The following is a 115,343-nucleotide window of genomic DNA, read 5'->3' as shown; positions in this document are numbered from 1 at the left end:
TCTGTACTTAAACCCTGTAACCCACGTACTTCCATTCCATGACTATGACCAAAATAGTTAAATGCATCATGGGCTGTTACAAGAACACGTTGTTTTTCTGGGATTTCACTAATACGTTTATCCGTCCAATCGGATAAATCGGATAATTGTTTAAAATATGCTTCCTCGTTTTTTGTAAATCCTTCTTTATTGTCCGGAAACTCATCAGAAAGTGTTTTAGTTATTTCGTGTGTAGCTAATTTCCAAACGTCTATGTCAAACCAAATATGTGGATCAAAGAGGTCTGGATGTAATTCATTACTCAATATTTGATCCTTTGAAACTGCTTCTCCAATCGCAATAACTGTTTTCTCTTTCTTCATTTTTTCGAAAATCTCGCTCATTTTTCCTTCTAGTTCTAAACCGTTATAAAAAATGATGTCTCCTTTTTCTAATGTTTGTAAGTCCCCTTGTGTCGCTTTATAAAGATGAGGATCTACACCAGGTCCCATCAATGATTTCACTTCCACATGATCCCCTGCAATTTCTTTCACAGCGTCGGCAATTTGCCCAGTTGTCGTGATGACTAATGGCTTCTCATTTTTCTCTGAGCGGGGTTCGTTATTGCTACTACATCCAACTAATAAAACAGCAGTAAAAAATAAAAATAAAACTCTTTTCAATGTAAACACTCCTTTTCCTTTTCTCCACTTTATTTCCCCAGGGAAACTTTTAGAATAAAAAAAACCATCATTTTTCTTTAACGATAATAATTTTCCTTAAGGAAACATTTGTTCAATAGGTTAACATTTAAATTTTAATTTGTCAAAGTAATGTATGTAAGTTTTTTTAAAAGGGTGATTATAAGAAAAAACTCTTCTTAGTGTTATACTTTAAAGACAAATGGAATGAAAAGGAGTCGACTAAAATGCAATATTCAAAAACAAAGATGGAGCAACTAGTAAAACATAGCGCGGATCTTTCCAAGCGTTTGAAAGAAGTAATGAAGGAACATGATCTGGAAAAAAGTTTTGCACTAAAAGCTTTGTATCACTCAGAAGTAAAAGACGGAGGGAAATATCAAAAGGATTATCAAGACTTATAATTCGTAAAGGGGAAGAGGCAAGTGATTCAAGTTCTTCGAGCGGGTAATCATTATCAACCTTTTAGGGGACCATTCACGATTACTCGAATCCAACCAAGCGATATTTTCAAAGAGGACATGGACGATTCTGCATTTGGAACGCTAAGTAATATTGACCATGCCGTGATGAAAAAAGGATTAACGATTAAAATGCATGAACATGTGAACGATGAAATCTTCAGTTATGTGTGGAAGGGTACTTCGTATCATAAGGATTCAGCCGGTATGGAAGCAGCAATTTCACCAGGTAAACTAATGATGATGAACGCTGGTATAAGCTTTTGGCATGAAGAAAAGGTAAAAGAGGAATACGTTGAAATGCTTCAAATATTTTTCCGTCCACGTGAAGCAAACCTTCCGCCAAATATACAGTTTCATGATAAACCTACAAATAACCGGGACTGGTATGAGATGGTTGGCCCTGAGGGTTCAGAGGCACCACTGATTGTCAGACAAAATGCTTATGTATTAGATGCTCATCCTAGAGCAGGTGATACGCTCCAAGTTCCCTCTTATAGAGGCAAGAAACCATTTCTGTATGTATTAAGTGGTTCCATTCAAATTGGAGACCATATTGTGAATGCACAAGAAGCTGTGACGGATTTAGAAAAAGAACTTCCTGCATTCAAAGCTAAGGTAGATACAACAGTTGTTCTGTTTGTAGTAGATATGGATGCACCAGCTTCCAAAAGTGGAACCATCAGTGGAATGGGTAAACATAAATAACATATAAATTTAGAAGCGTACCAATCATTAATTGAATCGGTACGCTTTTTTCATAAACAAACGCTCCTAAATTAACCAATTCTATTGCGAAATAAGGTGTTTTTCTTTGAATTTTGGGCTTAATTCACTCCACACATCAAATTTATTGCCATCTAAGTCATAGAAAACAAAGTTCTTTCCTGCATGTCCTCTGTCTTCGATTTCTCCTAATTTTATCTGTTTATGAATAAAATCCTTATGAATAGCTTCTAGCGAATTTAATCCATCCACTTCAAATGTTAGAGAGAAATGTTCTTGCCCGTAAATATCATAGAAATTAGAGCTTTGATCTTCTTTAGATTTAACAAGAAAAATACTTTGGTTTGCAAAGTTTAGAATAGCTTTGTCTTCATCCTTATAACTTAACTCAGCGCCTAATTTGTTGACATACCATTTTGAAGAAATTTCTACATTAGTTACCGGTAAATAAGTAGTTCCTATTCTTAATAATTTGTCGTTCATTTAGTTTCCTCCCATTATTGATCCATAAATAGTTTTATTCTCTATTTAGGGCACTTTTCCTTTATATAAATCTAAATAAATTTATAAAGCCTCACTCAAAGTTGAGTGAGGCTCCTATCTGACTATCCGTATTGTCAAATAAATATGAGAAAAACGAAGGGAGATCTTTTCAGATAGTTAATCTGTTTCTCCATATATATTTACCACGATAGAAGTAGATGAAACTGGTAATGTTTTCCATTAGTTTTTCTAACCACTTCTTCATAGAATGTGTTATTAGTTAATAATAATTAATTTATTAATAATGTTAAGGGGGATAATAGGTGAAAGCATTATCAAATAAAATAAATGATTTAATTGGCCAGTCAAAGGGAACATGGGGAATTGTATTAGAAGATCTAGATGTTGGCGAAAAGTGGGCATTGAATGAGAATGAACTTTTTTATGCGGCGAGTGTGATAAAAGTGCCTTTAATGGTAGCGGTCTTCTCGGCTGTTGAACGTGGAGAAATAGCTTTAACGGATCAAATCATTCTAAAGGAAGAAGACATTGTAGGTGGTTCTGGTGTTCTTCAACATTTAACACAAGAAACGTCCTTTTCTCTTCAAGATATGATAATGCTGATGATTATACAAAGTGATAACACGGCTACAAATATACTAATAGATCAAGTCGGAGTAGAACATATCGTTCAGACAATGAAAGAAGTTGGGATGGATAAGAGCACCTTTTACAATAAACTAATGATGAACAGACCTAATCCAAAAGGCTTTAACCGAATTACAGCCTCTGAAATTGCAAAACTTTTAAAGCTAATGGCAACCGGTGAGTTAGTAAGTGCAGATGCTAGTAAGCAAATGCTTGATATTATGAAAAAACAACAAATAAAAGACTGTTTGCCAGCAAAATTACCATCTCCCTATTCTAATTTCAACAATGGTATGACTGCGTGGGAGTTAGCTCATAAAACAGGCTGGATTCCAGGAACTCGTCATGATGTAGGCATTTTTTATGTTGGACAACGGAAGTTAATCGCAACTGTTTTATCAAAGGGAGTAGATGACTTAGTGTCCAAGCGAGTTTTAGCTGACACTGGAGAGGTAATATATAATTATCTACAGGGAAGCCTAATAGAAGAATAGAGTAAACAAAATAACCGATTTCTTTCAAAAGAGGAATCGGTTTTCGCATGTTATAATAGAAATATTATTGGAGGGAATAAATTGACGAATTTTAGCCGACAATCGGCATTCATATATACATTTGCATATAACGATGCAGAACGCTCCCTATGTCATTTAGAGATGCGCTCTTTTTTTGGAAAAGATACAGAGTCAAAAATAATAAAAAGCCATGTGAGAACAGATCCTAGTAGGAGCCCTTTTATAAAAGGAAGGGTGGAAGTATTAGCAGAGGGAGATACTGTGGAAGAAATAATTGCACAAGCCCCCTCTTTCGGAAACGAAGAAGAAACAAACAAAGTAATATTCCTAAAAATCAATGATCGACAAGGGAAAGATAAAATTGAAAATAACGAGCGCCTTCAAATAGAACGAGCAATCGGCAGTGAAATGCAAGGAGACTTTGATTTACATAATCCAGATCAACTATTTGCAGTTGTTCCATACGGGGGACGCTGGTATTTTGGAATGTATTCGAAAAGTGAACCTATTTGGTTTGAACATGTGAAGAAACCAAGAGAATATTCAACGGCACTTAGCACGAGAGTGGCCCGCGCAGTAGCAAATATTGCAGTTCCGCAGCCTGAAGGAATTCGAGCAATCGATCCTTGTTGTGGTATCGGTACAGTTCTTGTAGAAGCATTATCGATGGGAATTAATATTGTTGGTCGTGATATTAATCCCCTCGTTTGCGAGGGCTCTAGAGAAAACATTGCATACTTTGGTTTAACTGGTGATGTAAAAAAGAGTGCAATTGAAGACATCACCGAGACATACGATGTTGCGATTATTGATTTACCTTATAATTTGTATACACATGTGTCATGGGATGACCAATTTGCGATACTGAAACATGCTAGAAGAATAGCAAATAAGGTCGTTATTGTAACAATAGAGTCCATGGATGAGCGATTAGAAACGGTTGGTTTTCAAATAATAGACCGCTGTATTACAAAGAAACAACAATTTTCTCGCGAAATAGTCGTTTGCGTATAATTTAGAAAGAAAGGAGAGCACAGGATGAAAGATCTATCCATTGTTGGACTTTTAGACGTTATAGGCGAATTATTTTCAGATGAAATATCCATTGCAGTTTCAGATAAAGAGAACTATATCTATTATCGACCGAGTAAACGTATAGATTTGAAAATAACTCCTGGTGATCCTGTTGTAGAAGGGACGCTTGCATATAAAGCAATGAGCGGTAAGCAAAAAGTGTCTAAGTTTATCGACCGAGAATTGTTTGGTGTTCCTTATCACGGAATGGCTGTGCCTTTTCAACATAAAGGAGAGCTAGAGGGTTGTGTACTAGCCATTTATCCTGCGTTCACGGAAGGAAAGTCCGTGGTAACGATTAAAACACAGGATGGCTGGATTCCTATTTCATTTTCCGATGTAATTTATTTAGAAGCAAAAGATCGAAAAACGCATATTGTGACGAAGACATTCTCCGGAACCCATACAAGTTCACTACAAGACTTCGAATATAGGCTTCCAAGACAATCGTTTATACGCTGTCATCGTTCTTTTATCGTCAATGTTCATCATATAAAAGAAATTTACCCAGACACACATTCTACATTTCTTCTAGCGATGGAAAATGGTGAAAAGGTATCCGTTAGTCAGTCATACTCCAGTTATTTTCGAAAGTTATTAGGATTTTAACTTGACTGACTCAGCAAATAATAACTGCTGATTAGACGAACTCTGGCTAAGATCTCAGCATCCTCAAGGGGTTATTGATATATAAAAAGCTTGTATAAGGGGAAAACATCCTTTTATTCAAGCCTTTTTTATAGAGTTGTTATATCAAAATAACAGATTATAAATATAAGTTAAGTAATTTGCTGGTTTAATCATTTAATTCTCTGCTTTAATCGGTTATTACGTATCTTTATCTAGTTTCATCTAAATTGTGACAATATACGATAAAATAATATATATGTATCATACGAGGAGGTTTTAACGATGGAAAAGAATCTTGAGCGTATAAAAGATAGCAACTTGCATGAACTTGTCGTGAAAGCGGAGGATGCAGCATCGTGGATTAGAGATGGCATGACATTAGGTTTAAGTGGATTTACACGTGCGGGTGATGCGAAAGCGGTTCCATTTGCATTAGTTGAGCGAGCGAAGAAAGAAAAGTTTAAAGTAAACATTTTTACAGGAGCTTCTTTAGGTTCAGACCTGGACAAGTTATTATCAGAAGCAGGAATTATCAATAAACGTTTACCATTCCAAGCGGATGCAACGATGCGCAAAAATATCAATGCCGGCAATCATTTGTTTGTCGACCAACATTTATCACATACAGCAGAAATGATACGTAATGGAGTCTTACCACAAATTGATTTCGCTGTAGTGGAAGCGGTTTCAATCACAGCAGATGGTATGATTATTCCTACTACATCTATTGGTAACAATTTAGCTTTTGTAACGCACGCAAAGAATATTATTGTAGAGATTAACCTAGATCAATCTCTACAATTAGAAGGATTACATGACCTATATGAACCGGCTGAACAAGGACAAAGACTTCCGATTCCATTAACGAAAGCAGATGATCGAATCGGTACAGTTGGAATGCCTGTTGATACGGATAAAATTAGAGGAATTGTTTTTACTAAATATACAGATTCACCATCTCCAATAGTTCCACCAGATCACGAAACAAAAGAAATGGCACAGCATTTAATTTCTTTCTTACGTGAAGAGGTAAAAGCAGGAAGACTTACAAATAATCTAGCTCCTTTGCAGGCTGGTATTGGTTCGGTTGCTAATGCAGTATTACACGGGCTCATCGATTCTGAATTTGAAGATTTACAAGTTTACTCGGAAGTGTTGCAAGACTCTGTATTCGAGTTAATCGATGCTGGAAAAGTCAATTTTGCATCTGCTTGCTCGATTACCCTTTCAGAAGAGATGATGAAGCAAGTTTACGGTAACTTGGAAAAGTACCGAGACAAATTAGTACTACGTCCACAAGAAATTACTAATCATCCGGAAATTATTCGTCGACTCGGGTTGATTTCTATCAACACGGCTCTTGAGTTTGATATTTATGGTAACGTTAACTCTACTCACGTTTCTGGAACGAAAATGATGAACGGTATTGGTGGTTCGGGAGATTTCGCTCGTAATGCAAAACTTGCCATTTTCGTCACGAAGTCTATAGCAAAAGGTGGAAACATTACAAGTATCGTACCTTTCGTTGCGCATGTAGACCATACAGAGCATGATGTAGATGTGGTTGTGACAGAGCAAGGCTATGCGGATCTTCGCGGATTAGCTCCAAGAGAACGTGCAGAGCTAATTATTAACAATTGCGTACATCCAATGTACAAAGCACAATTACGTGATTACTATGAAGAAGCTTTAACAAGAGGTGGACAAACTCCACATGTACTTGAAAAAGCATTCTCGTTCCATACGAACCTAGCGGAAAGTGGAACGATGCTTGTTGAGGAAGCAAAATCATACGTATAATACAAAAAACGATCTCATTTACGTTGAGATCGTTTTTTGTATGGATGGTATGTTACTTTTTAGGGATACTGCGTCGTATGGAAGTTACCGCCAGGATTTCCGCTGCAGGGCGGACGCTTTCCGCCGGGTGAGCGATGAACCATCGCCGACGCTGGCGCGTTCGCTTGCGATGTTTCATCTGTCTCACTCATCCGGCTGGAGTCGCCGCCCTTTCGCTTCAATCCATAAAATTTGCTAGCTATTCAGCCTATCTTGATGAGATGACAATCCCAATGCGAGGAGTAATTACGAAAATAATTGAAAGAAAAAGCTTTTTCCTATTAAATGCTTCACTTATTGGGAGACAGTATTTTCTAATTAGCTTTAATAATTATTGAGTAGTGGATCTCATAAATATCTCTCTAATACTAAAGACACCATCTTAGCAAGAAATTCTCATTGATTGAAGCGAAAGGCGGCGACTCCAGCGGGAATAGCATGTGCTGAAAGCCCCGCAGGAGCATAGCGACGAGGAGATTGAAGCCATGCCCGCGGAAAGCGTCCGCCTGCAGCGGAAATCATAGTGGCCGCTTTGTAGATCTCCATTTGTGCGCAGTATCACTATACTATGCAAAATATTAAATGAGTAGTTTTTATTAATGAATATCTTTTTTCTTAAATCTTCCACCACGAACTTCCGCGATATTACCAATTGCTAAAAATGCATGGTCGTCTATTTCTTCAACAATCGACTTTAGTTTTGCTTCTTCTATCCTTGTAACGACTGTGAAAATCACTTTTTTATTATCCCCCGTATAGGCACCTTCTCCGTGTAAGTAGGTTACTCCCCGTCCAAGGCGATCCATGATAGCGTCGCCAATATCCTCTATCCGCTCGCTAATAATATAAATAGATTTGGACTCATCTAACCCTTGAATGACAATATCAATCGTTTTGAAAGCGATGAAATAGGCTAAAAATGAATACATTGCCTGCTCCCAAGTGAATACGAAGCCCGCCACACTGAAAATAACTAAGTTAATAATCATAATAATTTCGCCAACTGAGAATGGAAGGGCTTTATTGAATAGGATTGCTAGAATTTCAGAGCCATCTAAGGAACCACCGTTTCGAATAACTAGACCGACACCCATTCCTAAAATAATTCCACCAAAAACAGTAGAAAGTAATAAATCATTCGTAAAGGGATCAATATTATGTAAATAGGATGTACAAATAGACAAGACTGTAATACCAAATAAGGTGGATAAGGCGAAGGTTTTCCCTATTTGTTTATAGCCAAGGAAAAAGAATGGAATGTTGAGGACAAATATAAAAATACCTAAACGGACACCAGTGAGATGTGAAAGGATGATAGAGACACCAACTACTCCACCATCTAATATTTGATTTGGTACTAAAAATAGTTCTAATCCAACTGCCATTAAAATGGCTCCTATTGCTATCATTAGTGTCCGTGCAAAGATAACTTTTTTAGAGGCATTTCTATGTGGAGTTTTTTCAATCTTTTGTTCTGCGGATATGTCACTCAATTTAATCTCCTCATTTCTACTAGCTTTCTTATTTTATTTTATAGAATTATTTGGCTTATTAGAAGGGGAGGATAGGATGTTTTGTAAGGGAAACAACAATTAATTTGACAAAAGTCATAGATGTAATTATGATGGTTACATCGGAAGGTGGAAAGATATGAAAATCAGTAGTCGATTTACAGTCGCTGTTCATATATTATCTCTCGTAACTTTAGAAGGAAATGTCGTTTGTACTTCTGAATGGATTGCAGAGAGTGTTAATACGAATCCGGTAGTAATTCGAAGAGTAATGGGTAAGTTAAAAAAAGCAGGACTCATTGATATAAGACGTGGACTAGGTGGTGCTACACTTCAAAAACCGTTACATGATATAACGCTATTAGATGTATATCGCGCGGTTGAGGTAGTGGAAGAGGGAGAGCTTTTTCAAATGCATGAAAATCCTAATCCCAACTGTCCCGTAGGCGCTAATATTCAAGCCGTGCTAGAGCTAATACTGTTCCGAGCACAAGATGCAATGGAAGCAGTTTTAAAGGAAGTTACGATGGAAGAGCTAGTTCAAGTGTTAAGTCAAAAAATTGGATAATAACTATTCAATTTTTTTACTATTGATGTAACTCCAGTAGTTACATCAATAATAATACATTTATACGGAGGGAAAAAACATGAAAATAGGTGTAATTGGAGCAACAGGGAAAGCAGGAAGCCTTATACTAGAAGAAGCAAAAGTAAGAGGTCATGAAGTAACGGCAATTGTTAGAGATGCTACGAGATTAAATGCTCAAGACGTTCAAATTTTAGAGAAAAGCATATATGATCTTACATCAGATGATGTAAAACAGTTTGACGCAGTCGTAAATGCTTTTGGCGCTCCTCTTGGTGAAGAACAAGCACATGTAGATGCTGGTCATGCTTTAATCGAAGCGATTAAAGGAACAGATACAAGAGTAATTGTTGTAGGTGGCGCAGGAAGTTTATATGTAGATGAAGCGAAGACAGTTCGTGTAATCGATACACCTGATTTTCCAGACATTTTTAAACCGACGGCAACAGGTCAAGGAAGAAACTTAAAAGAATTACAAGAAACAGCGGATATCAAATGGACATTTGTTAGCCCTGCTGGCCACTTTGATCCGGAAGGTAAAAGAACTGGATCTTATCAAATAGGCAAGGATAATCTCATTTTAAATGCAAAAGGCGATAGTTATATAAGTTATGCAGATTATGCAATTGCTATAGTGGATGAAATCGAAAATCCAAAGCATCTCAATGAGCGTTTTTCAGTTGTAGGAGAAGTGGAGTAAATGATGGAAATTGGTATTTATACATTTGGTGACCTCGGTCCAAATCCGCATACTGGAGAAACAATTAGTGCCAATCAGCGTTTAAAAGAAGTGATTGAATTAGGAAAAATGGCAGATGAAGCGGGTCTTGATATATTCGGTGTTGGAGAACATCATCGATTGGATTACACGGTTTCGTCTCCAGCAGTTGTCCTTGCTGCCGTTGCTCAAGCTACAAAACGTATTAAACTGACAAGTGCAACAAGTGTTATAAGCACCCTAGATCCAGTTCGTTTATTTGAAGATTTTGCAACGTTAGATGTGATCTCCGAAGGACGGGCTGAAATCATAGCAGGCAGAGGAGCATTTATAGAGTCATTTCCTCTTTTCGGATATGATTTGGATGATTACGATGCTTTGTTTGAAGAAAATATAAAGTTACTTCAACAGTTAAATGCAGAAGAAATAGTGACTTGGCAAGGTAAATTTCGTTCTGACCTGACAAACGCAATGATTTCTCCGCGACCAATTCAAGAAAGAATGCCACTTTGGGTTGGAGTAGGTGGGACAGCTAAGAGTGCGATCAGAGCTGGGAGACTTGGAACGGGACTGGCAATTGCTATATTAGGAGGACCTCTAACGCAGTTTAAATCACTTGTAGATTTGTATTTACAAGCGGGTATTGAAGAGGGACATAAACGAGAAAACTTACCGATTGCTGTAAATGGGCACACATATATAGCAAAAGAAAGCCAACAAGCAAAGGACGAATTTTATCCTTATTATGCTAATTATTGGTCGTACGTGAATAAGCAAAGAGGGATGGGTACAAGAATAGCTCGTTCCGATTTTGAGCATATGGCAAGTCCAGAAACTGCACTATTTGTAGGTAGTCCACAGCAGATCGTAGAAAAAATTCTTCGACAACATGAAGCATTCGGACACGACCGATTTATCGCACAAATCGATATTGGCGGGCAATCATTTAGTGAGATTGCTAAAGGAATTGAACTACTTGCAACAGAAGTTGCTCCGGTAGTGCGTAGAGAAACAAGTAAATAAGAATAAGGAAAATGGCTCAGATGCGAGAAGTGCATTTGAGTCATTTTTTTGTATTATAGAAAACTCTAAAATATATTTCGATAACTTTCTGTAAATAACATAAAGTATGCGGCTTTTTAGAAATAATGCTTCACAACTACTTATATAGTGACCGTAAGACTTCGCGCTAGCCGCACCTTGCATGAGCCAACTACGCAATGATTAAAATGACTAATTAGATAATCCCTTCTCATGACAAGTGTAGTTTTTACTAGGAGAAATTTTGTCGTGTTCAGTAGTCGGTTTGTCGCCTTCAAGATGGACTTTGTCGTGTTCGGAGGTTAGTTTGTCTCGTTCAACCATTTACTGGATTTCGCACAGTGATAAAAATAGTTAGCAAGTTCCATTGAATGAAGCGTAAGGCGGCGACTCCAGCCGAGGCCATCGGGAGGTTGGTCACGAAGGCGTTGCCACACGATGTGGCGCTCTTAGCCTTCGTTCCTCTGTTGAGACAGATGAGACATCATAACGAACGCGAGAGCTGTGGTGATGGCTCATCGCTCACCTAATAGAGCTTCTAGTGACGCATTATCTCTAAATTACACAAACTATCCCTCGTGGTTTAGCTCCCGTCTTTTGTACATATTCATATAAATATTTGTAATTATTTATTTAATCTGACAGAATAGATATGAGACTATTTTTATTTTAATAGTTTTGAAACTGCATACCCAAATATATAGACGCATATATATTTGTGATGTGCAAAAAATGTTACAAGGGGAGGAATTACAAAATGGTTTATGCATTTCCGAATACAGAAGGCGCAAAGGTTTCGTTTAAGGACAAGTATGAAAACTATATTAACGGCGAATGGACACCCCCGGTAAAAGGACAGTATTTTGACAACGTTACACCAATAACAGGTAAAGTATTTACACAAGTTGCACGATCAACTGCAGAAGATATCGAGCTTGCATTAGATGCGGCACATGCAGCAAAAGATGCATGGGGTAAAACCTCTGTAGCAGAACGATCAAATATATTAAATAAAATAGCAAATCGAATCGAAGAAAATTTAGAAACACTAGCCGTAGCAGAAACATGGGATAACGGGAAAGCAGTACGGGAAACATTAAACGCAGATTTACCACTTGCTATTGATCATTTTCGTTATTTTGCAGGGGCTATCCGCGCGCAAGAAGGTGGGTTAAGTCAAATTGATAATGATACAGTAGCGTATCATTTCCATGAACCGCTTGGCGTTGTGGGACAAATTATCCCTTGGAATTTCCCGCTTTTAATGGCAGTTTGGAAGCTAGCACCGGCACTAGCAGCAGGTAACTGTGTCGTGTTAAAGCCAGCCGAACAAACACCGGCATCCATTTTAGTACTAGCCGAGTTAATTGGAGATTTATTACCTCCTGGTGTTTTGAATATTGTAAATGGTTTTGGCTTAGAAGCTGGGAAACCGTTAGCATCCAGTCCGAGAATTAGTAAAATTGCATTCACTGGGGAAACAACTACTGGTCGATTAATCATGCAATATGCTTCTCAAAACTTAATCCCAGTAACGTTAGAGCTTGGTGGAAAATCACCAAATATTTTCTTCGAAGATATTATGGATGAAGATGATGCATTTTTAGATAAAGCAGTAGAAGGATTTGTTTTGTTTGCCTTGAACCAAGGAGAAGTATGTACATGTCCTTCGCGTGCACTTATCCAAGAGTCAATCTATGATAAATTCATGGAACGTGTTCTACAAAGAGTAGAAGCAATTCAAACAGGAAACCCACTTGATCCAAATGTTATGATGGGTGCTCAAGCTTCCGCAGAACAAATGGAAAAAATCTTATCTTATTTAGATATTGGTAAGCAAGAAGGTGCGGAGTGTTTAATCGGCGGAGAGCGTAACACGCTAGAAGACGAGCTTGCAGAAGGATATTATATTAAACCAACTGTGTTCAAAGGAAATAATAAAATGCGTATTTTCCAAGAGGAAATTTTTGGACCAGTAGTATCTGTTACAACGTTCAAGACGAAAGAAGAGGCACTAGAAATTGCAAATGACACATTGTACGGATTAGGATCTGGTATTTGGACAAGAGATATGAATACTGCATACCGCTTTGGGCGTGGCATTCAAGCGGGCCGTGTTTGGACAAACTGTTACCACCAATATCCTGCTCATGCTGCATTTGGTGGATATAAAATGTCAGGGGTAGGTCGTGAAAACCATTTGATGATGTTAGGTCACTACCAACAAACGAAAAACCTTCTTGTGAGCTACAGTGAAAACAAGCTAGGCTTCTTTTGATTAGACGGAGGTGCATGTAGATGGTTGAGCGGGTAATTGCAACAGACGCTGCACTGGAACTAATAGAATTACTGAAAAATAAGCATGGTCCACTAATGTTTCATCAGTCGGGTGGTTGCTGTGATGGTTCTTCTCCGATGTGCTATCCTGATGGAGACCTTATTGTAGGAGATCAGGATGTATTATTAGGCCGTATAGGGGATGTACCGTTTTATATGCATAAAAGCCAGTTTGATTACTGGAAGCATACACAGTTAATCATTGATGTAGTGGACGGTCGAGGGGGAATGTTTTCTCTTGAAGGTGTAGAAGGGAAGCGTTTCCTAACTAGGTCCCATGCATTTACAGAGGAAGAATATAAACAACTGCAAGCATAACAAAAGAGCGAATGGAAGGTCGAAATAGACTTTCTTATTCGCTTTTTTCAATAAAAAAGCGAATAAAATATTCTTTTATGAAGAAAGAATAAGTGTGAATATTGCTATAATTATGTTAAACTACTAATGTTAATATTTATTAAATAGTGTTTGGATATGTCTAGTTGGAAAGGAAGACTACATAGTTATGATTATTGGTTTAATTATTATACTTCTGCTCGTATTATTTTTACCTTTTAGTGTTAAATACGTAGAGCATAACTTAGAAGTATTTTTATTCATCATGGGTATTGCAGCAGCGATTGTTAGTGGCGTATTGGATATGTCACTATTTATAAAAGCACTTGAGGATCCTATTAAAATAACGCTCGCTGTTTTAGTGGCTGGATTATTATTTAAATGGCTTCAAGCGCCTTTAGAAAAAGGAATTTTAGGCATAAGTAATGCAATGCCTTTTAGATTATTTAGTGCACTTATTGTTATTGTATTGGGCTTAGTTTCCAGTGTAATTACGGCAATTATTGCAGCTTTAGTATTAGTGTTAATCGTAAGTGTGATTAAACTTGACCGCAAATCAGAGGTACGACTCGTTGTATTAGCTTGTTTTTCTATCGGTCTTGGAGCAGCTTTAACTCCAATTGGAGAGCCACTTTCAACAATTGCCATTAGCAGATTAGATCAAGACTTTTTCTATCTATTCCGTTTAATTGGACCTGAAATTATTTCCGCAGTTATCATATTCGGGATATTAGCGGCTATACTTGTAAAGCCGAAACAAGGTGAGGAAGGCTTATCTAGTAAACAAGAAAGTGAGTCATATAAAGAAATCATTATTCGGACAGTTAAAATCTATTTGTTTGTAATGGGATTAACATTACTTGGAGCAGGTTTTGAACCATTAATCAATAATTACTTGCTTGATTTGCATCCTGCTGTTTTATATTGGATCAATATGATTTCAGCTGTACTGGATAATGCTACATTAGCTGCTGCTGAAATTAGTCCAGCTATGAGCGAGGAAACAATTCGAGCAATCCTTCTTGGGCTTATGATTAGTGGGGGAATGCTCATTCCTGGGAATATACCGAATATTATTTCTGCAGGTAAACTAGGTATTCAAAGTAAAGAATGGGCGAAGTTTGGGTTCCCACTTGGACTAGCAGCAATGGTTGTATATTTTATTGTGCTATTCGCGTTTTAAATTATTTAAAGTATAAGAGTGGGTGGAAGTGTCTATGGTAGGCTCTTTTGTCCACTCTATTTATTTTTTTCGGTATACTTATAGACAACAACTAAAAAATGAAAGAGGTTTTCTAAAATGGTAGAAAAGTTATTACGTTCCCATGCATCGGTTCGAAAATATAAAGACTACACACTTACGAAAGAAGAAGTTTCAGCGTTAGTTGAAACTGCTCAACATGCGGCTAGTTCCCACTTCGTACAAGCATATAGTGTCATTTGGGTAACAGACATTGCTAAAAAAGAGGAGCTAGGTAAACTTTCACAAAACCCTAAACAATTTGAAACAGCAGGTGCAGCATTATTACTATGTGCCGATTTTCATCGGCTTCAAGTTGCAGGAAAGCTACATCATACGGAGATTGAAATCGATACAACTGAAAATGTATTAGTTGGAGCAGTCGATGTTGCTTTATTTGCACAAAATCTAGTTATTGCTGCAGAAGCGAAAGGATTTGGAATTTGCTTCATAGGTGGTGTGCGCAATGCTCCTGCAGAAATTAGTCAATTAGTTGACTTGCCGGAAGGTGTTTTTCCTCTATTCGGGATAACTTTAGGTGTACCCGACCAACAAAATGAAGTAAAGCCTCGTCTTCCAGTTGCCGCTGTATTACATGAGAATAGTTACGATAGTGCAAAATACGAATCGCTATTAACGGAATATGATCGCACAATGGAGGAATATTACGCAAGCCGTGGTTCCAACCAAAAAGTAGCAAATTGGACACAACAAATGGCAGAGTTTCTAGAAAGTCCGCGTCGTCCGCATATCCGTGAGTTTCTAGCGAGTAAAGGTTTTCATATGAAATGAAATGGTCAATAGAACTTGTAAAAAGCTATATGGAGCCTCATCGTAATGAAGAAAATGCATTACCGATGGCCGCGTATATGAAAAATCATTTTCCGTTTTTAGGCATTAAAACACCCGAACGTAGAACGCTATTTCGGGCACTTGTGAAAGAAAGTAAGCTTCCAGCATTAGAATCCATAAAAGAGGAAGTATGGTCACTTTTTCAATTAAAAGAGCGAGAATATCATTACGTAGCAATTGAATTACTTGCCAAATATCAAAAACAATTAACGGTCGAAGATTTACCTTTTTGCCTAAAACTCATTGAAACCAATTCCTGGTGGGATAGTGTCGATGCAATTGTTCCTAAAATTGTTGGAGACATTGTGAAAGCGGATAGAGCAGCAGGAGAGGCTGTTATGATGGAGTGGGTGAAGTCTTCTAATATGTGGACAAATCGGGCTTCCATTTTACATCAGTTAAAGTATAAGCAAGAGACGAACGAAGAATTACTATTTGCAACGATTAACCGACATGCTACTTCCAAAGAGTTTTTTATTCAGAAAGCAATTGGTTGGGTACTAAGAGAATATGCAAAAACAAGTCCAGAGATTGTTAGGCAGTTTGTAGAAAATACAAAGCTTGCTCCATTAAGCAAAAGAGAAGCGCTAAAACATATGAAATAACGAAAGGGGCTACCTAAAAAGGATAGCCCCAATTTTTTAGTCGCTTTCAGTAGTGATTATGTGGTCTCTCTTGCTCTTTCTTACTTGGAGAAAAAGTTTTCAGTATAGTAAGGGGTGGAATCTTCGTTAAAGGCGGTTCCTACACCTAGGTTTCTGTAATCCGCATTTAATATATTTTTCCGGTGACCCATAGAATTCATCAACCCTTCATGGGCAAAAATACTACTAGTTTGTCCATAAGCCAAGTTCTCACCTGCGTAAGAAAAAGTTAAACCATCCTCCTCTAGTCGATCAAAAGGAGATTTACCTTTTAAATTTTCATGACTAAAGTAATTGTGATTTGCCATATCCTCGCTATGTTTACGAGCTGTGTTACTTACAGCTTCATCATATGTAAGAATAGACAAACCTCTAATAACTCTGGAGGAATTTGTTAAGTCAAAAAGTTGAAATTCAAATCCAGTCTTTAGCTCTTCAGAAGGTTCACCAAATGTCGTAGAGTGATTTTTCTCCACGGATTCCTTCATAATTTGTATAGCGGTAATCGTGTTATTTTCATGTAGATCGTAAAAGAATGTGACATAATTATGATTAATTAGGAATAGATCATATTCCCCAGCATCAGGTAATATATAGATGATATTTCCCTTTTTTAATTTTTTAACGGGTTCACCTAACTTCGCAAGAACTTCATCTCTCGTACTATCCATGTTTAAGCCTAAAAATGAAGACTCGGAAGGTTGATTTGTAAACATGGCATTCACCGTATTTTTGTTATCGTACGAAACCATCATGAAATTTTTATAATCTTCGTGGTACGTATGCCAGACTAAATTATATTCATTCAAGCTTACCCGTTTGGCATTTCCGTGAATTTTCTCAATCTCACTTTTTTTCATCCCTATGGTGATTTGATCTAATTCAATTCCTTCACCGGGAAGTGTTTGTTGATTGGAAGAAATATTTGTGGCTGGTTCTTCTTTTATTTCTTTCCAGTATGCTTTTGCTTCGTCCAAATAGTGCGTGACCTCTATTGAATCGATCCATTCATCTACAGGTTCTAAAAAAGTAAGGTCTACATATTTTGCGGCATGTTCTTCCCATAAAGGTCTAGAGAAGAAAATGGCTAAAACTAAAAGTAGCAACCAGCCTATTGTTTTCATCCAGTTCACCTTCCAACCTATTTCTTAATTTCACCACAAATGATTCGATCTCCAGAATTGCCAGAAGGGTCTGTCTTATAATCATCTGCGTTTTGATGGATAATAATAGAACTACCATCCGCATCTAATAAGGAGTTACTTTTTCCTTCCGCTAATACTACTGCGGGGGATACTGTTTCAACCTCTACTTTACCATTTGCATCGACTTCGATGTTAGGTAAATCTCCTAAGTGGTAGCCCTTCGGATTTTGAAAGCCATGCTCTTTATGACTAGGGTTAAAATGGGCTCCTGCAGTTTTAAAATCTGGTTTCTCACATAAAGCTGTTTCATGAAAATGAATAGCCTTCGTTCCTGGTTGTAGGCCTTCTGCTTTTATGAGGATATGAACCCCTTTTGCATGATTAGTGAGAGTAGCTTGACCTACTTCTTTCCCATCCGTGTTTAGCAGTGAAACTTGTACCTGTTCATTTAAATCAGCATCTGCTAACGGAAAACCACATCCACTAAGTATAACTATTATTAAAACGAATAAACTAATGTATTGTTTCTTCAACGAATTCCCTCCTAAATATATGTCCACTCAAGTGTTGCCAAAAAGAGGGATTATATACATATAAGAACGAAAGAATTGGAAAAGAAAAACCGTTCAGCGATTTACGCTAAACGGTCTTTCTTCTTTTGTAATCCCATAAATAAAAGAAGGGCCACAATAACAAATACGCTAGACAATAAATATAAATTTTGATAACCAAACTGAATGGCGATTATTCCAAGTAAGAAAGATCCTACTGCTAATCCTGTATCAAATAACGTAAAGAATGTAGCGGTCGCATAACCACTTCTTTCATGCGTAGTAGATTGGATAGCAAGCGTTTGGAGGCTTGGTACAACTGCTCCGTAACCAAGACCGATAAATGCGCCTGATAGTAGAAATAGGAAAGGTGAATTCATGAAAGCAAGTAAAACAAGGCCGATAACGAAAGAAAGTAGACCAGGAATAATAATATATTTAGGTCCTTTTTCATCAAAAATTCGGCCTGTATACGGTCGAGTAGCTAGCATCACGATTGCATATACTGCAAAAAAGCTACTTGTTAAATGTAGTACTCCTTTTTGTTGCGAATAAATCGACAAATAAGAAAGGACACCTGCATAGGAAAAACCAACTATACAAGCAGTAAGTGCAATAGGCAATGCTTTTTTCTCAAAAAGGTCATTCCAAGTCAATCGGGATTTCCCAGGCGGAGTGGCAGATTTCTTATTAGCCGGTATCATTAAAGCTGCAATAGCACCAATAATAAGTAAGGCGGTCAACGTTAAAAACATTGCATCATATGAGAAATATTGAATAATAGTTAATGTGACAAGAGGTCCGACAACGACAGCTAGGTTTGTAGACATCACAAAATAACCTAATCCTGCTCCGCGTCTTGCAACTGGTATAGTGTCTGCTGCCAAAGATCCACTTGCCGTCGTTGCAATACTAAAGAAAATTCCTTGCACGAGTCGTAAAATCAATAACGCCTCAAAAGGTACCACGAAGTAATATAGTGCAGTGCATAGCAGATAAAGAAAGAAAGCGGTCCAAAGCACTTTGCGTTTACCAATTAAATCCAATACTTTACCGGTAAAAGGACGAACAATAATAGCGGAAATTAAAAAGATAGTCATTAATAAACCCGCATCTTTATCAGAACGAGATAGAACGTCCGTTGCATAAAGAGGAAGTGCGGATACTAAACCGTAAAATATCATAAAAATAGAAAAGTTTGTTGCAAACAAACTGATAAATGCTTTTGTCCAAATAGGCTCTTTTTTGTTCACATGTATTACTCCTTACTTAATTTTGCGTAAAAGCTCGATTAATATTGTTTCTTCTTCCTTTGTGAGACTTTCGACCATTCTATCTTCAAATTCTAGGATAGATTCTTTTATGGTGGAGAAGTCTTGAGAAGCCTTTTCTGATAAACTGACAATTTTCTCACGACGATCTTTTCCAGGACGAATGTCAATCCATCCAAGCTCAACTAAACGATAAACTGTACGAGTGATTGTTGGCGCTTCAACGTTTAAATACTTCCAAATTTGTGTCAACGACATCTCTCCGTGTTTTTGAATACAGAAGAGAACTGTCCATTGGGAAGCGTACAAATTGTGTTTTTTTAAAGTAAGATTTATTTCATTTGTTAAAAAGCGTGATTTCTGAAAAAGTTCATGAAAAAGTGGGTTCATCGATTAAAAGACTCCTTTTTAATGTGTTAAAGAAATATATTTACCTAGCTAAACTATTTTACTACTATTTAAGCGCTCTGTAAAGTTAAGTAAAAAAGGGAGTTGAATTGAATGAGGAATACTTGTCCAAACTAATTAGAAATGTGAACTTAAGGAGACAGGATTATATGACAGAATTTCCTACAATACAAACAAATATTTGGGACGCCCTTTGGGCGGTACCAGTTATCATCGTTTTAACTGAAATTTTAAAAATAACGTTACCTATTCGTCCGCAATATATTTCCACTATCGCCACGTCTATTGGACTTATCATTTCCATTTTTATAAGCCATCCACATAATTTGTCGGCAGGAATTTTTATGGGCCTTTTTTATAGTGGAGCTGCCATTGGATCTTATTCTTCTATTAAAACTTCTCTTATGGCTTACCGAAATCGCGCATAAAAAAACCGAGCATAATTGCTCGGATTTTTATGCGCTTTTGTTTAGAAACATTGGAAAGATGAAATTCTATTTAAATCTGTTCCATAATATGTCCACATACGTCCAGTCCATCTAAACCCGGCAACAGATCTTCTACCAACAAAGGTTGGAAAAAACCAGAAAGAACTTCCGTTTACAAGCCAGATGTACGTATTTCGGAATAAACACCCTCTTATAGAACCCGGATCAACCGCAAAAGTCCCTACAGACTGTTGCTGACGTTGGGGGGTAAATGACGGCGGTGGGCTTGTTGGTGGATTTCCTTCAGGATTATGCTGCTGCCCTTGTGATGGAAAACTAGGGGGAGATGGTGGCCCTTGCTGACCCGGGAATTGCCCAGGAAATTGCCCAGGAAACTGCCCCGGAAATTGACCCGGAAATTGTCCAGGGGAACGACCAGGGAACTGATCAATTGGTGGCATCATTGGCATCCTACTACTCCCCGGGAAATTTTGACCGCCGGGTTGAAACTCGTGTTGTTCTTGTGGAAATGGAAATTGATTGTTCAAGTAAAAATCCTCCTTTCCTTACATTGTCAAGTTAGTATATGGAGGGAGGATTTTTATGGAACGGTGATTTACCTTATCGAATATAAAAAAGTGCTTTTTCTATTAATCGTTCACTAGATAATGTGTTTTCTCCTCCTCCCTGTGCCATTTTTTCATTGCCTCCTCCTTTTCCATTTATGTAAGGAAGAACATTTGTAACTAATTCTTTCATGCTTCGTTCCACTATGTCGCCTTTTGCAGCTACGATTTGTAGTTTGTGCTCATTTTCCGAAACAAGTATGCAAATTGTTTCAGGTGACCCGCCTACTACTGTTTTTGCTAATTTCTGCAACTCTTGAATCGAGCGGCTCTGAAAAGTGGCGGTGACGACGTGTTTCTCTGCATTCGATAATAATTCTTTTGCTTCGTAATGTATGAGTGAGTCTTTCAAATTGGCTATCTGTTTTTCCGATGATTTTCCGTTTTCTAGCACTGTCTTTGCTGCATCTACGAGCTTTTCTTCCGGCGCGTTAAGTATGCTTATTAAATTGAATAAAACTTCTTGTTTACGATGTAGATGGGTAAGGACTCTTTCTCCACATATAAATTCTACTCGGATCTGTCTTTTTTGTTTTTCTATTTGTAGTATTTTAATGAGTCTAACTTGTCCTGTTTCTTTTGGATGTGTACCACCACATGCGTTGTAGTCGAAATCTGGAATAATGACGAGTCGAATATCTTCTTTTAAAGTAGTTGCTTTACGTAATTTGTACTGGGCAAGCTCTTCTAACGTGACCCATATCGTGTCGATTGATCGATTTTCCAAGATGATTTGATTGGCGAATTTTTCTGTTTCTCTTAATTGCTCCGGAGTTACGGCAGTCGTGTCTAAGTCGATTGTTGCGCTTTCTTTACCTAAGTGAAAGCTAATTGTTTGGAACCCAAATAAGCTTTCAAAAGCAGCGGATAGAATATGTTGTCCAGCGTGTTGCTGCATATGGTCAAGTCGTCTTTCCCAGTCAATATTGCCTTCTACTACTTCTGTATTTTCTGGCAGTGATTGTGCAAGATAATGTCTTATTTCCCTGTCAACTGTTTCTACATTCGTCACATCAATCCCGTTTAATGTACCAGTATCATGTGGTTGTCCACCACCAGTAGGGTAGAATGCAGTTTCTGAAAGAACGACGTAATCCTGGTCCTGTTTGATGACTCGTGCGGAAAACGTTTGTATATATGGATTTTCATAATATAGCTTTTTGGTCATGTGCAATTCCACTCCTCTATCTAAAATATATCATGAAAAAGAAAAGACCGCGTTTTTAGGCGGTCTTTTCGGGGCTAGATAACGTTTTGCGAAATACTTAAGACCCTACTCAATTTAGTGGTCAATCATTTGCAAAGCATATTCTATTGCATCATCTATATGTGCAAAAAAATGATTGGAACCAATTTTTTCGTAGATGCTTCCTCGTTTTAATCCTTTTATAAGCTTTGGTGATGCTTCTGCGACAAGTAGTATCCCGTTATTTTTTTGAATGGATTTTATCACATTTAGTAAATTTTCCTCTGCAGTAATATCGATGAAAGGAACGCTTTTCATACGTAGTATAAGTACGGCCGCCTCTGGTTGAATCGTTTCGATTACTCGTTGTTCGAACAGTTCGGCGTTCCCGAAAAATAAGGGACCATTAATCGCAAGCATCTCAATTTGTGAGCAATCATGTTCTGGTAATACTTTCGTAACTATTTGGACGTTTGTCATTTTTTGAATAAATAACAAGATAGATAACGCTAAACCAACTAAAACAGCTGTTGTAATGCTGGTGAAGACGGTAAAGAAAAAAGTTGTTAATAGAACAAGGGACTCTCCATTTTTTAGTTTCAATACTCGACTAAATGCTCTCCGTTCGCTCATATTCCAAGCAACCATCATGAGCACTGGTGCCATACTGGCAAGTGGAATTTGCGATGCAAGTGGGGCAAAAAGTAATAAAGTCACTAAAACGATTAATCCATGAAAAACCCCAGACATTCTAGAGGCAGCACCCGATTTAATATTGGTAGCAGTTCTAGCAATTGCTCCAGTAGCAGGAATTCCCCCGAAAAGTGGGGCGACAATATTAGCAATTCCTTGTCCGATTAATTCTTTATTACTATTATGTTTTGTACCAGTTATTGTATCGGCAACAACTGCAGACAATAGTGATTCTATCCCCCCAAGCACTGCAATTGCAAAGGCAGGGACGATTAATCGTTGTATTCTTTCCAAGCTTAACTCAGGAAGATGAAATGCTGGAAGAGAATTCGGAATACCTCCATATGCAGAACCAATTGTCGCTATCTGGTCCGTAAAAAAGAAATATCCGATCAATGTAGAAAACAAAAGACCAATAATTGGGCTAGGAACTTTCGGTAACACTTTTGGTGTGGCTAGTATGAAAAAGAAACAAATAATGCTAATGATAATGCTATATATATTGACTGTATGAAAATGAATCACAATTTCCCGCATATTCGCAATAAAGCTTTCATGCTTTGTTATGCCTTCTAGTCCAAAAAAGTTTGCAATTTGTCCAGTAAAAATAATAATAGCGATACCTGATGTGAACCCAATCGTAACGGGTCGTGGGATAAACTTAATAAGCGATCCAATTTTAAATATCCCCATGATGACTAGTATTATTCCAGCTAACAATCCGGCAAGCAGAAGATCTTCGTACCCATAAGCAATAACAATACCAAGCAATATTGGTACAAAAGCTCCAGTCGGACCCCCAATTTGAAACTTAGAACCACCGAATACAGAAATAATAATACCTGCAATAATCGTTGTATAAATCCCATATTCCGGTTTGACTCCAGATGCAATAGCAAAAGCCATTGCTAATGGAATAGCAATGACACCGACGATCAGTCCGGAAAGTAAATCTTTCTGAAGATGATGTAAGGAATAATTCCCTTTATTCAACTGAAATGGTCCTTTCACATTTACCCCTTCTTTTTCTCACTATTTTTAACCCTCTTCTAATTCTTCATACATCGATAACGTGTCGATTAGATGGTTGTTGAAAAGTTCCTTCGCTACGTTTAACAGGTCTACAATTGCTGGGTCCCGTAATGAATAGACAACCCGTTTTCCATCTTTCGTACCAATGACAATGTTTTTTGCCCGAAGTACACTTAATTGTTGAGAAATAGTAGAACCTGAACTTCCTATAATCTCTTGTATTTCATTGACACTTTTTTCTCCGGTCGAAAGAATTTCTAAAATCCGAATTCGCAAAGGATGGGAAAGGGCTTTGAAGAAATCAGCTTTAAATTGTTGTAAATCACTCCACATAAAAACGCTCCTATTTAATACATATTCAAATATTTGAATATGTTGATGTAATTATCATATGATGAATTGAATAGTTTTGCAATAGTATTTGTTCAATTGCTTTAATATACTGATAGTATATAGGGAAGAAGAATTGAGGAACTCATAATGAATGAACGAGCGCATAATTATTGGAATACATTTTGGGAAGGGAAAAACAAGCCCGAATCAGTTAGTGCATGGCAATTTGGAGGAAGTCCAGACGAATTGGCCCAACTTGTTATAAATGGAGTGAAATCAGCAACATGTTCTGGGCATATATTATATGAAATAGAAAATGAGGCTCTTCCGAAAGTAGATGACTATAGTATTGTATTAAATAGCAAAGAAGAACCTGTTTGTATTATTCGAACTTCTGAAGTAACCATAATGCCTATGAATGAGGTGCCGGTTGATTTTGCATATGCAGAAGGGGAAGGAGATCGTACCTACAAGTATTGGAGAGATGTGCATATTGAATTTTTTACTAATGAACTGAAAGAAGTAGGATTAGCGTTTTCCGAGGATATGCTTTTAGTTTGTGAGCGTTTTGAATTGATTGACGTCAAATAATGGGGTGAAAAAATGTTTCAGGCAGTAAAGTTATATACAGATAACCTAAAACAACTTAAGGGCTTCTATGTAAATGTATTAGGGTTTACTATTCTTGAATCAGGCAATGAGTATTTCAAATTATCTATCGGTACGTCCACATTAACTTTTCAGCAGTCAACGAAAACAAGTTTATACCACTTCGCTATTAATATTCCTGGAAATCAGTTTACACTTGCAAAACATTGGGCAAAAGAAAGAGTCACGCTAAATAGGGAAGATGCAGTAGATGAAATTTACTATTCTCGTTTTGATGCAGATGCATTTTACTTTGAAGATCCGGCAGGCAATATCGTTGAACTAATTGCAAGACGTAATGTAGATAAATGGAGTGATTTCAGTATCGACTCACTTTTGAACCTGAGTGAAGTTAGTATAACTACACCTTTTGTCCAAGAAGTAGGAGAGCAAATACAAGACATTGGTGTACATGTTTCAGGCCATGTGGGTATAGAGGGAAATGAGCTTAACTTTCTAGGAAGTAATGATACATTTATTTTATTAGTTCCTCCTAACAGGAGATGGTACTTTTCGAAAAAAATGAGTATAACATCACCTATTGAGATAGAACTCACAGATGGCCAAACGATAAATGTATCGGAAGATGGAAAAGTAGGATAACATAAAAAAAGTGACTAAGTTACCTTCTGAAAGGGTTACTTAGTCACTTTTCTTAGTTAGGGTTCTCCTTCAGTGCTTGCATTAAACTCGAATACGTTTTTATGCTTGTAAAATCGATTTCGAGTGAAACAATAGATTGTGCTAATTCTGGGCGAATACCTGAATAAATCGCTTCGACACCGATAAGATTAAGTGCTACTAATAGTTGGTAAATTTGGTTTGCAACCATTGAATCTAGTACAGGAACTGCCGAAAAATCAATGAAAATAGTTTTTAGTTTTTTGGCAGAACTTTGTGCTAAAGTAGATTCAAAAATTACTTTTGCTCTCTCGTCATCAATATTACCAACGAGTGGCAACACTCCAATACCTTCTTTAATAGGAATGACAGGGCTACTAAGTTCTGTGATTAATGCTTGATTAGCAGTGAGGATCTTTTGTGAGTATTCATAGTGATGCTTAGCGAAAATCTCAACTATATAATCTATAGCGGTATTCATCAAATCGGACCAAATGGCCACTTCAATTCCTGTAACCTGTTCCTCTGTTTCTTCGATGAACCTTTCGACAAAATTCCAAAATATTTTTCGGATTTTGTTGAATCCATGAATACTTTCATAAAGTGGAAAAGAGTCTTCCACTCGCATCTCGGCCACTTGAAATGCGCGATATTCAATATATGCTCGATAGTCCTTTTTATCTTGGATATATACGGAAGAAATTGCCTCTATTAGGGAAGCGGTCTCATCTTTCAGAAATCCTTCGGTATCGGGTGTGGCATAAGACGGATCGTCCAAAAGCTTACTTGCTAGCCACTCCTCGGTTATATTTGATTTGTTTTCAATGATAAAGTTATATAACTCCCTGTTTAAATCACTCATCTCTGTATTCTCCTTTACTGTTCATTCTAGTATGTATATTGTAGAATACTGCTGGCTTTTATTCTAGTCATCATAACAGGAAGAGATAGCATAATAGTGTACAATGGAAAAAGAAAAGTCTTTGTAAAATTATAAAGCGGGTGATACGAATGGGAACTGATTTAAGGGAGCATATTGAACGTATTCAAAAAGAAATTGACTTTTCGGGATCCATCCTTATAAAACAAAGAAGACAAATACTTGCTAAAAGTAGTTATGGCTATGCTAATCGAGCGGATAAAGTAGAAAATGAAATAAGAACTCGTTATGGGATTGCATCCGGGTGCAAAATATTTACAGCCGTTGCTATTAGCCAACTTGTAGAGGAAGGTAAGCTTTCTTTCGATACAAAATTAAAGGAATGCCTAGATTCCTCTTTTCCTAATTTCGATGAAAGTATTACTATCCACCATCTTTTAACTCATACTTCAGGCATTCCTGATTATTTCGATGAAGAGATAATGGATGACTTTGAGGAGCTATGGATAGAAAGTCCTATGTATCATATGAGAAGTCTTTCCGATTTCTTACCATTATTTCAACAAGCTCAAATGAAATTTAGTCCCGGCGAGAAATTCCATTACAACAATGCTGGATTTATCGTGCTTGGTTTAATCATTGAGAAAGTAAGTGGTCTCGAATTTAAGGATTATGTACAAAAACACATTTTTGAAAAAGCAGAGATGACTGATTCAGGTTATTTTGCATTAGACTCTCTCCCTGGAAAAACTGCAATTGGTTATATAGATCACGAAGATGGCACTTGGAGAACCAATATGTACTCTCTTCCTATTCAAGGTGGTTCAGATGGGGGAGCTTTTGTAACAGTGGGGGATATGCTAAAATTTTGGGAAGCTCTGACGAATCACGTATTATTAAGTGAATCATTGACGAAAACGTTATTGACACCTCACGTGCAGGAACAAGCGGATGATTTTTATGGCTACGGAGTATGGATAAAGAAAAAAGATGATACTATTTTTAAGTATCATCTAATGGGATATGATCCGGGGGTATGCTTTCATTCAGCTTATTATCCGGAAACGGACATACAACTTGCAGTTTGTGCAAATATTTCTAGTGGTGCTTACAAGATATTGAATGAAATAGAGAAACAATTAAGTTAACTTTTCGTTCCTGAATTAGATTCTAGAAGTATTATGGCTAAAAGATTATCGTAATGCTAAAAACGAAAGAAAGAATAGAATATAGCCCATTTCCGAATACTAGTATTAGGAGATAAAGTGGAACAACTATGTACATTTTTTTTATTACTTAGTTTCGTGGCTTTTTATTCTTTTTTACTATATATATTTCTTTATAGTAACAAAATACAAAACGGATTAATTTATTTACAAAACATGATAAACTGTATAAACGGAGGTGGACTTTTTGAAAATAACATCCTATGAGGTTGAAAAAATAAAAGACCCAACAGGCATTATTACGGGCGATCGCTATGAGTTTTTATTGGGGATCGAAGTGCCGGAAGATGACGAGTTATTTGATGAGGACAACTCATTAGATTTACGAGTAATTTTAGCAGTTATTGAAACAGAAGAACGTATTGTACAATATCATTTCTTGAATAGAAGCAACGGCAAAGTGCTAGACTTTGGACTTGAAGAGGAAGAAGAAATGGAAGTTCTTGCTTTTTGTAAGGAACATTATAGCGAAGCAATATAAATGCAAAAAGGTGGCCACCTTAATGGAAATAACAAAGTTAATGAAATATGTAAATGTAACAGATGTTAAACATGCTAAGCAACTAGATATAACAGGACTGGCGTATAATTCACGTAAAGTGGAAGAAGGACAAGTATTTGTTTGTATAAAAGGATTTAAAGTAGATGGACACCGGTTTGCTGGACAAGCAGTTGAAAATGGAGCGGTAGTTTTAGTTGTAGAGGATTTTATAGAAGGTGTGGAAGTTCCACAATATAAAGTGGAAAACGCACGTATTGCACTTGCTACACTTGCAGATGCTTTTTATAATCACCCAACTAGAAAGCTAAAAACGATTGGCATTACTGCGACAAATGGGAAGACATCTACTTCGTTTATGACAAATGCTATTTTAGAAAATCATGGCTTGAAAACGGGATTGATGGGAACTGTTGTGGTGAAAATTGGTGATTATGCAGAACCATCTGAGCTTACGACACCTGAATCTCTAGATTTACAACGGTTTTATGCACAAATGGTAGAAGAGGATGTGACACATGCGACGATGGAAGTGTCTTCATCGGCGCTTGAATTGAATCGTGTAGGTTGCGTGGATTTTGATATTGTTACTTTGAATAATATTAGTCGTGAGCATATCGATTTACATTCGTCATTTGAGAATTATTTTGAACATAAATCTAGCCTTATTCGTAACGCTGGAGAGAATAAAGTTGCAATCTTAAATTTAGATGATTCGTATTCAGCTTCCCTTGTAAATCAAACAAAAGCGGAAGTAATCACTATTGGTGTAGAAGAGCAATCTGCAGATGTAACTTGCAAAAACCTAGACTTATCAACAGGTCGTGCAGATTTTACGGTAGTAATTTCAAAAGATATAGTTACGAAGGATCTAGTTATTCCTAAGCAACAATTCGAAATTGAACTTTCTACACCTGGGTTCCATTCTGTCTATAATTCGATGGTTAGTATCGTTATTGGATTACTATGCGAAGTACCTGTTGCGACGATTCAAAAAAGCTTACGAGAATTTGTCGGAGTAGAACGTCGTTTTGAAATTATCTTTGAGGATGACTTTAAAATTATTGATGATCACTTTGCAAATAGCGGAAACATCGATATTACGTTAGGTACATTGGAAAGAATGGATTTTAATCGTATTTGCCTTGTGTATGCAATACGAGGAGACCGAGGAGTCACGGTGAATAAAGAAAATGCAGAGACAATTGCGAAATGGGCACCTAGACTAGGGATACATGAAGTTATCGCTACATTAAGCCGCTCTCATGTAACTCAAAAGGACGTTGTTTCAGATAGCGAACTTGCAGTATTTGAAGAAGTGATGGAAGAAGCAGGAATTAATGTTCGTTTATATGAGGAGTTACCGAATGCAATTGAACAAGGTTTGCAAAACATCGAAGAAGGCGATCTCGTATTACTTGCGGGATGCCAGGGGATGGACTATGGTGCGAAAATAGCATTAGAACAACTTGAAACAATTCGACCAAACGTAGACAAAAAGAAATTATTCCAAGCGCTAGAAAAACGTGTTGCTGGAAATTCATAATAACGAAAAAAGACCGATGATATTCAATCGGTCTTTTTCGTTATTTCAACTATCTCCGTTATCACTTTCGACTACATACTTCAACATAGACAACTTATTATTCCAAAATTGTTCGTAGTAAGAAAGCCAATCTTTTAACTCTTGAAACGTTTCAGGTTGCAGACGGTATCTTTTTTCTCTGCCGACTTTTTGTCCGCTCACTAAATTGGCTTCCGAAAGTATATGCAGATGCTTTGCAATTGCTGTACGACTCATCGGAAAGTGAGAAGTAATTTCTGATATTGGTAGTTCATTATGAGCAAGCAACTTTAATACTTCTCTACGCGTTGGGTCAGCTATTGCTTGAAACACATCATACTTTTGTGCAGAAGAGGACAATTAGTTTTCAACAGCCTTTCGCAAGCTTTTTTGAACAATGCCCATCCAACCTTGCGACATTGTTTCATGAATAATAGCACTTTTTTGATTTGCTTTTGAGATGAGTGTATCTGGTTGTTTCCACCCACCGTGAATAAGCGTGAACTCCGTTTGATCCCCAAATTCTTTTAATATAAAGGAAACAACCCAACCTTCTGTATCCCATATAAATGAAAGCTTATTAGGAGGAATTACCTCTGTTACTTTACAAGGGGAAGGGCCAAAAGGTGATTGAATATGAAACTCATGACCAACCTCCCGTTTAAAATCATTTGGCATAAACCATGATGCAATGCCTTCCGATGTTGTAACTGTATCCCATACTTTTTGAATTGGAGCATTTAATATGATTGTTTGTGTAATATCCTGTAATGCATTTTCCATGGGTTTCCCTACTTTCGTTAATTTGAATTAGCAAGGAATCGGAACTCCCTGCTAATTCAAGTTAAGCCTCCGGCGAATGTCACAGATTTTGAAAGGAGTTAATAGCGCAGGCGTAATTCAAAATCTGGACACAATTACGCCGAGCCGTAATTGATTAAATACGAAACCTTTACGTTTCATTTTAATTATTATATGAAACCATTTGGTGTTATGTCAAATGAACATCCAGCAGTATTCTATGCATAACTATCGTTTAGGTGAATAGCTAAGTGTCGTGAATAATTCTTTTTTCTCGCTTTCCGTTAACTCTCTCCATTCTCCGATAGGAAGACCTTCTATTGTGATATTCATAATTCGAATACGTTGCAACCGCTTAACGGTGAAACCAAGTGCGGAGCACATTCTTCTAATTTGTCTATTTAGACCTTGTGTTAATGTTATGTTAAACATATTAGGACCTAACTTTTTAACTTTACAAGGAAGTGTTTTTGTACCGAGTATGTTAACTCCGGCAGCCATTTTCGCCAAAAATGTATCCGTAACTTTTTCATTGACTGTAACAATATATTCTTTCTCATGCCCTTTTTCAGCACGGAGAATTTCATTTACAATATCGCCATCATTTGTTAATAGGATGAGACCGTCTGAGTCTTTATCTAATCGACCGATATGGAAAATGCGAAGTGGATGATTCACATAGTCGACGATATTTCCTTTAATATGGCGTTCTGTAGTACTCGTTATGCCAACAGGCTTATTTAAGACGAGGTATACTAGAGGTTGTTCCACGACAATTGGTTTTCCGTCTACCTGTACATCATCGCCGGCTTCTAATTGGCTACCTAGCTCTGCTTGCTTTCCATTTATCATGACTCGTCCATCTGTTATCCACTTGTCCGCTCCACGGCGAGATACAATGCCGGCTTCACTTAAAAATTTATTTATACGCATGATTGGCACCTACTTTTTGTTAGAATAATTATTTCAAAGCGTGAAACCATTATAGTGCAAATCACGTAAAAAAGAAAAGGAGTGAGTGAAGTTGACGGTAAATGAAAAAATCGAACAAACATATGATGTTCTTAAAAAAGTTTTAGGGTGGACGGTAGATAAAAGAGTAACATTATCGCTTGCAGGGTATTATGTAACATTAGAGAGAGAATTTAACGAAAAAAGATATAATGAGATTTCTAAGCAGATTAAAAAAAATGCTGGTATCTTCAATCCACTACGTTCTCACTTACATCCTCTTTTCGTTTCTACACTAGATGTAAGTGATATGGAACCAGAACTAGCGGTAAATCTGCTTATGGAAAAAGCCGCAGCATTAAAAGCAGCGTCCTTTAAGATGAATAGCTATGCGTATTTAGCTGCATTAATGATGAGTGATGACAAAGAGAATTGGCCAGGAGAAATAAAACGTACAGAACAATTAATGGCAGATATGAAAAAATATCATCGTTTTTTAACTTCAACAGACGATTACCCGTATGCTATGTTTTTAGGGAAGTTATACGGTGACACTGCTCTTCGTGCGGAAACGATGAACAGATATTATAAAGAACTGAAGGAACACAAATTTTACGCAGGCAATGAATTGCAATGGATGTCGCAAGTATTAACGTATACAGATCCCAACTATGAAGAGAGTTTAATTCAAAGTGCAGTTATTATTCGTGATGGCTTAAAAAGCGTCAAAATAAAAACATCGATGCCTCAATATCCGATTATTGGATTTATGGCCGCACTTAAATTAGGTGAAGACCAGTTAAATGAAATTGTTAATACGTATGAATCGATTGCAAGTATGAAATTGTTTTCCTGGTATAAAGAGTCAGCATTGCCCATAGCGTTTGGACTTTCGTTAAGATCGTCACAAGACACATATGCCACAGCTGCAATCTCAATGGCAACTTCTCTAGAATTGATTTTGCAAGCGCAGCAAGCTTTGATGATCTCTACCATTGCTGCAACGAGTGTAGCTGCATCATCTTCCAATTCTTATTAACCATCATTATACTAACAAAGAATAGAAACATACGATTAAAAGGAGCAATTAAAATGAAAACAAACCCGATGAGCCAGTCTAGAACAATCCAGTCCCATTTAGTCCTCCCACCAGACACAAATCACCATCAAACGATTTTTGGTGGAAAAGTGCTTGCATATATTGATGAAATTGCAGCAATTACTGCGATGAAGCATGCAAAAGGTGCGGTTGTGACAGCATCAATCGATTCAGTAGATTTTGTTTCTTCTGCTAGAGTCGGCGATGTAATTGAATTAGATGCAATTGTTTCTTCCACGGGTCGTTCTTCTATGGAGGTATATGTACGTGTAACATCGATGAATGTTTTGACTGGAGAAGAGAAACTAACAACCGAGTCTTTTGTAACAATGGTTGCAGTGGATGAAAATAATAAACCAATCCCAGTAAGAGGTATTCATCCAGAAACGAAAGAGGAAATTCGCTTATATGAAACGGGGCCTGCAAGACGCTTACATCGAAAACAACGCATGGAGATGAGATACTAATAGAGTAGGAAGTGATCGCATGTTAAAAAAAATTGACGAACTTTACAAATATATTTTGATAATGTTGCTCGTCGTTTATTTGATCAATTCTATTTATTTAGAGGAACTGATGCTCACATTTACCATAATAGCTCTTGCGATCCTTCTAGAATTAGTGAAACAGCGACATCGGATAAAGCAACTTACATTTCCCCAATTTGCAATTATCGGAGTTGTATTGTTAGCGGGTGGTGCTGGAACCATTTATCTACTTGTGTTATTCCAGATTTTCTTAGAGCCTTTTCGTTTACCATCCACTTTGAAAACAATGTTATTAATCTTGTTTGTGCTTGTTTGTTTATACGGACTAGGATACTTTTTGAGAAGAACATTTGGGCGAGCGTTAAAGAATCAATAAAACCTCCTTTAGAAGTTATGGAAAAATAGCCTCTAAAGGTTTTTATTGAAACTATACTGAATGTTCATTCGTATGTAATTGTAGAGGTGTTGCAAATGAAGCATATATATGAACGTACGGCAAAGTATACAAAGTTAGGTTCATTGTTAACATTAGTTATTTATATGGCATTAGTTATTATTTTTAAAGATATCATGTGGAAGGATTTCGAGACGCATACTATGATAGGTTTTACAGTATTTATGCTGTTGGGAACTTCTTATTTTTTTCAACAAGCTGCAGAAAAGTTACCAGATGAGAAAAAAATAGATAGCGAATATTATTCCGTCGATTTCCCTGTTAACGAGCTTAACTTTCAAAATGATGTATCGCTCATTCCTCAAAGTTACTTAGTATCCCATACAGGAGAAAGACTTTACACAATTACGCCTACAGAAAATCATCCATTCATTCGTAAGTTATCTGCCTTCGCCATTTTCAAAAGTGGCCTATTCTTCCCAATTACTTATGATTTGAAGACAATGGATGGGAAGCTCGTAAGTCGGTTTACAATTAGAAATAAATTTAAATTCATGGAAATGTCGCTGTATGATCATACGAAAACTCATATTTCTACTGTGATTATGCCGATTGTTTCAGTTAAGAATAGAGCGATTATTTACGATGCGAATAATGAAAAAATGCACCAGATGAAAGCAAAGAGTACATACGGAGATATTGACATAAATAGTTTTGAGGGAAAACGCTTGGCAACATACCGTTTTGGTATGTTTCCTTATGCAACTCACCCAGCATTTGAAGCACAAGCAATGAACACTCATGTATCTCTCGCACATGATTTATCGCAAATAGAAAAACTAACCTTTACTGCGTTGTTTTACTGCTGGACCGCCAATCAATAAGGAGCTGACATTGTCAGCTCCTTATTAATGTGCTTTATAATTGTAAATTGGTTTAATCACTTCCAACACATCTACTGTCTCGTCAATATGTGCGAGAATATCGTGCATATCTTTATAAGCAAATGGCGATTCATCAACCGTACTTGCTACAACGGAAGTACTCCACACATCCTTCATCGAATCTTTGAAGTCTTCCAATGCTACAAGTTTTCTCGCTTGGGAACGGCTCATAATTCGTCCTGCACCATGTGGGCCGGAGAAATTCCATTCTGGATTTCCTTTCCCACGGCAAATTAATGAACCATCTCGCATATTCATCGGGATAATGACAATTTCTCCATCTTGTGCAGAAATGGCACCTTTGCGTAGAATCATATTATCTAAATCGATATAATTATGAATCGTGTCGAATGTTGATTCAATTTCCCAATTCATTCCCCTGCAAATGACATCGACCATCGTTTTACGATTGAGTGCTGCGTACTTTTGTGCGATAGAGAGATCCCATAAATAATCTTTCATCGCATTGCCTTCTACATACGCTAAATCTTTCGGAACAGCATCTCCCAAGGATAGGTGGGCAACTTGTTGATAATGTTCGGCAATTTGTTTTCCTAAATTTCTGCTACCTGAGTGGATAACTAAATAGATACTGCCGTCGTTTCCTTCGTTCAGTTCGATAAAATGATTACCGCCACCAAGTGTTCCTAAGCTTAAACGAGCACGGCTTTCGTTAATAGGAGCAGCAACTTCTGCAAATGGTATTTCTATCGTAAGACGATGTTCTTTGTTTCTAACCCGTGTTCCGCTTGGGACATTTTTCTTAATCGTTTTATCTAGTTTTTCGAAGTTAACATCTTCTTTTTTTATCTCTAGTTTTGCGCAAATCATACCACAGCCTAAGTCGACACCAACAAAGTTAGGAATAACTTTGTCGGAAATTGTCATCGTTGTTCCAACAGTGCAGCCTTTTCCTGCATGAAGATCCGGCATCATCCGTATTTTCGTGTCTTGTAAATAGGGAAGGCTACAAAGCTCCTCTACTTGACGCTTTGCTGTTTCCTCTATCGTGTTTGTGAAAACAAGTGCATGATTATATGTACCTTTTATTTCTAACAAAATTTCACCTCATTTATTTAGTTCTTAAACAAGTTAAACCAGCCTTTATATTTAAACCAAGCAAGCATTGATATGGCAATAACTAGCATAAAGCCAAGCACAACAAAGTAGCTATAACGCCATTCAAGTTCCGGCATATTAGTGAAATTCATCCCATACACACCCGCGATAAATGTTAAAGGGATGAAAACTGTGGAAACAGTCGTTAAAATCATCATAATTCGGTTCATATGGATCGAGTTGATGGACATTTGACTATCCCGAATATCAGCAGTTAACTCTCTATTCGACTCTACCATATCTGCAAGTTTTAACAAATGATCGTAAATGTCACCAAAATAAGCTTTTTCAATTTGTTGCAAATTGACACGTTCGGAATTCATCATCCGGTAAAGCAAATCTCGCATTGGAATAATCGTTCGACGCAATCTTAACAAATCACTTCGAAGGTCAAATACTTGATCCATGGATAAATGGCATACATTGGACGAAAGCTGATCTTCTATTTCGTTTAAATAATCTTCAATTTTATAGACAATTGGAAAATATGCATCCACGACTTCATCAACTATTTGATAAGTTGCATGCATAGCTCCGCGGTCCCAACCTTTTGGATTTTGCATAATACGTTCTCGTGCTTGATCTAATTCATGCATTGGAGGAAAGTGGAAAGTCACCACAAAGTTTGATCCAACAAATAAGTTCAGTTCCTCTGCTTCAAGCGTCTCTTCGTTAAATGTATGCAACACAAAAAAAGAATGCCCGTCATAATGGTCCAATTTGGGTCGTTGCAGTCGAAACAAACAGTCTTCAATTGCAAGCGGATGGAAATGAAAGAAGGAACTAAGTAGTAATTCCTCTTCTTTCGTAGGTTCACTAATATCTACCCAATACCATTCCAACGGTTTTTCTTTAATTTTCTCTAGCGTGAAATCAATTATTATTTCTTGGTTAGTAGTTCTTCCAATTGTTCGAATCATCATAAAACCCCCCTTGCAGCTTCTATTATCCCATAATCCGCTCTATGTATTCAAAAGCATACAGAAATTTTTAATAGACAAATGGAAAATGCCAAGGAAATGTCGATAATCCTTGGCATTTTAACGTTTTTACTTTTTGATTTTTGTCTGTTTTATTTCTTTTTTTAATCCCATCATTAAAGAGGCAATCATGAGAAGCATCACGAAAGAAAATGGTAAAGCTGCGATAATGATCGTATTTTGCAAAGCAGTGAGACCGTTAACAGACAGCAAAACGATAGCAATGGCAGACAAAGTAATTCCCCAAATAAGTTTTACTTTATTTGGCGGTGTCATTGAACCATTTGTTGATAGCATACCTAGAACAAAAGTTGCGGAATCGGCCGATGTGATGAAAAAGCAAGCAATAAGCAAGACTGCAAAAACGGAAACAATCGTCGACAACGGCATCGAATTGAACATCTCGAAGATAGTCAATTCCGTAGAGGATTGCGCTAAATCAGCAATACCTCTTTTTTGCATATTGATAGCAGTTGTTCCGAAAGCAGAAAACCAAATTGCTCCAAGTAAAGTAGGTGCAACCAATACGGCTGTTATGAACTCTTTAATCGTTCTGCCTTTCGATACACGAGCTATAAACATGCTGACAAATGGTGCCCATGAAATCCACCAAGCCCAGTAAAAAATCGTCCAATTTTCAAGCCACTCACGATTAGTTGCGTTAAGTGGTGCTGTACGTAAGCTCATTTGAACGATATTGGCTAAATATCCTCCAAAAGAGTCCGTGAACATATCAAAAATGAGTAATGTAGGACCTAGGAGGATAACAAAACCAAGTAGTGCAAGTGCTAACACTAAGTTTGTATTTGATAAATACTTAATTCCTTTACTTAAACCGGACCATGCAGATCCAATGAATAGAACCGTTATAATAGCAATAATAATAATCTGAGGAACGATTCCAATCGTCACTCCGAAAAGATAGTTTAAACCAGCATTAATTTGAACGGCACCGAAGCCGAGTGAAGTAGCCACACCAAATGCCGTAGCAAAAATAGCAAGGACGTCGACCAGTATGCCCCATGGTCCAACCATCTTTTTACCGAAAATAGGCTTCAATGTTGCGGATATTAACGCTGGTTCGTCTTTACGGAACTGAAAAAAGGCAAGGGATAAAGCAACAACTCCATACATAGCCCACACGTGCAATCCCCAGTGGAAGAAAGACTGACGGAGAGATTCCTTAAAGGCTGTAGCTGTGTTTGGTTCGGCTGTAGCTGGATTGATTGCATAATGCGATAAAGGTTCGGCAGCACCATAAAAAACGAGTCCAATACCCATACCAGCAGAAAACAGCATAGAAATCCATGTTACCGTTGAAAACTGAGGGCGATCTGTATCCTTTCCCAAACGGATTTTTCCATAAGGACTAAAGATAAAAAATATATTAAGTGCCAACATGAACGTCATCAGTAGCATGTAGTACCAACCAAAAGAAGATGCAACAAAGCTTTTGATGACAGTGGTAATCTCCTCAAAACTTTTGGGGTGGAGTGCTCCATACCCGGCGGCTAAAATGACTAAGCCCATAGTGATATAAAATGTAATAGTTAGTTTCTTCATACTTCCCCCTCGTAGAATGGATAATTTAAATGGTAACTATACTAATAAAGCACTGTGAAATCAAATGATATCAAGGGTTCCGTTTCTTCAAAATCATACCCAAAATGCGAAGATTTAAAACAATTAGAAGCACTTAAACAATAATATTTAAAATTCAGTATTGACGGAATAAACAAATAGATGTAATCTAATAGTCAATCAAATAAAACTACTTTCTTATCAAGAGAGGTGGAGGGACTGGCCCTACGATACCTCAGCAACAGGCTTTTTGTACTGTGCTAATTCCAGAAGCGTTTCATGCTTGAAGATAAGAAGAGAATAATTACTCGTGCCGTGTAAACCTCTTCTTGTTTCCAAGAAGGGGTTTTATTTGATTTCCAATTCAAATTTAGGGAGGAAGAAATCATTATGACAACAAAAACAGCAATTGCAGCACCATTCAGAGCGGATCACGTAGGGAGTTTACTAAGACCTGAAAGTTTACTTCAAGCAAGAAAAGACTTTAAAGCAGGGGCTATTACGAAAGAACAATTAAAAGAAGTAGAAACAATAGAAATTAAACGCATTGTAGATAAACAAATCGAGGTGGGACTTGAGCTTGTAACAGACGGCGAATTCAGAAGAGACTGGTGGCATCTCGACTTCTTAGAGCATCTAAATGGATTTGAAGGATATGTACCTGAAAAAGGATATCAATTCGAAGGATTAGAAACAGACAAGTACGAAGTTCGCAATATCGGTAAAATATCGTTTAACCCAGATCATCCATTTATCCAAGACTTTATCGAGTTCAATAAAATTGTAGAAGGACGAGCGGTTGCAAAACAAACAATACCAAGTCCGAATCAGCTATTCCATCCTGGTATACGAGACGAAAGCATATACCCGGACGTTGAAGATTTTGCAAAAGATATAATTAAAGCATATCAAGATGCAATTCAAGCTTTTTATGATGCAGGGGTAAGATATTTACAAATAGATGATGTGTACATTGCAGGTTTATCTTCACCAGATATTCCTTATAAAGTAGAGGAAAGAGAATTTTTAATCGACCTTGCACTCCGTGTCATGAATGGTGCATTGGAAAACAAGCCAGAAGATTTAGTCGTGACGACTCATTTATGCCGTGGTAATTACCAATCGACTTGGGCGTTTGGAGGTAGTTATGCACTAATCGCGCCAACTTTTTTCGCTAAAGAAAATGTAGATGGCTTCTTTTTAGAGTATGATGACGATCGCTCTGGAGATTTCAAGCCACTTGAGCATATTCCAAACGGAGGTGCAAAAGTAGTTTTAGGTGTCTTCACATCGAAAAACGGAGAGCTAGAAGATAGAGAAAATATTATCGCACGTGTAAAAGAAGCGTCTGAATATGTGCCTCTTGATCAATTAAGCATTAGCCCACAATGTGGATTTGCTTCTACACACCATGGAAATAAGTTAACAGAAGAGCAACAGTGGAAAAAACTAAAATACATCGTTGATATTTCAAAAGAAATCTGGAGCTAACCTAACAGCTGGAAGAACCTCGTTGGATTCTAGATACCCATTCGTAAAGGAATCCATCGAGTGAGATACAAAACTTTCTTTCCCCTAAGTCTCATTTGATTAAATGGGAAAGAAAGCATATTATTCAAATAAAAACACCACACAAAATTTGTTTAGGAAAATAATCAATAAAACATATTCAGTTAGAATGCCTGTGCTTAGGCATTCTTTTTTATTTGCAATGAATTGAGGTGTTTGTCTCGTTTGTTTTGCAGTCTGCTGCATCTACTAATATATAAGTAAGAAGGAGGTGAATTTGTCATGAGACCATGTAGTTCATGTGGGCACCACATGCACGGAGGAATGTGTCGTTGCCATCATTTTCCAGCTGCTCAACCAATAGTATGTCCACCACAATTCCGAGTGCATGACTCGTTTATACCGAGAATGCAACCTGTGATTCATCCAATTGTGAACGTAAACAGAGAGCATATTGTCAATGTGCCTCGCCATTTCTTTACAGAAACTAATCGAAATGTTGTAGTAAATCCACCTCAACAAGCTTTTCCGATGCAACCAGGATTTCAACAACCATTTCCACCACAACAATTTGTCCCACAACAATTTGTAGGACAACAATATGTCCAACAACAATTTCCGGGGAACTTCCCAGGGCAACCTAGATACTAATGTAGAACATCCTTATTTGCAAAAGGCAAATGCATTTTTTAGTGCATTTGCTTTTTTAATTCTACACCATTACCAATGTCATGATCAACTTTATTATTTATAATTGTGAGATATATTGTAATTTTCAATATATTTTGATAGAGTAATAATTATTCGATTTTTGGAAATGTTTATCAAAAGAGATATGGGGATGATGCAGATGAAGCTTTTTGTTTCAATAGACATGGAAGGGATTACAGGCCTACCAGACTATACATTCGTAGATTCTAGTAAGCATAATTATGAACGCGCAAGACGTATAATGACGCAAGAAGCAAATGCGATTGTAGAAGGGGCTTTATCAAGCGGCGTAAAAGAAGTTCTAGTAAATGATAGTCATTCAAAGATGAATAATATTTTAGTAGAGGAGCTACATCCAGAAGCGTCTTTAATAACAGGTGACGTGAAATCGTTTTCAATGGTGCAGTGCTTAGATGAATCGTACATAGGCGCAGTATTTGCTGGCTATCACTCGAGAGCGGGACAACCAGGGGTAATGAGTCACTCTATGATATTCGGAGTAAGAAATATGTATATAAACGATGTAGAAATTGGTGAGCTGGGATTAAATGCATATGTAGCAGGCCATTTTGGTGTACCAGTTATTATGGTTGCAGGGGATGATGGAGCATGCAGGGAAGCAGAGGCATTGATTCCTGGAGTTATCACAGCAGTTGTGAAAGAATCTATCTCTAGGTCAGCTGTTAAAACATTGCATCCGCGAAAAGCGCATGCATTATTGAAAGAAAAGGTTACAGAAGCCATTAGTAACCGTGATCATATAAAACCTCTCGTACCGCCAAAAACTCCTACGTTACGAATTGAGTTTGCTAATTATGGTCAAGCAGAATGGGCAGCGCTTATGCCTGGTTGCGAAATCGTAGAAGGAACAACAATAGTTAAGTTCGAGGCAAAAGATATATTAGAAGCGTACCGTGCAATGCTTGTAATGGTAGAGCTAGCAATGCAAACGAAATTTTGTTAAGGGGGAAGTTTGCTTATGGCGAAGTATATTATTAAACGCTTTTTCATGATGATAGCAACGATTCTTATCATTGCTACGTTAACTTTCGCATTGATGCATTCCATTCCAGGTTCTCCATTCGATGAAGAGCGTACTTCTAACCCTACTATTCAAGCGAATCTAGAGAAATTTTATAAGTTAGATGAACCTATGCATATTCAATATTTATATTATTTGAAGTCTATTGTGACCTTTGATTTTGGACCTTCCATTAAAAAACCGAACGAATCCGTAAATGAATTACTTGCAAGAGGATTTCCAATTTCCTTTGAGCTTGGAATGGTCACGATATTAGTCGCTTTGTTGTCTGGGGTTACTTTAGGGACTTTCGCGGCCCTCCGACATAATGGAATTATAGATTATTTAGCAATGACTTTTGCTGTTGTTGGGATATCTGTACCTAACTTTGTACTTGCGACCTTGCTTATTCAGCAAATTGCAGTAAATTTAGAGTGGCTTCCTCCTGCCACGTGGAGTAGCCCACTACATATGATATTACCTACACTCGCTCTTGCAACTGGACCAACCGCCATTATTGCCCGATTAACGAGGTCAAGTATGCTCGAGGTGTTAACGCAAGATTACATTAAAATGGCCCGTGCAAAAGGACTTTCACCGGTAAGAATCGTTGTCAGGCATGCATTAAGAAATGCGCTTATGCCTGTAGTAACCATTATGGGAACGATGCTCGCAGGTATTTTAACAGGAACGTTTGTTATTGAACGAATCTTTGCTATCCCTGGAATGGGAAAATATTTCGTGGAGAGCATTAATAACCGTGATTACCCAGTCATTATGGGATCGACCGTGTTTTATAGTGCATTTTTAGTATTCATGTTGTTCCTTGTGGATATCGTATACGGTTTCTTAGATCCACGTATAAAACTACATCGAAAAGAAGGGGATGCGTAATGACCAATCCAACAAAAATAGTATCCCCAGATAGTGTAAAAGACGAATGGTTTCGACCTAAAGAAAAAGAACAAGGAAGAGCAGAATCGGTTGTCAGGCCTTCCTTGTCCTACTGGAAAGATGCATGGAGAAGACTACGAAAAAACAAGTTGGCGATGGTTGGACTAGCTTTCCTTATTTTCTTATTGTTTATGGCTATTTTCGGACCTATATTATCGCCATATTCTGTTACGGGAACAGATTATCCAAACCAAAACAAAGCTCCTTCTTTAGCTCATTGGTTCGGTACGGATGAAGCTGGAAGAGATGTATTTACTAGGACATGGTACGGTGCCCGAATTTCCTTATTTGTAGGTGTGATGGCAGCGCTTATTGACTTTTTTATAGGGATTATTTATGGCGGCGTTAGCGGGTATAAGGGTGGCAAAACAGATGCAATAATGATGCGCATCATTGAGGTATTATATGGTTTGCCACATTTGTTAGTAGTTATATTGCTAATGGTTGTAATGGGACCAAGCTTAACAACTATAATTGTGGCACTAACCGTAACTGGATGGGTAGGAATGGCGCGAATCGTTCGGGGGCAAGTTTTACAAATCAAGAACTATGAGTTTGTCACAGCCTCCAAATCATTCGGTGCAAAAACATCGAGAATTATTCGAAAAAACTTACTTCCTAATACGATGGGACCCATTATCGTACAGATGACACTTACTGTACCAGGTGCGATTTTTGCAGAAGCATTTCTCAGCTTTTTAGGGTTAGGAGTTTCAGCACCATTTGCAAGTTGGGGTGTTATGACGAACGATGCATTACCAGTTATCCTATCTGGTCACTGGTGGCGATTATTCTTCCCAGCATTTTTTATATCCTTAACAATGTTTGCTTTTAACGTACTTGGAGATGGACTACAAGACGCACTTGATCCGAAGTTGAGGGGGTGAGATTGGTGAATGCACGTAAGAAAAAAGAGAAGAAAATAATATCTAATGAAAAAGTATTGCAAGTTAATAACTTACACGTATCCTTTCGAACATATGGTGGTGAAGTAGAGGCTGTTAGAGGTGTTGACTTTGACTTATATAAAGGGGAAACACTTGCAATCGTTGGGGAATCCGGCTGTGGTAAAAGTGTGACATCTAACGCAATTATGGGGCTAATCCCTCAACCTCCCGGAGTTATTAAGAATGGCAATATTCTATTTAAAGGAAAAGATTTGACGAAATTGTCAAAGGGGGGGCTACGCAAAATACAAGGGGTCGACATTTCAATGATCTTTCAGGATCCAATGACTGCGTTAAATCCAACATTATCCATAGGGGAGCAGTTAACGGAAGGTCTCCGTACCCACAAAAAAATTGGGAAGCAGGAGGCAAAGAAACGAGCAATCGAAATGTTAAAGCTTGTAGGAATTCCAAATCCAGAGGAGCGTTTAAAACAATTTCCTCATCAATTTTCTGGGGGTATGCGTCAACGTATTGTAATAGCGATTGCACTTATTTGCGATCCTGAATTACTTATCGCGGATGAACCGACGACTGCACTGGATGTTACAATTCAAGCGCAAATTTTAGAGCTGTTTGAAGAAATTCAACGTAAGAAAGAGATATCCATTATATTAATCACGCATGATCTTGGAGTAGTAGCAAAAATTGCAGATCGCATTGCGGTTATGTACGCTGGAAAAATTGTAGAGATTGGCAACAAGCGAGAAATTTTCTATACTCCTGAACATCCATATACGAAGGGACTATTAAACTCTGTTCCTCGCCTCGACTTAGAGGAAGAGGAGTTGCAACCAATTGAGGGAACTCCACCGGATTTGTTTTCACCACCGAAAGGATGTCCATTCACAGCCCGCTGTGATTATGCGATGGAAGTTTGTGATCATGTATACCCATTTACTACTAAGCTATCCGAAGCTCATGGAGTAGACTGCTGGCTACAAGACGAACGTGCGAAGGTATTGAAGAACAGCGATAGGGTTGGATGAGCGCGCGAAAGTGCATTCACATATACAATACAAAGGGGGAACTGAGATGAAGAAATGGTTATCATTATTTGTAGTAGCATTTTTTGTACTTGTGTTAAGTGCTTGTACAGCTACGAAAGATGCGGGAAAAACAACTAATACAGAAAAAGAAGGAGAAAAAGAGGTAGCAGTTGGAACAGAAACAGAAGCCACGCCAACAGAAAAAGTACTATATTTAAATAACGGGAATGAACCAACCTCTTTCGATCCGTCTGTAGGATTCGACGCTGTATCTTGGAATTCTTTGAACAATCTTATGGAAGGATTAGTTAGACTTTCAAAAGATCATTTAGCAGGGCCAGCTACAGCGGAGAAAGTAGACGTATCGGATGATGGTTTAACGTATACATTTACCATTCGTGATGATGCAAAATGGTCTAATGGAGACCCGGTGTTAGCAAGTGATTTTGTGTATGGGTGGCTACACATGTTAGATCCAGAAACAGCATCTCCAGCAGCATTTCTAGCATATTTTATTGAAGGGGCAGAAGCATACAATAGCGGAACAGGTACAGCTGATGCTGTAGCGATTAAAGCGTTACAAGATAAAGTATTTGAAGTGAAACTAAATACACCAACAGAAGCATTTTTAAATATTATTACGAACCCAAGTTTCTTTCCAGTTAATGAAAAAGTGGCAACAGAAAATCCTACTTGGTTTGCAGATGCAGAAACTTTCGTAGGGAATGGTCCATTTAAATTAGTTGACTGGAAGCATGATGTAAGTTTTACGTTTGCAAAAAACGAAAATTATTGGGATGTGTCGACTGTAAAGCTAGATAAAGTAGAGTGGGCAATGGTTAATGACTCCAATACAGAATATCAGATGTATCAAACAGGCGATTTAGACACATCGGTAGTGCCATCTGAACTTGCTGAAAGTTTAATGAATAACCCAGAACTTAAGAATGAAGACCAAGCAGGTTTGTATTTCTATCGATTCAACGTTTCTATGGAACCATTTACAAACAAAAAAATTCGTCAAGCATTTGCAAATGCTGTTAATCAACAGGAAATGGTCGAATTTGTAACGAAAAATGGTGAGAAACCAGCAGAAGGCTTTGTTCCTTATGGATTCATTGGTCCAGATGGAAAAGAGTTTAGAGAAACTGCTGGAAAGCTTGTAGGTTTTGATGCAGATAAAGCAAAAGCATTATTAGCTGAAGGTATGAAAGAAGAAGGATATACGGTATTACCTGAAGTAACATTAACTTATTCTACAAGTGATACCCATAAGAAAATTGCAGAAGCGCTGCAAAGTAAATTTAAAGAAGTATTAGATGTAGATGTAGCACTTCAAAACGTAGAGGCAAGTGTATTTGCAACAGAGCAAAAAGAATTTAAATACCAGCTGTCACGTTCTTCTTTCTTATTTGACTACGCGGATCCAGTAAATGCACTAGAAAGTTTCATTACTGGTTCATCGATGAACCGTACAACTTGGTCAAATGCAGATTATGATAAATTAATAACAGATATTAAAAACGAAACCGACCAATCAAAACGTTGGGAAATGTTAATAGAGGCAGATGCATTATTAATGGAAGAGATGCCTGTATTCCCACTTTACTATTATAACCAAGTGTCATTAGAGAAGCCTTCAGTGTCAGACATTGTAAGACATCCAGTAGGATACTTAGATTTAAAATGGGCTGATAAAAACTAAAAAAGATGCGGTGCCTTATTAGGCGCCGCCCCTTTTGTTTACAAAAAAGGAGAAGATAACTATGAAAATTCGTCCTAAACGATTACGACAAGGAGACACGATTGGAATTATTGCACCTTCCAGTCCACCAAACCTTGAGCAGTTAAAACATTCTTTAACCTTTTTAGAGGAGTTAGGATTGTCTTATAAAATGGGGAAAAGTGTAGGAAATGTGTATGGCTATCTAGCGGGCACGGATGAAGAACGTTTAGTAGATTTACATGAAATGTTTGCTGACTCTGATATAGCAGGGATTATTTGTGCAGGTGGAGGATATGGTTCTGCTAGGTACACAGATAAAATAGATTTTCAATTAATGAATGAGTGCCCAAAGATATTTTGGGGTTATTCCGATATTACTTTTTTACATACAAGTATGAATATTTACTCGGATATCGTTACTTTCCACGGTCCAATGCTCGCATCTGATGTTGGAAAGGATACTTTTTCCGATTTCTCGAAGAAAATGTTTCAGCAATTGTTTGAACCAATGGAACTTCACTATACAGCAGCGATTTCCCCTTTAGAAAGCCTTTCGGCAGGAGTGGCGAGAGGTGAATTAACGGGAGGAAATCTATCTCTTCTTGCGAGTGGAATCGGAACAAAGTATGAAGTAGACACAAAGGGGAAGTTGTTGTTAATAGAAGACATTGGTGAAGAACCTTACCGAGTAGATGGAATGCTCAATCAGCTAAGGCAAGCGGGAAAACTAGAAGAAGCAGCTGGTTTTGTAATTGGGGACTTTAAAGACGCAGAACCAAAGAAACGTCCAATTTCATTGTCATTAGATGAAGTGCTCGATCATTATATAGGCCAATTAGGGAAACCAGCAGTGAAGGGCTTCAAAATAGGGCATTGCGAACCACATTTCGCAGTTCCACTTGGAGCAGAGGCAGTACTAGATGCAGATAGCTTAACTCTTACTATCTTGCCAGGAGTTGAATAAGGGGGAAAACCAATTGAATATTCAATCCATTGAAACGTTTGACGTAGCAATTCCGCTTACTAAGCCGTTTAAAACGGCGCTTCGGACAGTTACTACCGCTTACTCCGTTTATGTAAAAATCACGAGTAGTGAAGGAGTGGTAGGGTATGGTGAAGCACCTCCGACTCATGTAATTACAGGAGATTCAATGGCCAGTATTCGGTATGCGATTAATGAAATAATAGCACCGCAGTTAATCGGGCTTAATCTTTCCGAAAGTGAACATATTTTTCAAAAGATAAATGCATCAATTGTAGGAAATACAAGTGCAAAATCGGCAGTCGATATGGCCATACATGATCTAATCGCTCGTCAAGCAGGACTTCCTCTGTATCAATACTTAGGAGGGTATCGCAATACATTGGAGACCGACTTTACAGTAAGTGTGAACGCACCAGATGAAATGGCTGAAGATGCGGAGCGTTACGTAAAGGAAGGATTTCATATGCTGAAAGTAAAAGTTGGAATAGGTAATATAAAAGATGATATTACACGTATTCAGTCCATACGAGACCGAGTTGGAAATGAGGCGAAGCTAAGACTTGATGCAAACCAAGGATGGAATGCAAAAGAAGCAGTTAGAGCTATTCGATCGATGGAAGATGCTGGACTAGGGATTGAATTAGTCGAGCAACCAGTTCCTGCTCATGATTTAGAAGGGCTAAAGTATGTAACAGAGCGTACAGATACACCAATTATGGCGGATGAAAGTGTGTTTTCTGTTATAGACGCTAAAAGAGTTTTAGAAATGCGGGCTACAGATTTGATTAATATCAAGTTAATGAAGTCTGGAGGTATTCACCATGCTAAAAAGATTAACGCGCTTGCAGAAGCAAATGGAGTGGCATGTATGGTTGGAAGTATGATTGAAACAAAGATAGGGATTACTGCGGCAGCTCACTTTGCCGCTAGCCAACCGAATATTCAATTCTTCGATTTTGATGCACCGCTCATGCTTGCGAAAGATTTAGTTGTTGGTGGAGTTTGTTACGAAGGAAGTAAGATGACGTTCTCGAAAGAGCCTGGACTTGGTATTTCACGTTTGGAGATCGGATAGGGGGTCTATAAATGTCAACGGTAGTGCATGAGTGGGCATGTTCTGTAAAGGTAGCAACTGTTTGGACGGAGCCAGCTTCAGCGAGAGAGTTGGATACACCTGCAACTTCGAATCCAGTATTACTAGCTGAGTGGCTTGAAGCATTATCGTATAAAGAGCGACTTGCTCTTTGTGATGAAAATCGAGTACAAACGCAACTTCTTTACGGGGAGCCAGTGCTGGTAGAAAAAATAGAAGGAGATTGGGCAAAAATTATTGCAGTTTGGCAACCTTCTAAAAAAGATTCTCGGGGGTATCCTGGCTGGGTTCCAGTAAAGCAATTAAAGAAATCAACATGTTTGAATCCTATTGGCATTGCACGTGTATCAGCCGTGAAAGTACAGCTGTGGGATAAAGAAGAGAAGCCGTTGCTTGTCGTTCCATTTAATACGATACTTCCAGTTATCTCAGAAGATGCATTCTACTTTTATGTTCAAACCCCTCATGGGGAAGCGTTGCTTCGAAAAAAATACGCGGATGTTGCTATGTCTATGGAACAGTTTTCAAAGAGATCAGCGGAAGAGGTCGTAGCTTTAGGAGAACAATATTTAGATCTTCCTTATTTATGGGGAGGAATGTCTCCGTACGGCTATGATTGTTCCGGATTTTCATACAATATGCTGAAGGCATGTGGATATTTGATCCCTCGTGATGCAAGTGACCAGGCTAAAAGCGGTGAAGAAGTTTCGATACATGATATGGCCTCATGGAAAAAAGGGGATTTACTATTTTTCGCGAATGATGAGGGAACAGGTTCGGTTCGCCATGTTGGATTTTATTATGGAAATGGTCAATTATTGCATTCGCCTTCTACGGGGAAAACGGTTGAAATTATGGAGTTAGAAGGTTCTAAGCTTGAGAAGGAAATCTGTGCAGTGAGAAGGTATGCCGTTTAGGGGGGATTTGCATGACGGAAAAAGTTCTATTATCCGTAAAAGATTTAAAGCGTCATTTTGAGCTAGGACATGGTGAAACGTTAAAAGCGGTAGATGGCATTAGTTTTGATATTGTAAAAGGGGAAACATTTGGCCTGGTTGGAGAGTCTGGTTGTGGAAAGTCTACTGCAGGTAGAACGATTTTAGGATTGTACAATAAAACACAAGGTAACGTTCTGTTTGAAAATAAAAACGTACACGAAATGAACGATAAAGAGCGAAAAGAATATCTTAAAAAGATGCAAATGATCTTCCAAGACCCATACGCATCGCTAAACCCACGTTCAACTGTGCTCGAAATAATTGCGGAACCAATGGAAGTACATAAACTGTATAAATCCAAAGAGGCGTTAAAAAATAGAGTTTACGAGTTATTGGAAGATGTGGGTCTCAACAGGGATCACGCTAACCGCTATCCTCATGAATTTTCTGGTGGGCAAAGACAGCGTATAGGAATTGCTCGTGCATTAGCGTTAGATCCTGAATTTATCATTGCGGATGAACCTATTTCGGCATTGGACGTTTCTGTTCAAGCACAAGTAGTAAAGCTACTGCAACGATTACAAAAAGAAAAAGGATTAACTTATTTATTTATTGCGCATGATTTATCAATGGTGAAATACATCTCTGACCGGATTGGAGTAATGTATTTAGGGCATATGGTGGAGCTCACAACGAGTAACCAGTTGTACGAGAAACCGTTGCATCCATATACACAGGCATTATTATCGGCAATTCCAATTCCAGATCCAGATATCGAGGAAGCACGTGAACGTATTTTATTGTATGGCGAGCTTCCGAGTCCGATAAACCCACCTTCTGGCTGTGTTTTTAGAACACGCTGTGCACATGCAATGTCTATTTGTGCAGAAAAAAAGCCTGCTTGGAAAGAGCAGGAAGCTGGACATTTTATTGCGTGTCATTTGTATAATTGACATTCCGCTGAATTTATTGTATTCTGAAAATAACTTAAAGAAAAGGAGTGAGGCATTATGGCAAATTTAATTTTAAATCCACGAATCAGTAAGTTCATGATGTCCCACTCTAGATATATCTAAAAAAGTATAGTTTTTTATACTTTTTTATTTGATATGCTTCTTTTCTAATGACCGGGAAACCATGATTGCTGATTCGTGCAGTCATGGTTTTTTATATTGTCTAGCTACAGTGTCTAAATAGACATAGGTACTATAGCTTTTCTACCGAAAATTAGGAGGAAGTTAAATTGAATTTAATCGAAAAATATGGTTGGAACGATAAATGGGAAGAAAAAAAGCAAGGTAGTGGAATTGTAGGTCGCGTCCTTTTAGAGCATAAACATTTATATCGAGTAATAACAAACGAAGGAGAATGGCTATGTTCTCTTTCTGGAAAGTTTAAATTTGATCATAGTCGGGAGGCATTTCCTGCAGTTGGAGATTGGGTTGTACTGGAACAAATGCCAGGAGAGGAAAAAGGAATTATCCATGAAGTGCTTACTCGTAGCTCTCAGTTCTCAAGAAAAGTGGCTGGGTTAACAATAGAAATTCAGTTAGTCGCTGTAAATGTCGATTATGTCTTTCTTGTGATGTCCCTGAATGACGATTTTAATATACGCAGGTTGGAGCGCTACTTGTTAGCAGCATGGGATTCTGGAGCGACGCCTGTAGTTGTTCTAACAAAAAAAGATACATGTGAGGACTTGACGTACTATATAAGTGAAGCTGAATCGGTTGCATTTGGTGTAGATATATTCGCGGTTAGCAGTGTAACAGGAGAAGGGATCGATCGCTTAGCGAATCTTTTGTCGGCGGGTAAAACTGGTGCACTTTTAGGATCCTCAGGAGTAGGGAAGTCTTCCTTAATTAATGCTTTGTCTGGTGAAGAAGTAATGGCTGTTAACGATATTCGAGAAGACGACAGTAAAGGACGGCATACAACGACGCATAGAGAGCTTACACTACTTCCAGGCGGTGGTTTATTAATCGACACTCCTGGAATGCGAGAATTTCAACTTTGGGATACAAGCGAGGGAGTTAGCGCAAGTTTCAAAGATATTGAAGAATTAGCGGAAGGATGTCATTTCCGAGATTGTAAGCATGAAAAAGAACCAGGATGCGCTATACAAGAAGCGATATACACAGGTGTATTAAAAGAAGATCGATATAAAAGCTATATAAAATTAATGAAAGAACTTGCACACATCGAACGAAAAAACGATGTCGCTGCTCGAAAAGTAGAGCGCGATAAATGGATACAAATTGCGAAAACACAGAGAAGTAATTATTCGAAGAAAAAATAAACGGCAGTAAAGGAGACCAGGATGATACAGTTGCTTAATCATCGCCAAAAAGAGATAGCAGATCAACTGTTGGAAGTCCAACTCCCAGCCTATCAAATAGAAGCGGAGCTCATACAGTTTAATGGAATTCCCCAGCTAAATGACACCTCTCAAAGCCTTATGAGTTCCGATGAAATTTTTCTTGGTAATTTTGAGGGGTTAAAATTAACAGGATTTATCTCGTTTACAGAAACGACAGAACTGATCGACATCTGTAGGCTTGTTGTTCATCCGAATTATTTTAGAAGGGGCATTGCATCTTTGTTGTTAACATACCTATTGTCTACTAAACAGTCCGTTCAACAAATAGTTGTAACAACAGGAGCTAAAAACACACCGGCTATCCGATTGTATGAACGTTTTGGATTTTCTAAAACAAAGGATATCGAAGTAGAGCCCAACTTCGTCATTACTCAACTGGTTTATCGTTGAATAAAATAGATATTGAAAAAAGAATTCATTTTTAACTACTAATTCATGCGATTAGTAGTTTTTTTGTCCTTAGGGAAATAATTAAGTAGACGGTATGCCACAATTTAGGGATAATGCGTCGTAGTTGAATACCGCAAGGGCAGCGGAAATCCTAGCGGACACTTCTTACGACGCAGTATCCCTATACCGCACCTTCTCCAAAGCGTAAAAAAACAAGCCACATTTAAAGGCTATTTATGTTTTTTTATTCGAAAATTCGGGAACACTGAAGTAAGAATCGTATCAATTGCACATCAATAATTTTCTCGTTATAATATAGTCAAAGTTAGTCAAAGTCAGTTTGCGAGAAGAGGTGAGAAGGTGAAAAATATATCTGACATTATTGAAGGGTATTTGAAGTCCATTATAGAAGAAGAGAGTAAGGGACAAATTGAAATAAAAAGAAGTGAAATCGCTGAAAAGTTTCAGTGTGTCCCATCTCAGATAAATTATGTGATAAATACTCGATTTACCCAAGACCGCGGATACTTAGTGGAAAGTAAACGTGGTGGCGGTGGATATATTCGAATCCTCCGTGTTCGGGCGCATACGAAAGCTGATTTGATTGAGCATATAATACAAGGTCTAGAAAATGGTGCATCTGAATCGGTAACAGAAGATATTGTCTTCCGACTAATCGACGAAGAAGTTGTTTCTAATCGAGAAGCAAAACTCATATTAGCCGCCCTTAATCGAACAACGCTTGCTATTCCACTGCCAGCAAGAGATGAGTTGCGAGCGCGTATACTATGTGCAATGTTATTAACATTAAAATATGAAAAAAAGTGAAGATGAACGGGGTGTTGAAAAGTGATTTGTGAAAATTGTAAGCAAAGACCAGCAAAAGTAACGGTTACGCAAGTGCATAACGGTGAACACTTTGAACGACATTATTGTGAGGTCTGTGCAAATAGTCTCCACCCGTTTTATGTGGAATATAAACATGATCCATTATCTCTCCATCAACTTTTAACAAACTGGTTCAATCATACAGATCAGCAACCAATGCAGCATATACAGAAAAAAACTCCATTAGAATGCGAAGTGTGTGGTTGGTCTATTCAACGATTTTTAGATGAAGGAAAGTTTGGTTGTGCATCTTGTTACAATAGTTTTCGAGGACAACTGCCTACCGTGTTTAAACGTTTACATAATGGAAACGTGGCACATGTAGGGAAAGCGCCAGGTGCATTCGGTGAAAAAATAGCATTGAAAAAACGCATTGAAGCAATAAGATTGCAAATGAAAGATGCGATTGAAACTGAAAAGTTCGAAGAAGCTGCATTGCTTAGGGATGAGGCAAGAGAACTAGAAGATCAACTTGCCGCTGGAGGTGAAGAAAAGCATGTCGATTGAACGCTTTTTAGATAATTCGATTTCAAGTTGGATGGCAGGAGATGGAGAGCATTCAGATATTGTCATGAGTACAAGAATTCGACTCGCAAGAAACTTAAATGGATATCGATTTCCTCTTGCATTTACAGAAGACGAAGCGCATAAAATTGACCAATCCGTTTCGGCTACATTACTAGATGCGAATGAGGATCTACAGATGCACTTTTCCTCCATTCAAATAAAGGACTTGTCTGAATTGAGTCGCCAAGTGCTTGTAGAAAAGCATTTAATCAGTCCTAAACTAGCAAACTCTCCGATGACTGGTTCCGCTCTAATATCCGATGATGAGGCTGTCAGCATAATGGTCAATGAAGAAGACCATATTCGTATTCAATGCTTATTTCCGGGTCTACAAATTCAAGAAGCATATAAGCAGGCCGATGCGATTGACCGAGTTTTAGAAAAAGAGGTATCTTATGCGTTTGATGAGCAATTTGGTTATTTAACAAGCTGTCCTACTAACACAGGTACTGGTTTACGTGCATCCGTCATGATGCATTTACCGGCTTTAACGATAACGAAACAAATGAACCGAATCGTAACGATTATCTCCAGGTTAGGAATGGTTGTAAGGGGGATTTACGGGGAAGGTAGTGAAGCGCTCGGAAATGTGTACCAAGTATCCAATCAAACAACGCTTGGTAAATCAGAGGAAGACATAATTGCCGATCTTCAAAGCATTACCGAACAGATTATTCAAAAAGAAAGAGAAGCAAGGAATGCACTTTTAAAGCATTCAGCCAATACACTAGAGGATCGGTTATATCGTTCTTTAGGAACATTGTCATACGCACGTATTATGACTACGGAAGAGGCAGCTAAGTGTCTGTCCGATGTGCGTTTAGGGATAGATATGGGACTTATCAAAGACGTAGATGTGACTATTTTGAATGAATGTATGGTCTTTATGCAACCAGGGTTTTTACAACAGTATGCCGGAACCACTTTGAATACTTCTGAGCGAGATATATTTCGAGCAAAGTTGTTAAGAGAAAGGTTGCAACAGGGAGAAAAAACGAAAACAAAAGGAGAGAACTCGTATGATGTTTAATCGATTCACACAAAGATCACAAAAAGTTTTACAATTAGCGCAAGAGGAAGCAATTCGCTTAAAGCACGAATCTATCGGCACAGAACATATATTGCTTGGTTTAATCCGTGAAGGTAGTGGTATAGCTGCAAAAGCACTAGAAGCGATTGAAGTTGATACAAAAGTTATTGAAGTAGGAATTGAAGAGCTAGTAGGAACGGGAGCAGAGGAAGTTGGACCAATAGTCAACTATACACCACGTGCGAAAAAAGTAATTGAGCTTTCCGTAGACGAGTCCCGCAAACTGGGACACTCCTATATAGGTACGGAGCATTTATTGTTAGCATTGATCCGTGAAGGAGAAGGTGTAGCGGCAAGAGTTTTAAATAATGCAGGTGTTAGTTTAAATAAAGCTCGTCAACAAGTACTTCAATTATTAGGTAGCAATGACCAATCCCATGGAAATGCAAATAATAGTGCTGCTCCAGCGAGCACTCCTACGCTCGATGGATTGGCACGTGATTTAACCCAAATTGCTAGAGAAGGTACACTAGATCCAGTAGTTGGACGTAGTAAAGAAATTACACGTGTCATTGAAATACTTGCGCGCCGGACTAAAAATAACCCTGTATTAATAGGTGAACCTGGCGTTGGTAAAACAGCAATTGCAGAAGGTCTTGCACAGCAAATAATTCAAAACGAAGTACCAGAAATTTTGCGTGATAAACGAGTAATGACGCTTGATATGGGGACAGTAGTTGCTGGTACTAAATATCGTGGTGAATTTGAAGATCGATTGAAAAAAGTAATGGATGAAATTCGCCAAGCTGGAAACGTTATTTTATTCATCGATGAGCTTCATACCTTAATCGGAGCAGGTGGAGCGGAAGGTGCAATTGACGCATCGAACATTTTAAAACCAGCACTTGCACGTGGAGAAATTCAATGTATCGGTGCGACAACATTAGATGAATATCGAAAATATATTGAGAAAGACGCGGCATTAGAGCGTCGTTTCCAACCAATTCAAGTGGATGAACCATCAGTCACTGAAGCAATTCAAATTATATACGGATTACGTGATCGTTATGAGGCGCACCACCGCGTGAAAATTACAGACGAAGCTGTAGAAGCGGCGGTTAAAATGTCAGACCGTTATATTTCCGATCGTTTTTTACCGGATAAAGCAATCGATTTAATCGATGAGGCAGGTTCAAAAGTAAGACTGCGTTCTTACACAACACCTCCTAATTTAAAAGAATTAGAGGCAAAGCTAGATGCAATTCGTTCGGAGAAAAACGCTTCCGTTCAAAGTCAAGAATTTGAAAAAGCCGCATCTTTCCGCGACAAAGAACAAAAGCTTAAAGACGAGCTAGAAAAAATGAAGAATGACTGGAAAGAGAAACAAGGAAAAGAAGAGTCAGAAGTAACAGTAGAAGATATTGCGGCAGTTGTTTCCATGTGGACGGGAGTACCAGTATCTAAACTAGCACAAACAGAATCTGAAAAGTTATTAAAACTAGAAGATAAGCTACATGAACGAGTAATCGGTCAAGCGGAAGCTGTAGATGCAATATCTCGAGCAATTCGCCGAGCTCGTGCAGGGTTAAAAGATCCTAAACGTCCAATTGGTTCCTTTATTTTCCTTGGACCTACTGGTGTCGGTAAAACAGAACTTGCTCGTGCGCTAGCAGAAGTAATGTTTGGCGATGAAGATGCTATGATACGAGTAGATATGTCTGAGTATATGGAAAAACATTCAACTTCACGTCTTGTAGGATCTCCTCCAGGTTATGTTGGGTTTGAAGATGGCGGACAGTTAACAGAAAAAGTACGTCGTAAACCTTATTCTGTTATCTTATTAGATGAAATTGAGAAAGCACATCCAGATGTGTTTAATATTCTCCTTCAAGTTTTAGAGGATGGTCGTCTAACGGATTCTAAAGGACGTACAGTTGACTTCCGCAATACGGTTGTTATTATGACGTCTAACGTAGGAGCAGATGCACTTAGATACAATAAACATGTTGGATTCAACCTACAAGAAGGCGGAAAAACGGATTATAAAGACATGAAGGGTAAAATGCTAGAAGAATTGAAAAAAGCGTTCCGACCTGAATTCTTAAACCGTTTAGATGAAATGATCGTGTTCCACTCACTTGAAAGAGAACATTTAAAACAAATTGTTTCACTTATGACAGAGCAATTAGCTAAACGTTTGAAAGAACAAGGTATCGATTTAGAGCTAACAGAGGCAGCTCAAGAAAAGATTACAACAGAAGGATACGATCCAGCATACGGTGCACGTCCGTTGCGTAGAGCACTACAAAAACATGTAGAAGATCGACTTTCTGAAGAGTTATTAAAAGGGGAAGTATTAGCAGGTCAACATGTCGTTTTTGATGTAGAAAATGATGAATTTGTTGTTCGTACAAAAGCTGCGGTAGCAGCGGAAAACTAATACGGCGGGCATTCCGAACCTAATGGACGGAGTGCCCTTTTTTTACCCAGCATTAATCTAGCTCCAGCGCATAGCTCATCGAAAAAATGAGCATGACTGACCGGGGGAGACATAGGCGCTTGAGCTTTTTACATAGGAGGTACCATGGCGAAGAAAAAAACGAAATTTATGTGTAACTCTTGCGGATATGAGTCTGCTAAATGGATGGGGAGATGTCCAGGGTGCGGTGACTGGAACACGATGGTGGAAGAAGTAGAAATCGTATCGAAAGGTCCAAAGCGCACTTTTCAACATTCGACAGGCGTAACGCAAAAAGCAACTCCCATAATTGCAGTGGAAACCGTAGAGGAACCGCGAGTAGCAACAGACTTTGGTGAATTAAATCGCGTGCTAGGTGGAGGAATAGTACCGGGTTCTCTTGTGTTAATAGGTGGAGATCCGGGTATTGGAAAGTCGACGCTTCTTTTACAGGTTTCAGCATTACTTGCGAATAAAGGAGAGCGTGTTTTATATATTTCTGGTGAAGAATCTATCCGCCAAACAAAGCTTCGTGCAGAACGTTTAGGGGTTACCTCAGCGGAACTGTATATCTATTCGGAAACGAATTTAGAATTGATAAATGAAACAATCGATAGTGTTGAACCGAAATTTGTTATCGTAGATTCTATTCAAACAGTGCATCATCCGGAAGTAACAAGTGCTCCGGGGAGTGTATCTCAAGTACGGGAATGTACAGCTGAACTAATGCGTATTGCTAAGACGAAAAACGTTGCTGTCTTTTTAGTGGGGCATGTAACGAAAGAAGGGCAAATTGCAGGTCCCCGTATACTAGAACATATGGTAGATACCGTCTTATACTTTGAAGGAGAACGCCATCATACGTATAGAATTTTAAGATCTCAAAAAAATCGATTCGGTTCCACAAATGAAATTGCCATTTTCGAAATGGTGCAGCAAGGATTAAAAGAAGTGTTAAATCCTTCTGAGTTATTTTTACAAGAACGTTCTCATGGTGCAGCAGGATCGGCAATTGTTGCTTCGATGGAAGGGACAAGACCAATTTTAGTAGAAATACAAGCGCTTGTTACGCAATCCAGTTTTAATTATCCTAAACGAATGGCAACGGGAATCGATCAAAATCGCGTGTCGTTACTCATGGCAGTGTTAGAAAAACGTATGGGATTATTACTTCAGACACAAGATGCATATATAAAAGTTGCGGGTGGAGTGAAGCTAGATGAACCTGCGATCGATTTAGCCGTCCTAGTAAGTATCGTATCCAGTTTTCGCGATACAGGTGTAACTCCTACCGATTGTTTTATAGGAGAAGTTGGGCTAACAGGAGAAGTACGAAGAGTCTCTAGAATAGAACAACGCGTGCAGGAAGCGGCAAAGTTAGGGTTCAAACGAGCGATAGTTCCGGCATCTAATATTGGTGGATGGGATTATCCAAAAGGAATTCAAGTTATAGGTATAGAATCTGTAAATGAAGCAATGAAAGAAGCTTTTTCTTAACGAAATGCTTTGTTGTATTACTGTAGATTTTAACTCTCGAAGCGAACTTGATCTGAATGTAGGGATGGCGGCGACTCCAGTGGGAAAAACGGGAAAGTCGAGACCTCGCAGGAAGCGTCCGCCTGTAACGGAAATCAACAGTAAAGTTTAACTAAGCCTAAGGAAAAGCATAAAAGACATACTTCTTGTGGTCTTAATAGACGTATGAAGACCACAAGAAGTATAATTAATAATTAATGGAGGTGGCATTTTGTTGAAATGGATTATACAAATCGCATTTGTTTTAATTGGTGGTACATTGGGTTTAATATTATTACCGCATTTATACGAATTCATTAATTTATCTAATAACCCTTGGATCCACAATCCTTACGTATCTGTTCTAATTGGAGCAGTTTTACTTTACGTTGTAGCCTTGTTTTTAACAGATTACTTAATAAACTTTATAAAGTGGATGGAAGAGCGACTGTTAAGAGCACCGATTGGAGATTTACTTTTTGGTACACTAGGATTAGTTATTGGATTAATCGTCGCATTTTTACTTGGATCGGCTATTAATAATATTGCCATTCCGGGCATTGACTCTGTTGTACCGGTACTATTATCAATTGTACTTGGATACTTAGGGTTCCAGGTAGGGTTTAAGAAACGTGATGAATTGCTTCAAGTTTTTACTTCTAGCAAGCAACAAACGGGTAAAAAGAAAGTAGTAGATGATGAAGCAGCGCAAGGTTTAGGTTTGGGTACGTATAAGCTGTTGGATACGAGTGTTATAATCGATGGTCGTATTACGGATATTTCAGAAACAGGATTTATGGAAGGAGTATTGGTTGTCCCACAGTTTGTTCTAACGGAACTGCAACATATTGCCGATTCTTCTGACACGCTTAAGAGAACGAGAGGTCGTCGTGGCTTAGATGTGTTGAAAAAATTACAAAATGAGCGTGCTTCCGCTGTTTTAATAGTGGAAGAAGACTTTGAGGATGTACAAGAAGTAGATTTAAAACTTGTTCGTCTAGCGAAGAAGATGAATGGTATAGTCGTAACAAATGATTTTAACTTAAACAAAGTATGTGATCTTCATCAAGTTCGAGTTCTGAATATTAATGATCTAGCAAACGCAGTAAAACCTGTCGTTATTCCAGGAGAAATAATGCATGTTGTGGTTATTAAAGATGGAAAAGAACATAATCAAGGTGTTGCTTACTTAGATGATGGTACGATGATTGTTGTAGAAGGTGGAAAAGCATACATCGGTCAGGCGATAAATGTGGAAGTAACAAGTGTATTGCAAACTTCCGCAGGTCGCATGATTTTCGCGAAACCACAAGAGTCTAAATAATGGAGAGGGGTTGTTTCCTATTTCTTAGTAGGAAAACACCCTTTTTTCTATGTAGTGTAGGAGAGAATGCTAATGGTGTACACGGTATTATTACCTGCCGCTGGAAGTGGAAAACGAATGGGAGCAGGTCAAAATAAACTTTTTTTAGAACTAAGAAAGATTCCAATTTTAATACATACTTTACGCGCTTTTGAACAAGATCCGAAGTGTTATCAAATTGTATTAGCAGTGAAAAAAGAAGAACAAGCTTTTATAGAGGAGTTGCTAGCAAAACATCGTATTACAAAAGTTGCTGCCATTACCGAAGGGGGAGGGGAACGTCAACATAGTGTATATGCTTGCTTGAAGGCTTCTCCTTCGAAGGGTATTTTACTTGTGCACGATGCAGCGAGACCCTTCATTAGACAAGAGGTTACCCACCGGTTAGTACAATCTGCAGAAGAATTTGGAGCAGCAGTAGCTGCGGTTCGTGCAAAGGACACGATGAAAAAAGTAGAAAATGGTATAATCCAAGAAACAGTCGATCGAGAAAGTCTATGGATTATTCAAACACCGCAAGCGTTCAAATACGATGTGCTAGAAAAAGCCGAAAGATTAGCGGATGAAGAAGGGTTTTTAGGAACAGATGAAGCAATGCTGGTGGAACGACTAGGAGAGCAGGTTCATATTGTGGAAAGTACATATGATAATGTGAAAATGACAACACAAGAGGATCTACTTTTTGGAGAAGTGATTTTAACTAAACGAGAGCAGGAGGAACAATAGAATGATGCGAATTGGCCAAGGATTTGATGTACATGAGTTTGCGGATAATCGTCCGTTAATAATAGGGGGGGTAACGATTCCTTACGAGAGAGGGCTTATCGGGCATTCTGATGCAGACGTACTACTTCACACAGTCACGGACGCAGCACTTGGAGCAATTGGAGAAGGGGATATCGGAAGACATTTCCCAGACACAGATCCTGATTTTAAAGATGCTGATTCCGCAAAACTACTGGAACACATATGGAAAATAGTAGATGCAAGAGGATATAAATTAGGGAATATTGATTGCACCATTATTGCACAAAAACCAAAAATGGCACCTCATATTGAAATGATTCGTGCACGTGTTGCAGAACTTCTACAGGCGGATGTTAGTCAAGTAAATGTAAAAGCAACAACAACAGAAAAATTAGGTTTTACAGGTCGTGAAGAAGGAATTGCTTCGATGGCAACTATATTACTAGTAAAGAAAGACTAACTTTCAAAAACAGGTAAGCAGTGGTAAAATGTAAAAAGTTTATATGAACGAAAACTAGGAGGATACACAATGACACAAGAAGTTCGCGTACGCTACGCACCAAGTCCAACTGGACATTTGCATATTGGAGGGGCACGTACAGCATTATTCAACTATTTATATGCACGTCATCATAACGGGAAGTTTATCGTTCGTATTGAAGATACAGATATTGAACGTAATATTGAAGGCGGCGAATTATCGCAGCTTGAAAATTTAAAGTGGTTAGGTATCGATTACGATGAGTCTGTTGATATTGGAGGGCCTTATGCACCATATCGCCAAATGGAGCGTCTAGATATCTATACTTCGCATGCAAAAGAAATGTTAGAAAAAGGACATGCCTATAAATGTTTCTGTTCTTCAGAGGAATTAGAAGCAGAACGTGAAATCCAAAAAGAAAAAGGTATTGCAGCTCCTATGTACAATGGTAAATGCCGTCATTTATCAGCAGAAGAAGTACAAGCAAAAGAAGCAGCTGGACTTCCACACACCATTCGTATGCTTGTTCCCGAAAATGTGACCTATACATTTGAGGATTTAGTGCGTGGATCGGTGACTTTTGAGTCAAAAGACGTTGGTGATTGGGTTCTTGTTAAAGCCAATGGTATCCCAACGTATAACTACGCTGTCGTATTAGACGATCATTTTATGAAAATTTCCCATGTGTTCCGCGGGGAAGAGCATCTATCTAATACACCAAAACAATTGATGGTATTCGATGCATTTGGATGGGAATATCCAAAGTACGGTCATATGACATTAATCATTAATGAAAACCGTAAAAAACTTTCAAAACGTGACGAATCGATTATTCAATTCGTTACACAATATAAAGATCTTGGTTACTTGCCAGAAGCAATGTTTAACTTCTTTGCATTATTAGGCTGGTCTCCAGAAGGGGAAGAAGAAATCTTCTCCAAAGAAGAGCTTATTAAAATATTTGATGTAAACCGCCTATCTAAATCTCCATCTATGTTTGATAAACAAAAACTAACATGGATGAACAATCAATACATCAAGCGGTTGCCATTAGAAAAAGTAATTGAACTTGCACTACCACACTTACAAATAGCGGAGCTTCTTCCGGTTGAATTGTCAGAAGAACAACGTGTGTGGGCAAATAACTTAATCGCACTTTACCATGACCAAATGAGTTATGGAGCAGAAATCGTAGAAATATCATCATTATTCTTTAACGATGAACTTGCATATAATGAAGAAGCAACAGAAGTGTTAGCGGGAGAGCAAGTACCAGAAGTAATGGCTGCATTTAAAGTGCAATTAGAGAACTTAGAAACTTTTAGTGCAACAGAGATTAAAGCCGGGATCAAAGCAGTACAAAAAGAAACAGGACATAAAGGTAAAAATTTATTTATGCCGATTCGTGTAGTAACGACTGGTCAAACACATGGCCCTGAATTAGCAGATGCCATCAGCTTAATCGGAAAAGAAAAAGTAATCGAACGAGTTGCTAAATACGCAAAACAATAAGATTGACTTTCCGCTTCTAAGGTGTGAAAATGAGGATACAAATGCGAGAACGGAAAAAATAGAAAGCGAAGAAGAGGAGAAGTAAGTAACGCATGTTCTTTAGAGAGGACCATCACCGGCTGAAAATGGTCTGAACGAGTGAGTTACCGAAATGCACCTCAGAGCGCCATGCCGAACATATAGTAGGCTGGACGTATCATCTGCGTTAAAGATGTCGAGTGGGAAAGAGATAGATGTTTTTCCAATCAGAGTGGAACCGCGCTTATTTGCGTCTCTGTCTATATATTATAGGCAGGGACGTTTTTTATTTGCCAAAAAAGAGGGAGGAAACGAGATGTTGAAACGTATGAAAGAAGATATAGCTGTTGTTTTTGAACAAGATCCCGCAGCGACAAGCAAACTGGAAGTAATTTTAACATACGCAGGATTACACGCGATTTGGAGTCATCGAATAGCGCATGCTTTATATAAAAAGCACTTTTTTTTCCTTGCACGAGCAATCTCTCAAATAAGTCGCTTTTTCACTGGTATCGAGATTCATCCTGGAGCAACAATCGGTAGACGCTTTTTCATAGACCACGGCTCAGGTGTTGTCATTGGAGAGACTTGTGAAATTGGGAATGATTGCACAATTTATCAAGGGGTTACATTAGGTGGAACGGGAAAAGAAAAAGGGAAGAGACATCCTACACTTGCGGATAATGTACTTATTGCAACAGGAGCAAAAGTATTAGGATCCATAACAATTGGGGAAAATAGTAAAGTAGGTGCGGGGTCGGTTGTACTAAAAGACGTGCCGATGAACTCTACAGTTGTTGGTATACCTGGGGTTGTCGTTATTCAAGATGGAGTGAAAGTGAAACGAAACTTAGATCATCAAGATTTACCGGATCCATTCGCTGATCGATGCAAGAAGATGGAAGATGAAATTGCTGCACTTCAAGAGGAAGTTAGGCGACTCGCAAATGAAAGGGAGAAACATTTATTATGACAATTCAAATTTTTAATACATTAAAGCGTGAAAAAGAACCATTTGTGCCGATGGAAGAAGGAAAAGTAAAAATGTACGTTTGTGGTCCAACTGTCTACAATTACATTCATATTGGAAATGCTCGTCCTGTTATTGTGTACGATACAGTTAGAAAGTATTTGCAATACCGAGGATACGATGTGATGTTTGTATCGAACTTTACAGATGTAGATGACAAAATTATTAAAGCGGCAAATGAGCTAGGAGAAGACGTCTCAGAGTTAACTGCTCGTTTTATTAAAGCGTATTTTGCTGATGTCGAAGCACTTGGTTGCAGTAGAGCCGATTCACATCCTCGTGTGACAGATCATATGGACGAAATTATAGATTTTATTCAAGTATTAGAAGAAAAAGGCTATGCATACGAATCACAAGGCGATGTGTATTACCGCACAAGAAAGTTTGATGGTTATGGTAAACTATCCCATCAATCGGTAGATGATTTAAAAGTTGGGGCACGTATTGAAACTGGAGAAAAGAAAGAAGACGCATTAGACTTTGCTCTATGGAAAGCGGCGAAACCCGGCGAAATTTTCTGGGAAAGTCCTTGGGGGCAGGGGCGTCCTGGCTGGCATATCGAATGTTCCGTTATGGCGCGAGAAATACTAGGAGATACGATTGACATTCACGCGGGGGGGCAAGATTTAACTTTCCCTCACCATGAGAATGAAATTGCTCAATCGGAAGCTAGAACAGGTAAAACATTTGCGCGATATTGGATGCATAATGGATATATTAATATTGATAACGAAAAAATGTCTAAATCGCTTGGCAACTTTGTATTAGTGAATGACATTCGTCAGCAAATTGACCCACAAGTATTGCGTCTATTCATGCTAAGTGTACATTACCGCCATCCGATCAACTATTCAGTCGAACTAGTAGAGCAAGCAGAAGCTGGTCTTGATCGTATCCGTACGGCATATGCAAACGTGTTGCACCGGTTGAATGTCACGGCTGATTTAGGGGATCATCACGATATTTGGTTGCATAAGATCGCAGAAGTACAAACACAATTTGAAACAGCAATGGATGATGATTTTAATACTGCGAATGGTATTGCGGCAATCTTTGAATTATCTAAGCTTGCTAATACGTATTTGTTAGAAAAACAAACAGCCGAAAAAGTGTTGAAACAGTTCATAGTCGTTTTTGATAAATTAACTGCAGTATTAGGTTTAACACTGCAACAAGAAAATGAAGTGCTGGATGAAGAAATTGATGCATTAATTGAAGAACGTAACGAAGCGAGAAAAGATCGTAATTTCGCTCGAGCAGATGAAATAAGAGATCAATTAAAAGAGATGAATATAATTTTGGAAGATACTGCGCAAGGTATCCGATGGAAACGAGGATAAACTTGTGGAAAACTTTAAATTATCCGATGTGAAACAACTTAATGCTTTAGCCTTAGCGTATATGGGAGATGCTGTATTCGAACAAGTAGTTCGAAAGCATCTCATCTATTCTGGGCGTGTGAAGCCTAATACTTTGCATAAAGAAGCGACAAATTATGTATCCGCTAAAGCACAAGCAACAATTGTGCGAGAAATGCTAAATACCGGGTTTCTAACAGAAGAAGAGGAAGCTGTACTTCGAAGAGGTCGTAATGCGAAGTCTGGTACAATTCCCAAAAATACAGATGTCCAAACATATCATTATAGTTCGGCGTTTGAAGCAGTTGTAGGTAGCCTATACTTAAGTGAGCAAGAAGAGCGTCTACAAGAAGTACTACAATTTTCCATTGATTTTATAGATGGACAAAAAGGGGAGAAAAAGTAAATGACGGAGCAAACAGAGCAAACGGGAGAAATTATTGCAGGAAAAAATCCTGTAGTGGAAGCATTGCGCTCGGGTAGAGATATGAACAAGGTCTGGCTTGCAGAAGGAATCCAAAAAAGTGGGGTTTCTGAAATCATGCAATTAGCAAAAGAGGCTGGAATCATTGTTCAATTTGTACCGAAAAAGAAATTGGACGGTTTAACTGATGCGAATCACCAAGGGATTGTCGCTTCTGTTGCAGCTTACCGATATGCGGAATTAGACGATTTGTTTGCATTAGCAACAAGTAAACAAGAGGATCCACTTTTTATCATATTAGATGAAATAGAGGATCCACATAATCTTGGTTCGATTATGCGAACAGCTGATGCGGTAGGTGCCCACGGTATTATCATTCCGAAAAGACGCGCTGTTGGACTTACGGCAGTCGTTGCAAAAGCATCTACAGGGGCAATTGAACATATCCCGGTATACCGCGCAGGGAATCTATCTCAAACGGTAGATGAGTTGAAAGAACGTGGTGTGTGGATTGCTGGAACAGATGCTCAAAAATCAACAGACTATCGTAATATGGATGCCACAATCCCTCTTGCACTTATTATCGGTAGCGAAGGTAAAGGGATGAGTCGTTTGTTGAAAGAAAAATGCGATTTTCTTTATCATTTGCCAATGGTCGGTCATGTAACTAGCTTGAATGCGTCAGTAGCTGCGTCTATACTTTTATACGAAGTGTTACGCGTCCGAAATCCGCTTCAAGGATAAAAGCATGCAAATTCTACTTGTCGATGGTTATAATATCATCGGCGCATGGAGCGAGCTAAGGAAATTAAAAAATGATAAATTACTAGACGCTAGAGACCGATTGATCGAGCTAATGGCAGAATATAAGGCGTTTACTGGTATTCGAGTGATTGTTGTTTTTGATGCACATCTAGTGCCGGGTATTGAACACAAAAAGAAAGAATACGACGTGGAAATAATTTATACGAGGAAAAATGAAACAGCAGATGAGCGTATAGAAAAACTCACTTTAGAACTAAGTGGCAGAAGGGTACAAATTTACGTAGCCACTTCTGACATGACAGAACAGAGAGTGATATTTGGACAAGGAGCACTAAGAAAATCGGCAAGGGAATTTGAAATTGAAATGATGGCAATTTCTTCGAAAATTACGAAAAAAATGAAGCATATACAAGGAAATAAACCGACTTCTACTATTCCCTTAACAGAAGAAGTTGCAGAAATTTTCGAAAAATGGCGAAGAGGAATGAAATGATTCATTGACGCTATAAAATTTCATCCTGTATACTTGTGGTAACTATTAGTAATTTGGCTGAGGTGACTTCATTGGAAAAGGCAGAACAGAATCTACAACAATTGGATAGTTTACTAGATGAGGAACTTGTAGAGCTAGTTCATCAAGGAAACACCGAAGCGCTAGATTTTTTAATAACGAAGTATCGTTCGTTCGTTCGAATGAAAGGGAGATCTTATTTTTTAATTGGTGCCGATAAAGAAGATATTCTCCAAGAAGGAATGATTGGCTTATATAAAGCAATACGTGATTTTAAAGAAGAAAAGCTAGCTTCTTTTAGGGCGTTTGCAGAGTTATGTATAACTAGACAAATTATTACTGCGATTAAAACCGCTACTCGTCAAAAACATATTCCGCTTAATTCTTATGTCTCATTGGACAAGCCTATTTATGATGAAGAATCAGATCGAACGCTAATGGATATGATTGCTGGCTCGGTCGTAGATGATCCAGAGGAGTTAATTATTAATCGAGAAGATTATGATTACATGGAAGGAAAGATGGCGGAGATATTAAGTGAGTTAGAGCAACAAGTGCTCGCTCTATATTTGGATGGACAGTCTTACCAAGAAATTTCGGAAGAGTTAAACCGGCATGTAAAGTCAATTGATAATGCCTTGCAACGCGTCAAGAGAAAGCTAGAACGTTACATGGAGATTGACAGTAATTATGTATAAATACTTATGTTTGGTTGACACTGTTTCTGTAAAATGATAATCTTGAAAAAGAATTATACGCGTAAAAAGGTGATAAATTGACAAAGAAAATTGTCTTAAGCTGTGTGCAATGTGGTCATCGGAATTATACAGTTCCGGCGTCGAAAGAGAGTGCTTCAATACGTATAGAGCGAAAAAAACACTGTACGCATTGTAAAGCACATACACTTCATAAACAAACGCTATAAGTTTGAAAGTAAGATAGATTTTCCATGTGGAGGTTTAGCTAGAATGGCTAATGTAGGTGGATTTTTTAAAAATGTAATGTCTGAAATGAGAAAAGTGAGTTGGCCAAAACGCAAAGAACTAACACGCTATACAATAGTTGTTCTTGCTACGGTTGTATTAATGGCTGTGTTTTTTGCTATAGTAGACTTAGGGATTTCAGAACTTTTCCGTTGGTATCTAGAATTATAAAGAGTAGCATGTAAATATTTGAAAATAGCCCGTCTTAGAAAACGAACGGGTTTTTTCATTTGTCTAAAGAAAAGGAGGGAAGGACACTAGGTCCTAAATATTATGGAAAAAAATTGGTATGTTGTTCATACTTACTCTGGGTATGAAAATAAAGTAAAAGCAAATTTAGAAAAGCGTGTAGAAACGATGGGAATGTCAGATAAAATCTTCCGTGTGTATATCCCTGAGCAGGAAGAAACTGATTTTAAAGATGGAAAAAAACGTGTCGTTTTAAGAAAAACTTTCCCGGGATACGTATTTGTAGAACTAATTATGACTGACGATGCTTGGTATGTTGTTCGAAATACACCTGGAGTAACAGGGTTCCTTGGTTCTTCAGGGGGAGGGACAAAACCGACTCCTTTAGCTCCGGAAGAAGTGCAATCTATGTTGAAACAAATGGGTACTGATGATCGTAAAGTAGAAGTTGATTTCTCAATAGGAGAAATGGTAGAAGTTCTAGAAGGACCGTTTGCTCACTTCCAAGGGAAAGTAGAAACAATCGATTTAGAAAAAGCAAAAGTAACAGTTTCAGTAGACATGTTTGGTCGAGAAACAAACATGGAATTAGATTTTGATCAAGTGATTAAAATTTAATTTTGTATAGATACTTGCAGAAGTAACAAATAAATGGTATCATTTCAAAGGTCAGACTGAAAATAGGTCTGTATTAATTTTTATAATGTTATCAGCGCAGAGCTGAGAGACAGATATTTGAGTGGGAGGGGCAACCCAATTACCACATCACGGACTTAAGGAGGTGTGTCTCGTGGCTAAAAAAGTGATTAAAGTTGTTAAATTACAAATTCCTGCTGGTAAAGCAAATCCAGCGCCGCCGGTTGGTCCAGCATTGGGTCAAGCAGGTGTTAACATCATGGGATTCTGTAAGGAGTTCAACGCACGTACTGCAGATCAAGCAGGTCTAATCATTCCGGTTGAAATTTCTGTATTTGAAGATCGTTCATTTACTTTCATTACAAAAACTCCGCCGGCAGCAGTGTTACTTAAAGTAGCAGCAGGTATTCAAACTGGATCAGGTGAACCGAACCGCGTAAAAGTGGCGACAGTGAAACGTGAAAAAGTTCGCGAAATCGCTGAACAAAAAATGCCAGATTTAAATGCAGCATCTGTTGAAGCAGCTATATTGATGGTAGAAGGTACTGCACGCAGCATGGGTATTACGATCGAAGACTAATACTTAGCGTGCATTTTGATATGACGCATTAGTTTTTTTGGGAGGTTGTAGTTGTTCATTAGGATAACTGCAACCTTTACACGTGGGAGGTTTAATTCCGCTAAAACCACTATCAAGGAGGACGTTTTAAATGGCTAACAAAGGTAAAAAGTTACAAGAAGCAGCTAAATTAGTTGATAACAGCACGTTATACTCAGCTAAAGAAGCGATCGAGCTTGCAAAAAAAACGAGCACAGTTAATTTCGATGCGACAGTAGAAGTTGCTTTCCGTTTAGGAATTGACACTCGTAAAAATGATCAACAAATCCGTGGGGCAGTTGTACTTCCAAACGGTACTGGTAAAACACAACGCGTATTAGTATTCGCTAAAGGTGAGAAGCTTAAAGAAGCTGAAGCTGCTGGTGCAGACTACGTAGGTGACGCAGAATATATCACTAAAATCCAACAAGGATGGTTTGACTTCGATGTAATCGTAGCTACTCCTGACATGATGGGTGAAGTTGGTAAAATCGGTCGTGTTCTTGGACCAAAAGGTTTAATGCCAAACCCGAAAACTGGTACTGTTACATTTGACGTAACAAAAGCAATCGAAGAAATTAAAGCGGGTAAAGTTGAATACCGCGCTGATAAAGCTGGGATTATCCACGCTCCTATCGGTAAAGTTTCTTTCGAAGACGATAAATTAGTAGAAAACTTTATGACAGTATTTGAAGTAATTCAAAAAGCTAAACCAGCTGCGTCAAAAGGTATTTACATGAAATCTGTAAATGTTACAACTACTATGGGGCCAGCTATAAAAGTTGACGCTCAATCGATTAAATAATAATTGACAACGTAGAGTTTATCTGTTAAGATGGCTTTTGTTGTGAAATATACATTTGTACCGAAGACAGTAGGAGTGACTTGTCACTTAATATCCTACCGAGGACAAGCAAATTCAGATTCTTATTAGATGATGACTTTCTGCCTCTGTGTCTATCCGTAGATCAGAGGCTTTTCTTATGTCGGTATAAATGGCCAATTCTTATAGGAGGTGCCAAAAATGAGCAAAGCAATTGAAACAAAAAAAGTGCATGTTCAAGACATTGCAGAAAAGTTTAAAGCTGCTGCTTCTGTAGTAGTAGTTGATTACCGTGGTTTAAATGTTGCGCAAGTAACAGAATTACGTAAACAACTTCGTGAAGCTGGTGTGGAATTCAAAGTTTATAAAAACTCACTTACACGCCGTGCTGCTGAAGTAGTTGGAGTTGACGGGATTAATGAACATCTTGTTGGTCCAAACGCAGTTGCGTTTTCTAACGAAGACGTAATTGCACCTGCAAAAATCATTAATGATTTTGCTAAAAAGAACGAACAGCTTGAGATCAAAGCTGGTATCATCGAGGGAACTGTAGCATCTGCTGAAGATGTGAAAGCACTAGCAGAACTTCCATCACGCGACGGACTTCTTTCTATGCTTCTTTCAGTACTTCAAGCTCCAGTGCGCAATTTCGCACTTGCAACAAAAGCTGTTGCAGAACAAAAAGAAGAACAAGGCGCATAATTCATTACGCGGCTTAACAAAAAAACGGCGAATAGCCTAAAAAATTATCCAATCATAGGAGGAAATTATAATGAACAACGAGCAAATCTTAGAAGCTATCAAAACAATGACAGTTCTTGAATTAAACGACTTAGTAAAAGCAATTGAAGAAGAATTCGGTGTAACAGCTGCTGCTCCAGTAGCGGTTGCTGCAGGTGGCGGAGCTGCTGCTGAAGAAGAAAAAACTGAGTTTGACGTAATCCTTGCATCTGCTGGAGATCAAAAAATCAAAGTAATCAAAGTGGTTCGTGAAATCACTGGTCTTGGATTAAAAGAAGCTAAAGAATTAGTTGACAACGCTCCTAAAGCAATTAAAGAAGGCGTTTCTAAAGATGAAGCAGAAGCTTTCAAAACTCAACTTGAAGAAGTTGGCGCAGGCGTAGAAGTTAAGTAATTTTTGTACACTCCGAAGAAAAAAGCTCGTCAGTAATCGACGGGCTTTTCTTCGTATGTATTATGGAGGGTTATTCGGTGTCTGATCATTATTATTCTAGAAAACCTCAAACGGAAAGTAAACCACGACATTGGAATTTTACATTGCTCGGTCATAATTTTCGATTTGAAACAGATGCTGGTGTATTTAGTAAGAGCGAAGTAGATTTTGGCTCCCGTGTATTAATCGATGCTTTTGAAGTGCCTGATCATGAAGGAGACTTTTTAGATGTAGGGTGCGGATATGGACCGATAGGTCTTTCTATTGCAAAAGCAAATGAAGAAAGAACAGTTCATTTAGTAGATGTAAACACACGTGCAATCCAACTTGCAGAAAAAAATGCTGCTGCTAACGGGATACAAAATGTACGAATCTATGAAAGTGATGGGTTGTCAGCAGTTACTACTGCAAACTTTGCGGCTATTATAACTAATCCACCGATTCGCGCTGGAAAAGAAACTATTTTTCGTTTTTACAAAGAGTCCTATGAGAAGTTGGTTTCAAAGGGAGAATTGTGGATTGTGATTCAAAAGAAACAAGGGGCACCATCTACTTTTAGTTATTTAGAAGAGATTTTTGGTCAAGTAGAAGTTGTGGAGAAAGCAAAAGGCTATTGGATTATAAAAGCTACAAAAGATTGACTTGACAAAATCGCTATGATATTATAATAAAATGCAAAAATATTATTTTGAGGACGTGTGCCCTTTTGAATAAAACTTATAAAAATGGGTATACTGGCCGAGAAAAAGTTTGGTTAATCGAAAAATGAGCTCTTATAGAACTCGTTTTATTTTTGTCTTATCGATATCATACACCAAAATGTGTATATCGAAAAGACCTATTATCGCTTTATTGAGGGGTGAATGAGTTGACAGGTCAACTAGTTCAGTACGGACAACACCGCCAGCGCAGAAGCTTTGCGCGTATTAGTGAGGTGCTTGAACTTCCGAATCTAATCGAAATTCAAACAGCATCTTACGAATGGTTCCTTGAAGAAGGTTTACGTGAAATGTTTAAAGATATTTCACCAATCGAGGACTTTACAGGCAATCTATCACTTGAATTTGTCGACTATAGTTTGAATGAACCGAAATATTCCGTCGACGAATCGAAAGAACGTGACACAACATATGCGGCACCACTGCGCGTAAAAGTGCGTCTCCACAACAAAGAAACGGACGAAGTGAAAGAACAAGATGTCTTCATGGGTGATTTCCCACTTATGACAGAAACAGGTACTTTCGTAATTAATGGTGCTGAGCGCGTTATCGTATCTCAGTTAGTCCGTTCACCAAGTGTTTACTTCCATGACAAAACAGACAAAAACGGTAAAAAAGGCTTTGGGGCAACAGTAATCCCAAACCGCGGTGCATGGTTAGAATATGAAATTGATGCAAAAGACGTTGTGTACGTCCGTATCGATCGCACGCGTAAATTACCAGTGACTGTTTTACTTCGCGCATTAGGTTTTGGATCCGATCAAGAAATCATCGATTTAATCGGTGACAACGAATATTTACGTAACACACTCGAAAAAGATAATACAGAAACGTCTGAAAAAGCGTTACTTGAAATCTATGAGCGTTTACGCCCTGGTGAACCACCAACAGTAGAAAGTGCAAAGAGCTTATTATATTCTCGCTTCTTTGACCCAAAACGCTATGACTTAGCAAATGTTGGTCGTTACAAAATGAATAAAAAACTGCATATAAAAAATCGTTTATTTAATCAAACGGTAGCAGAAACGTTAGTGGATCCAGAAACGGGTGAGATATTAGTAGAAGCTGGTACACTTATCGATCGTCGAGTACTAGATAAACTGATTCCTCATTTAGAAAATGGAATTGGCTTCAAAACATTATCTCAAGTTGGTGGTGTTTTAGAAGACGACATTACGATCCAATCGATTAAAATATTTGCTCCAAATGATGAAGAGCAAAAAGAAATTAATGTTATTAGTAATGCATATGTAGAGAATGAAATAAAAAATATTACACCAGCTGATATCGTATCTTCTGTTGGTTATTTCTTTAATCTGTTATTTAATGTTGGAAACACAGATGATATTGACCATCTTGGTAACCGACGTTTACGTTCAGTAGGAGAATTATTACAAAATCAATTCCGTATTGGTCTTTCTCGTATGGAACGTGTGGTGCGTGAACGTATGTCTATTAACGACACACAATCCATCGTGCCTCAACAACTTATTAATATTCGACCAGTTATTGCATCTATTAAAGAATTCTTTGGTAGCTCGCAATTATCACAATTCATGGACCAAACAAACCCACTTGCTGAACTTACGCATAAACGTCGTCTGTCAGCGCTTGGACCCGGTGGTTTAACACGTGAACGTGCTGGTTTTGAAGTACGTGACGTTCACTATTCTCACTATGGTCGTATGTGTCCAATCGAAACACCTGAGGGTCCAAACATTGGACTTATTAACTCACTTTCGAGCTTTGCAAAAGTGAATAAATTTGGATTTATCGAAACGCCGTATCGCCGGGTTGACCCAGAGACAGGCTTAGTAACAATGCGCATTGACTATTTAACTGCGGATGAAGAGGATAACTATGTGGTAGCACAAGCAAACTCTCCATTATCAGATGAAGGTGAGTTCTTAAAAGAAGAAGTAGTAGGGCGTTTCCGAGGGGATAACACGGTATTTAGAAAAGAACAAGTGGATTACATGGACGTTTCTCCAAAACAAGTTGTTTCTGCAGCAACGGCATGTATTCCATTCTTAGAAAACGATGACTCGAACCGTGCGTTAATGGGCGCGAACATGCAACGTCAAGCTGTTCCGTTATTAAATCCGGAAGCTCCGTTTGTAGGAACTGGTATGGAGCATGTAAACGCACGTGATTCTGGAGCTGCTGTTATTGCTAAGTATCACGGAATCGTAGAGCATGTGGAAGCGAAAGAAATTCGTGTTCGGCGCATCGAAGAAGTGGATGGAAAAGAAGTTAAAGGTGATTTAACTTCGTATAAAGTCCATAAATTCGAACGATCTAACCACGGAACATCTATAAATCAACGTCCAATTGTTAAAGTGGGAGATCGAGTAAAACCACTTGATATTCTTGCAGATGGACCTTCTATGGAACAAGGAGAGCTTGCTTTAGGGCGTAATGTGCTAGTAGCCTTCATGACATGGGATGGATACAACTACGAGGATGCTGTAATTATGAGTGAGCGTCTTGTGAAAGATGATGTATATACTTCTGTGCATATTGAAGAATACGAATCAGAATCACGTGACACGAAGCTTGGACCAGAAGAAATCACAAGAGATATTCCAAACGTCGGAGAAGATGCACTACGCAACTTAGATGATCGTGGAATTATCCGTGTAGGTGCAGAAGTACGCGACGGTGATATTTTAGTTGGTAAAGTAACGCCTAAAGGAGTTACTGAACTAACTGCAGAAGAACGGTTACTACATGCTATTTTTGGTGAAAAAGCACGTGAAGTTCGTGATACATCTCTACGTGTGCCTCATGGTGCTGGTGGGATTGTATTAGATGTAAAAGTCTTTAATCGTGAAGATGGCGATGAATTATCTCCAGGTGTTAACCAATTAGTTCGTGCTTATATCGTTCAAAAACGTAAAATCTCCGTTGGGGATAAAATGGCCGGACGTCACGGTAACAAAGGGGTTATCTCGCGTATCCTTCCGGAAGAAGACATGCCATTCCTTCCAGACGGCACACCAGTTGATATCATGTTAAATCCACTTGGTGTACCATCTCGTATGAACATTGGGCAAGTATTAGAGCTACACTTAGGTATGGCTTCTAGAATAATTGGGGTTCATATGGCTTCACCAGTATTTGATGGTGCCAACGAAGAAGACGTTTGGACCACAATGGAAGAAGCAGGTCTAAACCGAGATGGTAAAACTACTTTATATGATGGGCGTTCAGGTGAACCATTTGATAACCGCGTTTCTGTTGGGGTTATGTATATGATTAAACTTGCCCACATGGTAGATGATAAGTTACATGCTCGCTCAACTGGACCGTACTCACTCGTTACGCAACAGCCTCTTGGAGGGAAAGCGCAATTTGGTGGGCAACGTTTTGGAGAGATGGAAGTATGGGCACTTGAAGCATACGGTGCGGCTTATACATTACAAGAAATTTTAACTGTAAAATCCGATGACGTTGTAGGACGTGTAAAAACGTACGAAGCAATTGTTAAAGGAGAAAGCGTACCAGAACCTGGTGTTCCAGAATCATTCAAAGTATTGATCAAGGAATTACAAAGTTTAGGTATGGACGTTAAGATGTTATCGATTGACGAAGAAGAAATTGAACTTCGTGACTTAGATGAAGATGACGATATTCCAGCAGCTGACGCACTTGGAATTTTGCCACAAGCAAATGAAGAGGAACCAGTCGGAACTGTGGAATAAGATAAGCGCAAGTGCCTATGTCAACCCCGACAGGCAAATGTTCTTCCCTCATAGAAGTCGCACTTTGACTTCGTGATCGAAGGGTATTTGACCCAGAGGGGCTAGGCGCTAGAGCTAGACAAAAAAAAAAATCGGACAGGTGATACCTGTCCGTATTTCCGTATAAAATTGCATAATGCAGAGCTACTTGGAAAGTCTTTTTAAAAGACACAAGACTAGAGGGAGGTAGGCTCCTTGATAGACGTTAATAATTTTGAGTATATGAAAATCGGTTTAGCTTCACCTGATAAAATCCGTTCATGGTCTTATGGGGAAGTAAAAAAGCCTGAAACGATTAACTATCGTACATTAAAACCTGAAAAAGACGGTTTGTTCTGTGAGCGTATTTTCGGTCCAACAAAAGACTGGGAATGTCACTGCGGTAAATACAAACGAGTTCGTTATAAAGGCGTCGTATGTGATCGTTGTGGAGTAGAAGTTACACGTTCGAAAGTTCGTCGAGAACGTATGGGTCATATCGAATTAGCTGCACCAGTATCACATATTTGGTATTTCAAAGGTATTCCAAGTCGTATGGGTCTACTTTTAGATATGTCTCCAAGATCACTTGAAGAAGTAATCTATTTTGCCTCTTACGTAGTAATCGAGCCGGCGGATACGCCACTTGAAAAGAAACAATTACTTTCTGAAAAAGAATATCGAGCATACCGTGATAAATTTGGCACTAAGTTCCAAGCTGCTATGGGTGCGGAGGCTATTAAACGTCTACTTCAAGAAATTGATTTAGAAAATGAAACAGAAAGTTTAAAAGAAGAGTTGAAAACAGCACAAGGTCAACGCCGTACACGTGCGATTAAACGTTTAGAAGTAGTAGAATCATTCCGTAACTCAGGAAACAAACCGGATTGGATGATCTTAGATGTACTTCCGGTAATCCCACCAGAATTACGTCCAATGGTTCAATTAGATGGTGGACGTTTTGCTACATCTGACCTAAATGATTTGTATCGTCGTGTTATTAACCGTAATAACCGTTTAAAACGTTTACTAGACCTTGGTGCTCCTAGCATTATTGTTCAAAACGAAAAACGTATGTTACAAGAGGCTGTAGACGCTTTAATTGATAATGGTCGCCGTGGTCGTCCAGTTACTGGACCTGGTAACCGTCCATTAAAATCACTATCGCATATGCTGAAAGGGAAACAAGGTCGTTTCCGTCAAAACTTACTTGGTAAACGTGTAGACTATTCTGGTCGTTCGGTTATTGTAGTAGGACCAAACTTGAAAATGTATCAATGTGGACTTCCAAAAGAAATGGCAATTGAGTTATTCAAACCATTTGTGATGAAAGAACTTGTTGAACGTGGGTTAGCTCACAACATTAAAAGTGCAAAACGTAAAATTGAACGTATGCATGCAGAAGTTTGGGATGTATTAGAAGATGTTATTAAGGAGCATCCGGTTTTACTAAACCGCGCACCTACTCTTCACCGTCTAGGTATTCAAGCATTCGAACCAACATTAGTAGAAGGTCGTGCAATTCGTCTTCATCCATTAGTATGTACAGCTTATAACGCTGACTTCGATGGTGACCAGATGGCTGTTCACGTTCCACTATCTGCAGAAGCACAAGCAGAGGCCCGTCTATTAATGCTTGCAGCACAAAACATTCTAAACCCGAAAGACGGAAAACCAGTTGTTACACCTTCTCAAGATATGGTTTTAGGAAACTATTACTTAACGCTTGAACGTAAAGGAGCAACAGGAGAAGGTTCTACGTTCTACGGTCCAGAAGAAGTGCTAATTGCTTACAATACAGGGCATGTACATTTGCATACGCGTATCGCAATTGCAGCATCATCCTTAAAAAACCAAACATTTACGGAAGAACAAAACAAGATGCTATTACTAACAACGGTAGGTAAAGTAATTTTCAATGAAATACTACCAGAAACGTTCCCGTATATTAATGAGCCAACGGATTTCAACTTACAAGTTGAAACTCCGGAAAAATATTTTGTCTCTACAACGACAGATGTAAAAAAACATATTGAATCTACAGATCTTGTACAGCCATTCAAGAAAAAAATTCTTGGTAATATCATTGCAGAAGTATTTAAGAACTTCCACATCACGGAAACTTCTAAAATGCTTGACCGCATGAAAGCACTTGGCTTTAAATATTCTACTAAAGCAGGTATTACAATTGGTATTTCGGATATCGTAGTACTTCCTGATAAAGGTGAAATATTAGAAGAGGCACAAGGTAAAGTAGATAAAGTGTTGAAACAATTCCGCCGTGGTCTAATCACGGAAGAAGAGCGTTATGCTAGCGTAATCGGACATTGGAGTAAAGCAAAAGAAGTAATTCAAGAGAAGCTGATGAAAACCCTTGATAACATGAACCCAATCTTCATGATGAGTGACTCTGGTGCCCGTGGTAACGCATCTAACTTTACTCAGCTTGCAGGTATGCGTGGACTTATGGCCAACCCGGCAGGACGAATTATCGAACTTCCGATCAAGTCATCATTCCGTGAGGGATTAACTGTACTCGAGTATTTCATTTCTACGCATGGTGCTCGTAAAGGTCTTGCCGATACAGCGCTTAAAACAGCCGATTCAGGTTATTTAACTCGTCGTCTAGTAGACGTTGCGCAAGATGTAATCGTTCGTGAAGACGATTGTGGAACAGATCGTGGCTTACTGATTGGCTCACTTATGGAAGGGACGGAAGTTATTGAAGAGTTTGGTGAACGTATTGTTGGTCGCCATACGAAGAAAACAATTTTCCATCCAACTACAAATGAAGTCATCTTAGAAAAAGACGGACTAATTACACAAGACGTTGCTCGAGTGATTGAAGAAGCAGGAATTGAAGAATTGACGATTCGTTCTGCATTCACATGTAATACAAAACATGGTGTATGTAAAAAATGTTACGGTCTAAACTTAGCGACTGGTGATACTGTAGAAGTTGGTGAAGCAGTAGGTATTATTGCTGCTCAATCAATCGGTGAACCAGGTACTCAGTTAACGATGCGTACATTCCATACAGGTGGGGTTGCAGGAGACGATATTACACAAGGTCTTCCTCGTATCCAAGAAATCTTCGAAGCTCGTAATCCGAAAGGGCAAGCTGTTATTTCAGAAATTTCCGGTACTGTTACCGAAATTGATGAAATTAGAGAAGGACAAAAAGAAATTACAATTCAAGGTACTGTAGAAACTCGTAAATACTTAGCACCTTATAATGCACGTTTAAAAGTTCAATTAAACGATGTTATTAATCGTGGTCAAGTCCTAACAGAGGGTTCCGTGGATCCGAAAGAATTGCTAAAAGTTAAAGACGTTTCAACGGTTCAAGTGTACTTATTAAAAGAGGTACAAAAAGTTTATCGTATGCAAGGGGTAGAAATTGGGGATAAGCACATCGAAGTAATGGTACGCCAAATGCTTCGTAAAGTCCGAATTATTGAAGCAGGTGAAACAGACCTACTTCCTGGTTCATTGCTTGATATCCATCAATTTGCTGAAGCAAACAAAGATGCTGTTTTACAAGGTAAAATACCTGCAACTTGTCGCCCAGTTATCCTTGGTATTACAAAAGCTTCACTTGAAACAGAATCGTTCTTATCTGCTGCATCATTCCAAGAAACAACTCGTGTCTTAACAGATGCGGCGATTAAAGGAAAACGTGATGAATTATTAGGATTAAAAGAGAATGTAATTATCGGTAAACTAGTTCCAGCTGGTACTGGAATGCAACGTTATCGTCAAATTGAAATCTCTCCTAATGAAGCGGATGCGGAAAAAGAAGCAGTAAAGGCTGAGTAAGGAAAAATATTAGGGAGAACAAATTCTCCCTAATAATTTTCATGATAAGTGTTGACACTTTTTTCAAGGAATGATAATATACTTAAGGTTGATAGTTATCGGACTTGTAACTTTGGAGGATATGAAAATGTCTTATGAAAAAGTAAAGCAAGCGAAAAAAACAATCATTGGTACAAAGCAAGCAGTAAAAGCAATGAAAAAAAGGTTTGTCAAAGAAGTTTATATTGCGCTTGATGTAGAGGAAAATATCATTGAACTAGCACGATTAACAGCACAAGAAAACAATGTATTTATTCACTATGTTGAGTCTAAAGTAGATCTTGGTAAAGCTTGTGGATTGCGCGTCAGCGCGTCAGTAGTAGCTATTACTGTGTAAGTAGTTTTTGTGTAAAACACAAAAGCTTTGTTTTTACCCAAAAAATGAACCACCTGGATGTGTGGTATTAACAAGATGAAATGAAGGGAGGAATAATCGATGCCTACAGTTAACCAATTGGTCCGTAAGCCTCGTCAATCCAAGAGCACGAAATCTAAGTCACCAGCGTTAGGAAAAGGCTATAACAGCTTTAAAAAATCAGCTACGAATCTGAACTCACCTCAAAAGCGTGGGGTTTGTACTCGTGTTGGTACTATGACGCCGAAAAAACCAAACTCTGCACTTCGTAAATATGCACGTGTACGTTTAACAAATACGTTAGAGGTAAACGCGTATATTCCGGGTGAAGGTCACAACCTTCAAGAGCACAGTGTTGTTCTTCTACGCGGTGGACGTGTAAAAGATTTACCAGGGGTACGTTATCATATCGTACGTGGTGCTCTTGATACAGCAGCAGTTAATGGTCGTATGCAAAGCCGTTCACTTTACGGTGCAAAACGCCCGAAAGAAAAGAAATAATTTAATCTATAATTAGACATTCGTCGAAAGGAGGAAAACACATGCCTCGTAAAGGTCCTGTTTCCAAACGTGACGTGTTACCAGATCCAATTTATAATTCGAAACTAGTAACTCGTTTAGTCAATAAAATGATGGTTGATGGTAAAAGAGGTACTTCTCAAAAAATTCTATACGGAGCGTTTGAACTTGTAAAAGAACGTTCTGGTAAAGATGCATTAGAAGTATTTGAAGCTGCATTAAACAACGTAATGCCAGTTTTAGAAGTACGTGCTCGTCGTGTTGGTGGTGCAAACTACCAAGTACCGGTTGAAGTACGTCCTGATCGCCGTTCAACTTTAGGTCTTCGCTACTTAGTAAACTATTCACGCCTTCGTGGAGAAAAAACTATGGAAGAACGTTTAGCTAACGAAATTCTTGATGCATCTAACAATACTGGTGCTTCAGTTAAAAAACGTGAAGATATGCACAAAATGGCGGAAGCTAACAAAGCATTCGCACACTATCGTTGGTAAGATAGATTTACTTTAAATTGATACCCTAATCCGAAATTGGAAGGAGAAATACAATATGGCTAGAGAGTTCTCCTTAGAAAAAACACGTAATATCGGGATCATGGCTCACATCGATGCTGGTAAAACGACTACTACGGAGCGTATTCTTTATTACACTGGTAAAATCCACAAAATTGGGGAAACTCATGAAGGTGCATCACAAATGGACTGGATGGAGCAAGAGCAAGAACGTGGTATTACAATCACTTCTGCTGCAACAACAGCTGCTTGGGATAACCACCGTGTAAATATCATCGATACACCTGGACACGTAGACTTCACAGTTGAAGTTGAACGTTCACTACGTGTACTTGATGGTGCGGTTACAGTACTAGATGCGCAATCTGGTGTTGAACCACAAACTGAAACAGTATGGCGTCAAGCTACAACTTATGGCGTACCACGTATTGTATTCGTTAACAAAATGGATAAAACGGGTGCAGATTTCCTATATTCTGTAGGAACACTTCATGACCGTTTACAAGCAAATGCTCATCCAATTCAGTTACCAATTGGTGCTGAAGATCAATTCAACGGTATTATCGACTTAATAACGATGAAAGCTACTATGTATGGTAATGACTTAGGAACAGACATCCAAGAAGTAGAAATTCCAGAAGAATACAAAGCGCAAGCTGAAGAATACCGTGAAAAACTAGTTGAAGCGGTAGCTGAACTTGACGAAGATTTGATGGAAAAATATCTTGGTGGGGAAGAAATTACGAACGAAGAATTAGTTGCTGGTATCCGTAAAGGTACCCTAAACGTAGAATTCTATCCAGTAGTATGTGGTACTGCATTTAAAAACAAAGGTGTTCAAAAAGTTCTTGACGCAGTTGTTGCTTACCTTCCATCACCACTTGATATTGCTGCTATGAAAGGAATCGACCCTGATACTGAAGAAGAAATCGAACGTCATTCAGATGACTCAGAACCATTCTCAGCATTAGCGTTCAAAGTAATGACAGACCCTTATGTTGGTAAGTTAACATTCTTCCGCGTATATTCTGGTACATTACAAGCAGGTTCGTATGTACAAAACTCTACAAAAGGTAAGCGTGAGCGTGTAGGACGTATTCTACAAATGCATGCTAACTCTCGTGAAGAAATCTCAGAAGTGCACTCTGGAGATATCGCAGCGGCTGTAGGTTTAAAAGATACAACTACTGGTGATACACTATGTGATGAAAAATCTCTAGTAATTCTAGAATCTATGGATTTCCCAGAACCAGTTATTTCACTATCAGTTGAACCAAAAACAAAAGCAGACCAAGATAAAATGGGTCAAGCTTTACAAAAACTATCAGAAGAAGATCCAACATTCCGCGTGCATACAGACCAAGAAACTGGTCAAGTAATCATCGCTGGTATGGGTGAGCTTCACCTAGATATCTTAGTTGACCGTATGCGCCGTGAATTTAAAGTAGATGCTAACGTGGGAGCTCCACAAGTATCTTACCGTGAAACTTTCCGCTCTTCAGCTGAAGTTGAAGGTAAATTCGTACGCCAATCTGGTGGACGTGGTCAATTCGGACACGTTTGGATTGAGTTCTCTCCAAACGAAGAAGGAAAAGGCTTTGAATTTGAAAACGCAATCGTTGGTGGGGTAGTTCCACGTGAATACATTCCAGCTGTTGAAGCGGGTCTTCGCGACTCTCTTGACAATGGTGTAATCGCAGGATTCCCATTAATCGATATTAAAGCTAAATTATTCGACGGATCATACCATGATGTTGACTCGAATGAGATGGCATTTAAAATCGCTGCATCTATGGCATTGAAAAATGCTGTATCTAAAGTAAACCCAGCACTTCTTGAGCCAATCATGAAGGTAGAAGTTGTTATTCCTGAAGAATATTTAGGAGACATCATGGGTGATATCACGTCTCGTCGTGGTCGCGTTGAAGGTATGGACGCTCGTGGTAACGCACAAGTAGTACGTGCAATGGTTCCACTTGCTGAAATGTTCGGATATGCAACGTCTTTACGTTCTAACACGCAAGGACGCGGAACATTCTCTATGGTATTTGATCACTATGAAGATGTTCCAAAATCTATTTCGGAAGAAATTATTAAAAAACATAAAGGTGAATAATTGATATTTCACCAAAATTCAAGTATAACTATTTTATAGAGTATAAAAGATAGAGGGACGTACGCCCTCTACCTTTTATCATAAAAAATCATACAATTACTGAGGAGGATCTCTCAAATGGCTAAAGAAAAATTTGACCGTTCAAAAACGCATGCTAATATTGGTACAATCGGACACGTTGACCATGGTAAAACAACTTTAACTGCTGCTATCGCAACAGTTCTTTCTAAAAAAATGGGTGGTACAGCTAGATCATACGCTGACATCGATAACGCACCTGAAGAAAAAGAACGCGGTATTACAATCAATACTTCACACGTTGAGTATGAAACAGCAACTCGTCACTACGCTCACGTAGACTGCCCAGGACATGCTGACTATGTTAAAAACATGATCACAGGTGCAGCTCAAATGGACGGCGGTATCCTAGTAGTATCTGCTGCTGATGGCCCAATGCCACAAACTCGTGAGCATATCCTTCTTTCACGTCAAGTAGGTGTTCCTTACCTAGTTGTATTCATGAACAAATGTGATATGGTTGACGACGAAGAACTTCTTGAATTAGTTGAAATGGAAATTCGTGACCTTCTTTCTGAATACGATTTCCCAGGAGACGACATTCCAGTAATTAAAGGTTCTGCTCTTAAAGCTCTTGAAGGCGAAGCAGATTGGGAAGAAAAAATCGTTGAATTAATGGATGCAGTAGATAGCTATATCCCAACTCCAGAACGTCAAACTGACAAACCATTCATGATGCCAGTTGAGGATGTATTCTCAATCACTGGTCGTGGTACAGTTGCAACTGGACGTGTTGAACGTGGTCAAGTTAAAATTGGTGACGTTGTAGACATCATCGGTATTACTGAAGAAGCAAAATCAACTACTGTAACAGGTGTTGAAATGTTCCGTAAACTTCTTGACTATGCAGAAGCTGGTGACAACATCGGTGCTCTACTTCGTGGGGTTGCTCGTGAAGACATCCAACGTGGTCAAGTATTAGCTAAACCAGGTACAATTACACCACACACAGACTTCAAAGCTGAAGTTTATGTTCTTTCTAAAGAAGAGGGTGGACGTCATACTCCATTCTTCACAAACTACCGTCCACAGTTCTACTTCCGTACAACTGATGTAACTGGTGTTTGTAACTTACCAGAAGGCGTAGAAATGGTTATGCCTGGAGATAACATCGAAATGACTGTTTCTCTAATCTCTCCTATCGCTCTTGAAGAAGGTACTAAATTCTCTATCCGTGAGGGTGGACGTACTGTAGGCGCTGGTGTAGTTGCTACTATCACTAAGTAATTTATGATTTAATTTCTAGAATCCATCTCGTGACGACGAGATGGATTTTTTTGTGCTTTGGATTCAGGGATTCTATAGAATGTGAATAACTTTCACCATTAAATATAGAGAAAGTGCGTCGTAACAATAGCCACTGAGCCTTCGCGCTACGGCAGAATTATCTACTTTCTTAAAAGGTTTCGTCTTATACAATCAGTAATTAATTGGACTATACACTATTAATTATTCAGATAGGACACTCTTAAGCCGTTCTATGCTTCTGTCGATACGGAATAAGTAGCAAGCTCCATGGGATTGGAGCGAAAGCGTCCGCCCTGCAGCGGAAATTCCAGCGGCCACTTCTTTACGACGCAGTATTCCTATATTGTGAACTATACTTTTTTGAGCTTAAAAATAGTGTAAACTAGTTGTAAGAGGTGAAGTCTAATGAATGCACAAATCTTATTAATTGAAGATGATCAACTGATATTTGAAATGATCAAAGAGCGATTTATCCAATGGTCATTTGAGGTAATCCGACCGAATGACTTTCAAAAAGTGATGCCCTTATTTATTGAGCAAAAACCACAATTAGTTATTATTGATATACAATTGCCGTCTTATGATGGATTTCATTGGTGTAGGGAAATTCGCCATATTTCTAAAGTGCCGATCATTTTCCTATCTTCGCGAGATCATCCGATGGATATGATTATGGCAATGCAAATGGGTGCAGATGACTTTGTACAAAAGCCATTCAATATGGATGTGCTACTTGCAAAGGTGCAGGCATTATTACGACGAACATATGATTATCAGGAAGAGAAACTGGATGTTAGTAATTGGAATGGTGCAATCATTGACTTTGCCAAAAGTGAAGCGAGGAAGCTAGATAAATCTGTTGAACTTACGAAAAATGAGCTTTTTGTATTGCGTATTCTATTAAAATCTGTGGATGCAATCGTTTCTCGAGAGGAATTAATGCGGGAGCTTTGGGATGACGAGCGATTTGTAAACGATAATACGTTATCTGTAAATGTGAATAGATTGCGCTTAAAGCTAGAGGAAATTGGATTAAAAGATATTATCCTTACGAAAAAAGGGTTAGGCTATATGGCAATTACGAGAGAGGGGTAAAGTTATTTGTTCATCTTGTACATAAAAGAAAGAAAAGCTTGGATTCTCTTTTTTGTAGGCTTGCAAATTTGGTTGAACTTCATATTAACTTTAGATATTGCTTTTCAAGATATTGCTATTCTTTATATTAATCTTGTGTATATACTATCTTTTCTAGTATTTATTTGGTGGAGGTATAGGAAAGAGGCGACCTATTATAAAGAATTAGAAGAAAGTGCAAAATCTGATTCTCTTCCAGAAGGGAAGTCTAGCTTTGAAAAGAAAATAACGAGTATTATGGAAGATTTGATATTAGTAAATAACGAGGAATTGAATCAATTGAAAGTGCAACATTTAGAAGAGAATGATCGGATTTTATCATGGATTCATGAAGTAAAAACCCCATTGACTGGCATGAGGCTCATAATCGATGCTGTACAGGAACATCCATTGCAGGAGAAACTAGAGGTCGAGTGGTTAAGAATTCATTTATTATTAGATCAGCAGCTTCACCATACAAGATTACCTTCGTTGGAAAAGGATTATTTAGTAGAGTCTGTTCAACTTCAAAAATTAATACATAAAGAAATCAAAGAACTGCAAGCATGGTGCATGCAAAAAGGAATTGGTTTCGAAATTGATTTCTTGCTAGAAGTAGTGCTGACGGATCAAAAATGGTTGGCATTTATCCTTCGCCAGTTGCTATCGAATGCAGTTAAGTACAGCGATCCGGATAAAGAAATTCATATTTTTTCTAGAAGAGACGAAACTGGTCATACTGTTTTGACTGTAAGAGACTTTGGGAGTGGTATAACGAAGGCAGACCTACCACGTATATTTGAAAAGTCATTTACCGGTACAACGGGAAGAAATACTGCCGCTTCTACTGGAATGGGTCTATATTTATCGAAAAAAGCGGCCGATAAATTAGGGATACGAATAATAGTAGATTCTAAGATCAATGAAGGTTCCACATTTTCATTACAATTTCCTCTAAAAAACGAAATGACGAATATAGCTAGTAGGTGACAATATTGTCATCTACTTTATTCGTTTGTCATGTAAATCGAACGAATAAAAGAACAAAAAGTCTTACACTAGAGTTAATACTATGTAGGAGGTAAATACATGACTATTTTGAGTGGCCGTAAGATTAGAAAAGTTTATGGGAAAAAGTCAACTGCGCAAGAAGTATTAAAAGGTATAGATATGGAAGTACAAGAAGGGGAATTTGTTGGAATTATGGGACCATCGGGTTCTGGAAAAACAACATTGTTAAATGTACTAGCATCAATTGATAAAGTAACAGAAGGTGTTATTGAAATAAGTGGTCATAATTTACGTACGATGAGAGAAAGGGAGTTATCTAATTTCCGTCGTGAACAATTAGGGTTTATCTTTCAAGACTATAATCTGTTAGATACATTGACTGTGAAAGAAAATATACTATTACCACTTTCTATTAGTAATATTTCCAAAAAAGAAGCTGAAGCACGTTTCAAAGATATTACTAAAACATTAGGAATTGATGATCTCGCGCATAAATATCCAAACGAAATATCTGGAGGACAAAAGCAAAGAACATCCGCGGCTCGTGCTTTGATTAGTAATCCTACCGTAGTGTTTGCTGATGAGCCAACAGGGGCCTTAGATTCCAAAGCAGCTACTGCACTTCTCAGTAACCTAGAGAAAATCAATCTTGAAAAAAAAGTGACGATTATGATGGTTACACATGATGCGGTTGCCGCAAGTTTCTGTTCACGTGTGTTATTTCTAAAGGATGGGCAATTATATACGGAACTGTATAAAGGCGAGAAAGACCGGCTGCGATTTTACCAAGAGATTATGAGTACGCAAAGTGTACTTGGTGGTGATGGCTATGACGCTTAGTCAGTTGGTTTTCCGAAGCATGAAGAAAAATATTAAGCATTATTATTTATATTTCTTTGCACTTATATTCAGTGTAACTCTTTACTTTTCTTTTGTTACTTTGCAATACAATCCTAGTGTAGTAGATGTATCGCAAGGGGTGAAGGTTGCTGCTGGTTTAAAGGCCGCATCCTACATATTATTATTTGTAGTAGTGTTTTTTGTTCTGTATGCTAATCTTTTGTTTATGAAAAGAAGAAGTAAAGAAATTGGGCTCTACCAACTAATAGGGATGTCAAAGGGGCTTGTGACAAGGTTATTAGTGCTAGAGAATTCCATTCTATGGGTTAGTGCACTTGCGATAGGTGTTGGACTCGGTTTTTTAACTTCTAGAATTTTTGCGATGGTTTTACTTCGCATTTTAGAAAAAGATGTGTTGGTTCAGTTAATATTTTCTGTTGAAGCACTGCAAATGACAATTTTCGTGTTTCTGGTGTTATTAATTGTAGTATTGATCCAGACTACAATTAGTATTCGACGAGTCTCATTACTTGCGTTGTTTTCAGCAAACGCAACATCAGATGTAAAAGTGAAGAGATTTAATGGATTTCAAATGTTACTTGGCTTCATCGGCCTTTTATTAATCGGTTATGGGTATTATTTGTCTACTACTTTATTCGAACTAGATAGCGATAATCCCAATATGCTTTTATATAAAATGCTCGCTATTTTAGGATCAACAATTGGAGGAACATTTTTTGTATTTCGATTTTCAGTAGCATTCCTATTGAATTTAATTCGAAAACAGAAAAAAGGGCATTTGTCTATTGAGGATGTATTATCTCTATCCCCAATAATGCACCGAATGAAATCAAATGCAATGTCGTTAACAACAATTACGGTTATATCTGCAACTGCTTTAGGAATTCTTTGTTTATCGTATATCTCCTATTACTCAGCGGGTTCATCGGCAAAACAGAGCATTCCGTTTGATTATATTGTCGTGAATGACCAAGGCGAAGCATTTATAGAACAGTTAAACAAGAAAAAAATAGAATTTACGCAGACGGATATTGAGTTGTTGGATGTGGAAGTCGATACAGCGGATATCTATGCAAGTGACATACCTGCCGGGTTAGATATGATAACTAAAGGGATCATGACAATCTCAAAGCTTAGTGATGCACAGCAGGTAATGCCAGAGCTCTCGTTAAAAGCGGGGGAAGGGTATATTACTGGCTATAGCAGTATGATGTCAGAAATAGTGAAACTAAAAGGAAATAGTCCAGTAAAGCTAACAACGTCGGATGGAGAAGAAGTCATTACAATTAAAGAAATCAAAACGGATCCCTTACTTGCGTATTATCTAACAGGTGCTGGCATGACAATAGTCGTAACGGATGATCAATTTGAAAAACTTACAGCTGACGCTATGATCAAACAGCAAACAACATGGGAAAAACAAGTTGGTATAGATTTAGCAGATAGGGCGCAGTTAAAAGAGGTTCAAGTGATATACGAGGAAACTACAAATAATGGTCATTTTGAAGTTACAAAAGATGATAGTGTAATTATCAGTGTGAACATGGATTCGCAAGAAGCGTATAGATTGTCGATGTTAGATATGTTTGGATTAGTTATCTTTGTAACAGGATTCTTAGGTTTAGCGTTTTTGATGACTACTGGTAGTATCTTATACTTTAAACAAATGACAGAAGCGGAAGAAGAGAAAGCTTCCTATACAGTGCTTAGGAAAATTGGATTCACTACGAATGAGTTGATGAAAGGAATTTATAAAAAGCAGTTGTTTAACTTCGGATTTCCATTAGTCATAGGTTTAACACATAGTTATTTTGCTGTTAAATCGGGGTGGATGCTATTCGGTACGGAACTAGTAGCTCCCTTACTGATTACGATGGGTATATATGTGATTTTATATTCGATCTTCGCATTTCTCTCTATTGGTTACTATCGAAAAGTTGTAAATGAATCATTGTAATGATTAATAAGAAAAGATGCCTCTTTGTTTTGAAAGCAAAGGGGCATTTTTCCATTGACATTCGGAACAAAAACAATTAAACTTTCTCATATTAGTAATCTAGTGTGTGAAAGTGAGTGTTTTAGATGAATGCTGTTTTAATTGCAGTAATAGTGATGTTAGTATTGAGTCTACTTCGAATAAATGTTGTGTTCTCGTTGACAATAGGTGCAATTGTAGGTGGTCTTACAGCTGGTTTATCTATCACAGAGACGATTGATTCATTTGCAGGGGGATTAGGTGATGGTGCAGCAATTGCTTTGAGTTATGGGATGTTAGGTGGGTTTGCAATCGCCATTTCTAAAACAGGTATTCCTGAGTTATTAGTTATGACAATATTGAAATTAGTAAAACGAAATGGAGATACACAAAAAATTGGGTTAGCAAAAGCATTAGTATTCTTTGTTCTACTGTTGATGGCTATATTCTCTCAAAATTTAATACCAATTCATATCGCTTTTATTCCATTATTAATACCACCGATCTTAAAAATATTAAATTTAATGAATGTCGATCGTCGATTGATCGCGTGTATTTTAGCATTTGGATTAATAACGCCTTATATGAGTTTGCCGTTTGGCTTTGGTTTAATATATCAAGAGATTGTAGCTACACAGATAACTGCTGCGGGAGAAGCGATTTCAACATCAGATGTATATGGACCAATGTTAATTCCGGCCATAGGGATGGTCGTAGGGTTGATCGCTGCGTTTATCGTGTTCCGAAAACCACGCTACTATAGAGATATAGAAACGATTGACGCGATAGAGGTAGAAGTAACTATTGAAAAGAAAAATGTTGTTTTTACTATTATTGCCCTTATAGCTGCTGTTATTGTACAAATACCTACAGGATCCATGATTTTAGGAGCACTAGCTGGAGTTATTATATTATATATAACTGGCGCGCTTAAGTGGAGACAGGCAGATGAGTTGTTAACAGATGGTATGCGTATGATGGCGTTCATAGGAATGGTTATGATAGCTGCTAGCGGATTTGCGGCAGTAGTGACAGACTCAGGCGATGTGGAGAAGCTAGTAACTACGTCAACTTCTATAATGGGGGACAATAAGGGTCTTGCAGTATTGATCATGTTATTAATTGGGTTGATCGTTGATATGGGTATTGGTTCTTCGTTCGCAACGATTCCTATTATTGCGGTTATATTTGTACCGATTGCACAAGAATTCGGTTTAAGCCCTGCAGCGATTATTACGTTAATTGGAACAGCAGGTGCATTAGGTGACGCGGGTTCTCCTGCGTCCGATTCTACGTTAGGTCCTACAGCAGGATTAAATGTAGACGGACAACATAATCATATTCGAGACACCTGTATTCCAACATTTTTTATATTTAATATCCCACTGATTGTTTTTGGATGGGTTGCGATTATGTTCTTCTCGTAATGATTACAATATTATATAGAAGGAAAAGGATGATCTTTAACAAGGTCATTCTTTTTATTATTGCAAAAAAGTGAGTTAAGAATATGCTTCGCTTATTAGGGATACTGCGCAATAAATGAGACCTATTAAGCGACCGCTATGATTTCCGCTATAGGCGGACGCTTTCCGCGGGCACGGCTTCAATCTCCTCAGGCCAACAGGATGTTGGTCACGAAGGCGTTGCCACACGAGGTGGCGTTCTTAGCCTTTGTTCCTTTGTGCGCTCCTGCGGGGTCTTCAGCTCATGCACCTGACGCTTCGCTTTCGGTGCAAAAAACATCTGCTATTCCCGCTGGAGTCGCCGCCTTCCGCTTCAATCAATTGATATTTCTTGCTAATTTGGGGTCTGCTGATATCAGGGATTTATATTTATTAAACCTATTTAGAAAATGCTGTCTCCAAATAAGTGGAGCATTTGCTAGGATAAAGAACGTTTCATTCAACCATTTATTAGAACAACGACTCGTATTCATCGTAATCTTACTCCAAGTGGACTGCTAATTTTAAGATTTGGTTGTTCTCCATAACTGATTGATTGCTCTAAGTCCTTTACTGGAAACCTATACATCGAATAATAGACCGTATATGAATAAAGCACATCACATGACATCATAAGTTGGATTGGTTTAGTCGTGTTCAGCGGTCAATTTGTCGCTTTTGAGATGGACTTTGATGCGTTTACAGCATGTTCTTCCTCGTTCGAACATTTATTGAGGTTTATTTTCAAGAGGAATGAATTTAGAGTAGCGATGCTGATTATCTAGCAGATTTTATGGATTGGAGTGAAAGGGCGGCGACTCCAGCCGGATGAGTGAGACAGATGAACCATCGCAGGCGAACGCGCAGCGTCGGCGATGGTTCATCGCTCACCCGGCGGAAAGCGTCCGCCCTGTAGCGGAAATCCTAGCGGTAACTTCTTTACGACGCAGTATCTCTAAACGGTGAAATGCACACTTCTAATCATTAAGTTAACCCTATTAATATAATCCATGAATTAACAACAACATATCACTTGTAATTTGTTATGAATTTTTATATACTAATACACGGCAAAAGAAAGCAAATATAGCATTAAAGTATGTTTCAAAAACATTTTAAAAGAATTTCGCTAAAACACTTGCGAAATCTTTTTTTATTGTTTATAATGTTGTAGTTGGTCTTTGACTGCGATGAAGCGAGAGGTTACCGACACACCCGGCCGCTTTGCCATGGCGAGTGATTGGAAAATTTTCGTGGAGAATGTCTAGAAAATAGGCGAGAAGGAGGGAAAATAATGGCAAAACAAAAAATTCGTATCCGTTTGAAAGCGTATGATCACAGAATTCTTGATCAATCTGCTGAGAAAATTGTGGAAACTGCTAAACGTTCAGGTGCAAGTGTATCAGGTCCGATTCCACTTCCAACTGAGAAGTCGACGTACACAATTCTTCGTGCTGTTCACAAGTACAAAGATTCTCGTGAACAATTCGAAATGCGTACGCATAAACGTCTGATCGATATCGTTAACCCAACACCACAAACTGTTGATGCGTTAATGAAGCTTGATTTACCATCTGGCGTTGATATTGAAATCAAACTTTAATGGTAAAAAAATAAACAACAAATTATTATAGGAGGTGTGACGGATGACCAAAGGAATCTTAGGTAGAAAAATCGGTATGACGCAAGTATTTGCTGAGAACGGTGACTTAATCCCTGTAACTGTAATTGAAGCTGCTCCAAACGTAGTACTTCAAAAGAAAACAGTTGAAACAGACGGTTACGAAGCTATTCAGTTAGGATTTGAAGATAAGCGCGAAAAGCTTTCTAACAAACCTGCTAAAGGGCACGTAGCAAAAGCAAGCACTGCTCCTAAGCGCTTCATCCGCGAATTCCGCGGCTTGGATACAGCTAATTACGAGGTTGGTCAAGAAGTCAACGTAGAAAGTTTTACAGAAGGCGATGTAATTGATGTAACAGGTGTTACTAAAGGTAAAGGTTTCCAAGGTGTTATTAAACGCCACGGACAATCTCGTGGACCAATGGCTCACGGATCTCGTTACCACCGTCGTCCAGGTTCAATGGGGCCAGTTGCTCCGAACCGTGTATTTAAACAAAAGAAATTACCTGGTCAAATGGGTGGGCATGTAGTGACGATTCAAAACTTACACATCGTAAGAGTGGATGCTGAACGTAACCTACTACTTGTAAAAGGTAATGTTCCTGGTTCTCGTAAATCATTAGTAGTTGTAAAAGCTGCTATTAAATCGAAATAATCTCTTAAAGAAAGGAGGAAACAGGAATGGCAAAAGTATCTTTATTAAATCAAGCAGGATCTTCTGTTGGTGAAATCGAGTTAAACGATAAAGTTTTCGGTATCGAACCAAACGAAGCTGTTTTATTTGAAGCTATCATTGCTCAACGCGCATCACTTCGTCAAGGTAATCACAAAGTGAAAAACCGTTCTGAAGTAGCTGGTGGTGGACGTAAACCATGGCGTCAAAAAGGAACAGGTCGTGCTCGTCAAGGGTCGATCCGCTCTCCACAATGGCGTGGCGGTGGTGTTGTATTCGGTCCAACTCCACGTAGCTATAGCTATAAATTACCTAAAAAAGTACGTCGTCTAGCTCTTCTTTCAGCTCTTTCATCAAAAGTGCGTGACGAAAGCATCGTAGTACTAGAAGGTTTAGCTTTTGATGCACCAAAAACAAAAGAATTCGTGAAGGTGTTATCTAACCTTTCTATCGATAAAAAAGCGTTATTCGTAACTGCTGATTTAGATGAAAACGTAGCATTAGCTGCACGTAACATCCCTGGAATCACAGTTGTGTCTGCATCAGGCATTAACGTATTAGATTTAGTTGGACACGAAAAATTAGTGTTAACTAAATCTGCAGTAGAAAAAGTTGAGGAGGTGCTTGGATAATGGAAGCACGTGATATTATTAAACGTCCGGTCATTACCGAGCGTTCTTCTGAAATAATGGCAGATAAAAAGTACACTTTTGAAGTGGACACTCGCGCTAACAAAACTCAAGTTAAATATGCAGTTGAAGAAATCTTTGGAGTAGATGTTGAAAAAGTGAACATCATGAACTACAAAGGGAAATTCAAACGTGTTGGTAAATTTGGTGGGTACACAAACAAACGCCGTAAAGCGATTGTTACATTAACTCAAGATAGCAAAGAAATCGAATTATTCGAGATCTAAATCTTATAAAAACAAATCAATACTCAAGAAGGAGGGAATACAATGGCGATTAGAAAGTATAAACCAACGACAAACGGACGTCGTAACATGACATCGTTAGATTACGCTGAAATCACAACAGACAAACCTGAGAAATCACTTCTTGCTCCTGTGACACGTAAAGGCGGCCGTAACAATCAAGGTAAAATTACTGTTCGTCATCATGGTGGTGGACACAAACGTCAATACCGTATCATTGATTTCAAACGAAACAAAGATGGTATTGAAGGCCGTGTAGCTACTATTGAATATGATCCAAACCGCACTGCGAATATCGCATTGATTAATTATGTGGATGGAGAAAAACGTTACATCCTAGCTCCTAAAGGCTTAGAAGTTGGAATGACAGTAGTGTCAGGTCCGGAAGCTGATATTAAAGTAGGAAACGCTCTTCCATTAGTAAACATTCCAATGGGTTCAACAATCCATAACATTGAAATGAAACCTGGTAAAGGTGGTCAGCTAGTACGTTCAGCTGGTACATCTGCTCAATTACTTGGTAAAGAAGGTAAGTACGTAATTGTACGCCTACAATCTGGTGAAGTTCGTTTAATCCTTGGTGTTTGCCGTGCAACTATCGGTGAAGTAGGAAACGAACAACACGAACTAGTAAACATTGGTAAAGCAGGACGTTCTCGTTGGTTAGGTAAACGCCCAACTGTACGTGGATCTGTAATGAACCCGAACGATCACCCACACGGTGGTGGTGAAGGACGTACACCAATCGGTCGTAAGTCACCAATGTCTCCATGGGGTAAACCAACTCTTGGATACAAAACTCGTAGCAAGAAAAACCAATCCGACAAACTTATCATTCGTCGTCGTAAAAAATAATGTGATTTACTACGGTTCAAAGAACGGACCGTGGTGTAATCACGAAAGGGAGGATTCAGCATGGGTCGTAGCTTGAAAAAAGGACCTTTCGCAGACGATCATTTACTTAAAAAGGTCGATGCACAAAAGGATTCTGAGAAAAAACAAGTGATTAAGACTTGGTCTCGCCGTTCGACAATTTTCCCTACTTTTATCGGATTAACAATCGCAGTATATGATGGACGTAAACATGTTCCAGTATACGTGACTGAAGATATGGTAGGTCATAAACTAGGCGAGTTTGCACCAACACGCGCTTATAAAAGTCATGGTGCAGATGATAAGAAAACAAGACGCTAATTTGAGAGGAGGTCATTCAAATGTCACAAGCAAAAGCTATTGCTAAAACGGTGCGCATTGCTCCTCGTAAAGTAAGATTAGTCGTTGATTTAATCAGAGGTAAGCAAGTTGGTGAAGCAGTTGCAATTTTACAACTTACTCCTAAAACAGCATCACCTGTTGTTGAGAAAGTATTGAAATCTGCAGTTGCGAACGCTGAGCACAATTATGATTTAGACATTAACAACTTAGTTGTTTCCGAAATTTTTGTTGACGAAGGTCCAACACTAAAACGTTTCCGTCCACGTGCACAAGGTCGTGCAAGTGCGATCAACAAACGTACTAGCCACATCACTGTAGTGGTATCTGAGAAGAAGGAGGGATAATTCGTGGGTCAAAAAGTACATCCAATAGGATTACGAGTAGGTATTATTCGTGACTGGGAGTCAAAATGGTACGCTGGTAAAGACTATGCAACTCTACTTCACGAAGACTTGAAAATTCGTAAACACATTGAAACTCGTTTAAATGATGCATCTGTTTCTACTGTAGAAATCGAACGTGCTGCTAAACGTGTTAACATAACAATTCACACTGCGAAACCAGGTATGGTAATCGGTAAAGGTGGTACTGAAGTCGAAGCACTTCGTAAACACTTAAACGAACTTACTGGCAAGCGTGTACACATCAACATTGTTGAGATTAAAAGAGCTGACTTAGATGCTAAATTAGTAGCAGAAAGTATCGCACGTCAATTAGAAGGCCGCGTATCTTTCCGTCGTGCTCAAAAACAAGCAATTCAACGCACAATGCGTGCAGGCGCTAAAGGTATTAAAACTCAAGTATCTGGACGTCTTGGCGGCGCTGACATCGCGCGTGCTGAACACTATAGTGAAGGAACTGTACCACTTCATACTTTACGTGCTGACATTGATTACGCACATGCTGAAGCTGACACTACTTATGGTAAGCTAGGCGTTAAAGTATGGATCTATCGTGGGGAAGTCCTTCCAGTGAAGAAGAACTCTGAGGAAGGAGGCAAATAATATGTTAATGCCTAAACGCGTTAAATATCGTCGTGAACACCGCGGAAAAATGCGTGGTGAAGCGAAAGGCGGTAAAGAAGTATCATTCGGTGAATTTGGTTTACAAGCAACTGAAGCAAGCTGGATTACTAGCCGTCAAATTGAAGCATCTCGTATTGCAATGACACGTTACATGAAACGTGGCGGTAAAGTTTGGATTAAAATTTTCCCACATAAACCTTACACGAAAAAGCCTCTTGAGGTTCGTATGGGTTCCGGTAAAGGTGCTCCTGAAGGTTGGGTAGCTGTAGTAAAACCAGGAAAAGTTATGTTTGAAATCGCTGGTGTATCTGAAGAGATCGCTCGTGAAGCGCTACGCTTAGCAGCACATAAGCTTCCTGTGAAATGTAAAGTAGTTAAACGTCAAGAAATTGGTGGTGAATCTAATGAAAGCTAATGACATCCGTGAACTTACTACTGCAGAAATAGAACAAAAGGTAAAATCACTGAAAGAAGAGCTTTTCAACCTGCGCTTCCAATTGGCGACTGGTCAATTAGAAAACACAGCTCGCATTCGTGAAGTACGTAAAGCGATTGCGCGTATGAAAACTGTGGTTCGCGAAAGAGAAATCAGTGCAAACAACTGATAAAGGAGGTTTTCAGGCATGACTGAGCGTAATCAACGCAAAGTATACACAGGCCGTGTAGTTTCGGACAAAATGGACAAAACAATTACTGTTTTAGTTGAAACTCATAAAAAGCATAAGTTATACGGTAAACGTGTTAAGTATTCTAAAAAATTCAAAACTCATGATGAGCAAAACGTAGCCCAAATCGGTGATATCGTGCGTATCATGGAAACTCGTCCGTTATCAGCTACAAAACGATTCCGTTTATTGGAAGTTGTAGAAAAAGCGGTTATTATCTAATAATAAATTTCGGAACTATATTATTCCGAAGGGAGGTTACCTAAGTGATCCAACAAGAAACTCGTATGAAAGTTGCAGACAACTCAGGTGCACGTGAAGTTTTAACTATTAAAGTACTTGGTGGTACTGGACGTAAAACTGCTAATATCGGCGATATCGTTGTATGTACAGTTAAGAAAGCAACACCAGGTGGCGTTGTCAAGAAAGGTGACGTCGTTAAAGCTGTAATCGTTCGCACTAAAAGCGGCGTACGCCGTAAAGACGGGACTTATATCAAATTTGATGAAAACGCATGTGTTATTATCAAAGACGATAAAGGACCGCGTGGAACTCGTATTTTCGGACCAGTTGCTCGTGAACTACGTGACAGCAACTTCATGAAAATCGTATCTTTAGCTCCAGAAGTTCTTTAATTTACATGAAAGTGCCAATCAAGGAGGTGCGACAGAATGCATGTTAAAAAAGGCGACAAAGTAATGGTAATCTCAGGTAAAGACAAAGGGAAAACAGGTGTTATCCTTACAGCTTTCCCTAAGAAAGACCGTGTGTTAGTTGAAGGTGTAAACATCATCAAAAAACATATGAAGCCAAACCAAGTTAATCCGCAAGGAGGAATTGTAAGCCAAGAGGCTGCAATCCACGTATCGAATGTTATGTTAATCGACCCTAAAACTGGCGAGCCGACTCGCGTAGGTTATAAAGTAGAAGATGGCAAAAAAGTTCGTGTTGCGAAAAAATCCGGTGAAATTATTAAATAAGTAAACAGAAGGGAGGTACACACATGAACCGCCTAAAAGAAAAGTATCTTAAGGAAGTTTCTCCTGCTCTAATGAGCAAGTTTGAATATAACTCAGTAATGCAAGTACCTAAAGTTGATAAAATCGTTATCAATATGGGTGTTGGTGATGCTGTTTCTAATACAAAAGCACTTGACGCTGCTGTAGAAGAATTACAAATCATTTCAGGTCAAAAACCTGTAGTTACGAAAGCTAAAAAATCGATCGCTGGTTTCCGTCTTCGTGAAGGTATGCCAATCGGAGCAAAAGTTACACTACGCGGCGAGCGTATGTATGACTTCTTGGACAAATTAATCGCTATTTCTCTTCCACGTGTACGTGACTTCCGTGGTGTTTCTAAAAAAGCATTCGACGGTCGCGGTAACTACACTCTTGGAGTAAAAGAGCAATTAATCTTCCCTGAAATCGATTATGATAAAGTTTCGAAAGTACGCGGTATGGACATCGTAATTGTAACAACTGCGAACTCTGACGAAGAAGCTCGTGAGTTATTAACACAATTCGGTATGCCATTCCAAAAGTAAAATAAGGGAGGCGAAAACGTGGCTAAAAAATCAATGATCGTTAAACAACAACGTACGCCAAAGTTCCAAGTGCAAGGCTACACACGCTGTGAGCGTTGTGGACGTCCGCACTCTGTATTACGTAAATTTAAGCTTTGCCGTATTTGTTTCCGTGAACTTGCATACAAGGGACAAATTCCTGGCGTTAAAAAAGCAAGCTGGTAAACCCCTATAAATGGGAAGGAGGTAAATGTAATGACAATGTCAGATCCAATTGCAGATATGCTTACACGCATTCGTAATGCTAACATGGTTCGTCACGAGAAATTGGAAGTTCCTGCTTCAAACATGAAAAAGGATATCGCTGAAATTCTAAAACGCGAAGGTTTCGTACGTGATGTAGAATTAGTAGAAGATAGCAAACAAGGTATCATCCGTATCTTCTTAAAATATGGTCAAAACGACGAGCGCGTTATTACTGGTTTGAAACGTATTTCAAAACCTGGTCTACGCGTTTACGCAAAAACAAACGAAGTGCCTAAAGTACTAAACGGTTTAGGAATTGCTTTAGTTTCTACTTCAAATGGTTTATTAACAGATAAAGAAGCTCGCGCTAAACAAGTTGGCGGAGAAATCGTAGCTTACGTTTGGTAATAATCAACAAACGAATGGAGGTGCAACAAAATGTCTCGAGTAGGTAAAAAACCAATAGAGGTTCCTGCAGATGTTACTGTTACAGTTAGCGCTGATAATACAGTAGTAGTAAAAGGACCAAAAGGTGAATTAACAAATTCTTTTAACCAAGATATTAAAATTGAGCAAGAAGGTAATATAATTACTTTAGTACGTCCTTCAGAGTCTAAAGATCACCGTACAATCCACGGTACAACACGTGCTTTATTAGCAAATATGGTCACTGGTGTATCTCAAGGATTCGAACGTGGACTTGAATTAGTTGGGGTAGGTTATCGTGCGCAACTACAAGGAACTAAACTTGTACTTAACGTAGGATACTCTCATCCAGTTGAATTCACACCTGAAGACGGAGTAGTAGTTGAAGTTCCTTCTAATACAAAAATTATCGTTCGCGGAATTAACAAAGAACGTGTTGGTGCTTTAGCATCTAACATTCGTCAAGTTCGTCCACCAGAGCCTTATAAAGGTAAAGGTATTCGTTACGAAGGCGAAGTTGTACGCCGCAAAGAAGGTAAAACAGGTAAATAATGCATTTCGCATTAGAAAGGAGTGACCACTGTGATTACGAAACAAGACAAAAATCAAGTTCGTAAGAAACGTCATGCACGTGTTCGTACAAAAATCACGGGTACTACTGAACGTCCTCGTTTAAATGTATTCCGTTCTAATAAACATATTTACGCACAACTTATCGATGATTCACAAGGTGTAACAATCGTAAGTGCGTCTACTATGGATAAAGACTTTAATGGTACAGCTGGAAATCTTGAAGCTGCTACATTAATCGGTGAAACTATCGCAAAACGCGCTGTTGAAAAGAACATCAAATCTGTTGTATTCGACCGTGGCGGTTACTTATATCATGGACGTGTTAAAGCGTTAGCTGAAGCTGCACGTGAAAACGGCTTAGAATTTTAAGAAGAAGGAGGGACATATTTCATGCGTGGTATTGACCCAAACAAACTTGAACTTGAAGAACGCGTAGTAACGATTAACCGTGTTGCTAAAGTTGTAAAAGGTGGACGTCGTTTCCGTTTTACTGCACTAGTAGTAGTAGGAGATAAAGACGGTCATGTTGGATTTGGTACTGGTAAAGCTCAAGAGGTTCCAGATGCAATCCGTAAAGCAGTTGAAGATGCAAAGAAAAACTTAGTAGAAGTACCAAGAGTTGGAGGAACTACACCTCACCAAATTATTGGTCGCTTCGGAGCTGGATCTGTTTTAGTTAAACCAGCTGCACCTGGTACAGGAGTTATCGCTGGTGGACCAGTTCGTGCGGTTCTAGAATTAGCAGGTATCACAGACATTCTTTCTAAATCACTTGGATCTAACACACCTATTAACATGGTTCGTGCTACAATTCAAGGTTTAACAGAACTAAAACGTGCTGAGGACGTTGCTAAATTACGTGGTAAATCAGTAGAAGAACTGTTAGGATAAGGGGGGAAATTGACAATGGCAACTAAATTAGAAATCACCCTTACTAAAAGCTTGATTGGTACAAAACCAAATCAACGCAAAACAGCTGAAGCCCTTGGATTACGTAAAATGCATCAAACAGTTGAGCACCAAGACAATGTTGCTATCCGCGGGATGGTTGGCAAAGTAGCTCACTTAGTAACTGTCAAAGAAATTTAAGGTTTATTTTAAGAATAAGGAGGTGCCACCATATGAAACTTCATGAGTTAAAACCAGCAGAAGGATCTCGTTCTACACGTAACCGCGTAGGTCGTGGTACCGGTTCTGGTAATGGTAAAACTGCAGGTAGAGGTCATAAAGGTCAAAATTCTCGTTCGGGCGGTGGAGTTCGTCCAGGATTTGAGGGCGGTCAAAACCCATTGTTCCGTCGTCTACCAAAACGTGGATTCACGAACATTAACCGTAAAGAATTTGCAATTGTGAACCTTGATACATTAAATCGTTTCGAAGAAGGCACAGAAATAACACCTGCTCTATTAATTGAAACAGGTGTTGTGAGTAATGAGAAATCTGGTATTAAGATTCTAGGTAATGGAACTCTTGATAAGAAACTATCTGTTAAAGCTCACAAATTTTCTGCGTCAGCTAAAGAAGCAATCGAGAATGCTGGCGGACAAACTGAGGTGGTTTAATGTTTCAGACAATCTCCAACTTTATGCGTGTGCGAGATATTCGAAATAAAATCATTTTTACTTTATTGATGTTAATCGTCTTTCGTCTTGGGACATTCGTTCCAGTACCTTACGTCGATGCAGATGTATTGAAGCAAACAGATCAATTAGGTTTGATTGGTTTCTTAAATACATTTGGTGGTGGAGCACTTGCTAACTTTTCTATTTTAGCAATGGGTATCATGCCATACATCACAGCTTCCATTATTGTTCAATTGTTGCAAATGGATGTTGTACCGAAGTTTACGGAGTGGGCTAAGCAAGGAGAAGTTGGAAGACGTAAACTTGCTCAATTCACACGTTACTTCACCATTGTTTTAGCTTTTATTCAAGCAATTGCAATGTCATATGGTTTTAACCGTATGTATGGCGGTTCTTTAATAAAAGAAGAAGGCATCCTAAATTACATTGTTATTGCAATTGTATTAACTGCAGGTACCGCATTTTTAATGTGGTTGGGAGAACAGATTACTGCAAAAGGTGTTGGTAATGGTATTTCTATTATTATCTTCGCTGGTATCGCAGCTGCTATTCCAAACGCAGTTAACCAAGTGTATGCGCAATTTATAGATGGTGCCGGAGAAGCATTATTTATCAATATCGTTATTGTCTTATTACTACTTTTGGCAATTATTGCTGTTACGGTTGGAGTCATTTATGTTCAACAAGCGTTGCGTAAAATACCAATCCAATATGCAAAACGTGTTGCTGGCACAGCCCAAACGGGTGGTCAACAAACGCACTTGCCTTTAAAAGTAAATGCAGCGGGAGTAATTCCGGTAATCTTTGCCTCTGCTTTTCTTATGGCACCTCAGTCACTTGTTTTGTTTTTCGGACAGAATAGTACGACTGATTTCATAACGAGAGCATTAGATTATACACAACCTATTGGTATGATTATTTACATTGCTTTAATTGTTGCGTTTACCTACTTCTATGCTTTCATTCAAGTGAATCCAGAAAATGTAGCGGACAATTTGAAAAAGCAAGGTGCGTATATTCCGGGGATTCGTCCAGGTATAAACACACAAAATTATTTGACTAGCGTATTATATCGCTTAACTTTTATCGGCGCTATCTTCTTAGCATTAATTTCTATTATGCCTCTACTATTTGTTAAGTTTGCGGGGCTACCGCAATCAGCGCAAATTGGTGGAACCAGCTTACTTATTGTTGTTGGGGTTGCGTTAGAGTCGATGAAACAATTGGAATCACAATTAGTTAAACGTCACTATAAAGGCTTTATGAAATAATATGGTTTTTAGGAACGGTTTATGTTCCTAAAAATCTATAAATAGTCCTCAGGGGGTATTTTCGTATGAATATCGTTTTAATGGGTCTGCCGGGTGCTGGTAAAGGTACGCAAGCAGATAAAATTGTTGAGAAGTACGCAATCCCTCATATTTCTACAGGCGATATGTTTCGTGCAGCTATTAAAGATGGTACGGAGCTTGGTTTAAAAGCAAAATCGTTTATGGATCAAGGTGCACTAGTACCAGATGAAGTAACGATTGGCATCGTTCGCGACAGATTAAGCAAGCCAGACTGTGAAAAAGGATTCCTACTTGATGGTTTTCCTCGTACTGTACCGCAAGCAGAAGCACTTGATGCTTTACTTACGGATCTTGGGAAATCAATTGAGCATGTGCTTAACATTCAAGTAGAACAAGATGAATTGATCAGACGACTAACTGGACGCCGTATTTGTAAAGTATGTGGAACTGCTTATCATTTAGTCTTTAACCCACCTACTACTGATGGGGTATGTGACAAAGATGGTGGAGAGCTCTATCAACGTGCGGATGATAATCCGGAAACGGTAACTAACCGTCTGGAAGTAAATATGAAGCAAACACAACCTTTGCTTGACTTTTATGACAACAAAGGTGTTTTAACAAATATAGATGGACAGCAAGATATTACAAAAGTATTTGCTGATCTAGATGCTCTGTTACAGGGCAACCGCATCTAATAGCCCGGTGCCTGTCGCAGACGACTGAATACCCGGGCACTATGCATAAGAACGAAGACGTTTTTTTTCGAGAGCTGCAAAAGCATATTGCGCCCGGTATACGAACTGGATGAATTGAAATGCATCCATAACGAGGACCCCCTAGTCCACGTGCATTTTAACTTCTGAAAGGGTATAATGGGTTTCGTGGAAGCATCTATGTAACGAACGGGTACTATGGAACTCATCCAACACATTCGTACGAACATGTTGACATGAGGGAGACGGGTTTCTACCAGTCAGTCTACTCCGTGGATTGCAAAAAGCGAAACCTTACGAGTGTCTTTCGAACATCTCTCATGATTTCCAAACATATGCTTGATCGAATAGTTTCGTTCTATTTGAGGCTATACTAAAGCAAATTACGTTTGAGTAGTGATGAGAACCTGATTTGTATATAGAAGGGAGACAGGGTTGATGGCGAAAGATGATGTAATTGAAGTCGAAGGAACAGTTGTTGAGACTTTGCCAAACGCGATGTTTAAGGTAGAATTAGAAAACGGTCATACGATACTTGCGCATGTATCGGGTAAAATTCGTATGCACTTTATCCGCATTTTACCTGGAGATAAAGTCACAATTGAACTTTCTCCTTACGATTTAACTCGCGGTCGTATCACGTACCGTTTTAAATAATCTTTTGCACTCCGGACTACTAAGGAGGTTGGGTTAGATGAAAGTGAGACCATCTGTGAAGCCGATCTGCGAAAAATGTAAAGTAATTCGCCGACGCGGTAAAGTAATGGTAATCTGTGAAAATCCTAAACACAAACAAAGACAAGGATAATTAGAAGGAGGTGCACGACACATATGGCACGTATTGCTGGTGTTGACATTCCACGCGATAAACGCGTTGTTATTGCATTAACATACATTTTCGGAATTGGTAAAACTACTGCACAAAAAGTACTAGTAGAAGCTGGTATTTCTGAATCGACACGAGTTCGTGATCTAACAGAAGACGAGTTAAACAAAATCCGTGAACAAATCGGTGTATACAAAGTAGAAGGTGACCTTCGTCGTGAAGTATCACTAAACATTAAACGTTTGATGGAAATCGGATCTTTCCGTGGTATCCGTCACCGTCGCGGCTTACCTGTACGCGGACAAAACACGAAGAACAATGCACGTACTCGTAAAGGTCCACGTAAAACAGTCGCTAACAAGAAAAAATAATCGGTAAAGGAGGTTTCTTCTTAACATGGCACGTAAACAACAAACACGTAAGCGTCGTGTGAAAAAGAATATCGAATCCGGTATTGCTCACATTCGCTCAACATTTAATAACACAATTGTGACTATCACAGACATGCAAGGTAATGCACTTTCTTGGTCAAGTGCTGGAGCTCTTGGATTCAGAGGTTCTCGTAAATCTACTCCATTCGCTGCACAAATGGCTGCAGAAACTGCTGCAAAAACGTCTATGGAACATGGTCTTAAAACTTTAGAAGTAACGGTTAAAGGTCCTGGTGCTGGACGTGAAGCGGCTATCCGCGCACTTCAAGCTGCAGGTCTAGAAGTTACAGCTATTAAAGACGTAACACCAGTACCACATAATGGTTGTCGTCCACCAAAACGTCGTCGCGTGTAAAAGGTGCAACTCAACACGTTTGAGAACATCATTTATTGTACAGACTGAGGTTGTTCAAATAAGCAACCAGTTATACGATCGAATTCATGATGGAAAGAACCTATACATTCGATGTTTTGAGGGAGGGTAAATTGGAATGATCGAAATCGAAAAACCAAAGATTGAAAGTGTAGAAATCAGCGAAAATACCAAGTTTGGTAAATTTGTTGTAGAACCGCTAGAACGTGGCTATGGAAATACTTTGGGTAATTCTTTACGTCGTATCCTTCTGTCTTCTTTACCAGGAGCTGCAGTTACTTCTATTCAAATTGATGGCGTTTTACATGAGTTTTCAACTATTGAAGGCGTAGTGGAAGATGTTGCATCTATTATTATGAATGTGAAAAAGCTAGCTTTGAAAATCTACTCTGATGAAGAAAAAGTCATTGAGATTGATGTAAAAGGAGAAGGAACGATAACAGCTGCTGACATTACACATGACAGTGATGTTGAGATATTAAATCCAGAACTCTATATTGCAACTATCGGCAAAAATGGTCATTTCCGTATGCGTATGTACGCAGGTCGTGGCCGTGGCTACACTCCTGCTGATCAAAACAAACGTGAGGATCTTCCTATCGGCGTAATCCCGATCGACTCTATTTATACTCCAGTTTCACGCGTTAATTTTCAAGTGGAGAATACTCGTGTTGGGCAATCGTCTAACTACGACAAATTAACTCTTGATGTGTGGACAGATGGCAGCACCGGTCCTAAAGAGGCGATTTCGCTTGGAGCTAAAATTTTAACAGAGCACTTGAACATTTTCGTAGGGATGACAGACGAGGCACAAACTGCTGAAATCATGGTCGAAAAAGAAGAAGATCAAAAAGAGAAAGTATTAGAGATGACTATCGAAGAGCTTGATCTTTCTGTTCGTTCTTATAATTGCTTAAAACGCGCTGGTATTAATACTGTACTTGAGCTTGCAAGCAAATCAGAAGACGACATGATGAAAGTAAGAAACCTAGGACGTAAATCTTTAGAAGAAGTAAGAGCGAAGTTAGATGAGCTTGGCTTAGGATTACGTAAAGAAGACTAAGCGACTTTTGATATAGCTAGATTTGAACTATTCACCAAAGGAGGGAAACATCCATGGGTTACAGAAAACTTGGACGTACAAGTTCTCAACGTAAAGCGATGTTACGTGACTTAACAACAGACTTAATCATTAACGAGCGTATTCAAACAACTGAAGCACGCGCGAAAGAATTACGTTCTGTCGTTGAAAAAATGATCACTTTAGGTAAACGCGGAGATTTACATGCACGTCGTTTAGCTGCATCTTACATTCGTCGTGAAGTAGCAACTTCTACTGATGAAGAAGGTAATGAAACAACAGTATTTGCATTGCAAAAGTTGTTTGATGATGTAGCACCACGTTATGCAGATCGTCAAGGCGGATATACTCGTATTATGAAAGTTGGACCTCGTCGCGGAGACGGAGCACCAGTTGTAGTAATAGAGTTAGTTTAATTTGATAGGTGTTTATACGCCTGTCCTATTTAACTTGAAAAGTTGAAGAGGGAAGTTGGTATTTCTAACCTCCCTCTTCTTTTTTCAAACAGATTTATACGACATTATAAAAGCAGAGTGTTACGATGAGCGGACTTAATAAGTTGCGTCTCGTCTAGCTCTACGCACCTCATTTTCGGATTGGTCTTGAGCAGCCAATCTTGAAATAAGTTATAGAAGAGCGCATTTCTCTAAATGAGGTGCGCGCTTTTTTAATTTGTCGTAATATAGTGTAAAGAGTATTAGTTTAGCTGAGATGAGCTAGAGGAGGTAAAGGATGAAACGCGAAATTATTTCTTTACAAGAAGTAACTTTTACATATACAGAAGAAGATGAAAGCATACGGCCTGCTGTAAATAATGTATCCTATACAGTTTACGAAGGAGAATGGGTTGCGATTGTCGGTCATAACGGGTCAGGAAAATCGACGCTTGCACGTTTAATGAATGGTCTTCTATTTCCTCAGACGGGAAAGGTACGAGTTTTTGGAGAGGCTTTAGACGAACAAAGTTTATGGGATACACGCTCACAAATGGGAATGGTTTTTCAAAATCCGGATAACCAATTTGTGGGGGCAACCGTGCAAGATGATGTTGCATTTGCATTAGAAAATAACGGAGTCCCTTTTGAGGAAATGGTAGAACGAGTAAAACAGTCATTAGTAAAAGTGAAGATGAACGACTTTATGAATAGTGAGCCACATCATTTATCAGGTGGGCAAAAACAACGTGTTGCTATTGCTGGAGCTATTGCTTTGCAGCCTAAAATTTTATTGTTAGACGAAGCGACCTCTATGTTAGACCCACAAGGTAGGGAAGAAGTACTTTCTACGGTACGACAGCTTAGAGCAGAGACAGATTTGACTGTTATATCCATTACACATGATTTGGAAGAAGCTTTGCTTGCTGATCGCGTCATTATGATGAATCAAGGGAACAAATATGCAGAAGGAACGCCCGAAGAGATTTTCCAACGTGGACAAGAGTTAGTCGATTTAGGATTAGATCTTCCTTTTGCGATGAACATTTCTAGGTTATTAAAGAAACAAGGAATTACATTAGTAGCAGAACATATGTCAGAAGAAGAATTGGTGAATGATTTATGGACATCACACTTCAACAAGTAAGTTACGCCTATGCGAAAAATACCCCATTTGAAAAAAGGGCACTTTTTGATGTAGATCTACATATCCCTTCTGGATCGTATCAAGCGATTATTGGGCATACTGGTTCAGGTAAGTCAACTGTTTTGCAGCATTTGAATGCTTTATTAAAGCCGACGGAAGGTACCATTAAAATTGGTGATGTGGAAGTTAAGGCAGAGAAGAGAAATAAGCAGCTTCGAAAAGTAAGACAAAAAGTGGGTATCGTATTTCAATTTCCAGAGCATCAATTATTTGATGAAACGGTTTTGAAAGATATTATGTTTGGTCCTATGAATTTTGGAGTGCCGGAAGAAGAAGCGAAACACCGCGCCATTGAACTAGTAAATTTACTTGGCCTACCGGATGAAGTATTGGAAAAATCACCTTTTGATTTATCAGGAGGGCAAATGAGACGTGTCGCAATTGCGGGAGTTCTTGCGATGAATCCGGAAGTGTTAGTATTAGATGAGCCAACAGCAGGTTTAGATCCAAGAGGTAGAAAAGAAATAATGGATTTGTTTTATCGTCTTCACAAAGAAAAAGGATTAACGACAGTATTAGTGACACATAGTATGGAAGATGCTGCGAGATACGCTGATCGTATTGCTATTATGCATGATGGTAAATGTGTATTAGCAGGAACACCACAAGAAATTTTCTCTGATGAAGGTCGTTTGATGGATTATCGTTTAGAACTCCCTCAGAGTATCAAGTTTCAGAAAAAGGTAGAACAAATGATGGGGAAGAAGTTACCTGTTCTTTGTTTAACAGAAGAGATGTTAGCAGAAGAGCTTGCGCTATTTTTGAAGAAGGAGCGTGAGTTATAATGCTAGAGAAAATGATATTTGGTCGATTTATACCGGGGGATTCATTTATTCATAGGTTAGATGCACGCGCTAAGTTGATTTTTGTGTTTTTATTTATTGCGGTTGTTTTTATCGCAAATAACTGGATTACATACGGAATTTTAGTTGCGTTTATATTTTTGATTATTCGAATGTCTAGAATTAGACTTTACTTTTTGATCAATGGGTTGAAGCCTGTCGTCATTTTAATCATTTTTACTTTTTTATTGCATTTATTTTTTACACGAGAAGGTGCAATTATATTTGAATGGAAGTTTGTAAAGATTTATGAAGAAGGATTGCGACAAGGGATTTTCATTTCCATCCGCTTTTTTGTCCTTGTTATTTTAACATCTATTTTAACACTCACTACGACCCCTATTTCGATTACGGATGCATTAGAAACATTATTGAATCCATTGAAGAAATGGAAGCTTCCCGTACATGAATTAGCGCTTATGATGTCTATCTCGTTAAGATTTATCCCAACTTTAATGGATGAGACAGATAAAATTATGAAGGCACAAATGGCGAGAGGTTCGGATATGACAACTGGTAGTATGAAAGAAAGAATGAATGCGATTGTTCCGCTACTAATTCCTTTGTTTGTTAGTGCATTTAAAAGGGCCGAAGATTTGGCGACTGCTATGGAAGTACGAGGTTATAAAGGTGGAGAAGGAAGAACGAGATATCGTAAATTAGAATGGGCAACAAAAGATACGGTTATCATCGTTACTCTCCTAATATTAGCGATCGTTCTAGTCTATTTTAGATCGTAATCGGAGGTGTATGCCATGAGGCTACGTGCAATTATTAGCTATGATGGTAGTGCGTTTTCAGGTTATCAAGTGCAACCGGGGAAACGAACCGTTCAGTTGGAGTTAGAGCGTGTGTTACAGATAATGCATAAAGGAACTATTGTGAAAGTGGTTGCTAGTGGAAGAACGGATGCTGGTGTACATGCAACAGGACAAGTTATCCATTTTGATAGTCCACTTACATTGCCGATGGACCGTTGGAGAACGGCATTAAATGTACAACTTCCAGGAGATATTCGTGTGTTATTGGTGGAACAAGTGCAGGAAGAATTTCACGCAAGATATGATGCAGTTGGAAAAACGTATCGGTATATTTGGTCGTTGAATGAAGTGCATAGTCCGTTTGAACGCAACTATAGCGTGCATGTGGAACGGTATAAACCGAATATTGAGTGGATGAGAGAGGCATCTGTATATTTGCTTGGAACGCATGATTTTTCAAGTTTTTGTGCATCTAATACGAGTGTGAAGGACTTTGTAAGAACGATCCATTCGATTCGTTTGGAAGTGGATAAAGAGATGAATCAGCTTCAAATGGAGATTAGCGGGAATGGGTTTTTATATAATATGGTTCGAATTATCGCAGGAACTTTGTGGGAAATTGGAATCGGAAAAAAAAGTGTAGAGGACGTACCTGAAATCTTGCAGTCATGCAATCGGAAAAATGCTGGAAAAACAGCGCCAGCACACGGTTTATACCTAGAAAAAGTAGCCTATTTACAATGAAGCAACCTTTCCTGGTGTTTTTCATAAAACACTTGACTAAATGACGTATTCGGGTTAAGATGATGTATGGTATTTTCATTACCCCCACAATATAAGCCCCGAAACTTATTGTTATGAGGATATAGAAAATTTTAGATCGATTATGATTGAATTAGGAGGACAAAATACATGCGTACAACATTCATGGCTAAAGGTCACGAAGTAGAACGTAAATGGTTAGTAGTAGACGCTGAAGGCCAAACTCTTGGTCGTCTAGCTTCAGAAGTTGCAGCTATTTTACGTGGTAAAAACAAACCAACATTTACACCAAACGTTGATACAGGTGATTACGTGATCATTATCAATGCAGAAAAAATTCATTTAACTGGGAACAAGTTAAATGATAAAATTTACTACCGTCACACACAATACACTGGTGGACTTAAACAACGTACTGCTTTAGAAATGCGTACTAAGTACCCAACGAGAATGATCGAATTAGCAATCAAAGGAATGCTTCCTAAAAACTCTTTAGGACGTCAAATGTTTTCTAAACTAAACGTTTACGCTGGAGCAGAGCATCCACACGCAGCACAACAACCAGAAGCATATGAGCTTCGCGGATAATAAATTAGAGGAGGACATACACTTGGCACAAGTTCAATATATCGGCACTGGTCGCCGTAAAAGTTCAGTAGCACGCGTACGTTTAGTACCGGGCGAAGGAAAAATTATTATCAACAAACGTGACGTAGAAGATTACGTACCATATGAAACTTTACGTGAAGTTATTAAACAACCATTAGTAACTACTCAAACTTTAGGTAGCTACGATATTCATGTAAATGTTAATGGTGGTGGATTCACAGGTCAAGCAGGAGCAATCCGTCACGGTATTGCACGTGCATTACTTACAGTAGACCCTGATTTCCGTTCAGCATTAAAATCTGCAGGATTCTTAACACGTGACCCACGTATGAAAGAACGTAAAAAACCAGGACTTAAAGGCGCTCGTCGTGCACCTCAGTTCTCAAAACGTTAATTTTATATTATCAGTTCAAAGCACTTCCCGAAAATTATTGGGAAGTGCTTTTTTTAGTTATCAAAAGGAGGAAAACAAATGGAGTTGTTCAATATGATCAAAAATGAGAAAAATTATTGTTTAGTCGATCAAGTGAAGTTAACAGAAGATTATAAAGAAGCATGTACAAAAATTATGAAGGATTACGAGGAAGAGCAAATTGACTATTTGTCAATACTAATGGCCGAGGCGTCTGGTTACTAGCAATTGGATTTAGAAGGATTTCTACTATTGTGGAGTACACGAAGCATTTAGAAGACGAGAACGAATTGGAAGGAAATCTTTTATTTCATTCATTAGCAGAAGGTTTAATGACAGATGAGGAATTTGCGGAAGCATATGAATAGCCAATCGAGCAAGTGATGACTTCCATAAGTAATGAGTTAGGGGAAGACTGGAGAAGTAATTGCTACTATTTTTTAAAAGGTCGAAAATTAGTTGGAATAAGTATTCCACATATTGAGATAGGAACAAAAGAGGAAGGAAGGATGTTCTACTTTGGCGTTGTTCCAGAAATGCGTGGGATGGGTCTAGGCACAGAAATACACAAAATTACACTTGCGCAAATGATGAACATAAAAGCTACATATTATGTTGGAAGTACAGATGAAAGCAACGAGCATATGATGCAAATATTTAAGAAAAACGGCTGCGTATTAAGAGATTAAAAAGGAATCTACTGAATCGAAAATGACTAACTAAAAGCTATCATACTCTTTGTCCCTTCTACGTATAATGAGTGAAAAAGGAGCGGTGAACCTGAAAAAGTGGATAATCATCTTCGTATTGTTTTTAATATCTTTGCTTGCCGTTATTTATGGAACGAAGGCAAGTGACACTGGTTTTTTCCTGCCAAATCCGTTAAGTGGTGTAAAAATTGTCATTGATCCTGGGCACGGGGGAATAGATGGTGGTGCAAGTTATGGGGAAGTAGTGGAGCGTGATATTACACTAGCTATGTCACTAAAATTAGAGAAAAAGCTAAAAGCACAAGGAGCTACAGTCGTCATGACGCGTACGAAAGAAGGAGATGCAGTAGCAGAACATAATCCGGATGAAGACTTTCCGACAACTCGTGCTAGAAAGCGGGCAGATTTACTCCTTCGGGAAGAAATTATGAACAATTCTGAAGCTGATCTTGTCCTTAGCTTACATGTGAATGCAGTGCCTGAAGAAAGATGGCGTGGTGCACAAGTATTTTATCATGCGGAAGGTCACGATGGAGGAGAACTTTTAGCCAAGTCCATTCAAGGTTCCATTAGAGAAAGAATAGGCAATACGGAAAGAGAAGCACTTGCTATTAAACAGGTGTATATTTTGAAAAAAGCAAAGGCACCGGCAGTGTTAGTGGAAACAGGCTTTATAAGTAACAATGAAGAGCGAGAATTACTGCAATCGGATAAATACCAAAATGAAATGGTTGATGCCATTTCAGCTGGAGTACTCCGTTTTGTAGAAGACAATATCTACTAAGCTAATGTTTGGGAATGTAGACACTCGTATATGGTATACTATATTGCGAATAGTTAACTAAAGGGGAGTGTCTACAGATGATTAATGAACAACAAGTTCGTGCGTTACTTGGCGAATTAAATGATCCATTTTTACATAGAACTTTAGAAGAAACCAACGGAATATCCACAGTTTCCATAAAAGAAGAAAAAAATCATGTCAGTGTCAAACTAGCGATTGCCAAAATAAATTCTGCAGAGCAAATGCAACTACAAAGTAAAGTTGTAGAAGTATTGAAAAATGCAGGAGCAGCAACAGTAGGTATCCGCTTTGAAGAGTTACCAAAAGAAGCATTAGAGCAGTTCCGCGGGAAAGCAAAAGAAAGTGACAGCGAGAGCATTCTTTCCCCTAATAGCAAAGTAAAGATCATCTCTATTGCTTCTGGTAAGGGGGGAGTTGGTAAATCCACTGTATCGGTTAACTTAGCTGTAGCACTTGCACGTCTAGGCAAAAAGGTTGGACTAGTAGATGCAGACATTTATGGATTTAGTGTGCCAGATATGATGGGTGTAAAAGATACCCCACAAATAAAAGATGACCGTATTATTCCAGTAGAACGCAAAGGGGTAAAAGTGATCTCTATGGGGTTCTTCGTTGAAAATAATACACCAGTCGTATGGCGTGGTCCAATGCTTGGGAAAGTATTAGATCAATTTTTCAAAGATGTCGAGTGGGGAGAGTTAGATTTCTTACTTTTAGATTTACCGCCAGGCACTGGAGATGTTGCATTAGACATTCATCAAATGTTACCGGCTTCCAAAGAGATTGTAGTAACAACACCGCATCCAACAGCTGCTTTCGTTGCGGCAAGAGCAGGTGCAATGGCACTTCAAACAGATCATGAAATACTTGGAGTTATTGAAAATATGTCTTGGTATGAAGCGAAATCTACAGGAGAGCGTGAATTTGTATTCGGTAAAGGTGGAGGTCCGAAGCTTGCGGACGAACTACGTACAGAATTACTTGGTCAACTTCCATTAGGACAGCCGGATTGGAATGACATCGATTTTGCACCTTCTGTATATGCTGAAACGCATGAAACAGGGAAAACTTATTTAGAAATTGCACAAAAAGTAATCGAAAAAGCATAAGAAAAGGCCGTTTCCACAAGGGGAGCGGCCTTATTTTTCCGTTTCTTGTTTCTTCTCATCAGGAGAACCCGATTGCCCTTTGGATCCGCCGCCACTTTCTTTTTGTGTACCGGCTTCTTCTACTAGTTTTTGCCACTTTGTTTGTAATGAAGGACTTTGAATCGTTTCTTCTACAACCTTTTGCATCTCTTTCCTCATATCACTGGATTGCAGCACTTTCCCTAATTCTTTTTTCATGTCAGCAGAGCCAAAAAAGCTTTCCAAGTCTTGTAAATAAGTGGGGTCCTTCATTAGTGCTTTCATAAGTTCTTCTTGTTGCTTCACCATACTTTTTGCCATTGTCTCCGAAAATTTAGGATCTTGGTATACTTCCTTCCAAAATTCTTCTGCTTTTTTTGATAACATTGTTTCTTCAACGGATTTCTTTACTTGCTCACTGTCAATTACTAGCAGCTCTTTAAATTGTGGATCGTCTAGAAGCGTTCGAATAGCCTTTTTACCATCTTCTGTTTGCAACGCATCTATGAGCATTTTTTTATTTTCCTCATAAGAGGGAGGAGCAGGAGAACCGCTACAACCAGCAAGAAGCCCAAGACATAATAAAATAAGCGCAAAATACTTCATAATCGTCACCGTCCTTTCAATTATTGTTCACATTTGTTTCAGAAATATGTATAGTAACTAGGAAGAAATAGATTTTTGGGTAAATGGTTGTTACAATTTAAAGGGGAAGAAATAGAAAAGTTGGAGGAAATTTTGCTGTGACTATACGAAATTGGTTTAAATTTTTTCTAAATGCCATGTTGATCGGTGGAGTCATTACCGGTATTTTTGGTTTATTTATACGGTGGGATGATGCTTTTGCGAAATATTTTGAGACAGGTCAATGGGGTGAATTTTTTGCCGCTTTTGCTTTTATGATCGTTATGGGCTTTACAGTAAGCGTGATTGCACAAATGGGTTATTTTGCTTACTTAACGATTCATCAAATGGGTGTTAATATTTTTAAGACGCTTACACTTTGGAATTGGGTTCAATTACTCATTATTGTGATTGTTATTTTTGATTTAATCATGTTCCGCTTCCGCCCAAATGCAGAAACGGCTGAACAAATTTGGCTGTATGTTATTTTACTTGCGATATTAATAATAACGGCTATAGTAGTTGCCATTGCAAAAGCGAATATGACCAAAAAACATACTCTTATTTCTGCATTGTTTTTTATGATTGTTGTATCCACACTTGAATGGTTACCAGTTTTAATGGTACGAGCAGATAATGTGGATAGTTGGGTGACATTATTATTATTCCCAATTCTTGCGGTAAATGCTTACCAATTATTAGCTTTGCCAAAATACAATGCAAAATCAGACGTGGATCGCTTGAAATTAGAAGCACGCAGAAAAAAGAGAAGAGAAGCTGCTGCTAAGACAAATTAAATGAAAACCGCCATGACGAATGATTGTCATGGCGGTTTTTTTGCAACACTGGCATATGCATTCTATTCAGGGAACGTTTTTGTATTCATCTTTAAACCGAATATATTTTGTTCGATAGGTAAAAATGATTGAGACTTTAAAAGTTTTGTGAGTTGCTTTATATCAACCCGTTCTTCTTGATGAAGTGGTACGGAAAGGACATCTCCTTTTGTGAGCACAGGAACTTCTTCATCCCAATACTTACTGGAACTAAGTAGATTTACTTCCTGCTGCCAAGCAACTTCTTGTACCTCCACTGGGAATTGATAATCCTTCGTCCGAAACCAAAGTGGTTTTTCGCCCATTACTTTCTCAAAGTGATCCACTTCTTTTTGAAATAAAGCAGGATCCTCTATATAAATTGCACCATCCTGACCTAAAAGCCCAATCGGAATATGTTTATCTTGCATAGTCTTTATTATGGGCGCAGATCGTTCCATCCACTCTGTGCTTATAAAAAAATGTGGATAAGGTGCTTTTAAATCTTTTAGCAAGGTTTCGATTTCCTCTTTTCCAAAAGTTAAATCGATGGTAACTGTTTTTCCATAAGTTCCTTTAGAAATAACAGTTGGTTTTTCTGTTAATTGAAAAACAGGTAGTATAGAGGGGTAATTTCTTGGAACGATGAAAAACAGGGTGATTAATATTGTGAATGAACCAACTAACAATAGCGTTCTTTTCAAAGTAACACGCACCTTTTCAAATCATTTTAATAAACTTTATGTTTTAGTGTTGACATTCATGTTAAAACGATGTTAAGATACAAAGGTCGCCAAAACAAACGACAACTTAAACAACATGAACATTGAAAACTGAACATGCAAAACGTTAAGAAATATAGCTTGACGGACTAATTTATTTTAGTCTAATAGCAAAACAATTATGACATCATTTAATGATGATGCCAGCAAAACAAAATGAGCTTTTTAAGTTCTCTATTATGGAGAGTTTGATCCTGGCTCAGGACGAACGCTGGCG

132 protein-coding genes, 1 riboswitch and 2 other annotated features (1 of these 135 running past the window's edge) are annotated in these 115,343 nt (G+C 38.4%); of the genes, 112 read left to right on the top strand and 20 right to left on the bottom strand.

Annotated elements, in window-relative coordinates; translation table 11 throughout:
• On the bottom strand, positions 1-662 hold the 5' portion of the coding sequence (locus BMZ04_RS18240) for a metal ABC transporter solute-binding protein, Zn/Mn family (protein ID WP_093275151.1). It extends 259 nt beyond the left edge of the window; only the first 662 of its 921 coding nucleotides appear in the window; its start codon is at positions 660-662; its stop codon lies off the left edge, out of view.
• A gap of 245 nt (positions 663-907) precedes the next feature.
• Here BMZ04_RS18240 and BMZ04_RS22505 point away from each other — a divergent pair, with 245 nt between their 5' ends.
• The gene (locus BMZ04_RS22505) at positions 908-1,084 is read left to right on the top strand and encodes a hypothetical protein (protein ID WP_093275147.1); all 177 of its coding nucleotides are present in this window, start codon (positions 908-910) and stop codon (positions 1,082-1,084) included.
• Positions 1,085-1,105: 21 nt separating this feature from the next.
• Positions 1,106-1,849 (top strand): pirin family protein, encoded by a 744-nt coding sequence (locus BMZ04_RS18230; RefSeq protein ID WP_093275143.1) that lies wholly within the window; start codon positions 1,106-1,108, stop codon positions 1,847-1,849.
• A gap of 81 nt (positions 1,850-1,930) precedes the next feature.
• Here the strand turns inward: BMZ04_RS18230 and BMZ04_RS18225 are convergent, their stop codons facing one another.
• A complete protein-coding gene (locus BMZ04_RS18225) occupies positions 1,931-2,350 on the bottom strand; it encodes a VOC family protein (protein WP_093275139.1) in 420 nt (139 codons plus the stop codon).
• Positions 2,351-2,673: 323 nt separating this feature from the next.
• Here BMZ04_RS18225 and BMZ04_RS18220 point away from each other — a divergent pair, with 323 nt between their 5' ends.
• The 4 genes from BMZ04_RS18220 (at position 2,674) to BMZ04_RS18205 (ending at position 7,017) form a co-directional block, all read left to right on the top strand.
• Positions 2,674-3,492 (top strand): serine hydrolase, encoded by an 819-nt coding sequence (locus BMZ04_RS18220; RefSeq protein ID WP_093275135.1) that lies wholly within the window; start codon positions 2,674-2,676, stop codon positions 3,490-3,492.
• Positions 3,493-3,573: 81 nt separating this feature from the next.
• Entirely contained in the window at positions 3,574-4,527 is a 954-nt protein-coding gene (locus BMZ04_RS18215; protein ID WP_255368004.1) for a TRM11 family SAM-dependent methyltransferase, read from the top strand.
• Between the two features lie 24 nt (positions 4,528-4,551).
• Positions 4,552-5,196 (top strand): LytTR family DNA-binding domain-containing protein, encoded by a 645-nt coding sequence (locus BMZ04_RS18210; protein ID WP_093275132.1) that lies wholly within the window; start codon positions 4,552-4,554, stop codon positions 5,194-5,196.
• Between the two features lie 303 nt (positions 5,197-5,499).
• Positions 5,500-7,017, top strand: a complete 1,518-nt coding sequence (locus BMZ04_RS18205; protein WP_093275127.1) for an acetyl-CoA hydrolase/transferase family protein — start codon at positions 5,500-5,502, stop codon at positions 7,015-7,017.
• Positions 7,018-7,652: 635 nt separating this feature from the next.
• Here BMZ04_RS18205 and BMZ04_RS18200 read toward each other — a convergent pair.
• On the bottom strand, positions 7,653-8,522 hold the full coding sequence (locus BMZ04_RS18200; protein WP_369802692.1) for a YitT family protein: 870 nt from the start codon (positions 8,520-8,522) through the stop codon (positions 7,653-7,655).
• A 184-nt stretch (positions 8,523-8,706) separates the two neighbouring features.
• Between BMZ04_RS18200 and BMZ04_RS18195 the strand changes: the two genes are divergently transcribed.
• The 8 genes from BMZ04_RS18195 (at position 8,707) to BMZ04_RS18160 (ending at position 16,282) form a co-directional block, all read left to right on the top strand.
• Positions 8,707-9,135 carry an Rrf2 family transcriptional regulator gene (locus BMZ04_RS18195; protein ID WP_093275123.1) on the top strand — a complete coding sequence of 143 codons (429 nt, stop codon included), beginning with the start codon at positions 8,707-8,709 and terminating at the stop codon, positions 9,133-9,135.
• Positions 9,136-9,214: 79 nt separating this feature from the next.
• On the top strand, positions 9,215-9,853 hold the full coding sequence (locus BMZ04_RS18190) for an NAD(P)-dependent oxidoreductase (RefSeq protein ID WP_093275119.1): 639 nt from the start codon (positions 9,215-9,217) through the stop codon (positions 9,851-9,853).
• Complete coding sequence (locus tag BMZ04_RS18185) at positions 9,854-10,894, top strand: LLM class flavin-dependent oxidoreductase (protein ID WP_093275114.1); 1,041 nt, start codon at positions 9,854-9,856, stop codon at positions 10,892-10,894. It abuts the gene before it with no gap.
• 775 nt (positions 10,895-11,669) lie between these two features.
• Positions 11,670-13,190: an aldehyde dehydrogenase gene (adh, locus tag BMZ04_RS18180; RefSeq protein WP_093275109.1), complete on the top strand. Its 1,521-nt coding sequence runs from the start codon at positions 11,670-11,672 to the stop codon at positions 13,188-13,190.
• Positions 13,191-13,210: 20 nt separating this feature from the next.
• The gene (locus BMZ04_RS18175; RefSeq protein WP_093275106.1) at positions 13,211-13,567 is read left to right on the top strand and encodes a DUF779 domain-containing protein; all 357 of its coding nucleotides are present in this window, start codon (positions 13,211-13,213) and stop codon (positions 13,565-13,567) included.
• Between the two features lie 187 nt (positions 13,568-13,754).
• A complete protein-coding gene (locus BMZ04_RS18170; protein WP_093275101.1) occupies positions 13,755-14,768 on the top strand; it encodes a DUF1646 family protein in 1,014 nt (337 codons plus the stop codon).
• 117 nt (positions 14,769-14,885) lie between these two features.
• Entirely contained in the window at positions 14,886-15,617 is a 732-nt protein-coding gene (nfsA, locus tag BMZ04_RS18165; protein WP_093275098.1) for an oxygen-insensitive NADPH nitroreductase, read from the top strand.
• Positions 15,614-16,282 carry a DNA alkylation repair protein gene (locus BMZ04_RS18160; protein WP_093275095.1) on the top strand — a complete coding sequence of 223 codons (669 nt, stop codon included), beginning with the start codon at positions 15,614-15,616 and terminating at the stop codon, positions 16,280-16,282. The genes nfsA and BMZ04_RS18160 overlap by 4 nt, the downstream gene beginning before the upstream one ends.
• Positions 16,283-16,362: 80 nt before the next feature.
• Here the strand turns inward: BMZ04_RS18160 and BMZ04_RS18155 are convergent, their stop codons facing one another.
• The 4 genes from BMZ04_RS18155 to BMZ04_RS18140 form a co-directional block, all read right to left on the bottom strand.
• Positions 16,363-17,445: a CAP domain-containing protein gene (locus BMZ04_RS18155; protein ID WP_093275094.1), complete on the bottom strand. Its 1,083-nt coding sequence runs from the start codon at positions 17,443-17,445 to the stop codon at positions 16,363-16,365.
• A 17-nt stretch (positions 17,446-17,462) separates the two neighbouring features.
• Complete coding sequence (locus BMZ04_RS18150; protein ID WP_093275091.1) at positions 17,463-17,999, bottom strand: superoxide dismutase family protein; 537 nt, start codon at positions 17,997-17,999, stop codon at positions 17,463-17,465.
• Positions 18,000-18,100: 101 nt separating this feature from the next.
• The gene (locus tag BMZ04_RS18145; RefSeq protein ID WP_255368002.1) at positions 18,101-19,270 is read right to left on the bottom strand and encodes an MFS transporter; all 1,170 of its coding nucleotides are present in this window, start codon (positions 19,268-19,270) and stop codon (positions 18,101-18,103) included.
• Between the two features lie 12 nt (positions 19,271-19,282).
• On the bottom strand, positions 19,283-19,678 hold the full coding sequence (locus BMZ04_RS18140) for a MarR family winged helix-turn-helix transcriptional regulator (protein ID WP_093275088.1): 396 nt from the start codon (positions 19,676-19,678) through the stop codon (positions 19,283-19,285).
• Positions 19,679-19,845: 167 nt separating this feature from the next.
• Between BMZ04_RS18140 and BMZ04_RS18135 the strand changes: the two genes are divergently transcribed.
• On the top strand, positions 19,846-20,124 hold the full coding sequence (locus BMZ04_RS18135) for a hypothetical protein (protein WP_093275085.1): 279 nt from the start codon (positions 19,846-19,848) through the stop codon (positions 20,122-20,124).
• 41 nt (positions 20,125-20,165) lie between these two features.
• Here the strand turns inward: BMZ04_RS18135 and BMZ04_RS18130 are convergent, their stop codons facing one another.
• The 4 genes from BMZ04_RS18130 to BMZ04_RS18115 form a co-directional block, all read right to left on the bottom strand.
• Positions 20,166-20,672, bottom strand: a complete 507-nt coding sequence (locus BMZ04_RS18130) for a hypothetical protein (protein WP_093275081.1) — start codon at positions 20,670-20,672, stop codon at positions 20,166-20,168.
• Between the two features lie 73 nt (positions 20,673-20,745).
• Positions 20,746-21,918: an alanyl-tRNA editing protein gene (locus BMZ04_RS18125; RefSeq protein WP_093275077.1), complete on the bottom strand. Its 1,173-nt coding sequence runs from the start codon at positions 21,916-21,918 to the stop codon at positions 20,746-20,748.
• A gap of 114 nt (positions 21,919-22,032) precedes the next feature.
• Complete coding sequence (locus BMZ04_RS18120; protein WP_143128323.1) at positions 22,033-23,640, bottom strand: SulP family inorganic anion transporter; 1,608 nt, start codon at positions 23,638-23,640, stop codon at positions 22,033-22,035.
• A 27-nt stretch (positions 23,641-23,667) separates the two neighbouring features.
• On the bottom strand, positions 23,668-23,994 hold the full coding sequence (locus BMZ04_RS18115) for an ArsR/SmtB family transcription factor (protein WP_093275074.1): 327 nt from the start codon (positions 23,992-23,994) through the stop codon (positions 23,668-23,670).
• Positions 23,995-24,141: 147 nt separating this feature from the next.
• On the opposite strand from BMZ04_RS18115, the gene BMZ04_RS18110 reads away from it, so the two are divergent.
• Both BMZ04_RS18110 and BMZ04_RS18105 read left to right on the top strand, forming a co-directional pair.
• Positions 24,142-24,585, top strand: a complete 444-nt coding sequence (locus BMZ04_RS18110) for an ASCH domain-containing protein (RefSeq protein WP_093275070.1) — start codon at positions 24,142-24,144, stop codon at positions 24,583-24,585.
• Between the two features lie 12 nt (positions 24,586-24,597).
• Positions 24,598-25,245 carry a hypothetical protein gene (locus BMZ04_RS18105; RefSeq protein WP_093275066.1) on the top strand — a complete coding sequence of 216 codons (648 nt, stop codon included), beginning with the start codon at positions 24,598-24,600 and terminating at the stop codon, positions 25,243-25,245.
• Positions 25,246-25,297: 52 nt separating this feature from the next.
• Here BMZ04_RS18105 and BMZ04_RS18100 read toward each other — a convergent pair whose 3' ends face one another.
• On the bottom strand, positions 25,298-26,125 hold the full coding sequence (locus BMZ04_RS18100) for an STAS domain-containing protein (protein WP_093275061.1): 828 nt from the start codon (positions 26,123-26,125) through the stop codon (positions 25,298-25,300).
• A gap of 149 nt (positions 26,126-26,274) precedes the next feature.
• Here BMZ04_RS18100 and BMZ04_RS18095 point away from each other — a divergent pair, with 149 nt between their 5' ends.
• The 3 genes from BMZ04_RS18095 to BMZ04_RS18085 all read left to right on the top strand — a co-directional run bounded on the left by BMZ04_RS18095 (position 26,275) and on the right by BMZ04_RS18085 (position 29,414).
• A complete protein-coding gene (locus BMZ04_RS18095) occupies positions 26,275-27,291 on the top strand; it encodes a serine hydrolase domain-containing protein (protein ID WP_093275058.1) in 1,017 nt (338 codons plus the stop codon).
• 256 nt (positions 27,292-27,547) lie between these two features.
• Positions 27,548-27,850, top strand: coding sequence for a DUF6509 family protein (locus BMZ04_RS18090; protein ID WP_369802691.1), 303 nt, complete (start codon positions 27,548-27,550; stop codon positions 27,848-27,850).
• 22 nt (positions 27,851-27,872) lie between these two features.
• A complete protein-coding gene (locus BMZ04_RS18085) occupies positions 27,873-29,414 on the top strand; it encodes a Mur ligase family protein (protein WP_093275047.1) in 1,542 nt (513 codons plus the stop codon).
• A gap of 45 nt (positions 29,415-29,459) precedes the next feature.
• Here the strand turns inward: BMZ04_RS18085 and BMZ04_RS18080 are convergent, their stop codons facing one another.
• From BMZ04_RS18080 to rluF, 3 genes are all read right to left on the bottom strand, one after another.
• A complete protein-coding gene (locus tag BMZ04_RS18080) occupies positions 29,460-29,792 on the bottom strand; it encodes an ArsR/SmtB family transcription factor (RefSeq protein ID WP_093275043.1) in 333 nt (110 codons plus the stop codon).
• A complete protein-coding gene (locus BMZ04_RS18075) occupies positions 29,793-30,215 on the bottom strand; it encodes an SRPBCC family protein (protein WP_093275040.1) in 423 nt (140 codons plus the stop codon). It abuts the gene before it with no gap.
• A gap of 246 nt (positions 30,216-30,461) precedes the next feature.
• A complete protein-coding gene (rluF, locus tag BMZ04_RS18070) occupies positions 30,462-31,166 on the bottom strand; it encodes a 23S rRNA pseudouridine(2604) synthase RluF (RefSeq protein WP_093275037.1) in 705 nt (234 codons plus the stop codon).
• Between the two features lie 91 nt (positions 31,167-31,257).
• Here rluF and BMZ04_RS18065 point away from each other — a divergent pair, with 91 nt between their 5' ends.
• The 4 genes from BMZ04_RS18065 to BMZ04_RS18050 all read left to right on the top strand — a co-directional run bounded on the left by BMZ04_RS18065 (position 31,258) and on the right by BMZ04_RS18050 (position 34,049).
• Entirely contained in the window at positions 31,258-32,223 is a 966-nt protein-coding gene (locus BMZ04_RS18065; RefSeq protein ID WP_177184497.1) for a DUF4003 family protein, read from the top strand.
• Positions 32,224-32,276: 53 nt separating this feature from the next.
• Positions 32,277-32,750, top strand: coding sequence for an acyl-CoA thioesterase (locus BMZ04_RS18060; RefSeq protein ID WP_093275027.1), 474 nt, complete (start codon positions 32,277-32,279; stop codon positions 32,748-32,750).
• Between the two features lie 19 nt (positions 32,751-32,769).
• The gene (locus BMZ04_RS18055) at positions 32,770-33,147 is read left to right on the top strand and encodes a hypothetical protein (RefSeq protein ID WP_093275022.1); all 378 of its coding nucleotides are present in this window, start codon (positions 32,770-32,772) and stop codon (positions 33,145-33,147) included.
• Positions 33,148-33,242: 95 nt separating this feature from the next.
• Positions 33,243-34,049, top strand: a complete 807-nt coding sequence (locus tag BMZ04_RS18050) for a hypothetical protein (protein WP_093275017.1) — start codon at positions 33,243-33,245, stop codon at positions 34,047-34,049.
• A gap of 24 nt (positions 34,050-34,073) precedes the next feature.
• Here BMZ04_RS18050 and BMZ04_RS18045 read toward each other — a convergent pair whose 3' ends face one another.
• The 3 genes from BMZ04_RS18045 to BMZ04_RS18035 all read right to left on the bottom strand — a co-directional run bounded on the left by BMZ04_RS18045 (position 34,074) and on the right by BMZ04_RS18035 (position 37,771).
• Positions 34,074-35,168 (bottom strand): RtcB family protein, encoded by a 1,095-nt coding sequence (locus BMZ04_RS18045; protein WP_093275012.1) that lies wholly within the window; start codon positions 35,166-35,168, stop codon positions 34,074-34,076.
• Positions 35,169-35,185: 17 nt separating this feature from the next.
• Entirely contained in the window at positions 35,186-36,148 is a 963-nt protein-coding gene (gene corA, locus BMZ04_RS18040; protein WP_093275006.1) for a magnesium/cobalt transporter CorA, read from the bottom strand.
• A 129-nt stretch (positions 36,149-36,277) separates the two neighbouring features.
• On the bottom strand, positions 36,278-37,771 hold the full coding sequence (locus BMZ04_RS18035) for a BCCT family transporter (RefSeq protein ID WP_093275002.1): 1,494 nt from the start codon (positions 37,769-37,771) through the stop codon (positions 36,278-36,280).
• A gap of 213 nt (positions 37,772-37,984) precedes the next feature.
• Positions 37,985-38,085, top strand: a riboswitch (SAM riboswitch).
• A gap of 94 nt (positions 38,086-38,179) precedes the next feature.
• On the opposite strand from BMZ04_RS18035, the gene BMZ04_RS18030 reads away from it, so the two are divergent.
• The 87 genes from BMZ04_RS18030 (at position 38,180) to BMZ04_RS17600 (ending at position 112,887) form a co-directional block, all read left to right on the top strand.
• Positions 38,180-39,280 carry a 5-methyltetrahydropteroyltriglutamate--homocysteine S-methyltransferase gene (locus BMZ04_RS18030; RefSeq protein WP_093274997.1) on the top strand — a complete coding sequence of 367 codons (1,101 nt, stop codon included), beginning with the start codon at positions 38,180-38,182 and terminating at the stop codon, positions 39,278-39,280.
• Between the two features lie 300 nt (positions 39,281-39,580).
• Positions 39,581-39,949: a hypothetical protein gene (locus tag BMZ04_RS22500; protein WP_177184496.1), complete on the top strand. Its 369-nt coding sequence runs from the start codon at positions 39,581-39,583 to the stop codon at positions 39,947-39,949.
• Positions 39,950-40,148: 199 nt separating this feature from the next.
• Positions 40,149-40,973 (top strand): M55 family metallopeptidase, encoded by an 825-nt coding sequence (locus BMZ04_RS18020; RefSeq protein ID WP_093275545.1) that lies wholly within the window; start codon positions 40,149-40,151, stop codon positions 40,971-40,973.
• 15 nt (positions 40,974-40,988) lie between these two features.
• Entirely contained in the window at positions 40,989-41,924 is a 936-nt protein-coding gene (locus BMZ04_RS18015) for an ABC transporter permease (protein WP_093274993.1), read from the top strand.
• Positions 41,924-42,871: an ABC transporter permease gene (locus BMZ04_RS18010; protein ID WP_093274987.1), complete on the top strand. Its 948-nt coding sequence runs from the start codon at positions 41,924-41,926 to the stop codon at positions 42,869-42,871. The genes BMZ04_RS18015 and BMZ04_RS18010 overlap by 1 nt, the downstream gene beginning before the upstream one ends.
• 5 nt (positions 42,872-42,876) lie before the next feature.
• The gene (locus tag BMZ04_RS18005; protein WP_304442108.1) at positions 42,877-43,920 is read left to right on the top strand and encodes an ABC transporter ATP-binding protein; all 1,044 of its coding nucleotides are present in this window, start codon (positions 42,877-42,879) and stop codon (positions 43,918-43,920) included.
• 46 nt (positions 43,921-43,966) lie between these two features.
• On the top strand, positions 43,967-45,625 hold the full coding sequence (locus tag BMZ04_RS18000) for a peptide ABC transporter substrate-binding protein (protein WP_093274982.1): 1,659 nt from the start codon (positions 43,967-43,969) through the stop codon (positions 45,623-45,625).
• A 61-nt stretch (positions 45,626-45,686) separates the two neighbouring features.
• On the top strand, positions 45,687-46,610 hold the full coding sequence (locus tag BMZ04_RS17995) for a S66 peptidase family protein (RefSeq protein WP_093274978.1): 924 nt from the start codon (positions 45,687-45,689) through the stop codon (positions 46,608-46,610).
• A gap of 13 nt (positions 46,611-46,623) precedes the next feature.
• Complete coding sequence (locus tag BMZ04_RS17990) at positions 46,624-47,706, top strand: mandelate racemase/muconate lactonizing enzyme family protein (protein WP_093274973.1); 1,083 nt, start codon at positions 46,624-46,626, stop codon at positions 47,704-47,706.
• Between the two features lie 11 nt (positions 47,707-47,717).
• Positions 47,718-48,641, top strand: coding sequence for a C40 family peptidase (locus BMZ04_RS17985; RefSeq protein ID WP_093274968.1), 924 nt, complete (start codon positions 47,718-47,720; stop codon positions 48,639-48,641).
• 11 nt (positions 48,642-48,652) lie between these two features.
• Positions 48,653-49,615 (top strand): ABC transporter ATP-binding protein, encoded by a 963-nt coding sequence (locus BMZ04_RS17980; RefSeq protein WP_093274963.1) that lies wholly within the window; start codon positions 48,653-48,655, stop codon positions 49,613-49,615.
• A 290-nt stretch (positions 49,616-49,905) separates the two neighbouring features.
• Positions 49,906-50,961 (top strand): ribosome small subunit-dependent GTPase A, encoded by a 1,056-nt coding sequence (gene rsgA / locus BMZ04_RS17975; protein WP_093274958.1) that lies wholly within the window; start codon positions 49,906-49,908, stop codon positions 50,959-50,961.
• Positions 50,962-50,982: 21 nt separating this feature from the next.
• Entirely contained in the window at positions 50,983-51,432 is a 450-nt protein-coding gene (locus BMZ04_RS17970; protein WP_093274953.1) for a GNAT family N-acetyltransferase, read from the top strand.
• Between the two features lie 360 nt (positions 51,433-51,792).
• Positions 51,793-52,260, top strand: coding sequence for a CtsR family transcriptional regulator (locus tag BMZ04_RS17965; protein WP_093274947.1), 468 nt, complete (start codon positions 51,793-51,795; stop codon positions 52,258-52,260).
• A gap of 21 nt (positions 52,261-52,281) precedes the next feature.
• Positions 52,282-52,827, top strand: a complete 546-nt coding sequence (locus tag BMZ04_RS17960; protein WP_093274941.1) for a UvrB/UvrC motif-containing protein — start codon at positions 52,282-52,284, stop codon at positions 52,825-52,827.
• Positions 52,817-53,917 (top strand): protein arginine kinase, encoded by a 1,101-nt coding sequence (locus BMZ04_RS17955; protein ID WP_093274937.1) that lies wholly within the window; start codon positions 52,817-52,819, stop codon positions 53,915-53,917. Before BMZ04_RS17960 ends, BMZ04_RS17955 begins: the two co-directional genes overlap by 11 nt.
• The gene (locus BMZ04_RS17950; RefSeq protein ID WP_093274932.1) at positions 53,907-56,357 is read left to right on the top strand and encodes an ATP-dependent Clp protease ATP-binding subunit; all 2,451 of its coding nucleotides are present in this window, start codon (positions 53,907-53,909) and stop codon (positions 56,355-56,357) included. The genes BMZ04_RS17955 and BMZ04_RS17950 overlap by 11 nt, the downstream gene beginning before the upstream one ends.
• A 144-nt stretch (positions 56,358-56,501) precedes the next feature.
• Complete coding sequence (gene radA, locus BMZ04_RS17945) at positions 56,502-57,872, top strand: DNA repair protein RadA (RefSeq protein WP_093274927.1); 1,371 nt, start codon at positions 56,502-56,504, stop codon at positions 57,870-57,872.
• Positions 57,873-58,122: 250 nt separating this feature from the next.
• Complete coding sequence (locus BMZ04_RS17940; RefSeq protein ID WP_093274922.1) at positions 58,123-59,214, top strand: PIN/TRAM domain-containing protein; 1,092 nt, start codon at positions 58,123-58,125, stop codon at positions 59,212-59,214.
• Positions 59,215-59,286: 72 nt separating this feature from the next.
• A complete protein-coding gene (gene ispD / locus BMZ04_RS17935) occupies positions 59,287-59,979 on the top strand; it encodes a 2-C-methyl-D-erythritol 4-phosphate cytidylyltransferase (protein WP_093274918.1) in 693 nt (230 codons plus the stop codon).
• Between the two features lies 1 nt (position 59,980).
• Positions 59,981-60,460, top strand: a complete 480-nt coding sequence (gene ispF, locus BMZ04_RS17930; RefSeq protein ID WP_093274914.1) for a 2-C-methyl-D-erythritol 2,4-cyclodiphosphate synthase — start codon at positions 59,981-59,983, stop codon at positions 60,458-60,460.
• Between the two features lie 69 nt (positions 60,461-60,529).
• Entirely contained in the window at positions 60,530-61,993 is a 1,464-nt protein-coding gene (gene gltX, locus BMZ04_RS17925; protein WP_093274909.1) for a glutamate--tRNA ligase, read from the top strand.
• Between the two features lie 59 nt (positions 61,994-62,052).
• Positions 62,053-62,272 (top strand) — a binding site (T-box leader).
• A 55-nt stretch (positions 62,273-62,327) separates the two neighbouring features.
• Positions 62,328-62,984, top strand: coding sequence for a serine O-acetyltransferase (gene cysE, locus BMZ04_RS17920; RefSeq protein ID WP_093274906.1), 657 nt, complete (start codon positions 62,328-62,330; stop codon positions 62,982-62,984).
• On the top strand, positions 62,981-64,381 hold the full coding sequence (gene cysS, locus BMZ04_RS17915) for a cysteine--tRNA ligase (RefSeq protein WP_093274901.1): 1,401 nt from the start codon (positions 62,981-62,983) through the stop codon (positions 64,379-64,381). The genes cysE and cysS overlap by 4 nt, the downstream gene beginning before the upstream one ends.
• Before the next feature lie 61 nt (positions 64,382-64,442).
• On the top strand, positions 64,443-64,805 hold the full coding sequence (locus BMZ04_RS17910; protein ID WP_093275533.1) for a Mini-ribonuclease 3: 363 nt from the start codon (positions 64,443-64,445) through the stop codon (positions 64,803-64,805).
• Entirely contained in the window at positions 64,806-65,567 is a 762-nt protein-coding gene (gene rlmB, locus BMZ04_RS17905; RefSeq protein ID WP_093274896.1) for a 23S rRNA (guanosine(2251)-2'-O)-methyltransferase RlmB, read from the top strand.
• Between the two features lie 4 nt (positions 65,568-65,571).
• Entirely contained in the window at positions 65,572-66,081 is a 510-nt protein-coding gene (locus BMZ04_RS17900) for an NYN domain-containing protein (protein ID WP_093274891.1), read from the top strand.
• Between the two features lie 71 nt (positions 66,082-66,152).
• Positions 66,153-66,797, top strand: coding sequence for an RNA polymerase sporulation sigma factor SigH (gene sigH / locus BMZ04_RS17895; RefSeq protein ID WP_093274886.1), 645 nt, complete (start codon positions 66,153-66,155; stop codon positions 66,795-66,797).
• A 77-nt stretch (positions 66,798-66,874) separates the two neighbouring features.
• Entirely contained in the window at positions 66,875-67,024 is a 150-nt protein-coding gene (rpmG, locus tag BMZ04_RS17890) for a 50S ribosomal protein L33 (RefSeq protein ID WP_093274882.1), read from the top strand.
• Between the two features lie 43 nt (positions 67,025-67,067).
• A complete protein-coding gene (gene secE, locus BMZ04_RS17885) occupies positions 67,068-67,253 on the top strand; it encodes a preprotein translocase subunit SecE (RefSeq protein ID WP_093274877.1) in 186 nt (61 codons plus the stop codon).
• Between the two features lie 102 nt (positions 67,254-67,355).
• Positions 67,356-67,889, top strand: coding sequence for a transcription termination/antitermination protein NusG (gene nusG / locus BMZ04_RS17880; protein ID WP_093274873.1), 534 nt, complete (start codon positions 67,356-67,358; stop codon positions 67,887-67,889).
• A gap of 172 nt (positions 67,890-68,061) precedes the next feature.
• Positions 68,062-68,487 (top strand): 50S ribosomal protein L11, encoded by a 426-nt coding sequence (rplK, locus tag BMZ04_RS17875; protein ID WP_143128322.1) that lies wholly within the window; start codon positions 68,062-68,064, stop codon positions 68,485-68,487.
• Positions 68,488-68,617: 130 nt separating this feature from the next.
• Positions 68,618-69,310 (top strand): 50S ribosomal protein L1, encoded by a 693-nt coding sequence (gene rplA / locus BMZ04_RS17870; protein ID WP_093274864.1) that lies wholly within the window; start codon positions 68,618-68,620, stop codon positions 69,308-69,310.
• A 42-nt stretch (positions 69,311-69,352) separates the two neighbouring features.
• Positions 69,353-69,496, top strand: a sequence feature (ribosomal protein L10 leader region).
• A 33-nt stretch (positions 69,497-69,529) separates the two neighbouring features.
• Complete coding sequence (rplJ, locus tag BMZ04_RS17865; RefSeq protein WP_093274859.1) at positions 69,530-70,030, top strand: 50S ribosomal protein L10; 501 nt, start codon at positions 69,530-69,532, stop codon at positions 70,028-70,030.
• Positions 70,031-70,100: 70 nt separating this feature from the next.
• On the top strand, positions 70,101-70,463 hold the full coding sequence (gene rplL / locus BMZ04_RS17860; RefSeq protein WP_093274856.1) for a 50S ribosomal protein L7/L12: 363 nt from the start codon (positions 70,101-70,103) through the stop codon (positions 70,461-70,463).
• A 77-nt stretch (positions 70,464-70,540) separates the two neighbouring features.
• A complete protein-coding gene (locus BMZ04_RS17855) occupies positions 70,541-71,143 on the top strand; it encodes a class I SAM-dependent methyltransferase (protein ID WP_093274852.1) in 603 nt (200 codons plus the stop codon).
• A gap of 227 nt (positions 71,144-71,370) precedes the next feature.
• Positions 71,371-74,925, top strand: a complete 3,555-nt coding sequence (rpoB, locus tag BMZ04_RS17850; protein WP_093274848.1) for a DNA-directed RNA polymerase subunit beta — start codon at positions 71,371-71,373, stop codon at positions 74,923-74,925.
• 234 nt (positions 74,926-75,159) lie between these two features.
• Positions 75,160-78,762, top strand: coding sequence for a DNA-directed RNA polymerase subunit beta' (gene rpoC / locus BMZ04_RS17845; protein ID WP_093274844.1), 3,603 nt, complete (start codon positions 75,160-75,162; stop codon positions 78,760-78,762).
• 127 nt (positions 78,763-78,889) lie between these two features.
• Positions 78,890-79,138, top strand: a complete 249-nt coding sequence (locus tag BMZ04_RS17840) for a ribosomal L7Ae/L30e/S12e/Gadd45 family protein (protein ID WP_093274840.1) — start codon at positions 78,890-78,892, stop codon at positions 79,136-79,138.
• 99 nt (positions 79,139-79,237) lie between these two features.
• A complete protein-coding gene (gene rpsL / locus BMZ04_RS17835) occupies positions 79,238-79,657 on the top strand; it encodes a 30S ribosomal protein S12 (protein ID WP_093274835.1) in 420 nt (139 codons plus the stop codon).
• A 41-nt stretch (positions 79,658-79,698) separates the two neighbouring features.
• A complete protein-coding gene (gene rpsG / locus BMZ04_RS17830) occupies positions 79,699-80,169 on the top strand; it encodes a 30S ribosomal protein S7 (protein ID WP_093274830.1) in 471 nt (156 codons plus the stop codon).
• Between the two features lie 55 nt (positions 80,170-80,224).
• Positions 80,225-82,303, top strand: coding sequence for an elongation factor G (gene fusA, locus BMZ04_RS17825; RefSeq protein ID WP_093274824.1), 2,079 nt, complete (start codon positions 80,225-80,227; stop codon positions 82,301-82,303).
• 117 nt (positions 82,304-82,420) lie between these two features.
• On the top strand, positions 82,421-83,608 hold the full coding sequence (tuf, locus tag BMZ04_RS17820) for an elongation factor Tu (RefSeq protein WP_093274819.1): 1,188 nt from the start codon (positions 82,421-82,423) through the stop codon (positions 83,606-83,608).
• Positions 83,609-84,034: 426 nt separating this feature from the next.
• Complete coding sequence (locus BMZ04_RS17815; RefSeq protein ID WP_093274814.1) at positions 84,035-84,724, top strand: response regulator transcription factor; 690 nt, start codon at positions 84,035-84,037, stop codon at positions 84,722-84,724.
• Between the two features lie 6 nt (positions 84,725-84,730).
• Positions 84,731-85,732 carry a sensor histidine kinase gene (locus BMZ04_RS17810; protein WP_093274809.1) on the top strand — a complete coding sequence of 334 codons (1,002 nt, stop codon included), beginning with the start codon at positions 84,731-84,733 and terminating at the stop codon, positions 85,730-85,732.
• Positions 85,733-85,831: 99 nt separating this feature from the next.
• On the top strand, positions 85,832-86,593 hold the full coding sequence (locus BMZ04_RS17805) for an ABC transporter ATP-binding protein (RefSeq protein ID WP_093274804.1): 762 nt from the start codon (positions 85,832-85,834) through the stop codon (positions 86,591-86,593).
• Positions 86,583-88,571 (top strand): FtsX-like permease family protein, encoded by a 1,989-nt coding sequence (locus BMZ04_RS17800; RefSeq protein ID WP_093274796.1) that lies wholly within the window; start codon positions 86,583-86,585, stop codon positions 88,569-88,571. Before BMZ04_RS17805 ends, BMZ04_RS17800 begins: the two co-directional genes overlap by 11 nt.
• 125 nt (positions 88,572-88,696) lie before the next feature.
• The gene (locus BMZ04_RS17795; protein WP_093274792.1) at positions 88,697-90,016 is read left to right on the top strand and encodes a Na+/H+ antiporter family protein; all 1,320 of its coding nucleotides are present in this window, start codon (positions 88,697-88,699) and stop codon (positions 90,014-90,016) included.
• Between the two features lie 1,312 nt (positions 90,017-91,328).
• Complete coding sequence (gene rpsJ, locus BMZ04_RS17785; RefSeq protein ID WP_093274779.1) at positions 91,329-91,637, top strand: 30S ribosomal protein S10; 309 nt, start codon at positions 91,329-91,331, stop codon at positions 91,635-91,637.
• Positions 91,638-91,680: 43 nt separating this feature from the next.
• Positions 91,681-92,310: a 50S ribosomal protein L3 gene (rplC, locus tag BMZ04_RS17780; RefSeq protein ID WP_093274773.1), complete on the top strand. Its 630-nt coding sequence runs from the start codon at positions 91,681-91,683 to the stop codon at positions 92,308-92,310.
• Between the two features lie 26 nt (positions 92,311-92,336).
• Positions 92,337-92,960: a 50S ribosomal protein L4 gene (gene rplD / locus BMZ04_RS17775; RefSeq protein ID WP_093274768.1), complete on the top strand. Its 624-nt coding sequence runs from the start codon at positions 92,337-92,339 to the stop codon at positions 92,958-92,960.
• Positions 92,960-93,244 (top strand): 50S ribosomal protein L23, encoded by a 285-nt coding sequence (gene rplW, locus BMZ04_RS17770; protein ID WP_093274761.1) that lies wholly within the window; start codon positions 92,960-92,962, stop codon positions 93,242-93,244. Before rplD ends, rplW begins: the two co-directional genes overlap by 1 nt.
• 42 nt (positions 93,245-93,286) lie before the next feature.
• Positions 93,287-94,117 (top strand): 50S ribosomal protein L2, encoded by an 831-nt coding sequence (gene rplB, locus BMZ04_RS17765; protein ID WP_093274753.1) that lies wholly within the window; start codon positions 93,287-93,289, stop codon positions 94,115-94,117.
• Positions 94,118-94,177: 60 nt separating this feature from the next.
• The gene (gene rpsS, locus BMZ04_RS17760; RefSeq protein ID WP_090567829.1) at positions 94,178-94,456 is read left to right on the top strand and encodes a 30S ribosomal protein S19; all 279 of its coding nucleotides are present in this window, start codon (positions 94,178-94,180) and stop codon (positions 94,454-94,456) included.
• A 20-nt stretch (positions 94,457-94,476) separates the two neighbouring features.
• Positions 94,477-94,821, top strand: a complete 345-nt coding sequence (gene rplV / locus BMZ04_RS17755) for a 50S ribosomal protein L22 (RefSeq protein WP_093274750.1) — start codon at positions 94,477-94,479, stop codon at positions 94,819-94,821.
• A 3-nt stretch (positions 94,822-94,824) separates the two neighbouring features.
• Positions 94,825-95,481, top strand: coding sequence for a 30S ribosomal protein S3 (rpsC, locus tag BMZ04_RS17750; protein WP_093274747.1), 657 nt, complete (start codon positions 94,825-94,827; stop codon positions 95,479-95,481).
• A 1-nt stretch (position 95,482) separates the two neighbouring features.
• A complete protein-coding gene (rplP, locus tag BMZ04_RS17745) occupies positions 95,483-95,917 on the top strand; it encodes a 50S ribosomal protein L16 (RefSeq protein WP_093274744.1) in 435 nt (144 codons plus the stop codon).
• Complete coding sequence (gene rpmC, locus BMZ04_RS17740; RefSeq protein ID WP_090567840.1) at positions 95,907-96,107, top strand: 50S ribosomal protein L29; 201 nt, start codon at positions 95,907-95,909, stop codon at positions 96,105-96,107. Before rplP ends, rpmC begins: the two co-directional genes overlap by 11 nt.
• An 18-nt stretch (positions 96,108-96,125) precedes the next feature.
• A complete protein-coding gene (gene rpsQ / locus BMZ04_RS17735) occupies positions 96,126-96,389 on the top strand; it encodes a 30S ribosomal protein S17 (RefSeq protein WP_093274742.1) in 264 nt (87 codons plus the stop codon).
• A gap of 44 nt (positions 96,390-96,433) precedes the next feature.
• Positions 96,434-96,802, top strand: a complete 369-nt coding sequence (gene rplN, locus BMZ04_RS17730) for a 50S ribosomal protein L14 (protein WP_053591327.1) — start codon at positions 96,434-96,436, stop codon at positions 96,800-96,802.
• 36 nt (positions 96,803-96,838) lie between these two features.
• Entirely contained in the window at positions 96,839-97,147 is a 309-nt protein-coding gene (gene rplX, locus BMZ04_RS17725) for a 50S ribosomal protein L24 (RefSeq protein WP_093274739.1), read from the top strand.
• Between the two features lie 23 nt (positions 97,148-97,170).
• The gene (rplE, locus tag BMZ04_RS17720; protein ID WP_090567848.1) at positions 97,171-97,710 is read left to right on the top strand and encodes a 50S ribosomal protein L5; all 540 of its coding nucleotides are present in this window, start codon (positions 97,171-97,173) and stop codon (positions 97,708-97,710) included.
• Between the two features lie 18 nt (positions 97,711-97,728).
• On the top strand, positions 97,729-97,914 hold the full coding sequence (locus BMZ04_RS17715) for a type Z 30S ribosomal protein S14 (protein WP_093274736.1): 186 nt from the start codon (positions 97,729-97,731) through the stop codon (positions 97,912-97,914).
• A gap of 30 nt (positions 97,915-97,944) precedes the next feature.
• On the top strand, positions 97,945-98,343 hold the full coding sequence (gene rpsH, locus BMZ04_RS17710; RefSeq protein ID WP_093274733.1) for a 30S ribosomal protein S8: 399 nt from the start codon (positions 97,945-97,947) through the stop codon (positions 98,341-98,343).
• A gap of 30 nt (positions 98,344-98,373) precedes the next feature.
• Complete coding sequence (gene rplF / locus BMZ04_RS17705) at positions 98,374-98,913, top strand: 50S ribosomal protein L6 (protein ID WP_093274730.1); 540 nt, start codon at positions 98,374-98,376, stop codon at positions 98,911-98,913.
• A 30-nt stretch (positions 98,914-98,943) separates the two neighbouring features.
• Positions 98,944-99,303, top strand: coding sequence for a 50S ribosomal protein L18 (rplR, locus tag BMZ04_RS17700; protein ID WP_093274725.1), 360 nt, complete (start codon positions 98,944-98,946; stop codon positions 99,301-99,303).
• Between the two features lie 21 nt (positions 99,304-99,324).
• On the top strand, positions 99,325-99,825 hold the full coding sequence (gene rpsE, locus BMZ04_RS17695) for a 30S ribosomal protein S5 (RefSeq protein WP_093274720.1): 501 nt from the start codon (positions 99,325-99,327) through the stop codon (positions 99,823-99,825).
• Between the two features lie 15 nt (positions 99,826-99,840).
• Entirely contained in the window at positions 99,841-100,023 is a 183-nt protein-coding gene (gene rpmD, locus BMZ04_RS17690) for a 50S ribosomal protein L30 (RefSeq protein ID WP_093274716.1), read from the top strand.
• Between the two features lie 32 nt (positions 100,024-100,055).
• Complete coding sequence (gene rplO / locus BMZ04_RS17685; RefSeq protein WP_093274713.1) at positions 100,056-100,496, top strand: 50S ribosomal protein L15; 441 nt, start codon at positions 100,056-100,058, stop codon at positions 100,494-100,496.
• The gene (gene secY / locus BMZ04_RS17680; protein WP_093274708.1) at positions 100,496-101,788 is read left to right on the top strand and encodes a preprotein translocase subunit SecY; all 1,293 of its coding nucleotides are present in this window, start codon (positions 100,496-100,498) and stop codon (positions 101,786-101,788) included. The genes rplO and secY overlap by 1 nt, the downstream gene beginning before the upstream one ends.
• 65 nt (positions 101,789-101,853) lie before the next feature.
• Positions 101,854-102,507, top strand: a complete 654-nt coding sequence (locus BMZ04_RS17675) for an adenylate kinase (RefSeq protein WP_093274705.1) — start codon at positions 101,854-101,856, stop codon at positions 102,505-102,507.
• A 456-nt stretch (positions 102,508-102,963) separates the two neighbouring features.
• Complete coding sequence (gene infA / locus BMZ04_RS17670; protein WP_016429904.1) at positions 102,964-103,182, top strand: translation initiation factor IF-1; 219 nt, start codon at positions 102,964-102,966, stop codon at positions 103,180-103,182.
• Positions 103,183-103,219: 37 nt separating this feature from the next.
• The gene (gene rpmJ / locus BMZ04_RS17665) at positions 103,220-103,333 is read left to right on the top strand and encodes a 50S ribosomal protein L36 (protein ID WP_003247619.1); all 114 of its coding nucleotides are present in this window, start codon (positions 103,220-103,222) and stop codon (positions 103,331-103,333) included.
• Between the two features lie 23 nt (positions 103,334-103,356).
• Complete coding sequence (gene rpsM / locus BMZ04_RS17660; protein ID WP_093274701.1) at positions 103,357-103,722, top strand: 30S ribosomal protein S13; 366 nt, start codon at positions 103,357-103,359, stop codon at positions 103,720-103,722.
• Positions 103,723-103,747: 25 nt separating this feature from the next.
• Complete coding sequence (gene rpsK, locus BMZ04_RS17655; RefSeq protein ID WP_053591340.1) at positions 103,748-104,137, top strand: 30S ribosomal protein S11; 390 nt, start codon at positions 103,748-103,750, stop codon at positions 104,135-104,137.
• Between the two features lie 136 nt (positions 104,138-104,273).
• Complete coding sequence (locus BMZ04_RS17650) at positions 104,274-105,218, top strand: DNA-directed RNA polymerase subunit alpha (protein WP_093274697.1); 945 nt, start codon at positions 104,274-104,276, stop codon at positions 105,216-105,218.
• A gap of 53 nt (positions 105,219-105,271) precedes the next feature.
• Positions 105,272-105,652 (top strand): 50S ribosomal protein L17, encoded by a 381-nt coding sequence (rplQ, locus tag BMZ04_RS17645; protein ID WP_093274692.1) that lies wholly within the window; start codon positions 105,272-105,274, stop codon positions 105,650-105,652.
• Positions 105,653-105,968: 316 nt separating this feature from the next.
• Positions 105,969-106,817, top strand: a complete 849-nt coding sequence (locus BMZ04_RS17640) for an energy-coupling factor ABC transporter ATP-binding protein (RefSeq protein ID WP_093274688.1) — start codon at positions 105,969-105,971, stop codon at positions 106,815-106,817.
• Positions 106,793-107,662, top strand: coding sequence for an energy-coupling factor ABC transporter ATP-binding protein (locus BMZ04_RS17635; protein ID WP_093274685.1), 870 nt, complete (start codon positions 106,793-106,795; stop codon positions 107,660-107,662). Before BMZ04_RS17640 ends, BMZ04_RS17635 begins: the two co-directional genes overlap by 25 nt.
• The gene (locus BMZ04_RS17630; protein ID WP_093274682.1) at positions 107,662-108,459 is read left to right on the top strand and encodes an energy-coupling factor transporter transmembrane component T family protein; all 798 of its coding nucleotides are present in this window, start codon (positions 107,662-107,664) and stop codon (positions 108,457-108,459) included. Before BMZ04_RS17635 ends, BMZ04_RS17630 begins: the two co-directional genes overlap by 1 nt.
• 15 nt (positions 108,460-108,474) lie before the next feature.
• Positions 108,475-109,224: a tRNA pseudouridine(38-40) synthase TruA gene (gene truA / locus BMZ04_RS17625; protein ID WP_093274679.1), complete on the top strand. Its 750-nt coding sequence runs from the start codon at positions 108,475-108,477 to the stop codon at positions 109,222-109,224.
• A gap of 168 nt (positions 109,225-109,392) precedes the next feature.
• Positions 109,393-109,830 carry a 50S ribosomal protein L13 gene (rplM, locus tag BMZ04_RS17620; protein ID WP_093274676.1) on the top strand — a complete coding sequence of 146 codons (438 nt, stop codon included), beginning with the start codon at positions 109,393-109,395 and terminating at the stop codon, positions 109,828-109,830.
• A gap of 22 nt (positions 109,831-109,852) precedes the next feature.
• Positions 109,853-110,245, top strand: coding sequence for a 30S ribosomal protein S9 (rpsI, locus tag BMZ04_RS17615; RefSeq protein WP_093274671.1), 393 nt, complete (start codon positions 109,853-109,855; stop codon positions 110,243-110,245).
• Positions 110,246-110,323: 78 nt separating this feature from the next.
• Positions 110,324-110,488, top strand: a complete 165-nt coding sequence (locus BMZ04_RS22495; RefSeq protein ID WP_177184495.1) for a hypothetical protein — start codon at positions 110,324-110,326, stop codon at positions 110,486-110,488.
• A 158-nt stretch (positions 110,489-110,646) separates the two neighbouring features.
• A complete protein-coding gene (locus BMZ04_RS17610; protein WP_093274667.1) occupies positions 110,647-110,952 on the top strand; it encodes a GNAT family N-acetyltransferase in 306 nt (101 codons plus the stop codon).
• A 91-nt stretch (positions 110,953-111,043) separates the two neighbouring features.
• A complete protein-coding gene (locus BMZ04_RS17605) occupies positions 111,044-111,757 on the top strand; it encodes an N-acetylmuramoyl-L-alanine amidase (RefSeq protein WP_093275525.1) in 714 nt (237 codons plus the stop codon).
• A gap of 77 nt (positions 111,758-111,834) precedes the next feature.
• Positions 111,835-112,887 carry an Mrp/NBP35 family ATP-binding protein gene (locus tag BMZ04_RS17600; protein ID WP_093274664.1) on the top strand — a complete coding sequence of 351 codons (1,053 nt, stop codon included), beginning with the start codon at positions 111,835-111,837 and terminating at the stop codon, positions 112,885-112,887.
• 30 nt (positions 112,888-112,917) lie between these two features.
• Here BMZ04_RS17600 and gerD read toward each other — a convergent pair whose 3' ends face one another.
• Entirely contained in the window at positions 112,918-113,511 is a 594-nt protein-coding gene (gerD, locus tag BMZ04_RS17595; protein WP_093274661.1) for a spore germination lipoprotein GerD, read from the bottom strand.
• A 137-nt stretch (positions 113,512-113,648) separates the two neighbouring features.
• On the opposite strand from gerD, the gene BMZ04_RS17590 reads away from it, so the two are divergent.
• Complete coding sequence (locus BMZ04_RS17590) at positions 113,649-114,326, top strand: KinB-signaling pathway activation protein (protein WP_093274658.1); 678 nt, start codon at positions 113,649-113,651, stop codon at positions 114,324-114,326.
• Positions 114,327-114,388: 62 nt separating this feature from the next.
• Here BMZ04_RS17590 and BMZ04_RS17585 read toward each other — a convergent pair whose 3' ends face one another.
• Positions 114,389-115,048 carry a polysaccharide deacetylase family protein gene (locus BMZ04_RS17585; RefSeq protein WP_093274655.1) on the bottom strand — a complete coding sequence of 220 codons (660 nt, stop codon included), beginning with the start codon at positions 115,046-115,048 and terminating at the stop codon, positions 114,389-114,391.
• Positions 115,049-115,343 lie beyond the last annotated feature (295 nt).

The organism is Psychrobacillus sp. OK032 (assembly GCF_900111345.1).
Lineage (GTDB): Bacteria > Bacillota > Bacilli > Bacillales_A > Planococcaceae > Psychrobacillus.
Note: the sequence above shows the minus strand (reverse complement) of the source record. Positions and strands in the feature narration are given on the sequence as shown.

Bases quoted from the DNA above. Each gene is read 5' to 3' on its own strand.
- infA (WP_016429904.1), top strand. From the start codon at position 102,964: ATGGCGAAAGATGATGTAATTGAAGTCGAAGGAACAGTTGTTGAGACT.
- secE (WP_093274877.1), top strand. From the start codon at position 67,068: ATGGCTAATGTAGGTGGATTTTTTAAAAATGTAATGTCTGAAATGAGA.
- BMZ04_RS17910 (WP_093275533.1), top strand. From the start codon at position 64,443: ATGGGAGATGCTGTATTCGAACAAGTAGTTCGAAAGCATCTCATCTAT.
- BMZ04_RS22500 (WP_177184496.1), top strand. From the start codon at position 39,581: ATGAGACCATGTAGTTCATGTGGGCACCACATGCACGGAGGAATGTGT.
- BMZ04_RS22505 (WP_093275147.1), top strand. From the start codon at position 908: ATGCAATATTCAAAAACAAAGATGGAGCAACTAGTAAAACATAGCGCG.
- BMZ04_RS17980 (WP_093274963.1), top strand. From the start codon at position 48,653: ATGACGGAAAAAGTTCTATTATCCGTAAAAGATTTAAAGCGTCATTTT.
- rpsL (WP_093274835.1), top strand. From the start codon at position 79,238: ATGCCTACAGTTAACCAATTGGTCCGTAAGCCTCGTCAATCCAAGAGC.
- rplO (WP_093274713.1), top strand. From the start codon at position 100,056: ATGAAACTTCATGAGTTAAAACCAGCAGAAGGATCTCGTTCTACACGT.
- BMZ04_RS17985 (WP_093274968.1), top strand. From the start codon at position 47,718: ATGTCAACGGTAGTGCATGAGTGGGCATGTTCTGTAAAGGTAGCAACT.
- rplM (WP_093274676.1), top strand. From the start codon at position 109,393: ATGCGTACAACATTCATGGCTAAAGGTCACGAAGTAGAACGTAAATGG.
- BMZ04_RS17815 (WP_093274814.1), top strand. From the start codon at position 84,035: ATGAATGCACAAATCTTATTAATTGAAGATGATCAACTGATATTTGAA.
- rplC (WP_093274773.1), top strand. From the start codon at position 91,681: ATGACCAAAGGAATCTTAGGTAGAAAAATCGGTATGACGCAAGTATTT.
- BMZ04_RS17610 (WP_093274667.1), top strand. From the start codon at position 110,647: ATGACTTCCATAAGTAATGAGTTAGGGGAAGACTGGAGAAGTAATTGC.
- rplX (WP_093274739.1), top strand. From the start codon at position 96,839: ATGCATGTTAAAAAAGGCGACAAAGTAATGGTAATCTCAGGTAAAGAC.
- radA (WP_093274927.1), top strand. From the start codon at position 56,502: ATGGCGAAGAAAAAAACGAAATTTATGTGTAACTCTTGCGGATATGAG.
- gltX (WP_093274909.1), top strand. From the start codon at position 60,530: ATGACACAAGAAGTTCGCGTACGCTACGCACCAAGTCCAACTGGACAT.
- rpsG (WP_093274830.1), top strand. From the start codon at position 79,699: ATGCCTCGTAAAGGTCCTGTTTCCAAACGTGACGTGTTACCAGATCCA.
- nusG (WP_093274873.1), top strand. From the start codon at position 67,356: ATGGAAAAAAATTGGTATGTTGTTCATACTTACTCTGGGTATGAAAAT.
- BMZ04_RS17955 (WP_093274937.1), top strand. From the start codon at position 52,817: ATGTCGATTGAACGCTTTTTAGATAATTCGATTTCAAGTTGGATGGCA.
- rpsH (WP_093274733.1), top strand. From the start codon at position 97,945: ATGACAATGTCAGATCCAATTGCAGATATGCTTACACGCATTCGTAAT.
- rplE (WP_090567848.1), top strand. From the start codon at position 97,171: ATGAACCGCCTAAAAGAAAAGTATCTTAAGGAAGTTTCTCCTGCTCTA.
- BMZ04_RS17805 (WP_093274804.1), top strand. From the start codon at position 85,832: ATGACTATTTTGAGTGGCCGTAAGATTAGAAAAGTTTATGGGAAAAAG.
- BMZ04_RS17675 (WP_093274705.1), top strand. From the start codon at position 101,854: ATGAATATCGTTTTAATGGGTCTGCCGGGTGCTGGTAAAGGTACGCAA.
- BMZ04_RS17950 (WP_093274932.1), top strand. From the start codon at position 53,907: ATGATGTTTAATCGATTCACACAAAGATCACAAAAAGTTTTACAATTA.
- rpmD (WP_093274716.1), top strand. From the start codon at position 99,841: ATGGCAACTAAATTAGAAATCACCCTTACTAAAAGCTTGATTGGTACA.
- BMZ04_RS18225 (WP_093275139.1), bottom strand. From the start codon at position 2,350: ATGAACGACAAATTATTAAGAATAGGAACTACTTATTTACCGGTAACT.
- rplW (WP_093274761.1), top strand. From the start codon at position 92,960: ATGGAAGCACGTGATATTATTAAACGTCCGGTCATTACCGAGCGTTCT.
- BMZ04_RS17995 (WP_093274978.1), top strand. From the start codon at position 45,687: ATGAAAATTCGTCCTAAACGATTACGACAAGGAGACACGATTGGAATT.
- corA (WP_093275006.1), bottom strand. From the start codon at position 36,148: ATGATTCGAACAATTGGAAGAACTACTAACCAAGAAATAATAATTGAT.
- fusA (WP_093274824.1), top strand. From the start codon at position 80,225: ATGGCTAGAGAGTTCTCCTTAGAAAAAACACGTAATATCGGGATCATG.
- BMZ04_RS18170 (WP_093275101.1), top strand. From the start codon at position 13,755: ATGATTATTGGTTTAATTATTATACTTCTGCTCGTATTATTTTTACCT.
- BMZ04_RS18105 (WP_093275066.1), top strand. From the start codon at position 24,598: ATGTTTCAGGCAGTAAAGTTATATACAGATAACCTAAAACAACTTAAG.
- truA (WP_093274679.1), top strand. From the start codon at position 108,475: ATGAGGCTACGTGCAATTATTAGCTATGATGGTAGTGCGTTTTCAGGT.
- BMZ04_RS17630 (WP_093274682.1), top strand. From the start codon at position 107,662: ATGCTAGAGAAAATGATATTTGGTCGATTTATACCGGGGGATTCATTT.
- rpsE (WP_093274720.1), top strand. From the start codon at position 99,325: ATGCGTGGTATTGACCCAAACAAACTTGAACTTGAAGAACGCGTAGTA.
- BMZ04_RS18035 (WP_093275002.1), bottom strand. From the start codon at position 37,771: ATGAAGAAACTAACTATTACATTTTATATCACTATGGGCTTAGTCATT.
- rpsM (WP_093274701.1), top strand. From the start codon at position 103,357: ATGGCACGTATTGCTGGTGTTGACATTCCACGCGATAAACGCGTTGTT.
- rplJ (WP_093274859.1), top strand. From the start codon at position 69,530: ATGAGCAAAGCAATTGAAACAAAAAAAGTGCATGTTCAAGACATTGCA.
- BMZ04_RS17600 (WP_093274664.1), top strand. From the start codon at position 111,835: ATGATTAATGAACAACAAGTTCGTGCGTTACTTGGCGAATTAAATGAT.
- rluF (WP_093275037.1), bottom strand. From the start codon at position 31,166: ATGCGTATAAATAAATTTTTAAGTGAAGCCGGCATTGTATCTCGCCGT.
- ispF (WP_093274914.1), top strand. From the start codon at position 59,981: ATGATGCGAATTGGCCAAGGATTTGATGTACATGAGTTTGCGGATAAT.
- BMZ04_RS17800 (WP_093274796.1), top strand. From the start codon at position 86,583: ATGACGCTTAGTCAGTTGGTTTTCCGAAGCATGAAGAAAAATATTAAG.
- BMZ04_RS22495 (WP_177184495.1), top strand. From the start codon at position 110,324: ATGGAGTTGTTCAATATGATCAAAAATGAGAAAAATTATTGTTTAGTC.
- BMZ04_RS18110 (WP_093275070.1), top strand. From the start codon at position 24,142: ATGAATGAACGAGCGCATAATTATTGGAATACATTTTGGGAAGGGAAA.
- BMZ04_RS18030 (WP_093274997.1), top strand. From the start codon at position 38,180: ATGACAACAAAAACAGCAATTGCAGCACCATTCAGAGCGGATCACGTA.
- BMZ04_RS18085 (WP_093275047.1), top strand. From the start codon at position 27,873: ATGGAAATAACAAAGTTAATGAAATATGTAAATGTAACAGATGTTAAA.
- BMZ04_RS18050 (WP_093275017.1), top strand. From the start codon at position 33,243: ATGAAGCATATATATGAACGTACGGCAAAGTATACAAAGTTAGGTTCA.
- rpsS (WP_090567829.1), top strand. From the start codon at position 94,178: ATGGGTCGTAGCTTGAAAAAAGGACCTTTCGCAGACGATCATTTACTT.
- BMZ04_RS18190 (WP_093275119.1), top strand. From the start codon at position 9,215: ATGAAAATAGGTGTAATTGGAGCAACAGGGAAAGCAGGAAGCCTTATA.
- BMZ04_RS17900 (WP_093274891.1), top strand. From the start codon at position 65,572: ATGCAAATTCTACTTGTCGATGGTTATAATATCATCGGCGCATGGAGC.
- BMZ04_RS18060 (WP_093275027.1), top strand. From the start codon at position 32,277: ATGAAAACAAACCCGATGAGCCAGTCTAGAACAATCCAGTCCCATTTA.
- BMZ04_RS18010 (WP_093274987.1), top strand. From the start codon at position 41,924: ATGACCAATCCAACAAAAATAGTATCCCCAGATAGTGTAAAAGACGAA.
- BMZ04_RS18185 (WP_093275114.1), top strand. From the start codon at position 9,854: ATGATGGAAATTGGTATTTATACATTTGGTGACCTCGGTCCAAATCCG.
- BMZ04_RS17635 (WP_093274685.1), top strand. From the start codon at position 106,793: ATGGACATCACACTTCAACAAGTAAGTTACGCCTATGCGAAAAATACC.
- rplL (WP_093274856.1), top strand. From the start codon at position 70,101: ATGAACAACGAGCAAATCTTAGAAGCTATCAAAACAATGACAGTTCTT.
- tuf (WP_093274819.1), top strand. From the start codon at position 82,421: ATGGCTAAAGAAAAATTTGACCGTTCAAAAACGCATGCTAATATTGGT.
- rpsK (WP_053591340.1), top strand. From the start codon at position 103,748: ATGGCACGTAAACAACAAACACGTAAGCGTCGTGTGAAAAAGAATATC.
- BMZ04_RS17970 (WP_093274953.1), top strand. From the start codon at position 50,983: ATGATACAGTTGCTTAATCATCGCCAAAAAGAGATAGCAGATCAACTG.
- BMZ04_RS18055 (WP_093275022.1), top strand. From the start codon at position 32,770: ATGTTAAAAAAAATTGACGAACTTTACAAATATATTTTGATAATGTTG.
- BMZ04_RS18210 (WP_093275132.1), top strand. From the start codon at position 4,552: ATGAAAGATCTATCCATTGTTGGACTTTTAGACGTTATAGGCGAATTA.
- rpsQ (WP_093274742.1), top strand. From the start codon at position 96,126: ATGACTGAGCGTAATCAACGCAAAGTATACACAGGCCGTGTAGTTTCG.
- adh (WP_093275109.1), top strand. From the start codon at position 11,670: ATGGTTTATGCATTTCCGAATACAGAAGGCGCAAAGGTTTCGTTTAAG.
- BMZ04_RS18155 (WP_093275094.1), bottom strand. From the start codon at position 17,445: ATGAAAACAATAGGCTGGTTGCTACTTTTAGTTTTAGCCATTTTCTTC.
- BMZ04_RS18135 (WP_093275085.1), top strand. From the start codon at position 19,846: ATGACAGAATTTCCTACAATACAAACAAATATTTGGGACGCCCTTTGG.
- rplB (WP_093274753.1), top strand. From the start codon at position 93,287: ATGGCGATTAGAAAGTATAAACCAACGACAAACGGACGTCGTAACATG.
- cysE (WP_093274906.1), top strand. From the start codon at position 62,328: ATGTTGAAACGTATGAAAGAAGATATAGCTGTTGTTTTTGAACAAGAT.
- rplQ (WP_093274692.1), top strand. From the start codon at position 105,272: ATGGGTTACAGAAAACTTGGACGTACAAGTTCTCAACGTAAAGCGATG.
- BMZ04_RS18125 (WP_093275077.1), bottom strand. From the start codon at position 21,918: ATGACCAAAAAGCTATATTATGAAAATCCATATATACAAACGTTTTCC.
- BMZ04_RS17650 (WP_093274697.1), top strand. From the start codon at position 104,274: ATGATCGAAATCGAAAAACCAAAGATTGAAAGTGTAGAAATCAGCGAA.
- BMZ04_RS18140 (WP_093275088.1), bottom strand. From the start codon at position 19,678: ATGAACCCACTTTTTCATGAACTTTTTCAGAAATCACGCTTTTTAACA.
- BMZ04_RS18195 (WP_093275123.1), top strand. From the start codon at position 8,707: ATGAAAATCAGTAGTCGATTTACAGTCGCTGTTCATATATTATCTCTC.
- gerD (WP_093274661.1), bottom strand. From the start codon at position 113,511: ATGAAGTATTTTGCGCTTATTTTATTATGTCTTGGGCTTCTTGCTGGT.
- BMZ04_RS18095 (WP_093275058.1), top strand. From the start codon at position 26,275: ATGGGAACTGATTTAAGGGAGCATATTGAACGTATTCAAAAAGAAATT.
- BMZ04_RS18160 (WP_093275095.1), top strand. From the start codon at position 15,614: ATGAAATGGTCAATAGAACTTGTAAAAAGCTATATGGAGCCTCATCGT.
- rplP (WP_093274744.1), top strand. From the start codon at position 95,483: ATGTTAATGCCTAAACGCGTTAAATATCGTCGTGAACACCGCGGAAAA.
- BMZ04_RS18205 (WP_093275127.1), top strand. From the start codon at position 5,500: ATGGAAAAGAATCTTGAGCGTATAAAAGATAGCAACTTGCATGAACTT.
- BMZ04_RS18000 (WP_093274982.1), top strand. From the start codon at position 43,967: ATGAAGAAATGGTTATCATTATTTGTAGTAGCATTTTTTGTACTTGTG.
- BMZ04_RS17840 (WP_093274840.1), top strand. From the start codon at position 78,890: ATGTCTTATGAAAAAGTAAAGCAAGCGAAAAAAACAATCATTGGTACA.
- rlmB (WP_093274896.1), top strand. From the start codon at position 64,806: ATGACGGAGCAAACAGAGCAAACGGGAGAAATTATTGCAGGAAAAAAT.
- BMZ04_RS18075 (WP_093275040.1), bottom strand. From the start codon at position 30,215: ATGGAAAATGCATTACAGGATATTACACAAACAATCATATTAAATGCT.
- BMZ04_RS17640 (WP_093274688.1), top strand. From the start codon at position 105,969: ATGAAACGCGAAATTATTTCTTTACAAGAAGTAACTTTTACATATACA.
- rpmC (WP_090567840.1), top strand. From the start codon at position 95,907: ATGAAAGCTAATGACATCCGTGAACTTACTACTGCAGAAATAGAACAA.
- rpmJ (WP_003247619.1), top strand. From the start codon at position 103,220: ATGAAAGTGAGACCATCTGTGAAGCCGATCTGCGAAAAATGTAAAGTA.
- ispD (WP_093274918.1), top strand. From the start codon at position 59,287: ATGGTGTACACGGTATTATTACCTGCCGCTGGAAGTGGAAAACGAATG.
- BMZ04_RS17795 (WP_093274792.1), top strand. From the start codon at position 88,697: ATGAATGCTGTTTTAATTGCAGTAATAGTGATGTTAGTATTGAGTCTA.
- BMZ04_RS18115 (WP_093275074.1), bottom strand. From the start codon at position 23,994: ATGTGGAGTGATTTACAACAATTTAAAGCTGATTTCTTCAAAGCCCTT.
- rplF (WP_093274730.1), top strand. From the start codon at position 98,374: ATGTCTCGAGTAGGTAAAAAACCAATAGAGGTTCCTGCAGATGTTACT.
- rplA (WP_093274864.1), top strand. From the start codon at position 68,618: ATGGCTAACAAAGGTAAAAAGTTACAAGAAGCAGCTAAATTAGTTGAT.
- cysS (WP_093274901.1), top strand. From the start codon at position 62,981: ATGACAATTCAAATTTTTAATACATTAAAGCGTGAAAAAGAACCATTT.
- nfsA (WP_093275098.1), top strand. From the start codon at position 14,886: ATGGTAGAAAAGTTATTACGTTCCCATGCATCGGTTCGAAAATATAAA.
- secY (WP_093274708.1), top strand. From the start codon at position 100,496: ATGTTTCAGACAATCTCCAACTTTATGCGTGTGCGAGATATTCGAAAT.
- rplV (WP_093274750.1), top strand. From the start codon at position 94,477: ATGTCACAAGCAAAAGCTATTGCTAAAACGGTGCGCATTGCTCCTCGT.
- rpsJ (WP_093274779.1), top strand. From the start codon at position 91,329: ATGGCAAAACAAAAAATTCGTATCCGTTTGAAAGCGTATGATCACAGA.
- BMZ04_RS18100 (WP_093275061.1), bottom strand. From the start codon at position 26,125: ATGAGTGATTTAAACAGGGAGTTATATAACTTTATCATTGAAAACAAA.
- BMZ04_RS18015 (WP_093274993.1), top strand. From the start codon at position 40,989: ATGGCGAAGTATATTATTAAACGCTTTTTCATGATGATAGCAACGATT.
- rplD (WP_093274768.1), top strand. From the start codon at position 92,337: ATGGCAAAAGTATCTTTATTAAATCAAGCAGGATCTTCTGTTGGTGAA.
- BMZ04_RS18020 (WP_093275545.1), top strand. From the start codon at position 40,149: ATGAAGCTTTTTGTTTCAATAGACATGGAAGGGATTACAGGCCTACCA.
- BMZ04_RS18175 (WP_093275106.1), top strand. From the start codon at position 13,211: ATGGTTGAGCGGGTAATTGCAACAGACGCTGCACTGGAACTAATAGAA.